This window comes from Streptomyces sp. CB01635 (genome assembly GCF_002803065.1).
Taxonomy (GTDB): Bacteria; Actinomycetota; Actinomycetes; order Streptomycetales; family Streptomycetaceae; genus Streptomyces.
In genome coordinates, this window is the sequence record NZ_NNBL01000001.1 from 328132 (window position 1) to 442727 (window position 114596).

Genomic DNA, 114596 nt, shown 5'->3' on the forward strand with positions numbered 1-114596 from the left:
AGGCCCGCGGGTCGGAGACTCCGAAACGGCCGACGCGACCACGAAAGGCCATGACTCCCAGGGGCGTTTGGATCACGCCGGGCTCGCGGGGGTCTGATCCAGACGAAAGCCCCTAGCGCCTGGCCGTCGACCCGATCAGCTCCGACACCCGCACGAACCGGTACCCGCGTTCCCGCAGCCTCGGTACGACGGCGCGCACCGCGGCTTCCGTGGTGGGCGCCGCGCTGCGGGTGCAGTGCATGACGACGACCGAACCGGGCCGCACCCCGTCGAGCACCTGCTGTGCCACCGCGCCCGAGTCCGTAGCGAACGCGTCCCCGCTCACCACGTCCCACTGCACGGCAGTGACGCCCGCCGGGGTCAGCTTCCGCAGTACCTCCTGGTCGTAACACCCGCCCGGGAAGCGGAAGTACGGCACCGTGCGTTTCACACCGGCCTTGCGGAAGGCGGTGAAGGCGCGCTCCACGTCCGTCCGCATCTGCGCGGGCGGCATGGTGGGCAGGCCGTAGCACTCACCGGTGAAGGCGTAATGGCTGTACGAGTGGTTGGCCACCTCGAAGAGCGGATCGCTCCCGATCGACTTCGCCTCGGCCGGGTACTCCTCGGCCCACCGCCCGGTCATGAACACGGTCGCGGGCACCTTCAGCCGGCGCAGTGTCGCGATCAGGGCCGGGTTGTCGAAGTGCTCACCGGCCGCGGCGCGGGCGCCCTCGTCGGCGGTCATGTCGGCGTCGAAGGTGAGGGCCACGGTGCGGTCCCGCGGGTGGGGCGCGCTCTTGAAAACGGGGGTGAGACCGGCGGGGCCCGGCGCGAGCGTGGGCGGGCGCGAGGGCGCGGCGGACGCGGAGGCGCTCGCGCTCACCACCCCTCGCCCCGGGTGCCCGGCGGAGTCGCCGCTCCCACCGCAGGCGGCAGTTCCAGTCCCCAGCGCGCCCAGGGCGCAGACCAGTGCAAATCTCCGTACATAGGTCATCACGCGGCGACATTAAACGTACTAATGCGATTAATTACGCACCGTGCCGCGTGTGCGGTGCGGCGTCGGGCCAGGTGGGCGAGAGGTGAGGGCTCAGGTGTCCCGCAGCGCTCTGCTCACCTGGTCGAAGAAGCGCGCGTGCGCGGACTCGCTCGCCGGGAGTTCGGGGTTCCAGGGGAGCAGGCGTGCCCCGGCCTCGACCTGCTGCCAGTACGGGTTCGCCGCGTACTGCTCGCACGGGGACGCGTTCGCGCGGGAGTCCACGAGCACGATGTCGGGCGCGAGCGCGGCGGCCTGTGCCCACCCGGTCGTGTTCCAGTTGGCGCCCGGCCCCTGCGGCGGTTCGACGGTCCGTACGCCGAGAGCCGTCAGCGCGCTCAGGTCGGGCCACTTGGCGGGGCGTGCCAGATGGACGCTGTCCGGGCCGCCCGGCGACAGGGCCAGCACCCGCCCCGTATTGTCCCGCGCGGTCTGCTCCAACTCCCGCATGGTGCGCTCCAGTTCGGCCCCGCCCCGGTCCCGCGCCCCGAGCGAGCGCGTCAGCTCGGCGAAGCGCTCCCTGACCGCGGTGAGCGAACGGCCCTGACCGATGTCGACCACGACGACCGGGACGTGCTCCTCCAGGTGCTTCGCCACGTCCGGATCGACGCCGTACACCTGACCGCCGCCGTAGGTGACGGCGACGACGAGGTCGGGCTCGGCCGCGAGCACCTCCTCCAGCCCCACGCTGTGGCCCGCCCCCAGGTACGGGACCTCGTCGAGCGGCAGCGTCCCTGCCTTGGCCGGGTCGGCGAGATCGCCGTCGTGGAACGAGCCGAAGATCCCCACCGGCCGTATCCCGTGGTCCCACAGGGTGGCGCCGGCCTGTATGTAGGCCACCACCCGTAACGGCACGTCCCCCGCGGCCGCCACATGCCCGCGGTCGTCGGTGAACTCCCAGACTGCGTGTCGTTCCATGTGTCCGTGTCCTTGTCCCTAGGGGGCGACGTCCTGAAGGGCTCATGGGCCCGGCAGGACCCCTAAGACCCTGCCCAGGGGGCGGGATCGGCACGCTCGGTGATCAGCCGCATTTGTGGGCGGCGCCGGTGAGGTACGGAAACCCCGCCTCACCCCTGCGCGAGCAACTGCTCCCGCGCCCCGGCCACGTCGAAGTCCGCCTTCGGGTACGTCGGGTCCAGCGCCTCCAGATGCTCCAGGAGCAGCTTGCTGACGGCCCAGTTGCGGTACCACTTGCGGTCCGCCGGCACGAGGTACCAGGGCGCGTCGTCCGTCGAGCAGCGCTCCAGTGCGATCTCGTACGCCTCCTGGTACGCGGGCCACAGGGCGCGGTCCTCGATGTCGCCCATGCTGAACTTCCAGTGCTTGTCCGGGTTGTCGAGCCGTTCCAGCAGCCGCTCGCGCTGCTCCTCGTACGAGATGTGGAGGAAGCACTTGACGACCGTCACGCCGTCCTCGGCCAGCGACTGCTCGAAGCGGTTGATCTGGCCGTAGCGGCCGCCCGCTTGGCGGCGCGGGACGAGGCCGCGGACGCGGGCGGCGAGCACGTCCTCGTACTGCGAGCGGTCGAAGATGCCGATCTCGCCGGGCTCGGGGAGCGCCCGCATGATGCGCCACAGGAACGGGTGGCCGCGCTCCTCGGGGGTCGGCGCCTTGAAGGCCTTGATGCGGCAGCCGGAGGGGTTGAAGAGGCCGATGACGTGCTTGACCGTGCCGCCCTTGCCGCTGGTGTCCATGCCCTGGAGGATCAGCAGGACCCGGCGCCGGTCGCCCGCCGTTCCGGAGGCCCAGAGGCGCTCCTGCAGGTCCGCGAGGCGTTCACCCATACGGGCGGTCGCCTCCAGGCCGGCGGTTTTGCCGGAGGGGCCGGCGGGTGTCGCCCGCGCGTCGAAGGACGCAAGATTCACGGGCTTGCCCGCGGGGATGCGCAGCAGCTCACGAAGCGCGACGGGCGACTTCGAGCCGGAGGACTTCCCGGACGGCTTCCCGGGGGCCTGTCCGGCCTTGGCCCGGGACTTCCCGGCGCTCTTGGCCGGCTCACCCTTGCCCTTGCCCTTGCCGTTCCGCTTCGTGTCCTTGTCGGCCTTGGCCACCGCGCACCCCTTCCCGTCAGGTCCCTCGATCGTGCGACGTACCGGGCGCCTGCGCTACCGCTGCCAGGGCCCTGTCACGGCGAAGGTCGTCCCGGGCGTGTAGCAGTTGACGTACATCGTGTCGCCGTCCGGGGAGAACGTGACGCCCGCGAACTCGCCCCACGCCGGTTCCTGCGCCGTGCCGATGTTCTGGCGCCCGCGCGCCATCGCGTACACGTCGCCCTTACGGGTCACCCCGAAGACGTGCTGCGCGCCCTCGCCGTCCTCGCACACCATCAGGCCGCCGCTGGGCGCGAGGCAGATGTTGTCGGGCTCCTCGCCCGGCAGCTGGACGTCGGTACTCGGGCCGAAGACGATCACCAGCGTGAGGCGGCGCCTGCTCGGGTCGTAGCGCCAGATCTGCCCGAAGTGATCGGCCGCCGAGCCCTCCGCGCTGTGGGCGAAGGAGGAGACGAAGTAGACGGACGAGCCGCCCCAGTAGCAGCCCTCCAGCTTCTGCGCGTGCGTGATGCCCTTCGTGCCGAAGTCCTGGAGGCGGATGGGGGTCTGCGCGGCCAGCGGGTCGGGTACGTCGACCCACTCGATGCCGTCGAAGGTCGCGCCCGTCTCCTGGATCACGGACAGGTCGGGCACCCCGGGTACCCGCATCGCCTGGAGCGTTCCGCCCGCCCGCAGGGAACCGAGGCCGCCCTCGGGCTTGTTGGGCAGGAAGCGGTAGAACAGGCCGAACGGCTTCTCGAAGGCGTCCTCGGTCTCGTAGACGACGCCCCGCTTCGGGTCGATCGCGATCGCCTCGTGCTGGAAGCGGCCCATCGCGGTCAGCGGCACGGCGCCCGAGCGGCGCGGGTCGGCCGGGTCGACCTCGAAGATGAAGCCGTGGTCCTTGGTGTAGCCGTTCGTGCCGGCCTTGTCCTCGGTCTCCTCGCAGGTCAGCCAGGTGCCCCAAGGCGTGTGCCCGCCAGCGCAGTTGACGGCCGTGCCGGCGATGGCGACGCGCTCCGACAGGACATTGCCCCGATGGTCGAGCGTGAGCGCCGTACAGCCGCCCTTGCCCATCGGGTCGTAGGTGAGCCCCTCGACGGTCGGCACGGCGATCTTCGCGGTGACGCGGTTCTCGTGGTTGCGGACCAGGTGGACCCGGCCGTGTCTGCCCTCCAGGGCCGTCATGCCGTCGTGGTTGCTGGGCACCTTGCCCTCGCCGGAGCGCAGCGGGTCGCCCTCGCGTGAGAGGACCTTGTAGCGGAACCCCGCGGGCAGGTCGAGCAGCCCGGCGGGGTCGGGTACCAGCGGGCCGTAGCCCTTGTTGCCGAGGCTCTGCGCGGCGGCCGTGCCCGCGAAGAGCTCGGAGAGGCTTCCGGCGAAGGCGATGGCGGCGACGGAAGCGCCGCTGCGCGCGAGGACCTGACGTCGTGTTGCGGGGGACTGAGCGGTACGTGCGGTACGTGCTTCAGACATGGGGCAACCTCCTGCTGGCGGACAGGAACTGTGACCCGGCTGTGTCTATCACGGCCCATTCGTCACGGGAACCACGCGCGTAGCAGTGTCAGGTGGGGGGAGGTTGCTCGTGTAACCGCTCTACTGTCCCGTTGCGTACGGCTCAGGGGGGCCGGGCGGGTGGCGGACGAGGAGGGGCAGTGAAGGTGCTGCTGCGGGCGGTGCGCGCGATCGACCGGGTGGTGGTCCGGGCCTTGGTGAACCGCGACCGGAGCCTTGCCCGTGCGCCGCGGCGTCCTGGCCGGGTCCAGGCCTACGGCCAGCGGTATCCGGTGCGCGCGGGTGGCTTGCTGGGGACCGCGACGGCGGCGCTCATGGTGGGGATCTGCGCAGTCGCGGGGTGGCGGTTCACGGGGGCGGCCGATGCCCTGGCGCTCGTCGCCATCGGGGCGGGGGCCGGCCTTCTCCTCGCCCTGACGCTGCGGTGGGAGCGCATGGCCAAGGAGGCCCTTGAGCACATCGACCGCGCAGAGCCGTTCAAGGCGTCATCGGTCCGGAGCGCTGTCGCCTGGATCGCCGGTACATGGGTGGTGTTGACGGTGATGTGGTGGAGCGAGGACGCGAGGCAGGGCAGTGATGCCGACTGGCTTGTCAGTGCGGTGTGCGCCGCTGTCCTGACGGTGCTCGTCAGCTCGGCGGGCTTCGTGGTCGCGCTTGTGACCGGCAGGCGGCGCAGCAGGTGACCCCGGGCGGCCCTATGCGTGCACCAACCCCTTCGCGTCCCGCGCGAGCGCGGTCAGCCGGGAGATCGCACGGAAGTACTTCTTGCGGTAGCCGCCGTTCAGCATCTCCTCGCTGAACAACTGGTCGAAGGGGAGGCCGGAGGCGAGCACGGGGATCTCACGGTCGTAGAGCCGGTCGGCGAGCACGACGAGGCGCAGCGCCGTCGACTGGTCGGGGACCGGCTGGACGTCGGTCAGGCAGACCGCATCGAGGTCGTCCGTCAGGGCGCCGTAGCGGCTGGGGTGCACGCGCGCGAGGTGGCCGAGCAGATGCGGGAAGTCGTCGAGCGAGGCGCCCTGGGTCGCGTACGCCGCCTTCGTCACCTGTTCGTCGGAGAACGGGGCGGGTGCCTCGGGCAGGCCGCGGTGGCGGTAGTCGTCGCCGTCGATCCGCAGGGGACGGAAGTGGGCGGACAGGCCCTGGATCTCGCGCAGGAAGTCGGCGGAGGCGAACCGGCCCTCACCGAGCTTGCCCGGCAGCGTGTTCGAGGTCGCGGCGAGCGCGACGCCCGCGTCGACGAGCTTGCCGAGCAGGCTCGACACCAGGACGGTGTCGCCCGGGTCGTCCAGCTCGAACTCGTCGATGCACAGCAGCCGGTGCTCGCCGAGCGTGCGTACGGTCTGCTGGAAGCCGAGCGCGCCCACCAGGTTCGTCAGCTCGACGAACGTGCCGAACGCCTTCTGCTCGGAGGCCGCCGGGGTGGCGTGCCAGAGGGAGGCGAGGAGGTGGGTCTTGCCGACGCCGTAGCCGCCGTCCAGATAGACGCCGCGGGGCCCGGTGGGGGCCGCGGGCTTTTTGGCGAACCACCTCCGCTTGCCCGAACCGCTCGCGTGGGCGCCGCCGAGCCCGGCCGCGAAGCCGCTCAGGACCCGCACCGCCTCGGTCTGGCTGGGCTGATTGGGGTCCGGGATGTACGTCTCGAAGCGGACCGAGTCGAAGCGCGGCGGGGGCACCATCTCGGCGACCAGACGGTCCGCGGGGACGAGCGGCTCACGGGCGCACAGGGACAGCGGGGCCGCGTCGGCTATCGGACTCTGGGCCGGGGCGGTGGTGGAGGACGACACAGCACCCAACTCTAGACGCCGTGCGACACTGCGTGACATGCGACGCCTGTTCCCTGTGACGTACGAAACAGCAGATCACGCGGCCCACGAAGCCCGTGAATGGAGTCTCGACGAGCTCGCGGACGCCTATGCCTACCCCGCCGGGCAGGACGTCTGGCTGCGCGCCAACATGGTCTCCACGCTCGACGGTGCCGCCCAGCACGACGGCCGCTCGCAGGGCATCTCGAGCGCCGCCGACATGCGGATCTTCGGCACCCTGCGCGGTCTCGCGGACGCCGTCCTGGTCGGTGCGGAAACGGTCCGCCTGGAGGGCTATCGCCCGGCACGCGCGCGTGAGGCCTTCGCCGGGCGCAGGGAGGCGGCCGGACAGGCACCCGCCCCGGCCATCGCGGTGATCACCGGGAGCCTGAACCTCGACTTCTCCCTTCCGCTGTTCACCTCCCCCCTCGTTCCCACGTTCGTGGTCACCGGCGCCGGGGCGCCGCCCGACCGGCTGGACGCCGCACGCAAGGCGGGCGCCGAGGTGCTGATCGTCGGCGAGGGCACCACCGTCGAGCCGGAGCGGGCGGTCCGGGCGCTCGCGGAGCGCGGGCTGACCCGGCTGCTCACGGAGGGCGGACCCCGCCTGCTCGGCCAGTTCGTGGCCGCACAGGTGCTCGACGAACTCTGTCTGACGCTGTCGCCTATGCTCACCGCCGGAGACGCCCAGCGGATTGCCGGGGGACCGTCCCTGACCGTCCCCGAACGTTTCGAGATGGCTTCTGTACTGGAAGAGGCCGGGTTTCTGTTCACCCGATACCGTCGGAGCTGACAATCGGCGGAATCTGCCGTTCCGTTTACCTTCCGCTGGGCACACTAAATCTCGCAGACCCCGTGCGGCCACGGGGCAGGATGGTTTCCGCAGGGACCGGTCGAGAGTCGACGGCCCACGGAGGAGAGAAGAAGGGCGCCTGTCGTGTTCACGAGCGTATTGATGATCGAGAAGGCCCTGACGTCCGCCGACGTGGAGTTCGTCACCACCTTGCACGGTGACGAGGAAGTCACTTTCCATGTGCTGCTCCAGCCCCGCGGCGACCAGGCCGACCGCCTGCTGCGGGCCATCGACGACGTTGCCATGGGGGAGCTCGACGACGCGGCGAAGGAAAGGGACGTACCCGAGGGCCAGGACGCCACGGAACCCGGCGAACAAGCACTCCAGGTCTCCCTCACCGCACTCCACCAGGCCGGCTGCCAGGCAGAGGGCCGTCTCGTCGAGGACCACCCCCTGGACGCCCTGAAGTCCCTCGTCGACGAGATCGGCGCCGACGAGGTCATCGTCCTGACCGACCCGCACTACGTGGAGGAGTTCTTCCACCGCGACTGGGCCTCGCGCGCCCGGCACAAGGTGGGCGTACCGGTTCTGAAGCTCTTCTCCTACAGCAAGGCGTAGGGCCGTCTCGCCGCCGGGGCGGTACGGGGTTGCGCGGGCGGGGTGCACGGAGAAAGTAGGCTGAGCCTGCCCGCACAGTGGGCACGCAGCAGCACACCGTCCCAGGGAGAAACCAATGGCACCCGGCCTGCCCACCGCCATGGACCGACCGCACTTCATCGGCATCGGCGGCGCCGGAATGTCGGGCATCGCGAAGATCCTCACGCAGCGCGGCGCCCAGGTCGCCGGCAGCGACTCCCGGGAGTCCGCCACGGCCGAGGCGCTGCGCTCGCTCGGCGCCACCGTCCACATCGGCCACGACGCCGCGCACCTCGCGCCGGACGCCACCTGCGTCGTCGTCTCCTCCGCGATCCGCGCCGACAACCCCGAGCTGGCCCGCGCCGCCGAGCTCGGCATCCCGGTCGTCCACCGCTCCGACGCGCTCGCCTCCCTCATGGACGGCCTGCGCCCCATCGCGGTCGCCGGCACGCACGGCAAGACGACGACCACGTCGATGTTGGCGGTGTCGCTGTCCTCCCTGGGCCTCGACCCCTCGTACGCCATCGGCGGCGACCTCGACGCCCCCGGCTCGAACGCGCTGCACGGCGAGGGCGAGATCTTCGTCGCCGAGGCCGACGAGTCGGACCGCAGCTTCCACAAGTACGCGCCCGAGGTCGCCATCGTCCTCAACGTCGAGCTCGACCACCACGCCAACTACGCGTCGATGGACGAGATCTACGAGTCCTTCGAGACCTTCGCCTCCAAGATCGTCCCCGGCGGCACGCTCGTCATCGCCGCGGACCAGTCCGGCGCGGTCGAGCTCACCCGCAGGCTGCGCGACACGACGTCCCTCAAGGTCGTCACGTACGGCGAGTCCGAGGCGGCCGACGTCCGCATCCACAAGGTCACCCCGCGCGGTCTGACCAGCGAGGTCACCGTCCTCCTCGACGGCAAGCTGCTCACCTTCACCGTCTCGGTCCCCGGCCGCCACTACGCGCACAACGCGGTCGCGGCGCTCGCCGCCGGCGTCGCGCTCGGCATCCCCTCCCGCAACCTGGCCGCGGCCCTGAAGTCGTACACCGGCGTCAAGCGCCGCCTCCAGCTCAAGGGCGAGGAGAACGGCGTACAGGTCATCGACTCGTACGCGCACCACCCCACCGAGATGTCCGCCGACCTCGAGGCGATGCGCTCGGCCGCGGGGGACTCCCGGATCCTCGTCGTCTTCCAGCCCCACCTCTTCTCCCGCACCCAGGAGCTCGGCAAGGAGATGGGCGACGCCCTCGCCCTCGCCGACGCGTCCGTGGTCCTGGACATCTATCCGGCCCGCGAGGACCCGATCCCCGGCATCACCAGCGGCCTCATCATCGACGCGGCCCGCGCGGCGGGCGCCGACGTGGACGCCGTTCAGGACAAGGCGACCGTGCCCGACGTGATCGCGGGAATGGCCAAGCCGGGCGACCTTGTTCTCACCATGGGCGCGGGTGACGTCACGGAGCTCGGCCCGCAGATCCTGGATCGCCTTGCCAAGTGAAGGACTGAGCTGAATGTCGTACGACGTCGAAAAGCCGGACGAGGAGTGGCGCGCGGAACTGACCCCGGCGGAGTACGCGGTACTGCGCCAGGCCGGCACCGAGCCCGCCTTCGTCGGTGAGTACACGGACACCAAGACCCAGGGCGTCTACTCCTGTCGCGCGTGCGGCGCGGAGCTCTTCACCTCGGACGAGAAGTTCGAGTCGCACTGCGGCTGGCCGTCCTTCTTCGATCCGAAGGACACGGACGCCGTCGAGCTGATCGCGGACCGCTCGCACGGCATGGTCCGCACCGAGGTGCGCTGCGCCCGCTGCGGCTCGCACCTCGGCCACGTCTTCGAGGGCGAGGGCTACCCCACCCCGACGGACCAGCGGTACTGCATCAACTCGATCTCGCTGAAGCTGGCACCGGAAGCGGGCTGACCGGGGCCCCGGCGGAGGCTCAGTCCTCCGCCGGCGTCTCCGGGCGCATCATCGGGTGGACGACGCCAGGGAAGACACGGGCCCGGACCACCGGCTCCGTGGAGCCCCCCTGCACGACCGTCTCGGCGATGCCCCACGGGCGGCCGGGCAGGACGACGGTCAGTGTGTACGAGGACGCGCAGCCCATGCAGTCGTACTTGTCCATCCACGTCTCGACGTCCGTGAGACTGCCGGGGGCCCGGCCCACGTGACGGTGGCGGGCGTGACAGCGGTCGCACTTCTCGCCGGGCTCGCACGTGCCGCCGCAGGGGCAGGGGACGTCGAGGGACTCCGCGGGCCGCCAGCGCTGGGTGCGCACGGCCTCCGCGGTGGCGCCCATGTCCTTCATCGCCTTGAGGTTCTTCGCGGCGACGACGTACGACTCTCCGGTCGACGTCATCCGGCTCCGGATCACGTGCTTGCGTCCGCGGTTCGTCGTCATCTGGTTCCTCCTGGGTTCACGCAGCCCGCCAGGAGGCCCACGAGATCGTTCCTCCCCCACGGTACCGGGCCCGGCGGGTGACCCGGGCCCGCGCCGGTCCGCCGCCCGCGCCATCGGGGAGAATGAGGGCCCCACGCCGCAGACACCACGTACACGTAGGAGACCGGGCCCGTTGTCCCAGAAGCGCGAAACCCGACCCGAGGCCGTGGCGTCCGATGGCCCCGGCGCCGTTCCGGAGGCCGGGCACCGGCGCCGGCTCGATCTGCGCGCCGACTGCGGGAACTGCTTCGGGCTGTGCTGTGTCGCGCTGCCCTTCGCCAGGTCATCCGACTTCGCCGCGGACAAGGCCGCGGGCCGGCCGTGCCACAACCTCCAGCACGACTTCCGCTGCGGCATCCACACCACGCTCCGTGACAAGGGCTACTCGGGTTGCACGGTCTTCGACTGCTTCGGCGCCGGTCAGCAGGTGTCACAGGTCACGTTCGGCGGCGAGGACTGGCGTACGTCGCGCGGGACCGCGCGCACGATGTTCGACGTCTTCCCCGTCATGCGCCAACTGCACGAACTGCTCTGGTACTTGACCGAGGCGCTGGAGCTCGACCGGGCCCGCCCGGCGCACGCGGAGGTGCGGCGCGCCCTCGACGGGATCGAGGAGCTCACCCGCGCCGACGCCGCCACCCTCGCCGCGGCCGACGTCCCCACCCTCCGCGGCGAGGTCAGCGAGACGCTCCTGAAGGTCAGCGAACTCGTACGGGCGGCCGTGCCCGGCCGAAAGAAGAACCGCCGGGGCGCCGACCTGATGGGCGCCCGCCTCCAGGGCGCCGATCTGCGGGGTGCCAACCTGCGCGGCGCCTGTCTGATCGCGGCCGACCTCACCGGCGCCGACCTGCGCGAGGCCGACCTCATAGGGGCCGACCTCCGCGACGCGCGCCTTCAGGGCGCCGATCTGACCGGCAGCATCTTCCTCACGCAGGCGCAGGTCAACGCGGCCCGCGGGGACGGCTCGACCAGGATCCCGGCCACCATGAGCCGCCCCGCGCACTGGTAGGCACGCGCCTCTCGGCGAGTGGTCAGACCCCCAGGGACTTCTTCAGGAAGTCGAGCTGGAACAGCAGCAGATTCTCCGCGACGCCCTCCTGCGTGACCATGTGCGTCGCGCCCGGCAGGGGGAGTACCTGGTGGCTGCGGCCCGCCGCGAGCAGCGCCGCCGACAGGCGCAGGGTGTGCGCGACCGCCACATTGTCGTCGGCGAGCCCGTGCACCAGCAGGAGCGGCCGGCGCAGCAGGGGCGCGTCGGCGATCAGGGAGCAGCGCTCGTAGTTCTCGGGTTCCTCGTCGGGATGGCCGAGATAACGCTCCTTCCAGTGCGTGTCGTACAGCCGCTGGTCGGTGGGCGGCGCGCCCGCGACCGCCGCGTGGAAGACGTCGGGCCTGCGCAGCACGGCGCCCGCGGCCAGGAACCCGCCGAACGACCAGCCGCGGATCGCGACCCGCGTCAGATCGAGGTCGGGGAACTGCGCCCCGGCCGCCTGCACGGCGGAGACCTGGTCGTCGAGGGCGTGCGTCAGGATGTCGCCGCGGATCTCCTTCTCCCACGCGGGGCCGCGCCCCGGTGAGCCGCGCCCGTCCGTGACCAGGACCGCGAAGCCCTGCTCGGCGAACCACTGCGACAGATGCGCGGGCCAGCCGAGGCCGCGCGTGGCAACCAAAAGGTGCTGGCCCCCGTACGGGTTCACCAGGACGGGGAGCGTGCCGCTGCCCGGTGTGTGCCACGACGGCAGGAACAGCTGGCTGCGCAACTCCCGCTCGCCGAGCCGCAGATGAACGGGCCGCGTGGGGACGACGGGGCGCTCGGCGAGCGAGGAGATCTCCCCGACGGGCTTGCCCTTCTTCGTCACCTCCACGGTCGTGCGGTCCTCCCGGCGGCTCACCAGGACCGTGGTGCCGCCCGCCGAGACGGCCGTGTGCACGCCCGGCGTGTCCGTGAGCCTGACGCAGCCCGCGTCGGGCGCCCACGTCCACACATGGGTCTCGGTGGGCTCGTCGCCGCCCTCGAACAGCACCGACTCGCCTTGTACGCCCAGGACTTGGCGGACCTGAAGGCCCACCGGGGTCACCGGCTTCCCGGCCACGACGAGGCGGCGGGTGTCCTGTTCGTCGCGGGTGGTCACCAGTGCGCCGGACGCCGTGCGGCACGGGGCGCCGGGGACCAGCTCGACCCAGGCCGCGTCGAGCTGCTCGTCCAGGAGGCGGGTGGCGCCCGTCGCGGGGTCCACGGCCAGCGTGCGCAGCGTCCGCTGGTCGCGGCTCTGCACCGCGGCGAACGGGCCGTGCGCGTCCCACCCGGCGACGGGCACATACTCGAACGCCCCACGGTCCCAGTCCACTTCGGCCCGCGAGCCGTCCAGGTGCAGCAAGTGGAGCGACACGTCGGCGTTGGCCGTGCCCGCCGCCGGGTAGCGCACGGCGCGCGGCGGCGCTGAAGGGTCGGCGGGGTCGGAGAGATACCAGCGCTGCACACGCGACGTGTCCACGCGCGCCGCGAGCAGCGCGCCGCCGTCGGGCGCCCACCAGTGTCCGCGCGCCCGGCCCATCGACTCCGAGGACGCGTGGTCGGTCAACCCGTAGGTGATGTCAGGGCCTTCGGGCGCCGCGAGCAGCCGGTCCTCGCCGTTGAGCGTGACGACGTGCAGGGCGCCCCCGGTGACGTACGCGACCGAACGGCCGTCGGGGGACAGGCGCGGGTCCACGACCGGGCCCGCCGCCGACACGGGGAACGGGACGCCGTCCGCGACACGCACCGCCCAGAGCGCTCCCGACAGGGCGTACACGACGGTGCGGCACTCGGCGTCGGCCGAGTACGAGACGAGCCCGACCGCGCTCTCCCGCGCCCGCTCCCTGCGCACGCGCTCGGCGGCCGGCACGTCACCTGCGCGCGCGGTGCGCGAGACATTCACGAGGACCCGCTCTTCACCGTCCTCGTGGAGCCACAGGGCGCTCACGGGGTCGGCGCCGCCGCCCGTGCGCAGGAACAGGACGCGCCGGCCGTCGGCCGAGACCGTGAACCGGCTCGGGGCGCCCAGGGCGAAGCGGCGGGTGCGGGCGTACTGGCGCGGGAACTCTCGGGCATCGTCCATGAGGGCACTCTGACATGCCCCGCTGACACCCCGTCGGGTGGACGACGGGGGCGTGCCCCCGCTCGCGTCAGCTGTCGGACTTCTCCCGCACCACCACGACCGAGCAGTGCGCGTGCTGCGTCACCTGCTGGCTCACCGAGCCGAGCAGCGCCCCCTTGAAGCCGCCGTAGCCGCGGGTGCCCACGACCAGGAGATCGGCGGCCCCGGACGCCTCGACGAGGACCTTCGCCGCGGGCCCCTGCACCATGCGGCTGTGCACCGGGACGGGCGGGCTCTCGCCGACCGTCTCCGTGACGATGTCGATCAGTCTGACGCGCGAGGTCTCCTCGGAGGAGACCAGCTCGCGGCCGCCGGCCGCCGTGCCCACGTCGGCGGGCCCGCCGAGGCTGAAGGGATTCGTGGACCACTCCCAGCTCATGACGGCGTGCACCCGGCCGCCGACGAGCGTGGCCTGCCGCACGGCCCAGCGGAGGGCTTCCTTCGAGTGCTTCGAACCGTCGACGCCTACGACGATCAACGGCTCCGTGGCCTGGCTCACCGAGGACTCCTCAGCTGGGGATCGGGTGGGATCGGGTACCGCCCTTTTCCCCGTCCGGACGCTCCTCAGTCGTCGGTTCACGCGATGGTGCGATCATGTGCCGCCGTCCGGATGCCCGCCGGAGGCCACGGGTAGGGCCGGGCCATGACGCAGCCGTTCGAACTGCCGCACTTCTACATGCCGTACCAGGCGCGGCTCAATCCACACCTCGACGAGGCGCGGGCGCACTCCACGCAGTGGGCCCGCGAGATGGGCATGCTGGAGGGGTCGGGCATCTGGGAGCAGAGCGACCTCGACGCGCACGACTACGGACTGCTGTGCGCGTACACCCACCCCGACTGCGACGGGCCCGCCCTGTCCCTCGTCACCGACTGGTACGTGTGGGTCTTCTTCTTCGACGACCACTTCCTGGAGACGTTCAAGCGGACCATGGACCGCGAGGGCGGCAAGGCCTATCTGGACCGCCTGCCCCTGTTCATGCCGATGGACCTGTCCACCCCCGTGCCCGAGCCGCAGAACCCGGTCGAGGCGGGCCTCGCCGACCTCTGGGCGCGCACCGTGCCCGCCATGTCGGTGGACTGGCGCAGAAGGTTCGCCGAGTCGACCGAACACCTCCTCAACGAGTCGATGTGGGAGCTGTCCAACATCAACGAGGGGCGGATCTCCAACCCCGTCGAGTACATCGAGATGCGCCGCAAGGTCGGCGGCGCGCCCTGGTCGGCGGGGCTCGTCGAGTACGCGACCTCCGAAGTGCCCGCGTCCGTCGCCGGGTCGAGGCCGCTTCGCGTCCTGATGGAGACGTTCTCCGACGCCGTGCACCTGCGCAACGACCTCTTCTCGTACCAGCGGGAGGTCGAGGACGAGGGCGAGCTGAGCAACGGCGTACTGGTCCTGGAGACCTTCTTCGGCTGTACGACGCAGGAGGCCGCGCAGACCGTCAACGACATCCTCACCTCGCGCCTCCACCAGTTCGAGCACACCGCGCTCACCGAAGTGCCCGCCCTCGCCGTCGAGAAGGGGCTCACACGGCCCGAGGTCGCCGCGGTCGCCTCCTACACGCGGGGCCTCCAGGACTGGCAGTCCGGCGGCCACGAATGGCATCTGCGCTCCAGCCGGTACATGAACGAGGGGGCGACGGGGAGCAACCCGCCGGCGGGGCCCACCGGGATCGGCACGTCCGGCGCGGACGTCGGGGCGCTGCTCGCGGCGGCCGGCGCAGAGCGGCTGCGCGCCTACACGCATGTGCCGTACCAGAAGGTGGGCCCGTCCCTGATCCCCGACTTCTACATGCCGTTCCCGCTCCGGCTGAACCCCGGCCTGGAGGAGGCCCGCCGGCGCATCACGCCGTGGGCGCACGCCATGGGAATCCTGGCGGAAGGCGTCTGGGACGAGGACAAGCTCGCCGCCTACGACCTGCCCCTGTGCTCGGCCGGTCTCGACCCCGACGGGGACCAGGACGCCCTGGACCTGAGTGCGCACTGGCTGGCCTGGGGGACGTACGGGGACGACTACTACCCGCTCGTCTTCGGGCACCGGCGTGACCTCGCCGCGGCGAAGCTGTGCACCGAGCGGCTCTCCGCGTGCATGCCCGTCGACGGCGGCGAGATCCCGCCGCCCGTGAACGCGATGGAGCGCGGCCTCGCCGACCTGTGGGCCCGCACCGCCGCCGGGATGGCGACCGAGCAGCGGCGCACCCTGAAGGCGGCCATCGACGTCATGACGCAGAGCTGGGTGTGGGAGCTGTCCAACCAGCTCCAGAACCGTATCCCGGACCCCGTCGACTACCTGGAGATGCGCCGCGCCACGTTCGGCGCCGACCTCACCATGAGCCTGTGCGGCCTCGGCCACGGCCCCGCCGTGCCCCCGGAGGTCTACCGCAGCGGACCGGTCCGCTCCCTGGAGAACGCGGCCGTCGACTACGCGATGCTCCTGAACGACGTGTTCTCGTACCAGAAGGAGATCGAGTACGAGGGCGAGATCCACAACGGCATCCTCGTCGTGCAGAACTTCTTCGGCTGCGACTACCCGACCGCGCTCGGCGTCGTGCACGACCTGATGACGCAGCGCATGCAGCAGTTCGAGCATGTCGCCACCCATGAATTCCCCGTCCTGTACGACGACTTCAAGCTGTCGCGCGAGGCCCGGGCGACCATGGACGGCTACGTGCGGGAGCTCCAGAACTGGATGGCCGGGATCCTCAACTGGCACCGCGAATGCCGCCGTTACGGGGCCGACGACCTGGCCCGGCGCGCGCATGGGTTCGTACCGGGAAGGTTGCCGAACCTTTTCAGCCGGAATGAGGGGTTCATGGAACCCTCGTGGGGTGTGGTGAGTCCTGTGGGGTGAAGGCGGCCATCGACCGGCCGCACCACGGGGGATGTAACACAGAACACGGGGGTGTTCTCACCATGACCGACATCATCGAGAGGATCACGGACGGCCTGGCGGGCGCGGCGCGGGATTCCGCGCCCGCCGCGGCGGACGGTGAACTGGCGCCGTACGTCGCGCCGTTGACCGTTCCGCCCGTCCTGCGTCCCGACTCCACGGACGTCCTGCGGGAGACCGAGATCGCGCTGCGGCCGACGTGGGTGCGGCTGCACCCGCAGCTCCCGCCGACACTCATGTGGGGGTACGGCGGATCGGTGCCGGGGCCGACGATCGAGGTCCGGCGCGGGCAGCGCGTCCGGATCGCCTGGACCAACCGCATTCCGAAGGGCAGCGAGTACCCGGTCACCGCCGTCGAGGTGCCGGCGGCGAACCCCAACCCGAGCACCGAACCGGGCCGCGACGGCGTCCCGCCGATCGCGGACGTCGCCGCCCTGCCCGCCTGGACCGTCACTCACCTGCACGGCGCGCAGACCGGCGGCGGCAACGACGGCTGGGCGGACAACGCGGTGGGCTACGGCGACGCCCAGCTCTCCGAGTACCCGAACGACCACCAGGCGGTCCAGTGGTGGTACCACGACCACGCCATGAACGTGACGCGGTGGAACGTCCACACGGGCCTCTACGGCACCTACCTCGTCCGCGACGACGAGGAGGACGCGCTCCAACTCCCCTCCGGGGAGCGGGAGATCCCGCTCCTCGTCGCCGACCGCAACCTCGACACGGACGAGGACGGCGCGCTCAACGGCCGCCTGCTGCACAAGACCGTGATCGTCCAGGAGAAGAACCCGGAGACGGGCAAGCCGGTCTCCGTGCCCTTCGCGGGCCCGTACACCACCGTCAACGGCCGCATCTGGCCCTACGCCGAAGTGGACGCGGCCTGGCACCGCTTCCGCCTGGTCAACGCGTCGAACGCCCGGATCTACGACCTCGTTCTGATCGACGAGGACGACAACCCGGTGCCTGGTGTCCTGCACCAGATCGGCAGCGACGGCGGGCTGCTGCCGCGGCCGGTGCCGGTCGACTTCGACGAGGCGCTGCCCACGCTGACCGTCGCGCCGGCCGAGCGCATGGACCTGCTCATCGACTTCCGCGCGCTCGCGGGACGCCGCGTACGCCTCGTCAACAAGGGCGCGGGCCAGGCGCCCGGCGTACCCGACCCGGCGAACAACGTGCGCTATCCGCACGTCATGGAGTTCCGCGTCGGCGAGTGCGGCGCGGACGACCCGTTCGAGCTGCCCGAGGTGCTCTCGGGATCCTTCCGCCGCCTGACGCACGACATCGAGCACGGGCACCGGCTGATCGTGCTGACCCCGCCCGCCACGAAGGGCGGCGGTGGTCACCCCGAGATCTGGGAGATGACCGAGGTCGAAGGGGAGGTCGAAGTCCCAGCGGACGGCGTCATCCAACTCCGTGGCGCCAACGGCACGTCGAAGACGTACCGGCGCACCTCCCGCACGTTCAACGACGGCCTCGGCTTCACCGTCGCCGAGGGAAGCTACGAGCAGTGGAGCTTCCTCAACCTCGCGGTGAACCCGCCCGTCGTGCACCCCATGCACATCCATCTCGCCGACTTCCAGATCCTCGGCCGTGACACGTACGACGTGTCGGGGTTCGACGTGACGGCCGGCGGCACGCGCGTGCCGCTCGCGCCCGACCCGGCCACGCCGGTCCCGCTCCCGCCGAACGAGCGCGGCTACAAGGACGTCTTCCGGGCGCTGCCCGGCCAGATGCTGCGCGTCATGGGCCGGTTCGACGGCGCGTACGGGCGCTTCATGTATCACTGCCATCTGCTGGAGCACGAGGACATGGGCATGATGCGGCCGTTCGTGGTGATGCCCGCCGAGGCGATGAAGTTCGACCACGGTGCGGGGCACGGCGGACATGGGGGGCACGGAGGGCACGGCGGCTGACCCGATGCCAGAAATGCCCGGTTCAGTCTCACTCGTTCGGGAATCGTCGCGCCGGACGCGGACGGGTAGGGCTTTGGCCGGAGGTGGGCCATGGAACAGACCGCGTTGCGCCCCAAGTCGATGCCCGGAGCCCCGCGCCGTGAGGCGGCGGCCCGGGGGAACGGTTCGGGCGGCCGCCGCCCGCATGCGGCGCGGCGCCGCGGCAAGCGCCTCGTCACTCTGCTGCTCGGCCTGCTGTTCGGGGCCGTGCTCGTGCTGTCGGGGGTCGGCCTCGGCACGGTCGGCGCCGCCGTCATAGGCATGAGCAAGCTGGCCGAGATGCAACAGCAGGCGGGGGCGGCGCCGCGGCCGCCGGCGCTCACGCCGTCACATCCGCCCACCTCTTCCGCGTCCCCGTCGCCCTCCGCACGCCCCGTGCGGGCGGCGCTCGGCGTCGAGGCGGTGGACGCGCCCAAGGGTGCGGGGGCGCTGCTCGTGGGCGTGCACGTGCCCGGTCCCGGCTACACGGCGGGTCTCGTCCGCGGCGACGTGCTGATCGCCTTCGGCGAGACCCGGATCGGCTCCGCGGGCGCCCTCGCCCAGGCGGTGGAGTCCGCGCGTCCGGGCCGGCAGGTCACGCTGACGGTCCGGCACGAGTCGGGCGTGCGCCAGGTGCTGGCGGTGACTCCTGGAGTGGTGACCTAGGGGAGCGCCCTACGGGGGGAGATCAGACCACCCGGAAGTGCGTCGTCAGACGCCGCTCGTCGTCGAGGATGTGGAAGGCCAGGCCCACCGGAGCGTCCCGGTCCGCCACACCCTCGCCCTCCCAGGGCAGCCGCAGCGTCCAGGTCACGCCGGGGCCGATCACCAGCGGACGGCCCGCGAACACGGTGGCGGCCGGGGTGTGCGCGTGCCCCGCGATGATCCCGGCGATCTCCGGCCGCCGCTCCAGCAGAGCGGCCAGCTCCCGTGGTCGGTCCAGCTGGTACGCGTCGGGCAGCGGGTGGTGCAGCGCCACCGGCGGGTGGTGGAACGCGAGCAGGACGGGCGTCTCGCCGTCGAGCCCGTCGAGGGTGTCCTCCAGCCAGCCGTACGTCTCCTCGTCGAGCCGGCCCTCGTCGGCGCCCGGAATGCTGGAGTCGCACATGAGGACCACGGCGCCGCCGACGTGGTGGGCGTGGTTCACCGGCCCCTCGGCCGCGGGTTCGCGCAGCAGCGCCTTGCGGTAGGGCGCCCGGCTGTCGTGGTTGCCGGGACAGGTCAGGACGGGGAAAGGCAGGCCGGGGAAAGGGGCGCCGGGGGGCGGTGGGCCGCCGTCGCTCGGCCCGCCCGTGTGCAGCCCCAGCAGCTCCGCCGCCTCCTCGTACTCGGACTCCGCGCCGTGGTCCGCGATGTCGCCGGTGACCAGGAGGGCGTCGAAGGGGCCCGGCAGCGCCCGGAGGTGGTCGATCACGCGCCGGGCGCGCGCCGTGGCGCGCGGGGTCCCGTCGAGGTGCAGGTCGCTGATCTGGGCCAGTACAAGCATGGTTGTACGTCCTTCGGAGAAGGGGGTTAACGGATGCTGCCGATCTAACCATTAGTTGTAATGGTTGAACAATGGGTTGGCGTTAGGTGGTGGTCCGGGCGGGTGGCGCGCGCATGCGGGAACTGACTCGCGTCAGGCCCGGCGGGCGGGCAGGATGCTGCCCGTACGTCCTTTTTGTAGAAGCGATGTTCAGCTCGGAGCACCCGGAGGACCGGATGACCGCCACGCCCGCGCCGTTCACGGCCGACGACTACAAGGCCCGGATGGAGCGCGCCGCCCGGTCCGCGGCCGACGCGGGGCTCGCCGGCGTCCTCGTCGCCCCCGGCCCCGACATGGTCTGGCTCACCGGCTATTCGCCCACCGCCGACACCGAGCGCCTCACGATGCTCGTCCTCGCCCCGGGCCGGGACCCCGTCCTCGTAGTCCCCACGCTCGAGGCACCGGACGCCGCGAAGGCGGTGGGAGCGGACGCCCTCACCCTGCGGGACTGGACCGACGGCAAGGACCCGTACGCGGTGACCGCGCCCCTCCTCGACGGCTCCGGGCGCTTCGGCATCAGCGACAACGCGTGGGCGATGCACCTCATCGGGCTGCAGAAGACACTGCCCGACACCTCGTACGCCTCCCTCACGGAGGCCCTGCCGATGATGCGCGCCGTCAAGGACGCGGCCGAACTCGAACGGCTCACGGCCGCCGGCGAGGCTGCCGACGCCACGTACGAGGAGATCAAGAAGGTGCCCTTCGCGGGCCGCAGGGAGACCGACGTCGCGGGCGATCTCGCCGATCTGCTGCGGCAGTTCGGGCACTCGCAGGTCGACTTCACCGTCGTCGGATCGGGCCCGAACGGCGCCAACCCGCACCACGAGGCGGGCGAACGCGTCATCGAGAACGGCGACATGGTCGTCCTCGACTTCGGCGGCCTCAAGCACGGCTACGGCTCCGACACCTCCCGCACCGTGCATGTCGGCGAGCCCACCGCCGAGGAGCAGCGCGTCCACGACGTGGTGCGCGAGGCGCAGGCGGCGGGCTGCGCGGCGGTCGAGCCGGGCGCCGCCTGCCAGGACGTCGACCGCGCCGCCCGCGCTGTGATCACCGAGTTCGGCTACGGCCAGTTCTTCATCCACCGCACCGGCCACGGCATCGGCGTCACCACCCACGAACCGCCCTACATGATCGAGGGCGAGGAACTGCCCCTCGTCCCCGGAATGTGCTTCTCCGTGGAGCCGGGCATCTACCTTCCGGGCCGCTTCGGGGTGCGCATCGAGGACATCGTGACGGTCACCGAGGACGGCGTGCGACGGCTGAACAGCACGTCGCGGGACATGGCGATCGTGAGCTAGACGCCATGTCCGACGCCCCGCGGCCCACTCAGGACACCGTACGAAGACTGCTGGACACCCTCCTCCCCGACGGCGGGCGGCTCGACGTCAGTGCCGTGGCCGAGGGCGGCGAGCACTCCACCTGGTGGGTCGGCACCCGCTATGTGCTGCGCCTCGCCCTCGACGCGCCGTCGTCCGTGCGCCAGCGCCGCGAGATCAGGCTCCGTGACCTCGTGCGCCAGCACGTCGGCATCGCCGTGCCCGCCTCTCTCGCGTCCGGCGAGTGGGCGACCGGGCGCACGTACACCCTCGATACGCGGCTGCAGGGCGCGTCGGGCGAGGTCGTCGACGTCACCGCGGTCGGCGAGGAGGACCTCGCGGGGCTGCTCGGCGGCCTGCGGGAGGTGCCCGCCGCGCGGGCCGAGGCGCTCGGGCTCACGAGGACCGCGCCGCGCTCCCTCGACGCAGTGCGCCGGGAGGGTGCGCGGGCTGCCGAACTCCTCGGCGGTGACGGCGAGTTCGAGACCGCACGCCTCGGGCAGCTGACCCCGCAGGCCGCCGCCCAGCTCGCCCCGCAGCCCGGCGCCGTCGTGGTCCACAACGACCTCAGGGGCGAGCACCTCACCGTGACCCCTGACGGCCGGGTGCGCGGCGTCCTCGACTGGACCGACGCCGTCATCGGCGACCCGGCCGAGGACATCGCGGGCCTGAGCATCTCGGTCGGCGCCCGCGCGGCCGTCCGCGCGGCGACCCTCGCCGGTTATGGCCCCCGCGCCAGCCTGCGCGGCCTGTGGCTGGCGCGGTGCGACACCCTCGTACGCCTCGGGGAGCGCCTCCACGGCACGGACGACAGCCCCGTGCCGCTGCTGCGCACCCAGCTGGAGCGCGCGTGGGAGGCGATCCTCCTCGAACTCGTGACGGAACTCCCCGACAAGGACCCGGAGACCGGCTGAAGCTCCTTATGAGCCGGCCTACGGCCCGACGAGCACCGCGCACGACCGCGGAGGGACGGTGAGCAGACCGTCCTCGCCGGGCAGCCCCACCGGCTCCCACGCGGCGAGCACCCGGTAACCGTTCCGGCCGACCGGCACCGCTGCCGGCTCGTCCGACAGGTTCACCGCCACCCGCAGATCGCCCCGCCGGTACGCGATCCAGCGGGCCTCCTCGTCGTACGCCACGCGCACGGCCGCCAGGTCGGAGTCCATCAGGTCGGCCCGGGCACGGCGCAGCGCGATCAGCTCGCGGTACCAGGCCAGCACGCGCGCGTGAGAGTCGCTGTCCGGCTCCGACCAGTCCAGGCAGGAGCGTTCCCGGGTCGCCGGGTCCTGCGGATCGGGAATGTCCTCCTCGGCCCACCCGTGCGACGCGAACTCCCGCCGCCTGCCCTTGCGTACGGCGTCGGCGAGCGCCGGGTCGGTGTGGTCGGTGAAGAACTGCCACGGGGTGCCGGCGGCCCACTCCTCGCCCATGAACAGCATCGGCGTGAAGGGCGCCGTCAGCACGAGCGTGGCCGCGCACGCGAGGAGCCCGGGGGACAGGCTCGCGGAGAGCCGGTCGCCCTGCGCGCGGTTGCCGATCTGGTCGTGGGTCTGGGCGTAGCCGAGCAGCCGGTGCGCGGGGGTGCGGGTGCGGTCGATGGGGCGCCCGTGATGCCGGCCACGGAACGTCGAGTACGTGCCGTCGTGGAAGTAGCCCCGGCTCAGGGTCTTGGCGAGCGCGGCCATCGGCGCCTTCGCGAAGTCCTCGTAGTAGCCCTGGGACTCGCCCGTCACCGCCGTGTGCAGGGCGTGGTGGAAGTCGTCGCTCCACTGCGCCTGGAGCCCGAGGCCGCCGTGGCTGCGCGGGGTGATCACGCGCGGGTCGCCGAGGTCCGACTCGCCGACCAGGAACAGGGTCCTGTCCTGCTCCTCGGCCAGGGCGTCGACGGCCGTGGACAGCTCCTCCAGGTAGTGGACCGCGCGCGTGTCGCGCAGCGCGTGCACCGCGTCGAGGCGCAGCCCGTCGATCCGGTAGTCGCGCAGCCAGGCGAGCGCGCTGCCGACGAAGTACGCGCGCACCTCGTCGGAACCGGGGGCGTCGAGGTTGACCGCGGCGCCCCAGGGCGTGTGATGGGTGTCGGTGAAGTACGGCCCGAACGCGGGCAGATGGTTGCCCGAGGGGCCCAGGTGGTTGTGGACCACGTCGAGGACGACGCCGAGCCCGAGCCCGTGCGCCATGTCGACAAAACGCTTCAGCGCCTCGGGGCCCCCGTACGGCTCGTGCACCGCCCACGGGCTGACGCCCTCGTAGCCCCAGCCGTGCCGGCCGGGGAACGGACACAGCGGCATCAGCGCCACATGCGTGATGCCCAACTCGACGAGGTCGCCCAGCCGTTCGGCCGCGGCGTCGAGCGAGCCCTCACGCGTGAACGTCCCCACGTGCAGCTCGTACAGGACCGCGCCGGGGAGGCCGCTGCCCGGCCCCGACTCCGAGCGCCATGTGTACCGCGCGTGGTCGACGACCGCGCTCAGGCCCTCGGGCCCGTCCGGCTGGCGGCGCGAGCGGGGGTCGGGCAGCGCCGGCCCGTCGTCGAGCGCGAACCCGTAGCGCGAACCGTCCTGCGCGTCGGCCTCGCCCGCCCACCACCCCTCGCGGTCCGGGTCGCGCTCCAACGCGCGCGTGGTGCCTTCGCAGTGGAGCGCGACCCGCTCTGCCTGTGGTGCCCACACCTCGAACTGCACGGACGGTTCCCCCTTGTCTGCCGACAGTGACGACCCGTCCATCCTGCGTCAGCGGAGATCGATCCGCTGGGATTCGCAGTGGGTTCCGCGCATTCCTCGCCGGATCGGACCCGCCGCCGAACCGGCCGGTGAACCTCAGACGAAGTTGATGCGCTTCTCCGTGACCGGGTACCCGGCCTTCGCGAAGTTCGCCGCCATCGGGAAGTTCCCGTCGTCCGTCGCCCCGGCGATGAACTCGGCGCCCTGCTCCACCAGGAAGTGCGTCGACTCGACCAGCAGGTCGTACGCGTATCCGTGGCCGCGCTGCTCCGGGACCACGCCGATGAACCCGATGCACGGCCCGCCGGGGTTGTGGGCGGGGATGTGCAGGCCGGCCAGCTCGCCCTGCGGTGTGTACGCCAGCTGCCACCACTCGCGCGGTGACGGGCACCAGTGGAAGAAGTCCAGTTCCTCCTGCGCGGCCGTGTCGAGGCCGGACTCCTCGATGGCGCGGCGCGCGTGCGCGTCGAGCGTCGCCGAGTGGACCCGGCGCAGCACGTCGAGGATCACCTCGTCGTCGGGTTCCGCCCGGAACTCCAGGCGGCCGGGGCGCTCCGGCAGACCGTTCTCGGGCGTCCACCGGTAGCGCAGCCGTTCCACGAGCAGCTTCTTGCCGGCCCGCGTGACCGCCTCCATCCGCGCCTCGGCGGCCGCCCGCGTCCGCGGGTCCTCACGCCAGCCCGCGGGCAGGATCAGCTCGTACTCGACGTCGAACGGGGCCTGCCGCAGCAGTTCGGCGCCCGCCTCGATGTCGTCCTCCAGGACGTCGAACCAGTTCAGGTTCACCGGTTCCGTGTCGTCCTTGCCGCCCCACCAGGCGGCTCGCGCGACCACGCGCCCCTCCCGCAGGGCGACCCAGGTCCACTCGGGGCGGTAGTCGCCGCCCTCGGTGACGGTGCGATATCCGACGCCGGTGATGACGCGGCCGACCAGGCCCGGATCATCGAACGTACGGAAAAGCGGAACGTCTTCCTCGGTCAGTGCGCGGACGACCGGACGGGTGTCGTCGTGCGCCGGGTGCGGGCTTCCGTGCGGTGCAGCAGTCAAGAAATCTCCTGGTCCAGGCGAACGCGCCGGGTGGCGGTCCGGGCTGCCGAACGTAGCAGCGGGCCCGCGCCGGGCGCGCCCGGTTTTCCGCACACTCCGTCAAACCACCGTCCTTGCTGGTCAAGGCCGTACGGGGGCGGGCTGAAGTTCGTCGTTTTCTGGACACCTCGGCCGCGCTGCCGGACAATCACGTACGTGACCTCCTCGTTCGAGCACCATACGTACCCCGCGCGGCTGTCCGACGCCGAGCGCGACAGGGCGTTGCGGGAGCTCCGAGAGGGCGCCGCACTGGGCAGGCTGTCGCACGACACATTCGTACGGCGCATGGAGCTGGCACTCGCCGCGCGCCGGTCCGACGAACTGGCCGCGCTCACCGCCGATCTGCACACCGAGGGCCGCTGGTCCCGCGCGGTCTTCGGCACCGTGGCGGCGGTCTCCGGCTTCACGGTGCGGCTGCGCGGGGCGTGGCAGCGCGAGCGGCTCCCGAAGCTGCAGCTGCCGTCGCCGAACAACCCCTACCCGCTGCGCATCGGGCGTGACCCGGCCAACGGACTGCGGCTCAGCCACGAGACCGTCTCCCGGGTGCACGCCGAACTGAGCAGGCAGGGCGGCATGTGGGTGCTGCGTGACCTCGGCTCCACCAACGGCACGTCCGTCAACGGGCGGCGGGTGGTCGGCGCGGCGGTCGTCCAGGACGGCGACCAGGTCGGCTTCGGGCGGATGTCGTTCCGGCTCTCCGCCGACTCCGCCTGATTCAGGGGCGTTGCAACTCCGGTCGTTCCAGCGGATGTTCGCAGTCAGCCACCCGCCGCGAGCGTGTGCCGCACGGCCGCGACGGTCGTACGCGACTGGTGCTCGACCTGGTGCTCCAGCGGCACCCAGCGCGCACTGAACCGCTCCGCGAACGCGTCGCACCAGTGGGTCACCAGCTGCTCAAGACGCTCCGTGTCCGGGTCGCCGGCCTCTTTCAGGACCCGCAGGAGCATCGCGGCCGCCCGCAGCGGCAGCCGTCTGGAGAACGCGTCGATGCTCCCCACGTACGCCATCGTCGCGTCCGGCGGCGGCGGTTTCAGCCAGTCGTGCGCGAGGCCCGGCACCAGCGCGACGGCCCAGCGCGCCGCCCGCATCAGCGGCCCGTCCACCTCGGGAAGCCGCGGCAGCGCCGACTGGAGGATCTCCTCCACGAGGAGTGTGTCCCGGCTCAGTCGCAACGCGAGGCGCCGCAGCGCCCGGTCGGGGGCGGGGTGCGGCGCCGGATCGTCCACGAGGTCGCTCGCCCACATCGGGACCTCGACGATCGCCGTGCGGCCTCCGTAGCGGTGGGCGTGGTGCCAGGTGCTGTGCCGGGCGTCGTCCGGCAGGCTGGGGAACGCGGCCTCGGCGCCGGGCTCGGGCATCACATGGACGCCGGGCCCCGTCGCGGGCCAGCCCGCCGCGTCCGACGCCCCCGTCTCCACCGGGATGTGCAGCTCCGCCGCCGACTTGGCGAACGGCTCCGCGAGCCCCGGTATGTCCCGCGTCAGCTGCACCCAGCTACCGCCCAGGTCGGTGCCGTGCAGGGACACCTGGAGAAAGGGGCGCAGCTCGTCGATGACTCCGGTCAGGGCCCGAGTCTCGGGCGGCAGCCGGTCGGGCGGCAGCACGGAGGGCGACCACTCGGGCTGCTCGGGGCCCGCGGGGCGGAAGAAGTGCCGGTGGTAGTCGAGCAGGGTGCGCGGCGCGGGGGTGCGGTGCAGATCCGCGCCGTCGGGGTCGGCGCACAACAGGAAGTGCCAGGAGCAGTCGGTGCGTAACTCCCGCTCCATCAGGGCCCGTTCGGCCAGGCGCAGTAGAGTGGAGCCACCGGCCGGCTCGTTCGCGTGCGCGCCCGCGACCACGAGCACCGCGCGGTGGTCGTGCCCCACCGACAACAGGTGCAGCGGCCGGCCCGCGCGTGAGGTCCCGACCTGGCGTAGAACGCACAGGTCGGGTCGGTGAGACGCCAGCTCCCGTGCTGACTGGACCAGTTCGGCCACATTCGGGTAGCGCTGCTCCGTCAGGTGACTCACCCCCGTTGGTGCTCCCCGCGTCGCATCCCGCAGTACCCCACGCTGCGCGGCACCTGTCAAGAAGGCGGCATCGGGTGCCTCATCGCTGGTGCGGCCCGGGGCCCGCCGGGGCGAGGAAGGGCTAGCCGACGGCCTCGGAGAGCAGCTTGATCACACGCGGCCAGAAAACGCCGCCGGTACTCGTCAGTTGACGGGTGCGCGCCACGAGGAGCACAACCGGAGGCCGGCTGAACGACTCCTGTCCGCGCGCGCCGCCCGTGAACTGCCCCCGGACGCCCTCCTCAGCCGACCGGCGCCCGCACCAGGAGCGCCACCGGAAGCCGGTCGAACAGGTCCTCCACGCGTGCGTGGCCGGTGAACTCCCGTCCCGGGACGAGCAGGTCGACCCAGCGGCCCTCCGGGAGCGGCAGTTCCGTGTCACGCCAGCCGCCCGACTCCGCGAGGCGCAGGGACAGCCGGGTCACGGCGGCGACGGCCTCCCCGGAGCGTGCGAACGCCACACAGTGCGCGGCGCCCGCCCCCCGCGCGGGCAGCGGATCGTACGTCGACTCGCCGCCGAACCACTCCGGGTGCGCCCGGCGCAGCCGCAGCGCGGCGACGGTGAGCGCCAGTTTCTCGTCGGACAGATCGAGGGGCACGGACCCCTCACCGGAGTTCAGCAGCTTCAGGTCGAAGCGGGCCGGCGCACGGTTGTCCGGATCCACCAGTGCCCGGTACTCGCGCTCCGTCCCCTGGTAGACGTCCGGCACCCCCGGCATCGTCAGATGGGCGAGAGCGGCCCCCAGGACGTTCGCGCGCGCATGGGGCCGCAACGAGTCCGCGAACGCGGCGACGGCCTCCCTGGGCGGCCCGCACGGGCCCGCCGCCACGAAGTCGCGTACCGCCTTCTCGTAGTCCGCGTCCGGCTCGGTCCAGCTCGTGTGCAGCCCGGCCTCGCGCACATGCTTGAGCATCGCGTCCTGGAGCCGCTCGCCGTCCTGGTGACCGAACCCGACCGCCGTCTGCCAGGCCGCCCAGGCGAGTTGCGCATCGGGCGAGCTCGCGCCGCCCTCGCGCGCGGTCCGCTCGGTGACCTCCGCGAGCAGATCGGCCCAACGCCCGGGACACTGCGTGAGCACGGAGATCCCCGCCCGCACATCGGCGCTCCGCTTGGTGTCGTGCGTCGACAACACGGTGCCCGTGTACGGCCAGTCGCGCTGCACGCGCGCGCAGTACGCGTGGAACGACTCCGGGTCCACAGCGGGGCTCTGCGGCGTACCGCCGACCTCCGTCGCGGACAGCAGGGGCGCGTGCCGGTAGAACGCCGTGTCCTCGACCGCCTTGGCCCGCAGCGCGGACGCCGTCTGCGCGAACCGCGCCCGGAACGCGCCGTGTTCGGGCCCCGACCCGCGCTTCCCGAGTGCCAGATCCCGCACGGTGTCCACCGCCTTGGCCTCCTCGGCGACGGTGAACACCGCCTTCGCGTCCTCGGCGTCCTCGGGCGTGAGGACGCTCTCGGGGTCCGCGCCCCCGGTCGCGTACGGCCGGTACACGTCGAGGCGGACCAGGAGTTCGCGTACGGCGGCGCGCAGGGCCCACGGGGCGTGGTCGCGCAGGGCCGCGTCCGCGGCACACAGCCTGACCGCCTCGCGCGTGAGGCGGTCCACCTCGGCCGCCAGCTCGTGCGTGACGACCTTGTACGCCGCGCGGCGCGCCGTGGCGTTCCAGTCGCCGCCCCGGTCGGCGGGCGCCGCCGTGAAGCGCCGGAACAGGCCGAGCAGTTCGTCCGCGCCCGACGGGTCGGTGAACAGGCCGTCGATCCGGCGCAGCGCGTCGTAGCCCGTCGTGCCTGCCACCGGCCAGGCGGCGGGCAGCTGCTCGTCCTCACCGAGGATCTTCTCGACGACGGTCCAGCGCCCGCCGGCCGCGTCGGCGAGGTCCTTCAGGTAGGCGCCGGGGTCCGCGAGGCCGTCGGGGTGGTCGACGCGCAGCCCGTCGAGGACGCCCTCGCGCAGCAGCTGGACGATCTTCTCGTGGGTGGCGTCGAACACCTCACGGTTCTCCACGCGGACCCCGATGAGGTCCGAAATGGTGAAGAAACGCCGGAGGTTGAGCTCGGTGCGGGCCAGACGCCACCAGCCGAGCCGGTACCACTGCGCGTCGAGCAACTCGGGAAGAGGCAGCGTCTCCGTGCCCTCGCGCAGCGGGAACGCGTGCTCGTAGTAGCGCAGCACACGGCCGTCCACCTCCAGGTGGTCCAGTTCGTGGCTCAGCCGGTGGCCGAGCACGGGCAGCAGAACCCGCCCGCCCTGCGCCTCCCAGTCGATGTCGAACCAGTGCGCGTAAGCGGAGTGCGGCCCGTCCCGCAGTACCTCCTGGAGGGGCCGGTTGAGCCCGGCCGCCGCCGCCATGTGGTTGGGCACGATGTCGACGATCAGGCCGAGCCCGTGCTCCCGCGCCGTCCGCGCGAGCGCCCGCAGCCCGGCCTCACCGCCCAGTTCGTCCCGCACGCGCGCGTGGTCCACGACGTCGTACCCGTGCGTGGAACCGGGTACGGCCTCCAGGACCGGCGACAGATGCAGGTGCGAGACGCCCAGTGAGGCCAGATACGGGACGGCTCCGGCGGCGGCGGCGAACGGGAACGCCGGCTGGAGCTGCATCCGGTACGTGGCCGTGGGCGGGGCGGGGACCTCGCCCTCGTGATGGTCCGGTGTCATGCGCGTCATGCGAACCTACGTACCCGCCCAGGCGTCTTTCGTGTCATCGCCGCATGCATATGTCACCGGCGCCGTCGATAGTTTCGAACGATGGCACAGGCAGCGGGCGGAACGTCGGCGACATACCGCGAGGTGCTCGGGGCGACCGGGGTAGTGCTCCCGGTGATCTCGTTCCTGGGGCGGCTGCCGGTGGCGGTGATCCAGTTCGGCAGCGTCCTGCTGATCACCAGGACGAGCGGTTCCCTCGCCACTGGAGGGACCGTGGCCTGCGCGCTCGCGCTCGGACAGGTGGCCATGGGGCCCGTCGTCGGCCGGCTCGCCGACCGGCGCGGCCAGCGGAGCGTCGTGCTGTGCTGCTCGCTGCTGAACGCCGTCGCGATCGCCTGCTACACGCTCGGCGCCCTCGCGGGGCCGTCCACGCCGCTCTTGGTGGCGCTCGGCGTGCTCGCCGGAGCCACGGTGCCGGGGATCGGCCCGCTGGCCAGGGCCCGGGGCGTCGCGCTCGTCCGCCGCGGGGGTGCGGACGAGCGCGTCGTGAACACCGTGCTGTCGCTGGAGAGCACCATGGACGAGCTGTCGTTCGTCCTCGGGCCCGCACTGATCGGCGTCGCGTCCTTCGTCGGCCACCCCGCGTACGCGTTCGGGGCCGCCGCTCTCCTGGTCGCCGCCTGCGGCACGGCGTTCGCGCTGCACCCGACGGCGACGGCGGTGCGGCCCGCGGGGGCGCCCACCCCCAAGGAGCCGCGCGCCCGGCGACCCCGCATGCCGCGCGAGGTCCGGCTCGTGCGCCTCGGCCTCGTCCTCCTCGGCATCCTTCTCGGCGGCTGCGGGGCCGGGATCACGGCGCTCACCCAGAAGCTCGGCCAGGAGGACCAGGCGGGCCTCGTCTACGCCGCCATGGGCGTCATGAGCGCCGTCGTCGGCGTGTCCATGGCCGCCGTGCCGGAGCGCTTCGGGCTCGCGCTGCGCTGGCGCGTCGCCACTGCGGCCGCCGCCCTCCTGTCCCTCCTGCTGATCGGCACGCAGAGCATGCCGGGCCTCTACGTGGCGGTGACCGTGTTCGGCGCCGTCTTCGCGCCGAACCTGATCACCGGCTTCGGACTCACCGAACGCGCCGTGCCGGGCGAACGTCTCGCCGAGGGCATGACGTTCGCCGCGAGCGCCTTCGTCGGCGGGCAGGCGGTGACGCTCGCCGTGGCGGGCCGCCTCGCCGAGTCCCACGGCCCCGCCGCGGCTTTCACCGTGGGCAGCGTCGCCGCGGCCCTCGCGTTCGGCGTCGCACTCCTCGTGAAGGCCCCGGCGGAACCACGAGTCACGCCGGCCGCTGCAGCACCGTCAGGCTCCGGTCGAGGAGCGTGAGGCGGTCACCGGCCTTTACCTTCGCGCCGGTCCCGTGGGGCACGCCTTCGGGCAGCGACGTGTCCACGACGACCTCCCACTGCCGGCCGTGGTTGACCGGCACGAGGAACTCCAACGCGTCGGGCGACGCGTTGAACAGCAGCAGGAACGAGTCGTCCGAGATGCGCTCGCCCCGGGGGCCCGGCTCCGAGATCGCGTGCCCGTTGAGGAACACCGACAGAGCTCGCGCCTGCGCCGCGCCCCAGTCGTCCCGCGTCATCTCCTCGCCCTCCGGAGTGAACCAGGCGATGTCGCTCAGCTCGTCGTGGGTGCCCTCGACCGGCCGCCCGTGGAAGAAGCGGCGCCTGCGGAACACCGGGTGGTCACGCCGGAGCCGCGCCATCGCGCGCGTGAACGCCAGCAGGGCGTCCTGCTCGCCGTCCTCGGGCCAGCGCACCCAGGCCAGCTCGCTGTCCAGGCAGTAGGCGTTGTTGTTGCCGTTCTGCGTGCGCCCCAGCTCGTCCCCGTGGCTGAGCATCGGCACGCCCTGGGAGAGCATCAGCGTCGCGATGAAGTTGCGGATCTGACGGTTCCGCAGGCCGAGCACTCCGGGGTCGTCGCTGTCGCCCTCCACACCGCAGTTCCACGACCGGTTGTGGCTCTCCCCGTCACGGTTGCCCTCGCCGTTCGCCTCGTTGTGCTTCTCGTTGTACGAGACCAGGTCGCGCAGGGTGAAGCCGTCGTGGCACGTGACGAAGTTGATGGAGGCGAGCGGGCGGCGGCCGTCGTCCTGGTAGAGGTCGGACGAGCCGGTCAGCCGCCCGGCGAACTCGGCGAGGGTGCGCGGCTCGCCCCGCCACAGGTCCCGGACGGTGTCCCGGTACTTGCCGTTCCACTCCGTCCACAGCGGCGGGAAGTTGCCCACCTGGTAGCCGCCCTCGCCGACGTCCCACGGCTCGGCGATCAGCTTCACCTGGGAGACCACCGGGTCCTGCTGCACCAGGTCGAAGAACGACGACAGCCGGTCCACCTCGTGGAACTGCCGCGCCAGCGTGGCCGCCAGGTCGAAGCGGAACCCGTCCACGTGCATCTCGGTGACCCAGTAGCGCAGCGAGTCCATGATCATCTGTAGGACGTGCGGCGACCGCATGAGCAGCGAGTTCCCGGTGCCCGTCGTGTCCATGTAGTAGCGGCGGTCGTCCGCGAGGCGGTAGTACGAGGCGTTGTCCAGGCCCCTGAAGGACAGCGTCGGGCCCAGGTGGTTGCCCTCCGCCGTGTGGTTGTAGACGACGTCGAGGATGACCTCGATCCCGGCCTCGTGCAGTGCCCGTACGGCCGACTTGAACTCCAGGACCTGCTGCCCGCGGTCGCCCCAGGAGGCGTAGGCGTTGTGGGGGGCGAAGAAGCCGATGGTGTTGTAGCCCCAGTAGTTGTTCAGGCCCATCTCCACCAGGCGGTGGTCGTTGACGAACTGATGGACCGGCATCAGTTCGAGCGCCGTCACGCCCAGCTCCGTGAGGTGATCCAGGATCGCCGGGTGGGCGAGCGCCGCGTAGGTGCCGCGCAGCTCGTCCGGGAGGGCCGGGTGCGTCATCGTGAGGCCCTTCACATGGGCCTCGTAGATCACCGTGTGGTGGTACTCGGTGCGCGGCGGACGGTCGTCGCCCCAGTCGAAGTAGGGGTTGACCACGACCGACGTCATCGTGTGCGGTGCCGAGTCCAGGTCGTTGCGCTTGTCGGGCGACCCGAAGGGATACCCGTACACCGCCTCGCCCCAGTCGATCCGGCCGCTGATCGCCTTCGCGTACGGGTCGAGGAGCAGCTTCGAGGAGTTGCACCGCTGACCCCGCTCCGGGGTGTACGGGCCGTGCGCGCGGAAGCCGTACCGCTGGCCCGGCATGATGCCGGGCAGGTACGCGTGCCGCACAAAGGCGTCGGACTCCCGCAGCTCCACCGCGGTCTCCGACCCGTCGTCGTGCAGCAGACACAGCTCTATGCGCCGGGCGGCCTCCGAGAAGACCGCGAAGTTGGTGCCGGCGCCGTCGTAAGTGGCACCGAGTGGATACGCCTGTCCAGGCCAGACCTGCATGGGTACGACTCTTCCACTTCCGGCCCGGATGCCCCGGGCGACTTCGGCGAGAGTCTTCCCGAAAGTGACGGAACCACCTAGGAATTGGGCCCCTCTTACAGGAAGACCACGCATACCCGTCGCCCACAGGTGGGGCCGCGGGGACAACAGGGGGAAGATGTGCGAGAGCTCGCAAGACGCCATCTGGGGAAAATGATGGCGGGAGCGGCCGTCGCGGCCGCGGCGACCGCCGTGCTGCTGGGCGTGACCCTGCCGGGGGAGGCGGGCGCGGGCGACCAGGCCAAGGCCGGCTCCGCCCAGCAGGACGCGATCCCGAAGGACGGCGTGATGGAGGCCGCGCCGAAGGAGGGCGAGAAGGGCGTCGGCAGGGACCCGCTCACCGACGACGAGATCGAGCGCGCCGAACAGCTCGCCGTCGCGAGCAACGGACTGCGCAGGAGCGCGCGGGACGTCGAGGGCGACCGGGGGCCACAGCACCTGTCCACGAACCTCAGCGAGGTGGACCCGACGCAGAGCGGTCCGCAGGCGGCCGAGCGCCGCGCCGAGGTCGTCTACTACGACTACAAGGCCGACACGGTCGTGACCAGGACCGTGAACCTCGACAGCGGCAAGGTCGAGAACACCGACACGGCGCACGGCGTGCAGCCGCCGCCGAGCCCCGGCGAGCTGCGGGAGGCCACCGAGCTCCTCATCGCGGACCCGCTCGGCGCCGGCCTGAAGAAGGACTACAAGGACGCCACCGGCAAGCAGCTCACGGGCACGGACCAGCTGGAGCTGAGCGGCATGGTCTTCCGCAAGGAGACCGTCGCCCATGTCCCGTCCGGCCTCACCGCCTGCGGCGAGCACCGGTGCCTGCGCGTCGTCACCAAGGTCAGGAACGGGCCGTGGATCGACACCCGCGCCCTGGTCGTCGACCTCAGCGCGCGCACCGTCGGCCGCCTCGGCTGAGTCCCTCACGCCCGCCTCTCCTCCTGCTTGAAGGAGTCATTCCGTATGCACGTCAACAGACTTCGGCGCGCCCGCGCCCGGGCCGCTGTCGCCCTCACGTCCCTCGCCCTGCTCGGCACCGCCGTCAGCGCCGCGGGCCCCGCCACCGCCGCCCCCCAGGCGCCCGCCGCCGCGGCCCCGGCCTGCAGCACCGCGTACAAGATCGAGCAGGTCCTCGACGGGGGCACGACCTGGCGCATGTGCTGGCACTACAACACGCTGTCCGGGCTCGTCCTCGACAACGTCAGCTACCAGCCCAAGGACGAGCCCAAGCCGATCGCCGTCCTCACCAGCGCCCGCCTCGCGCAGGTCCATGTCCCCTACGACGACGGTGAGAACGAGTACGACGACGTCACCGGTACCGACTTCGGGTACGCCCTGCAGAACCTGAAGCCCGGCGAGTGCCCCGGCGGCACCATCAAGACCGTCAAGGTGCCCGACCGGGGCAACGTGCAGGGCCTGTGCACCACCACGCGCGCGCGTGGGCACGCGTACCGGCTCAACGACGACGAGAGCACCGGCGGCAGCGGCAAGGTCTACACCGCCCAGGGCAAGGACCTCCTCGTCTACACGGTCAACAAGGCGTCCTGGTACGAGTACATCACCGAGTGGCGGTTCTCCTCCGACGGGACGATCACGTCGAACGTCGGCGCGACCGGCAGCCTCTCCCCGTACGACTACAACGGCACGGACGGCAAGGGCTGGCCGATCGGCAAGGGCGCCCGCGCCTATGCCGAGAGCCACGCCCACAACGTCTTCTGGCGGCTCAACTTCGGCCTCGACGGCTCCCCCAAGAGCAAGGTCGAGCAGTACGACTCCAAGGTCACCGCGCCGAGCGGCAGCGGCAGCCCCACCACGAAGACCACCCGCACCCCCGTCACCAAGGAACTCGCCGGTGACGCGAAGGACATGCGCTGGTGGCGGGTCGTCAGCACCGCGGGCAAGAACAAGGACGGCCACCCCAGGTCCTACGAGTTCGTGCCCGGCCGCACAGCCAAGTTCCCCGGCCGCTCGTTCACCAAGCACGACGTGTACTTCACCGAGTACAAGAAGTGCGAGCAGTACGCGAGCGACAACCCGGCCGGGCACTGCGGAGGCGCCAGCGTCGACAAGTGGGTCGGCGGACAGACGCTCACGCACCCGATCACCTGGGTCAACATCGGGTTCCACCACATCGCCCGGGACGAGGACCAGCAGCCGATGCCGGTCCACTGGCAGGGCTTCTCACTGGCCCCCAGGGACGTGACCGCTATGAATCCGCTCACTCCCGCCGACCTCGCGGACCAGAACGGCGTGCCCAGAAACGGTAGTTGAGAAACTACCCTGCCCATCCGGCTGCACCGCCGACCGCTCCCGGAGTACCCTTCCTTGATCGTTGCTGGGGAGTGCTCGGGGGAGCGGAAGGCGGTGCGTGGGTGAGCTCGGGTGGGCTGGAGCTGCCCCCTGGTGACGCAGGTCACGAGGGGAGCTCCGCTGACGTCCCGCCCGGAGCGGTGTCCTTGGCACGGCCGATGGACATGGGATCCCAGATCGGACCGGAGTCGGAGTTCGCCTGGGGCGCCGACGCCTGGAGCGAGGTCCGTACGCGCGCGCAGCGGGCCGGCCGCGCCTACATCTGGCTGAACCTGGTCGAACAGCGGCTGCGGGCCGTCGTGGCCGCAGTGCTGCGCCCCATCTACGAACCCGTCCACGGCGACGACTGGGTCGTGGCCGCCGCCGGGCCCGCCGGGCAGGAGTGGGTCCAGCGGGCCGTCGCCGTGCGCGAGGTCAGCCGGCGCAAGGGCTATCTGCTCGACCCGGCCGACGACAACGTCCTCAGCTTCCTCACCCTGCCGCAGCTGCGCGAGCTGATGGTGCAGCACTGGCCCTGCTTCGAGCCCTACTTCGACGACCGCCGCGACGTCGAACTCGCCCTCGACGAGCTCGAGGTCACGCGGAACGTCGTCTCGCGCAACCGCGCCCTGTCCGAGGCCGTCCTCGCCCAGGCCGAGCGCGCGTCCGGGCGGCTCCTGGAGATGCTCGGCGCGGGCTCCGACGTGCCGTCCGGCCGCAGGCTCCCCGTCGACGCCGTCGAGGAGCTCGTCGGCGACCGGTACGCCGACGTCGTGGGCGTACACCCGGACCGGGTGCGGCTTCTTCGCCAGTTCCCGGCCGAGGACATCTTCGGCGGCGCGCGCCGCCTCGACGCCATCGGCATAGGCCTGAACATGCTGGTGCAGAACTTCTCGGGCCGCCGCCTCGTCCGGCTCGCCGAGTCCGGCTGCCGGGTGCGGCTGCTCTTCCTCAACCCCGCCTCCAGCGCCGTCAAGCGCAGGGAGCGCGAGCTGGGTCTCAAGCGCGGCGAGCTGAGCCGCGCCGTCGAGATGAACATCCTGCACATGCGCCGGGTGCGGGCCCGGCTGCGCGACCCGGGCGCGTTCGAGATCCAGGTCTACGACGAGACGCCACGGTTCACCGCGTATCTGGTCGACGGCGACGGGTCGGACGGCGTCGGGGTCGTCCAGTCGTACCTGCGCCGGGCCAGGGGCATGGAGGCGCCGGTCCTCGTGCTGCGCGGGCCCGGACGCGTGGTGAAGGCGAACAGTCCCCACGACGGGGAGGAAGCCGGACTTTTCCCCACGTATCGCGAAGAATTCGAGCTGGCCTGGGCGGACGCCCGGCCCGTGTCCTGACCCCGCTGCACGGCGGGAAGCGGAACGCCCTCGGCCCGTTGTCAGTGCCCCATGTCATCGTGGTGGCCACTGGGGAGACACGGGGACGCACCATGAAGAAGGGGGCCGCGATGGGATGGCACCAGGAGCTGCTGGTCGGCTTCGACCTGGAGACCACGGGGACGGATCCGCGCGAGGCGCGCATCGTCACGGGCGCGGTGATAGAGGTCAAGGACGCGAGGCCGCTGGGACACCGGCAGTGGCTCGCGGACCCGGGGGTCGAGATCCCCGCCGACGCGGTCGCCGTGCACGGGATCAGCAATGAGAAGGCGGCGTCCGACGGCGATCCGGCCGACCGGGTCGCGGACTCCATCGCCGAGGCGCTCGTCGGGTACTGGCGCACGGGCGTGCCCGTCGTCGCGTACAACGCCGCGTTCGACCTGACCCTGCTCTCCGCCGAGCTGCGCCGCCACGGCCTGCCGTCGCTGCGGGAGCGGCTCGGCGGAGTGGATCCGGCGCCGGTCATCGACCCGTACACGATCGACCGCTCGGTGGACCGCTACCGCAAGGGCAAGCGGAACCTCGAGGCGGTGTGCGCGGAGTACGGCGTGACGCTCGAATCCGCGCACGACGCCTCCGCCGACGCCCTCGCCGCCGCGCTCCTGGCCGCCGCGATAGCCGGCCGCCACCCGAAGGTCGCCTCCCTCGGACCGGCCCGGCTGCACGAATCCCAGATCGAGTGGTACGCGCAGTGGGCGGCGGACTTCCAGTCCTTCCTGCGCCGCAAGGGCGACGCACAGGCAGTGGTCGAGGCGGCGTGGCCGATGCGGGAGCTGACGGGGCCCGGGGTCTGAGTGGTGGGGCGGGGGCCTCACGGAGTGACCGGCCGGGGCCGGTGAAGCCCTCGCCCCTTGCCGCCTACACGGCCACGCGTCGCCACTGCTGCGCCGCCGCACCCGTGTACGTCTGCTGGACGACCGCCGTGCCCGTCGCCGTAGAACCGCCGGCCGTGCCGAGGGACTTGCCCGTGCGGACGCACGCCAGACGGACGTAGTCGCCGTCCGTGGACTCCGTGCGCCAGTGCTGGTTGTCGGCGCCGGTGGCCCGGTACTGGACGATCGGGGCATTCTCCGTGGCCTGACCGCCGCTGACGTCCGCCGTCAGACCGGAGTGCACATTGGTGAGGCGGTGGCCGCCGTCCAGGGACTCCGCGAACTTCCACTGCTGCGACGCGCCGCCCGTGCGCGCGCCCAGGACCAGCGGCGCGGACTCGGATGTCGCCGACACCTCGATCGCCATGCCGGTGTCGGCCCGGTTGACGAGAACGTAGCGCTGTGACTTGTACGAGGGGGTCAGGGTGACGCTCGCCCCGGCCCTCAGGGTGACGTCCTTCGCCCAGGAGCCGGCGCGCACGCGGGTGGTGCGGCCGCCGGTCGAGGTGAGCCGGAGCCTCGTCGCCACGCCGTCCTTCCACTCCAGGTCGGCCGTGAACCCGCCGCGCACGCCGATGCCGGTGACCTTGCCCGACGCACCCCACGCGACCGGCAGCGCGGGCAGGAGCTCGACGAGGCCCGGGCGGGAGTAGAGCAGCATCTCGATCACGGCGGCCGTCGTGCCGAAGTTGGCGTCGATCTGGAACACCGAGCTGCTGCTGCCCAGTTGGTAGAAGTCGAAGAAGTTGGGCGCGGTGCCGTTGCTGTGGTTGACGGAGGGGCGCAGAACGGTGCCGAGGAGCTGATAGGCCTTCTCCGCGTCCTTCATCCGGGCCCAGCACAGCGCCCGCCAGGCGCAGGCCCAGCCGAACGAGTCCATGCCGCGTGCGGTGAGGCCCTTGTCGACGCCGACGAGGACGTCGTGCGGACTGCGGTCGCGGCTGACGCGGTCGCCGGGGAACAGGCCGACGAGGTGGGAGAGGTGCCGGTGCTGCGTCTCGCCGAGGTTCGCGCCGCCCATCCACTCCTCCAGCCAGCCCGTGGCGGGGCTGACGCGCGGCAGGTACAGCCTGTCCTGGAGGGCGGCGACGCGGCGGGCGTACGCCTTGGACGTGCCGAGGGCCGCCGTGGCGGTGCGGAAGTTCTCGAAGAGCTGCCAGACCAGCTCCTGGGCGTACGTGATGCCGCGCGCGTCGGTCGGGCCGTGCTCGGGCGACCAGTCGTGGTCGTCGACGAGCACCTCGGCGTCCGCCCCGGTCCCCGGGTCCTTCACCGTCGCCGTGACGAGCCGCTTCTCCCAGAACGCGCAGGCGCCCTCCAGGAGCGGCAGGATCTTCGCCAGATAGCGCCGGTCGAGGGTGAACTCGTAGTGCTCGTAAAGGGAGTTGCACAGCCAGGCGTTGCCCGCCGGGTGCCACCACCAGCCCGGGCCGCCCATCGTGTTGGTGGAGATCGCGGTGGTCCAGCCGGCGATCGCGCCGCTCGTGTTGCGGAAGCCGTTGCGCGGGTCGTTGAACAGCTCGCGGGTGCGCTTCTCCCAGTGCGGGACCTGGGCGAGACAGTAGTCGGCGAGCGCGTCGAAGCAGTCGGGCAGGCCGGTCCTGTCGGTGGGCCAGTAGTTCATCTGGAGGTTGATGTCGGTGTGGTAGTCCGCCATCCACGCCGGGTCGTTCCGGTCGATCCACAGGCCCTGGAGGTTGAGCGGCAGCGAGGAGCGGGAGCCGCACACGGTGAGATAGCGGCCGAACTGGACGTACGAGGCCTCGAGTTCGGGGTCGGGGCGGCCACCGGAGGCCTGCCGGGCCAGGAGCCGCTTGTCGGTGTCCAGGGCCCGCTGCGCGTCGGTGGACGCGCCCAGGTCGACGCTCATGGTGTCGAACAGGGCGCGGTGGTCGGCGACATGGGCGGCGAGGAGGCGGGTCGCGCCGGCCTTCGCCGCGGCGGCGGTCCGCGTGGCGGCGGTGGCGCGCGGGTCGGCGTCACGGTCGATGAAACCGTCGGCATCGGGGGAGTAGGAGGTGCCGCCGCTCAGGACGAGGAGCACCTCGTCGCAGTCCTCGAAGGTGACCGAGGAGCCGCTCGCGCCGACCGTGCCGCCGCGGTGCGTCGCCGCCCGCGCGACGGCGGCGTAGGCGAGGCCGTTGTCGAGTTTCGCGGCGAAGCCGGCTGACGCCGTGGCGGGGTCCACGGTGATCGGCTCGCCGCGCGTGCCGGTCAGCGTGAGGCGTCCGCTCCAGGTGCCGCCGCCGTTGCGGGTGAGCCGGACGACGATCACGTCGTCGGGGTGGCTGCAGTAGATCTCACGCCGGAAGCGGGTTCCGCCGAGCTCGTACTCCACCGTCGTCAGGCCGTTGCTGAGGTCGAGGCGGCGCCGGTAGCCGCTCACGGCGGACGGGTCGTGCCCCGGCACCTCCAGATACGCCTTGGTGAGGACGCCGTACGAGCCGAAGTGGGCGGTGTCGTAAGGGAATTGACCGTCGGACTCGAGCGCGTCGTTCGCTCCGCCCGTCCACAGGGTGACGTCCGAGACGGACAGGACCTCGCGGGACGGGTGCCCCGAGACGACGGCCCCGAGGCGGCCGTTGCCGATGGGTAGCCCCTCCCGCATGAGCAGGTCCTCGGCGGCCGGGGACCCGTAGCGCAGCGCGAGCGCGTCGGCCTCGGGTACGAGGCGTGGCGCGGCCGAGTGCCCGCCGGGTCTCGGCGCTGCCTGTGCCGTGAAGGCGGGAACTTGGCTCAGGGCCAGGAGAGATCCGATGGCTGAGCCGTATTTGAGGACGGAGCGGCGGGAGACGGCGGAGTCGGGTTCGGGGTGCGTGGGCATCAGGTCCTCCAGGCAAGGGTCGGCGAACTCCGCCGTACCTTGCTCCAGGACCCCGCCACGGGAAAGAGATCGGATGAATTCAGCGCGAAAGTCCAACAACTCCTGCGCGGGAGTCCAAACGCCCGTGCAGGGGGCGGAAGTTCAGCCGCGCGCCCCGAAGCAAGCCGTCAGAACGGGTACCAGCGCACCGTCGGATCCCCGTCCCGCAGTGACGCCACCCTGCGCTCGAACTCCGCGAGCGCCTTGGGGTTGGTCGGCGCGTGCTGGGCGACCCACGCACAGCTCGCCGTCTCGCGCGCGCCGCGCAGCACGGCGCACCCGTCCCACTCCCGCACGTCCCAGCCGTACGTCCGCGTGAACGCGTCGTACGCCTCGGGGTCGAGCCCGTACCGGTCGCGGGAGAGCGCCATGACGACCAGGTCGTGCTCGCGCAAGTCGGAGGAGAACGTCTCCAGGTCGACGAGGACGGGTCCGTCGGGGCCGATGTGCACATTGCGCGGCAGCGCGTCCCCATGGATCGGGCCCGGCGTCAGGTGGGGGACGAGCGCCGCCGCCGCGTCCGCGAAGCCGTCGCGCCGTTCGCGCAGATACGCGGCGTCGGCGGGGTCGATCGCGTCGCCTGCGAGCCGCAGCCACCGCTCGACGCCGCCGAGCAGCTCGCGGCGCGGCAGCGCGAAGGGTGGGGCGGGCAGGGCGTGCACGAGGCGGAGCAGCTCGGCCAGGTCGCGCGGCTCGGCGGGGCGCAGCGCGGCCGGAACACGGTGCCACAGCGTCACCGGGTGGCCGTCCACGAGGAGCGGCTCGGCCTCGGCGGCCCGTACGGCCGGCACGCCCTGGCCGGCGAGCCAGCCCGCGACGGCGAGCTCGCGCCGGGCACGCTCCAGGAGCTCGGGGTCGCGGCCCACCTTGACCACCAGGTCGCCGAGCGCGAACACGGCGTTCTCTCCGAGGGCGAGCAGCTCGCCCTCCATCCCGCCGCCCTCGGGCCCACCGTCCCGCTGTCCGCCGCCCTGCTGTCCGCCGAGGAGCCCCGCCGCCGCGAGCACCTTCCGCGCCTGCGCCTCGTCCATCACTTGCCTCCCGCCGATCCCTTGGTCCGGGCCCAGTCTCGCACCCGTATCACGTGCGCATACGCCCCGGTCCACGCCGTAACGGACAAGGTCGTGCGCACCGGCTTGACGAGTAACGGGTCCCTCAGCACGATGACGGAGGCCGCCGGGGCGGCCGGTGCCATACCCAGTCGCCCGAAGGAGCCGGACACGTGACATTGGCGACCGCAACGACGCGGACGGGGAAGCGCGCGCCAGGGCCACCGGGCGGTGGGCGCCCGGCGGACCGCGGCGCCGCCTGGTTCCTGGTTCTGCCCGCCCTCATCCCGATCCTCGTGCTCAGCGTCGGGCCCCTCCTCTACGGCATCGCGCTGGCGTTCACCGACTCGCAGGCCGGCCGCACGGCGCCGACCCAGTGGGTCGGGGCGCTCAACTTCCAGGACCTGCTGCACGACACGCTGTTCTGGGACTCGTTCCGGATCGGCCTGCTGTGGGCGGTCGGGGTGACCGTCCCTCAGTTCCTGCTTGCGCTGGGCCTCGCGCTCCTGCTCAACCAGAACCTCCGCTTCCGCTGGCTGGCGCGAGCGCTCGCGATCATTCCCTGGGCGATGCCCGAGGTGGTCGTCGGCATCATGTGGCGCCTCGTCTACAACCCGGACGCGGGCATCCTCAACGAGACCATCCGCGATCTCGGCCTCGGTGACGGGCGCGACTGGCTCACCGGTCTGGCGACCGCGCTGCCCGCCGTGATCGTCGTCGGCATCTGGGCGGGTATGCCGCAGACCACCGTCGCCCTGCTCGCCGGGCTTCAGAACACCTCGCCCGAACTCCACGAGGCCGCGGCGCTCGACGGCGCCGGCGCCTGGGGCCGCTTCCGCGCGGTGACGTGGCCCGCGCTCAGGCCGGTCGCCCTCGCCATCACCGCCCTCAACTTCATCTGGAACTTCAACTCGTTCGCCCTGGTCTACGTCCTGACCAACGGCGGCCCGGGCGGCCGGACCCGCCTGCCCATGCTCTTCGCCTACGAAGAGGCCTTCCGCTACGGCCAGTTCGGCTACGCGGCGGCGATGGGCTGCGTGATGGTCGCGGTCATCTCGGTCATCCTCGCCTTCTACCTCGTGGGCCGGCTCAAGGGAGGCGACGAGCAGTGAGCCGTACCCGGACAGGCATCCGGCCCAGCAGGCCGGCGCGCGCGGGCCAGTACCTCGCGCTGCTCGCCTATCTCGTCTTCCTCGCGTTCCCGTTCCTGTGGCTGATCTCCACGGCGTTCAAGCCGCCCCGTGAACTCGCGAGCCTGCACCCCACGTGGATACCCAAGGACCCCACACTCGCCAACTTCCGCCAGGCCTTCGACGAGCAGCCGCTCCTGAGGGCCGCCGTCAACTCCGTGATCGTGGCGGTCTGCGCGGCCCTGATCGCCGTCGTCATCGCGACCCCGATGGCGTACGTGATGGCCCGCCACCGCTCCGCGCTGTCCCGCGCGGCGACGGGCTGGGTGGTGGTCAGCCAGGCGTTCCCGTTCGTCCTGCTGATCATCCCGCTCTTCCTGATCCTGAAGAACCTGCACCTGATCAACTCGCTGCCTGGTCTGACCATGGTCTACGTCGTGTGGTCGCTGCCCTTCGCACTGTGGATGCTGGTCGGCTACGTCCGGGCCGTGCCGCCCGAGCTGGAGGAGGCGGCCGCCGTCGACGGAGCCGGAAAGCTGCGCACGCTCGTCTCCGTCACGGCGCCGTTGCTCGCCCCGGGCCTGGTGGCGACGGCCCTGTTCGCGTTCATCACCGCGTGGAACGAGTTCTTCTTCGCGCTGGTCCTGATGAAGACCCCGGAGAGGCAGACGCTGCCGGTGATCCTGACGCACTTCCTCGGCGCGGAGGGCGTCGCCGACCTCGGGCCGCTGGCCGCCGCGGCGTTCCTCGCGACCCTGCCCTCACTGGTGATCTTCGCGCTCATCCAGCGCAGACTCACCGGCGGGATGCTGACCGGGGCGGTGAAGTCATGAGGCGCGTACGCCGGCTGGCCGCCGTCGCCGCGGCCGTGGCCCTGCTGCTCACCGGCTGTTCCTCGGGCGGCACGGCCGACGACGGCAAGATCACTCTCGAGTTCCAGTCCCTCGCCTGGCAGAAGGAGTCCGTCGACGCCAACAAGCAGCTCGTGAAGGAGTGGAACGCGGCGCACCCGGACATCCAGGTCAAGTACGTCCAGGGCAGCTGGGACAGCGTCCACGACCAGCTGCTCACCTCCTTCGAGGGAGGGGAGGCGCCCGACGTCATCCACGACGCCTCCGACGACCTCGCGGACTTCGCGTACGGCGGCTACCTCGCCGATCTGCGGGACCTGCTGCCCGCCCGCCTCAAGTCCGACATCCCGCAGCACAGTTGGGAGACCGCGACCTTCGGTGACGGTGTGTACGGCGTGCCGTTCCTCCAGGAGCCGCGCGTCCTCATCGCCAACGCGAAGATCCTGAAGGCCGCGGGTGTCCGCATCCCGACGCCTGCGAAGCCCTGGTCCTGGGAGGAGTTCAGGGCCGTCACGAAGAAGCTGAGCGGCGACGAGAAGTTCGGCGTCGCGTGGCCGCTGAAGGAGCCCGTCTCGGCGACCCTCAACCTCTCCCTCTCGGCCGGCGGACGCATGTTCCACCGTGGCGCCGACGGCAAGGTGACGGTCCGCTTCGACGCCGCGGACCAGGTCGTGCCCCGCACGGTCCACGACCAGGTCGACACCGACGGCAGCGCCTCGGGCGCGACGCTCGGCATGGGCGGCTCCGACACGCTCCCCGGTTTCTTCGCCGGCAAGTACGCGATGGTCCCGCTCGGCTTCTCGTACCGCCAGCAGATCGTCCAGCAGGCGCCCAAGGGCTTCGACTGGCAGGTGCTCCCGGCGCCCGCGGGCCGTGACGGGCTTGCCCAGGGAGTGTCCCCGCAGACCCTGTCCGTCGCCGAGGACAGCCCGCACAAGAAGGAGGCGGCGCAGTTCATCGACTTCCTGCTGCGGCCGCCGAACATGGTGCGCCTCGCGCTCGGCGACTGGATGCTGCCCACCGGCACCGAGGCGCTGAAGGACCCGGCCCTGCACACGCAGAAGAACGACTGGGCGACCGGCACGGCCCTCGCCGGTGACCTCCGCTCGGCCCCCGCGCAGTCGGTGCGCGGCTACGCGGAGTGGAAGGACAAGGTCGCGACACCCGCGCTCCAGGAGTACTACAGCGGCTCGATCGGACTCGGTGAACTGCGCAAGCGCCTGGTGAAGGACGGAAATCTGGTGCTCGCGAGGTATCAGAGGTAGGGCGGGACGCGGGAGACGGATTCACATGTCGAGGACGAGGCGCGGGCCCAGGCAGCGCGAGACGCAGATCATCAGTGTCTCGCCCGCCGCCCGCTCCTCCGCGGTGAGCACCGAGTCCCGGTGGTCCGCCGCGCCCTCCACGATGTCGGTCTCGCAGGTCCCGCAGGTGCCTTCCGCGCAGGAGTACAGCACCTCGATCCCCGCCTCCTGCGCCGTGTGCAGGATGCTGCGGCCGGGCGGCACGGTCAGGGTGCGGCCGGAGCGCCGCAGCTCCACCTCGAAGGCGTGGTCCGTGCTGCCGGTGCCGTCCGGTCCGTCCTGCGCAGGACGGAATCGCTCGGTGTGCGCGGCGCCCCGGGCCTCGACGGCGTCGAGGAGCCGTCCCGGGCCGCAGCAGTAGACCAGGGTGTTCGTGTCCGGCGGGCCGAGATACCCGTCGAGGTCGAGGAGGCCCGTCTCGTCCTCCGGCGCGACGCGCACCTTCGCGCCGTAGGTGGAGAGTTGGCCGAGGAACGCCATCGAGTCGCGCGACCGCCCGCCGTACAGCAGGCTCCACTCGGCGCCCGACGCCTCGGCGGCGGCCAGCATCGGAAGGATCGGGGTGATCCCGATGCCGCCCGCCACGAAGCGGTAGCCCGGTGCCTCGTGGAGCGGGAAGTGGTTGCGTGGTCCCCGGACGCGGACGACCGTGCCCGGGGACAGCTTCTCGTGCACGTACGCCGATCCGCCGCGTCCGCTCGGTTCGTGGAGGACGGCGACGGTCCAGGCGGTGCGGTCGGCGGGGTCGCCGCACAACGAGTACGGGCGGACCAGGTCGTCCGTGAGGACCAGGTCCACATGGGCACCCGGCTCCCAGGCGGGCAGCGGGTCCGCCTTGGGGTGACGGAGCGTCAAGGACATGACGCCGGTGGCCTCTTCGGTGCGTGCGGCGACGACGAGGTCGGCTTCGTAGGGCGGGGTCACCGGTAGTCCTCCTGGTGATCGGGGTGGGACAGCATCCACTGCCACATCGCCACGGGGTCCTGCGTGTCGTGCTCGGCCCCGCAGTGGCAGATGCCGTGCAGTTCGTCGGTGCCGGGGACCCAGTCGACGCGGTACACCTCGGCGGTGGGCGGGCGGCTCATCGCGCGACGGTGCCGGGGGTCGCGGACCGGTCGCCCCCGGCGGCGAGGCGGGCCAGGATCCGGCGGGCGGCGAGGCCGCCCGTGTCGATGTTGATGCTGAGTTCCTGGTAGCCGGCGGGCTCGGTGTCCAGGGTCTTCTGGAGCAGGTTCAGCGCGTTCACGTCCTGCATGACGACCTCGTGGTTGAAGTCGCGCAGGAACGTGGACATCTCCTCGTCGCCGTGGCCGAAGTCGCGGGAGACGGCCCAGAAGTCGTAGACCTGGTTCTGCGTGGACGGTGTGATCGCGTAGGTGATCTCCACGTGGAAGGCGTCCGGGTCGGTGCCGTCCGGATTCGGCAGGACGCCCTGGGGGGCGATGCGGCTGTGCAGCAGGTACAGGCACGGGGCGTGGTATTCGATGTCCTGCCAGCGGGTGATGCGGCCCTTGATACCGGTGGAGTTCGCGTAGAACGGCGGACACTCGGCGTCGTCCATGTGCCGGCTGACGCGGACGATGCCGGCGCCCTCGTCGACCTCGGTCGTCATGGGGGTGTCGGCGACCTCGGGCGTGCCGATGTAGCCGCCGTGCAGATACGTCTCGTGGGAGAGATCCATCAGGTTGTCGACCAGCAGGACGTAGTCGGCATCGATGGGCTCCATGCCGCCGACCGTCGTCCAGTGCGTGGAGTCGGCCAGGTGCGGGGCCCGCGGGATCGTCGTCCGGTCGGCCAGCGCCGGGTCGCCGATCCACACCCACACGAAGGAGTCCAGCTCGGCCACGGGGTACGAACTCACCCTGGCGGTACGGGGGATGCGTTTCTGTCCGGGGACGTACACGCAGGTGCCGGTCGTGTCGTAGGTGAAGCCGTGGTAGCCGCAGACCACTTTGTCGCCGTCGAGCCGGCTGTGCGAGAGCGGGAAGCGGCGGTGCACGCAGCGGTCCGCCAGGGCGACGACCTCGCCCGTGTCCTCGGTCCGGTAGAAGGCGATCGGTTCGCCGAGGACGGTGCGGGCGAGCAGTTCCCGCCCGACCTCCGTCCCGTACGCCGCTACATACCACTGGTTCCGCGCGAACTCGGACATGGCACTCCCGTCCCTGAAGGGCGAAGCGGCTCTGCTTCGCCGTGCCGTGGTGTGCCACCAGCGTCGTGACGGGGGCCGGGTCCCGGCAACGGCACTTCCGCCGGGCGGAAGCCGGAGAATGCCGGAGATCTCTGATCACCGACCTGGGCCGGGCCGCCAGCCCAGGGCGCGCGAGATGCCCCGGCCCGCGAGTCGTACGGCCGGGATCAGCGAGTGCGGCTGTGTCCCGGCCGAGGGGACCACGAGCGAGACCGCGGCCACGACGTCGCCCTCGGGCCCGCGCACGGGCGCGGCCACCGAGACCGCGTCGTCCGTGATCTGACGGTCGGCCACCGCGCAGCCGGTGCGCCGCACCTCGGCCAGGGCGCGGCGCAGCCGGACGGGGTCGGACAGGGTGTGCGGCGTGAAGGCGGCGAGCGGCCGCCCGCAGACCTGGTCCTGGAAGGTCCTGGCACTGTGGGCGAGGAGGACGAGTCCGACGCCCGTCGCGTGCAGCGGCCAGCGCGCCCCGACGCGGCTGCGCACGCCGACCGCGTGGCGGCCGGAGAGCCGCTCGATGTAGACGACGTCGAGGCCGTCGCGCACCGCGAGGTGCACGTTCTCGTGGGTCGCCTCGTAGAGGTCCTCGAGGAAGGGCAGCGCGGCCTCGCGCAGGGCGGGGCCGCGCGGGGCCAGCGCCGCGAGTTCCCAGATCCGCAGCCCGACGTGGTAGCTGCCTGCCGCGTCGCGTTCGAGGGCGCCCCACGCGGTGAGCTCGCCCACCAGGCGGTGGGCGGTGGCCAGTGGCAGTGCGGCCCGGCGGCCGATCTCGGTGAGGGACAGCGCGGGTCTGCGGTGGTCGAACGCGCCGAGCACCGCAAGGAGACGCTCCGCCGCGGAACGGCTGCGCGCTGCGTCCGCGGAGTCCTCCGACAGCCCTGTCATGTCCGCCGGGTCAGCCCCGGTCCGCTTCCGCGACCCGCGCCAACAGGGCCTGCAACGTGGCCCGTTCGCCGGGGGCGAGGGGGGCGAGCAGTTCGTCGGTGACGCGCCGGCTGCCCTTGTCGGTGTCGCGCAGGACGCCCTTTCCCCGGTCCGTGAGAGCGACGATGCGGCTGCGCCGGTCGCCCGGCGCGGGTCCCCGCTCCACCAGGCCGAGGTCCTGCAGATCGTCCACGAGGGACACGATGGCGCTCGGGTCGTAGCCGAGCCGGTCGCTCAGTTCGCGTTGCAGGGCGCCTTCCACGGTGGCGAGGTAGCGCAGCAGCGCGTAGTGCCGCAGCCGCAGGCCGAACTCTTCGAGCGTGGCGTTGAACAGCCGGCCCGAGTGCAGCCCGAGCCGGTAGAGGAGATAGCCGGTGTCGGCGTGCAGCGCGCGCATCCAGGGCGCCTCTTCGTCAGTGATGTCGGGCTCCGGGGTCGGTCCGTGCGGGCACGGGGGCGTGAGGTCGGCTCCAGCATGAAGGACTTAAAGGCTTCCAGCAACTATTGATGACAACAATGATTGGTCCTAGCGTCCTTCTCGTCGGCCGGTACGGATTGAGTGAGACGGATCTCCTCGGCCGCCTTCTCCCCTCCACGTACCTGTTCACGCCATCGGAAGGGCACAGCCGCAATGTCTGACGTGTCATCAGGACCATTGACCTCCCTCGACGGAAAGGTCGCCGTCGTCACCGGAAGCGGCCGCGGACTCGGGCTCGCCTACGCCATCGCCCTCGCCCGGTCCGGAGCGAGCGTCGTCGTCAACGACATCGACGCGGACGTTGCCGGGCGGGCGGTCGAGACGATCACTGCGGCCGGCGGCCGGGCCGTTGCCGAGGTCGTCCCCGTGGGCACCACCGAGGCCGCAGAGCGCCTGGTCGGCCGGGCCGTCTCGGAGTTCGGCCGGCTGGACGTCATGGTCACCAACGCCGGAATCCTGCGCGACAGGGTGCTGTGGAAGATGACCGACGACGATTTCGACGCCGTTGTCACCACCCATCTCAGGGGCACCTTCACCTGCGCACGTGCCGCCGCCGTGCGCATGCGCCAGCAGGGCGAGGGCGGCAGCCTGGTGCTCGTCGCCTCCCCGGCGGGCCAGCGCGGCAACTTCGGGCAGACCAACTACGCGGCGGCCAAGGCCGGGATCGCGGCGATGGTGCGCACCTGGTCCATGGAGCTGGCCCGCGCGGGCGTCACCGTGAACGCCGTCGTGCCGGTCGCCGCGACCGCGATGACCGAGACCATGCCCGCCTTCGCCCCGTACGTCGACGCCCTGCGCGGCGGCGAGCCGCTGCCCGGGTTCCTGCGCAGGGGCGAGGGCTTCGGCACACCGGAGGACTGCGCCGCGCTCGTGCCCTTCCTCGCCTCCGAAGCGGCCCGGGACGTCACGGGCCAGTGCATCGGCATCGGCGGCGACAAGCTCGCCCTGTGGTCGCACCCGCAGGAGGTGTCCGTCGCGTACGCGGACGGCGGCTGGAGCCCGCGGACCATCGCCGAGACCTGGCACACGTCGGTCGGGCGCGAGCCGCAGGCCGTCGGCATCCCCGCGCCCCGCCTCCCGAAGGCTCCCGAGGGCGTGGTCCCGGCATGAGCGGCATCGACGTGGCGGCACTCACCGCGATCGACGTCCACACGCACGCCGAGGTGTCGTCCAAGGGGCGGGCCTCGCTCGACGACGAGCTGAACGCCGCGTCCAGCGCCTACTTCAAGGTCGAGGGGAACCGGAAGCCCACCCTCGAGGAGACCGCCGCCTACTACCGCGAGCGGCGGATGGCCGCCGTGATCTTCACCGTCGACGCCGAGTCCGCCACCGGCACCGAGCCCGTCCCCAACGAGGAGGTCGCCGAGGCCGCGCACGCCAATCCCGACGTGCTGATCCCGTTCGCGAGCATCGACCCCTTCCGGGGCCGCGCCGGGATCCGGCAGGCCCGGCGCCTGGTCGAGGAGTACGGGGTGCGCGGCTTCAAGTTCCACCCCAGCATCCAGGGCTTCTTCCCCAACGACCGTATGGCGTACGGCCTTTACGAGGTGATCGAGGAGACCGGCGCCGTCGCGCTCTTCCACACCGGCCAGACCGGCATCGGCGCGGGCGTGCCCGGCGGTGGCGGCATCCGCCTGAAGTACTCCAACCCGATGCACGTGGACGACGTCGCCGCCGACTTCCCCCATCTGAAGATCATCCTCGCGCACCCGTCGTTCCCCTGGCAGGACGAGGCGCTCGCCGTCGCCACCCACAAGCCGGGGGTGCACATCGACCTCTCGGGCTGGTCGCCGAAGTACTTCCCGCAGCAGCTGGTCCAGTACGCCAACACCCTGCTGAAGGACAAGGTGCTTTTCGGCTCGGACTACCCCGTCCTCACCCCCGACCGCTGGCTCGCCGACTTCGCCAAGCTGCCGATCAAGGACGAGGTCAGACCGAAGATCCTCAAGGAGAACGCCGCCCGGCTGCTCGGGCTGACAAAACCGTGAAAGGGCCGGACATGCGCAACGAGGGACTGGGGTCGTGGCCCGCACGCCGGGCCCGCAAGACCCCGCACCGCACCGCACTGATCCACGCCGGCGCCGCCGTCACCTACGCCGCCCTGCACGAGCGCACCACCCGGCTCGCCCACGCCCTGCGGGCGCTCGGCGTCCGGCGCGGAGACCGGGTCGCCTACCTCGGCCCCAACCACCCCTCGTTCCTGGAGGCCCTGTTCGCCGCCGGGCTCCTCGGCGCGGTCTTCGTGCCGCTCAACACCCGGCTCACCGAGCCCGAACTCGCCTTCCAGATACGGGACTCCGGCGCCACGGTGCTGCTGCACGCCGCCGCGCGGGGCGGTGACCTGCCGGGCGTCCGCACCGCCGTCGAGGCGGACGGACCGGCGTACGAGGAACTGCTGGCCGCCGCCCCAGCCCTCGCCATCGACGAGCAGGTCGGTCCCGACGACGTAGGCGTCATCATGTACACCTCCGGGACGACGGGCCGTCCCAAGGGCGCCATGCTCACGCACGGGAACCTCACCTGGAACGCCGTCAACGTCCTGGTCGACCAGGACCTCGTCGCCGACGAGATCGCGCTCGTGGTGGCGCCGCTCTTCCACACCGCCGGCCTGAACATGCTCACCCTGCCGGTGCTGCTCAAGGGCGGCAGCTGTGTCCTGGTGGGCTCGTTCGACGCGGCGGCGACCCTGGAACTCGTCGAGCGCCACCGGGTCACCTTCATGTTCGGCGTCCCGACGATGTTCGACCAGCTCACACGGCAACCGAACTGGCCGGACGCCGACCTGTCGTCGCTGCGGATGCTCAGCTGCGGCGGCTCGCCCGTCCCGACCCCGCTCATCGCGGCCTACCAGGACCGCGGACTCACCTTCCTGCAGGGCTACGGGATGACCGAGGCGGCGCCCGGCACCCTGTTCCTCGACGCCGAGCACGCCGTCAGCAAGGCAGGCACGGCGGGTGTGCCGCACTTCTTCAGTGACGTACGCGTGGCGCGCCCCGATCTCGCGCCGGTGGAGCCGGGCGAGACGGGCGAGGTCCTGGTGCGCGGGCCCCATGTCATGCCCGGCTACTGGGGTCTGCCCGACGAGAGCGCCGCCGCGTTCGCCGACGGCTGGTTCCGGACGGGGGACGCGGCCCGGATCGACGCGGACGGCTACGTCACCATCGTCGACCGCTTCAAGGACATGATCATTTCGGGGGGCGAGAACATCTACCCCGCCGAGGTCGAGGACGCCCTGCTCGCCCACGCGGACATCGCCGAGTGCGCGGTCATCGGCGTACCCGACGAGAAGTGGGGTGAGGTCGGCAGGGCGGTCCTCGTCGCCCGCGAAGGCCGCGCGCCCGACCCGAACGAGGTCCTCGCGTCGCTGTCCGGGCGCCTGGCCCCCTACAAGATCCCCAAGTCGGCCGTCGTCGTGGACGCCCTGCCCCGCACCGCGTCGGGAAAGCTCGTCAAGGCCGACGTCCGCCGCCTGCACGGCACTTGATGACCACCGAATTCATCAGCACGCATCGAAGGAGCCCCTCATGGGCATCACCGTCAACGGCCTGGACGAACTGAAGAAGCTCGCCGGAAGCGATCTGGGTTCCAGTGAATGGACCGACGTCACGCAGGAGCGGATCGGCACCTTCGCCGACGCCACCGACGACCACCAGTGGATCCACGCGGACCCCGAGCGTGCCAAGGAAGGCCCCTTCGGCGCGCCCATCGCGCACGGTTATCTGACGCTCTCCCTCTTCATCCCGATGTTCACCGAGCTCCTGGACGTCGAAGGAGTCACCACCAAGGTCAACTACGGCCTGAACAAGGTCCGTTTCCCCGCTCCCGTGCCGGCGGGCTCCCGCATCCGCCTGGCCGCGCGCCTCGCCGGGGTCGAGGACGTGCCGGGCGGCGTGCAGATCACGGTCGACGGCACCGTCGAGATCGAGGGAGCGGCCAAGCCCGCATGCGTCCTGCAGAGCGTCTCGAGGTTCTATGTGTAGAAACAAATTGCACGAGACGTCTCGTCTCACTTACGGTGGCGTCATGACCGTCCCCAGGAACGCCCATATCGCCATGTTCTCCATCGCCGCCCACGGGCACGTGAACCCGAGCATCGAGGTGATCAGGGAGCTCGTCGCCCGCGGGCACCGCGTGACGTACGCGATCCCGTCACAGTTCGCCGAGAAGGTCGCCGAGGCCGGGGCCGAGCCGAAGATCTGGCACTCGACGCTGCCCACCGACGACGACCCGGACGCGTGGGGCACGGAGCTGGTCGACAACCTCGAACCCTTCCTCACCGACGCGATCCAGGCGCTGCCGCAGCTCGTCGACCTCTACGAGGACGACGAACCGGACCTCGTCCTCTACGACATCACCGCCTACCCCGCCCGCGTCCTGGCCCACCGCTGGAACGTCCCGATCGTGCAGTTCTCGCCGAACCTCGTGGCCTGGGAGGGATACGAGGAAGAGGTCGGCAAGCCGATGTTCGAGCCGCTGAAGCAGACGCCGCGCGGCAAGGCGTTCTACGAGAACTTCGAGAGCTGGATCAGGTCGAACGGAATCGACCTCTCGGTCGAGGACTTCATGGGCCGCCCGGACCGCTGCCTCGTCCTCATCCCCAAGGCGCTCCAGCCGAACGCCGACCGGGTCGACGAGAGCCGCTACACCTTTGTCGGCGCCTGCCAGGGCGAGCGGGCGGCGCAGGGCGAGTGGCAGCGCCCGGCCGGCGCGGAGAAGGTCCTCCTCGTCTCGCTCGGTTCGTCCTTCACCAAGCAGCCCGCCTTCTACCGTGCCTGCGTCGGGGCCTTCGGTGACCTGCCCGGCTGGCATGTGGTGCTCCAGATCGGCAAGTTCGTCGACGAGGGGGAGCTCGGTGAGATCCCCGCGAACGTCGAGGTGCACCACTGGGTGCCGCAGCTGGCGATCCTCGGGCAGGCCGACGCCTTCATCACGCACGCGGGCGCGGGCGGCAGCCAGGAGGGCCTCGCCACCGCGACGCCGATGGTCGCGGTCCCGCAGGCCGTCGACCAGTTCGGCAACGCCGACATGCTCCAGGGGCTCGGCGTCGCACGCCACGTACCGATGGAGGAGGCCACGCCCGAGAACCTCAAGCGGGCGGTACTCGCCATGGCGTCCGACCCCGAGGTGGCGCGCCGCCTCCAGGAGATCCGAGCGGGGATGGCGGGAGAGGGCGGTACGCAGCGCGCGGCCGACCTCGTCGAGCGGGTCGGCGACCTGGTTCCACGGGAGGCGTGAAGTGATCGCGCGTTTTGGGTAACGGTCAGGTCATTTCATAACGCTCGGGTAACGCAGGTGGTTCGTGGCGAAGTCATTGACTTGGCCATGGAGTTCGACCGTTACCCCCGGCCAAAGGTTGCACTCTGTGCCACTTGAACCTCGCATGAAGGGCTTTCTAGCGTGAGATGAACTCACGTCGAACGCCAGGAAGTTGACCAGCCATGCGCCGAGACATACCGCCCCTCGACGAGGTGCGCCGCATCACCCAGAAGAAACGGGACGCGTGGTGGACCGTGCTCCTCGTCGACCCGGTCGCCACGCCGCTCGTGCGGCTGACGGCGATGCGCACGAGGATCACCCCGAACCAGATCACCTGGGGCGCCTTCGTCCTGGGCCTCGGCTCCGCCGTCTGCTTCTGGCTGGGCGACTGGCGCTGGCTCATCGCCGGCGCCGTCGTCTACCACCTGTCCTTCATCCTCGACTGCATGGACGGCAAGGTCGCCCGGCTCACCGGCCAGGGGTCGGTCTTCGGCGCCTGGCTGGACTTCGTCTTCGACCGCATCCGCGTCATGGTGTGCGGGGTCGCGCTCATGGCGGGCCAGTACGAACGCACCGGTGACGAGCTCTACATCTGGCTCGCCCTGGCCGTCGTCGGCCTCGACACCCTGCGCTACATCAACTCCCTGGAGATCTTCAAGATCCGCCACTCCATGCGCAAGCAGATCAAGGAGCGGGTCAAGGAGGCGCGGCGCGCCGAGAACGAGGCCGAGCTAGCCTTCATGGAGGACCTCCTCCGCGACAACCCCGAAGCGGACATCGAGCAGGACCTCCAGAAGGCGCGCTCGGCCCAGGGGATCGCGGAGGCCGCACCGCAGCCCGCGCCCCAAGTGGTCGACCTGCACCAGGAGTTCAGGAGCCGCTTCCCCGTATACCTGCGGTTGCGCTCGTTCCTTCTCCGTCACCGCATCCGTACGCATCTGATCAGCGGGATCGAGTTCCAGATGGGCGTCTTCATGATCGGCCCGCTGATCGACCAGGTCCTGTGGGCGACGATCGTGTCCGGAGCGCTCCTGCTCGTCTTCGAACTCGCCATCATCTACAAGCTGTTGCTGTCGACCCGCGACTTCACGCGCACGATCGACTCGTTCGCGGAGCGCGGCCGGCGAACCGCCGCGGCCTGAACGTGAGGGCGCTCGAACGTGCGGGGGTGCCCCGCCGGACCTGACGGTCCCGCGGGGCACCCCCGACGCGTACCTCAGCCCTACGCCGTCGTCACACCCCCACCCTCTCGTCCGTCACGGCCGGAGGCGGGGGAGCGGCCACCTCGTCGTGGGTCAGGTCGGGCAGCCGGTGCAGCCACTTCGGCAGATACCAGTTCCGCTCGCCGAGCAGCGCCATCACGGCGGGGAGCAGGATGCCGCGGATGGCCGTCGCGTCGATGAGCACCGCGGCCGCCAGGCCCACACCCATCTGCTTGAACGACTGCATGGACAGCGTCCCGAAGATCGCGAAGACGGCCACCATGATGACCGCCGCGCTGGTGACCACGCCCGCCGTCGTCACCACACCGTGCGTGATGGCGTCCTTGTTCGTACGTCCCTGAAGCCGCGCCTCCCGGATCCGCGACACCACGAACACGTGGTAGTCCATCGAGAGCCCGAAGAGGATCACGAAGAGGAACAGCGGCAGCCAGGAGATGATCGCGCCCACGCCCTCCGCGCCGACCAGGGACGCGCCCCAGCCGTTCTGGAAGACGGCGACCAGGATGCCGTAAGCGGCGCCCACGGACAGCAGGTTGAGGGCGATCGAGGTGATGGCCACCGTCAGTGAGCGGAACGACAGCAGCATCAGCAGGAACGCGAAGACCACGACGAAGGCGAACACCGGGACCACCGAGCCGACGATCTGGTCGTTGAAGTCCTTCGATCCCGCGACCTGACCGGTGACGGGCGCCTCGACCCCGTCGACCTTGCCGAGCGTGTCCGGCCGCACCTGGTCCCTGATCAGTGCGAGGCTCTTCTCCGCCCTGTCCTGGTCGGAGCCGCCGACCAGCGGGACGCTGATGAACGCCACGTTCTCGCGGCCGTGCACGGTGAGGTCCACCGGGCCGCGCGAAGCCCCCGAGCTGACCGCGGCCTCACGGAAGCCGGCGATCGCGCTCCGCACCTCGGGCGCGTTGATGTCGGCGGCCTTGACGACCACCTCGGCCGGCTCGGAGCCGCCGGGGAACGCGTCGTTGAGCCGGTCGTACGTCGCCACGATCGGCAGCGAGTCGCCGAACTCCTGGTCCAGGGTGAGGTTCTGGGTCTTCATGCCGAGTGCCGGGGCGGTCACCGCGAGGAGGGCGCCGATCGCGACGACCACGGACACGGCGGGCCGGGCGAGGACGACGCGCAGCACCGCCTGCCAGAACCGGCTGCCCTCCGGAGCCCCGTTCCCGTTACGCCGCCTGCCGCGGTTCAGGAACGGCAGCCGCCCCTTCTCCACGCGCTCGCCGAGCAGCGAGAGCAGCGCCGGCAGCACCGTCACGGAGCCCACCATGGCGACCGCCACGACCATCAGCGAGGCGAGGCCCATCGCCTGGAACTCGGCGAGCCCCGTGAACAGCATGCCTGCCATCGCCACGCACACCGTGACACCCGAGACGATGATGGCCCGGCCGCTCGTCGCCGCCGCCACCCGCAGCGCGGTCTGCGGGTCGTGGCCCTTCATCCGCTCCTCGCGCTCGCGCCGCAGATAGAAGAGGCAGTAGTCGACGCCGACCGCGAGACCCACCAGCAGCATCACGGAGTTGGCGGTGTCGCTCATCGGCTGGAGGTGGCTGACGATGCCCATCAGGCCCATCGTCGCCATGATCGCGGTGACGGCCAGGGCGACCGGGAGGAGGGCGGCCACCAGCGCGCCGAACGCGATGAGGAGGATTCCGAGCGCGACCGGGACCGCCGAGTACTCGGCCCGCTGGAAGTCGTTGCCGAAGGCGTCCTCGAACGTCTTGCCCATGCTCGCGCCGCCGATCTCCTCGATCCGCAGCGAGCCATGGGTCCGCTGGACCTTCTCGACGGCCTTGAGTACCGGTTCGACGCGGTCGCTCGCCGTGCCGGGGTCGCCGCGCATGTCGAACTGGACGAGCGCGCTGCGGCCGTCCTTGGAGATCGTCTTCGCCCCCGGGTCGTAGGGCGACTTCACGTTCGTGGCGGCGCCGGTGCCCTGGACCGCCTTCACGACCTCGTCGACAGCCCGCCGGAAGTCGGCGTCCGTCGCCCGCACTTTGCCGTCCCTGCCCTGGACGAGCACGGTCTCGCCCGCGGGCTCCTCGATACCGGCGTCGTCGATGATGCGCGCCGCCTGTGTGGTCTCTCCCTGGAGCTGATCGCTGTCCGACACATCGACCCGGCCGGCGGCCGTGCCGATCCCCATGGCCAGGACGACGAACAGCACCCAGATGCCCACGGCAGCCCATCGGTGCCGCACGCTCCAGCCGCCGGCCCGGGCCGCCAGGCCCCGTACCCGCGTGTCTCGGTTCCCCATGACGGACTGCCCCCTTGTGTGCGGTGACAGCACCGTGCCGTCACCTCCGTATCGAAGGTATGGGCCCGATAAGAGCGTCTCGTCGTGCTGTCCGGTGAGCCGGCGGGGCCCGGCTCCTCCTTGCGGGCGGGGCGGGCTCCCCACTCAGGAGGACTGAAGTCCCCTACATCTATAGGGAATTCCCGGAGTCCGAAGTGTCGGTCGAAGCCCGAATTGTTATTACGAAGACTTGTTGAACAAGTCACAGCTGTATGTAGGTCTTGATCTGGTCGCGTCAATCGGCCAGTGTTTCGTGCCAACCCCCGGAGATCTTCCGGAGATTGCCGGGGGTTGGTTGAGAACCATCAGTAAACCCCCCACAAACCCCCCCACAGAAACCACGAGGAGACCCCTCTTCATGGCAACTCACAAGCGTGCCCGCAGCACGACGAAGCTCACCGCGGCGATAGCCACCGCTGCCACCGCGGCCGGCGTGATCGTCTTCGCGGGCTCCCTGGCCGGCGCCTCGACCCCCGCCGAGGGCAAGGTCTACGGGCTCGACGCCAAGGGCGCCGTCTCCGGCAGCTACATCGTGCTGCTGGACCAGAAGACCGACAAGAACGGCAAGCAGGACCTCGCCAAGGAGTACGGGGGCCAGCTGAAGCGCGCCTACTCCTCCGCCGTCAACGGATTCTCCGTGAACGGCCTTTCGGAGACCGAGGCCAAGCGCCTCGCCGCCGATTCGTCGGTGGCCAAGGTCGTCCAGAACAAGAAGTTCCACATCGACGCCACCCAGGACAACCCGCCGTCGTGGGGCCTGGACCGCATCGACCAGGCGGACACCGCGGGCGACAAGAAGTACACCTACCCGGACAGCGCCGGTGAGGGCGTGACCGCGTACGTCATCGACACCGGCGTCCGCGTCAGCCACAAGGACTTCGGCGGCCGCGCCACCTCCGGCTTCGACGCCATCGACAACGACGACAACGCCGACGACGGCAACGGCCACGGCACGCACGTCGCCGGGACCATCGCCGGTGACGCGCACGGCGTCGCCAAGAAGGCGAAGATCGTCGCCGTCCGCGTCCTCGACAACGAGGGCTCGGGCACCACCGAGCAGGTCGTCGCGGGCATCGACTGGGTCACCAAGAACCATCAGGGCCCGTCCGTCGCCAACATGTCCCTCGGCGGCGGCGCCGACGAGGCGCTCGACGCGGCCGTCCAGAAGGCCATCGCCTCCGGCGTCACCTTCGCGGTCGCCGCGGGCAACGAGTCGACCGACGCGTCCGCCGGGTCCCCGGCCCGCGTCAAGGAGGCCATCACCGTCGCCTCCTCCACCAAGGACGACGAGCAGTCCGACTTCTCCAACTACGGCTCCGTCGTGGACATCTACGCCCCCGGCTCGGACATCACCTCCGACTGGAACACCGGCGACGACGCCACCAACACCATCTCCGGTACGTCGATGGCGACCCCCCACGTCGTGGGCGCCGCCGCCGTCTACCTGAGCGGCCACCCGGACGCGACGCCCGCGGACGTCTCCAAGGCACTGACCGACGGCGCGACCCCCGACAAGATCTCCAACGCGAGCGAGGGCACGCCGAACAAGCTCCTCAAGATCGTCGAGTAGTACCGGCAGCACCCCTGACCGGCGGCCGCCGTGCCCTCCCCCACGGGGCGCGGCGGCCGCCTATCGTGTCCCCATGGCGACAAAGGCGTACGCGGCACTGCTCCGCGGGATCAATGTGGGCGGCAGCAGAAAGGTCCCGATGGCGCGGCTTCGCCCCCTGATCGAAGGGCTCGGGCACGGCGGCGTACGGACGTATCTGCAGAGCGGCAACGCGACGTTCACCAGCGACCACGGTGACGAGTCGACCCTGGCCGCCGAGCTGAGCACGGCCATCGAGAAGGAGTTCGGCTTCGGCGTGGACGTGATCGTGCGCGAGCACGCCTACCTCGCGTCGGTCGTGGACGCGTGCCCCTTCCCCGCCGCCTCGTGCAAAGGCAAGCAGCTGCACGTCACCTACTTCTCCGGGCCTGTCGACCCCGAGCGGTTCGCCTCCGTCGACCCGGCCGAGTTCGCCCCCGAGGACTTCCGGCTCGGCCCGCGCGAGCTGTACCTCTACGCCCCCGAGGGCCTCGGCCGCTCGAAGCTCGGCGCCGTGCTCGCCCGGCCGGCCCTGAACAAGGGCCTCATCGCCACCTCCCGCAACTGGAACACCGTCGTCAAGCTCGTGGAGATGACCGGTGCCTGAGCTCGACGCCGTCGACGCCGCCATCGAGGGTGAACTGCGGCTGCTCGACCCGGCCGTGCGCCGCTCCCCGGAGCTGCTCGGCGCGCTGCTGCACCCCGACTACTTCGAGTTCGGCGTGTCGGGCCGCCGCTGGGACCGCGCCTCGATCATCACCGAGCTCTCCTCGACGGCCGAGCTGGGCGTGCGGCCCCTCACCGTCTCGCGGATGAAGGGCGTGCGGCTCGGCCCCGGGCTCGTCCATCTGACCTTCGACACCGACCGCAACGGGGCCTGTGCACACCGCAGTTCACTGTGGCGGCAGGGCGTCGAGGGCTGGCTCCTCTACTTCCATCAGGGGACGCCGTTCAGCCGGGAGTGAGCGCGGCGCGGGACGTCAGCGCGCCGGTTTCGAGCGGGAGCGGCGGCGGACCCCGGCCGCGACGCCCGCAACGACACAGGTCCCGATGGCTCCGGCGACCGCGACCAGGACGTACGTGGGATACAGGTCGTCGCCCGACGGGTACCGCTCACCGCAGAGCCGCACCACGCCGGGGTGGTCGCGGTCGGCCTCCAGGCACACCCGGTGACCGACTCCGGGACTGCCGGGGCCTGTGCCCAGCGCTCTCGTGACGGTGTGCCGGTGACCCTGGACCTCGTACGCGATCACCTGCTCGTAGCCGCTCTTCGGCACGTGCTCGACGGCGGTGACGACGCCGCTCACGCGGACCGGAGCCGCGTCGATCCGCTCCGCCTGCCGCCACTGCCGGGAGGCCGAGCAGCCGCCCACAACCGCCAGGAGCAGGCAGAGGAATCCGGCCCCCAGAGGACCGAGCGTGTACGCACGGGGAGCAGGCTCGCACGTCCGCGTGCGCGGAGCGCGAGAGTTTGCCTGATCATGAGTGGCCCCTACAGCCGTCTGTGAAAGGCTCGTTGGCATGCGCTACCTCATCATCGGAGCAGGAGCGGTCGGCGGCGCCATCGGCGGCCGGCTCGCACAGGCCGGGCACGACGTCGTCCTCGTCGCCCGCGGCAAGCAGTACGAGGCACTGCGGGACCACGGGCTCCGCCTCGTCACTCCCGACGGCCCGCACATCCACCGCCTCCCGGTCGTCGCCGGGCCCGGGGCGCTCGGCGAACTGAGCCCGGACGACGTGCTCGTGCTCGCCGTGAAGACCCAGGACAGCGTCGCCGCGCTCGAAGCGTGGGCCGGGCGGCCGGTCGCCGGAGGCGGCACCGCCGCCGAGCGGCTGGCGCTGGTCTGCGCGCAGAACGGAGTGGAGAGCGAGCGTCTCGCGCTGCGGCTCTTCCGGCGCGTGTACGGCATGTGCGTGTGGCTGCCCGCCACGTTCGTCGAGCCCGGCGTCGTGTCCGCCGCGGGCACCCCGCTCACCGGCATCCTGCACATCGGCCGGTACCCGGAAGGCACCGACGAGACCGCCCAGCGCATCTCCGCCGACCTGGAGAAGTCCTTCTTCGAGGCACCCGTCGTGCCCGACGTGATGCGCTGGAAGTACGCCAAGCTCCTCGGCAACCTGGCCAACGCGATCGAGGCCGTGTCCGGGGTGATCACCAGCGAGGCGGGGCTCGCCCTCCACGGGCGGGCCCGTGCCGAGGGCGAGGCCGTGCTCGCCGCGGCGGGCATCGCGTTCGCCTCCAAGGAGGAAGAGAAGGAGTCCCGCGGCGACAAGATCCGCTTCGAGCCCTTCGACGGCTCGGAGCGCAGCGGCGGCTCGTCCTGGCAGTCCCTCAGCCGCGGCACGGGCACCATCGAGTCCGACTACCTCAACGGCGAGATGGGCCTGCTCGGACGGCTGCACGGCGTTCCGACCCCGGTCAACGACGCCCTCCAGTCGGTAGCCGACCGCTTCGCCCGCGAGGGCCGCCCGGCCGGATCCATGCAGATCACGGAACTCATCTCAAAGGCCGCCGCGGCGCCCCGCTAGCCGTCGCATTCCTTCAAGCCGGCGGCGGCCCCTGCGCGAGACGTTTTCGGCATGGAAACCGAGTACACCGCGTACGTGGCAGAGCCCGAACGGGCCGTCGGGCGGGCATAGGTCGCGCTCGGGTCAGGGCGGCGGACGGGACGCGTGCCGAGTTCGTTCGGACCGGACTGTCAGACCCCGCCACTACCTTCGGGAGCATGAACGAACTGACGTCGCGTGTGGAGCGGTTGCGCTCCGCCCTGAGCGGGCCGGCGCCGGACGACGAACGTTTCGAGGGTCTTACGACGACCGGCTTCTGGAACGCATGGTGCGGACGGTGGAGGTGCTCCTGGAGGCGGGGTGAGTGGCTGTGTCGCCGCCGACCACGTACGCAGTCCGTGCGGCGCGCCTCACGCGCCCACCGCCACCAACTCCCGTACGGTCGCCGCCTCATAGCGCCGCACAAGCAGCCGCGCCACCTCCGGTGCCGGGCCCAGTACGTCCGCGAGGACGTCCGCTTGGGAGGCGCCGCGGGCGATGCGGTCCGGGAGGTGGCCGGGGGCCAGGACGTAGGGGGCCACCGCCACCCGGCGGACGCCCTCGGCGCGCAGTTGCGCCACGGCGTCCTCCGTGCGGGGCAGAGATGCGGAGGCGAACGCAGGTCGCACGGCGCACCAGCCGGTGTGCCGCCACTCCCGCGCGATTTCAGCGATCACTGCGATCGCCTCCGGGTCTGTGGAGCCCGCCGAGGCCAGGACGACCCCGGTCGTGGGCTTGTCGGCCGGGGTGAGCCCGGCCTGGTAGAGGCGGCGTTCGAGCGCTGCCGTCAGGAGTGGGGAGGGGCCGAGCACCTCCGCCTGGCGGATCCGCAGCCGGGCCGGGGCCTGCCGCAGGACCGCCGGGATGTCCGCCTTCGCGTGGAACGCGCGCGTCAGGAGCAGGGGGAGGGCGACCACGTCGCGCACGCCCTCCGCCGCCAGGGACTCCAGGACGCCGTTCACCGAGGGGACGTTGAAGTCCAGGAACCCCGTCTCCACGCGCAGCCCCGGCCGCAGCGCCCGTACTTCGCGTACGAGCGCGTGGACCGTCGCGGCATGGCGCGGATCGCGGCTGCCGTGAGCGATCACGAGCAGGACCGGGCGGGCGGGGCGCTGGTGCATGACGGGGTCAGCTCCTCACCAGGAGGCCGCGGCTGCGCAGGACGCGCCGCTCCAGGGGGCTGAAGATCAGCAGGTCGATGACGATGCCGACGATCAGGATCAGGAAGATGGCGAGGAAGACCATGGACATGGAGCTGGCGTTGCGGCCGTTCTCCAGGAGCTGGCCGAGGCCGATGCCCAGGTCGGGCGACGAGGCGATGATCTCCGCGGCCATCAGCGAGCGCCACGAGAACGCCCAGCCCTGCTTCAGGCCCGCGAGATAGCCGGGCAGCGCGGCCGGGAGCACGATGTGCCAGGTGTGCCGCAGGCCCGTCGCGCCGAGCGTGCGGCCGGCCCGCAGGAACAGCGGCGGCACCTGGTCGACGCCCGACACCAGGCCGTTGGCGATCGAGGGGACCGCGCCGAGCAGGATCACGGCGTACATCATCTTGTTGTCGAGGCCCAGCCAGATCACGGCCGGCGGGACCCAGGCGACCGAGGGTAGCGACTGGAGACCGGACAGGATCGGGCCGATCGCGGACCGGATGAACCGGACCCGGGCGACGACCAGGCCGAGCGGGGTGCCGATCACCAGCGCCAGCAGGAAGCCGAGCAGGCCGCGCGACACACTCGTCCAGATGTAGTCGAGAAGCGTCCCCTGCAGCCACGCGTCGGACACCTCGTCCCACACCGCGGACGGCGAGGGCAGCTTGCTCGGGTCGTCGACGATCTTGAACGAGACCAGTCCCTGCCACACCACCAGGACCAGGAGCACCGCCGTCAGCGGCGGCAGCACCTTCTGGACCAGCGTCTGGCGCAGCGGGGTACGGGCGGTGTGCACGGTGTCCAGGGCGTCGAGCCCCGCTTCGAGACCGGCCAGGTCCTGCCCGGGGAGCGTGTCCTTGACGGCGCCCGTGTCCTTGCCCGCGGTCGTCGTCTCAGTGCTGGCCATGGCGGCGGATCTCCCCACGCAGTTGTTCGGTGATCTCGACGGACAGTTCCGCCACGGCGGTGTCCTCGATGCGGCGCGGCTGCGGAATGCCGACCCGCCACTCGTGCGCCACCCGGCCCGGCCGCGACGAGAGCAGCACGACCCGCTCCGCGAGGCGTACCGCCTCGCGGACGTTGTGGGTGACGAACAGGACGGAGACGTTCGTCTCGCGCCAGATGCGGGTCAGCTCGTCGTGCAGCACGTCGCGCGTGATGGCGTCGAGCGCGGCGAACGGCTCGTCCATCAGCAGCAGTTGGCTGTCCTGCGCGAGCGCGCGGGCCAACGCCACGCGCTGGCGCATACCGCCCGACAGCTCGTGCACCCGCTTGCCGTACGCGCCGTTCAGGCGGACGAGCTCCAGGAGCTCCTCCGCCCGCGTGCGGCGGTCCGTCTTCGGAACGCCGCGCAGCTTCAGGGCCAGTTCGATGTTCTTGCCCGCGGTCAGCCACGGGAAGAGGGCGTGCTCCTGGAACATCAGGGCCGGCCGCCCCTGCGTGCTGATCTCGCCGGACGAGGGCCGGTCGAGGCCCGCGACCAGATTGAGCAGCGTCGACTTCCCGCAGCCCGAGGCTCCCAGGAGGGTGACGAACTCGCCCGGAGCGACATCGAGCGTGATGTCGTCCAGGACGAGCTGCTGCCCGGCGGGCGTGGCGAAGGACTTCGAGACGTGCTCGATCCGCGCGGCGTGGCCGGTGGTCCGCGTGCCGCCGTCCGCGGCCTTGGCGAGGGTCGTTGCCATGGTCGTCACCTCCTGGGAACTCAAGCGATTACGGGCTTTGCTGACGCGGTTACTTGACGCCGAGGCCGGCGTCGGCGACCGCGCCCTTGCCCTCGGCCTTGAGGACCTTGTTCAGCGGCGCGAGGTCGTAGATGCCCTTGAGGTCGGGCTTCTCCAGCAGGCCCGCCTTCACCGCGTGCGCCGCCTCGGTGCCGAGGGTCGAGGCCAGCGGGTCGTCGGTGAACTGGATCGACTTCCAGGCCGGGTCGAGCACGTTCGCGGGCAGCGCCTTGCCGGAGTCGGCCGCCAGCTGCTTGTTGGCCGCGGCCTTCGCCTCGTCCGGATTGGCGTTGATCCAGGCGTTCGTCTTCACCGAGCCGCGCAGCACGGCCTCGACGACGTCCGGGTGCTCCTTGAGGAACTTCTGCGACACGATGATGTTCGTGATCACGAACTTCTTGTCGGGCCACAGGTCGGACTCGTCGAGGAGGACCTTGCCGCCCTCGGCCACGAGCTTGGACGCGGTCGGCTCCGGTACCCAGGCGCCGTCGACGGAGCCGGACTTGTAGGCGTCCGGGGTGATCTTGTTGTCCGTACGGATCACGGAGACGTCGCCCTTGCCGCTGTTGGCGTCGACCTTCCAGCCCTTCTCGGCGATCCAGTTGAGGAACGCGACGTCCTGCGTGTTGCCGAGCTGCGGGGTGGCGATCTTCTTGCCCTTGACGTCGTCCAGGGACTTGATCTTCTTCGGGTTCACCACGAGCTTCACACCGCCGGACGCCGAACCGCCGATGATGCGCAGGCTCTTGCCCTGGGACTTCGTGAAGCCGTTGATCGACGGCGAGGGGCCGATCCAGCCGATGTCGATGGAGCCGCCGTTGAGCGCCTCGATCTCGGACGGGCCCGCGTTGAAGGTCTGGTACTTGGCCTGTGTGCCCTGGAGCTCCTTCTGGAAGAAGCCCTTCTGGTTGCCCACGAGGGCGGTGCCGTGCGTCAGGTTGCCGAAGTAACCGATCTTCACGGTGTCGGCGGAGAGCTTCTTGCCCTTGGCGGCGACGTTCGTCTTGCCGGACGTGTCGTCCTTGGCGTCGGAGCCGTAGCCGCAGGCCGTCGCGGCGAGCGCGAGGAGCGGCAGGGCGGCGACAGCGGCGAGGCCGCGGCGCCAGGAGGAGGAGTTGGCAGGCACGGGAGGTGGTCCTCTCGTTGGCCCGGCGGTCACGCTCTCAGGGCGTGGCCGGGAGGTCGGCAGGGTTTCGTCTTCGTACGAACAGGTCGCGGGGGGTGTGGGCGCGCAGGCAGTGCGCGTACGTCATCGCGCACATCGCCCGACCCCGCCCTGGCCCGCGCCGAGGGCGCCGCTGCCGACGCGGCCGCCCTCTTTCGCGAACGTCGCATACATGTCGATGGCCGTCATGACTAGAAGTCCCAGCCGTCGTCGTCCGAGGCCGGCGCGGTCTCTTCCGCGTGGGCCGCATGCGCCTTGCCGCCGAACGCCTCGCCCGCCATGCCGGCGGCGAGCGTCGTCCCGTCGGACGGGTCGATGAGGAGGAACGAACCGGTGCGGCGCGAGTCGGCGTAGTCGTCGAGCGCGACCGGCTCGGCGGTGCGGACCTTGACGCGGCCGATGTCGTTGGCGACGAGCTGTCCCGGCTCGGGGTGCTGGGACAGATCGTCCAGGGTGAGCCGCGAGGGGATCTCCTTGACGATCGCCTTGACCGTGCGCGTCGTGTGCTTGAGCAGCACGCGCTGACCGACGGCGAGAGGCTGGTCGGCCACGTGGCAGACGGTCGCCTCGACGTCCTGCGAGGTGGCGGGCGCGTCGCCGCTCGGCACGATCAGGTCGCCGCGAGAGATGTCGATGTCGTCCTCCAGGAGGAGGGTCACCGACTGCGGCGTCCACGCCACGTCGACCGACTTGCCCAGCAGGTCGATCCCGGAGACCTTCGACGTGCGGCCCGACGGCAGTACGGTGACGGACTCGCCGACGCGGAACGTGCCGGCCGCGATCTGGCCCGCGTAGCCGCGGTAGTCGGGGTGCTCGGCGGTCTGCGGGCGGATGACGACCTGGACGGGCAGCCGCGCGTGGCAGCTCGTCAGGTCGTGGCTGACGGGGACCGTCTCCAGGTGCTCGAGCACGGTCGGGCCGCCGTACCAGTCCATGTTCGCGGACGGCTCCACGACGTTGTCACCGGCGAGCGCGGAGATCGGGATCGCGGTGATCTCGGGAACGCCCAGGTCGGACGCGTACGCCGTGAACTCCTCGGCGATCTTCGCGAAGACGGGCTCCGCGTAGTCGACCAGGTCCATCTTGTTCACCGCGAGCACGACGTGCGGGACGCGCAGCAGCGCGGCGACGGCGGCATGCCGGCGGGTCTGCTCGATGACGCCGTTGCGGGCGTCGACGAGGACGACGGCGAGGTCGGCGGTGGACGCGCCGGTCACCATGTTCCGCGTGTACTGCACATGGCCCGGGGTGTCGGCCAGGATGAACCGGCGCCGGGCCGTGGCGAAGTAGCGGTAGGCGACGTCGATGGTGATGCCCTGCTCGCGCTCGGCGCGCAGGCCGTCGGTGAGCAGCGCCAGGTCGGGCGTCTCCTGACCGCGGTTGCGGGACGCGTGCTCGACGGCCTCCAGCTGGTCCGTGAGGACCGACTTGGAGTCGTGGAGCAGGCGGCCCACGAGCGTGGACTTGCCGTCGTCGACGGAACCGGCGGTGGCGAACCGCAGCAGGGTGGTGGCCGACAGGTCGGCCAACTGCTCTGTGGTGGTGGTCATTTAGAAATACCCCTCGCGCTTGCGGTCTTCCATCGCGGCCTCGGACATCTTGTCGTCGGCACGGGTCGCGCCCCGCTCGGTGAGCCGGGAGGCGGCGATCTCGGCGATCACGGCGTCCAGCGTCGTCGCATCGGAGTCGACGGCGCCGGTGCACGACATGTCGCCGACCGTGCGGTAGCGGATGAGGCGCTTCTCGACGCTCTCGCCGTCCTTGGGGCCGCCCCACTCACCGGCGGTCAGCCACATGCCGGAGCGCTTGAAGACGTCCCGCTCGTGGGCGAAGTAGATCTCCGGCAGTTCGATGCCCTCGCGGGCGATGTACTGCCACACGTCGAGCTCGGTCCAGTTGGACAGCGGGAAGACGCGCACGTGCTCGCCGGGGGCGTGGCGGCCGTTGTAGAGCTGCCACAACTCGGGGCGCTGGCGGCGAGGGTCCCACTGGGAGAACTCGTCGCGCAGGGAGAACACGCGCTCCTTGGCGCGCGCCTTCTCCTCGTCGCGGCGCCCGCCGCCGAAGACGGCGTCGAAGCGCTCCGCCTGGATCTTCTCCGTCAGCGGCACCGTCTGCAGCGGGTTGCGCGTCCCGTCCGGGCGCTCCTTGAGGGCGCCGCGGTCGATGTACTCCTGCACGGACGCGACGTGCAGCCGCAGGCCGTGCTCGGCGACGACGCGGTCGCGGTACTCAAGGACCTCGGGGAAGTTGTGCCCGGTGTCGACGTGCAGCAGCGTGAACGGCACCGGCGCCGGCGCGAACGCCTTCAGCGCCAGGTGCAGCATCACGATGGAGTCCTTGCCGCCGGAGAAGAGGATCACCGGCCGCTCGAACTCGCCCGCGACCTCACGGAAGATGTGCACGGCCTCGGACTCGAGGGCGTCCAGGTGCGAGAGCGCGTACGGGCTGTCGGTCTCTTCGCCTGTGGTGGGTGCGACGGTCGTCATGAGAGACCCCTCTCGGTGAGCAGCGCGTAGAGCGCCGCCGCGGACTCCTGCACGGTCTGGGTGTGCGACTCGATGCGCAGGTCGGGCGATTCGGGTGCCTCGTACGGGTCGTCGACCCCGGTGAGCCCGGAGATCTCGCCCGCCGCCTGCTTCGCGTACAGGCCCTTCACGTCGCGCACGGAGCACACCTCGACGGGCGTGGCCACGTGCACCTCGAGGTAGCCGGTGCCGCCGGCCTGGTGGCGCTTGCGTACCGCCTCTCGGCTGTCCGCGAAGGGTGCGATCACCGGGACGAGCGTCAGCACGCCGTTGCGGGCGAGGAGTTCGGCGAGGAAGCCGATGCGCTGCACGTTGGTGTCGCGGTCCGCGCGGCTGAAGCCGAGGCCCGCCGAGAGGAACTCGCGGATCTCGTCGCCGTCGAGCACCTCGACGCGGCGGCCGTCGGTGCGCAGCTGCTCGGCGAGCTCGTTGGCGATGGTGGTCTTGCCCGCGCTCGGCAGACCCGTGAGCCAGACGGTGGCTCCGGTCACTTGCTTCTCCAAAGTCTCTGTGGTCCCGGGCATCAGCCGTGGATCCCGCACTCGGTCTTGTTGCTTCCGGCCCAGCGGCCGGCCCGCGCGTCCTCGCCCTCGAGGAGGCGCCGCGTGCAGGGGGCGCAGCCCACGGAGCCGTAGCCGTCCATGAGGAGGGGGTTGGTCAGCACACCGTGCTCGGCGACGTACGCCTCGACGTCGTCCTGCGTCCAGCGGGCGATCGGCGAGACCTTCACCTTGCGGCGCTTCTCGTCCCAGCCGACGACCGGGGTGTTCGCCCGCGTCGGGGACTCGTCGCGGCGCAGTCCCGTGGCCCATGCCGTGTACGAACTCAGACCGTCCTCGAGGGGCTTGACCTTCCGCATGGCGCAGCACAGGTCGGGGTCGCGGTCGTGCAGCTTCGGCCCGAACTCGGCGTCCTGCTCGGCGACGGTCTGCCGGGGCGTGAGCGTGATGACGTTCACGTCCATCACGGCCTCGACGGCGTCCCGGGTGCCGATGGTCTCCTCGAAGTGGTAGCCGGTGTCGAGGAAGACGACGTCCACGCCGGGCCGGGCGCGCGAGGCGAGGTGGGCGACGACCGCGTCCTCCATGGAGGAGGTCACGCAGAAGCGCTTGCCGAACGTGTCGACCGCCCAGGTAAGGATCTCCAGGGCGGACGCGTCCTCCAGGTCGCGCCCGGCCCGCTCCGCGAGCTCCCGCAGGTCGGGCTCGGTCCGGTCAGGTACCTGGGTGGCCTGAGTGGTCGTCATATGTCTTCCCCTCCACCGTCGTTGCGCTGAACTCCCCGGGTCAGCAGACCGAGGAACTTCAACTGGAAGGCCCGATTGCACGCCGCGCATTCCCACGCGCCGTGACCGGTCTCGTTCGGACGCAGGTCCTCGTCACCGCAGTAGGGGCAGTAGAAGGGTGCGGCGCGCTCGCTCACGAGAGGGCCTCCCTCTTATCGGAGGCTCGGTTCGCCTCCGGGGCGCCTGTTGCCGGTGTCGAGATACCGACCGTGCTCAACCCTTCGGGCCTCCGCGCGCTCGGCATCTCGACACCGGCGCGCCCCTTCGGCTCACTCGCCGAGCTCACGACAAGGCCTCCTCGGAAGCGCGGGAAGTCCACGTGGCGAAGCGCTCGCCGTCCTCGCGCTCCGCCTGGAAGCGCTTGAGGACCCGCTCGACGTAGTCGGGCAGCTCGGCCGCGGTGACCTTCAGGCCGCGGACCTTGCGGCCGAACCCGGCCTCGAGGCCCAGCGCGCCACCCAGGTGCACCTGGTAGCCCTCGACCTGGTTGCCGTCCGCGTCCAGCATCAGCTGGCCCTTGAGGCCGATGTCCGCGACCTGGATACGGGCGCAGGCGTTCGGGCAGCCGTTGATGTTGATGGTGAGGGGCTCGTCGAACTCCGGGACGCGGCGCTCCAGTTCGTCGATCAGCGAGGCGCCGCGCGCCTTCGTCTCGACGATGGCGAGCTTGCAGAACTCGATGCCTGTGCAGGCCATGGTGCCGCGCCGGAACGGAGACGCGTTGACCTTGAGGTCCAGCGCCTCCAGGGACGCCACCAGCGACTCGACCTGGTCCTCGGCCACGTCGAGCACGATCATCTTCTGCTCGGCGGTGGTGCGCAGCCGGCCGGAGCCGTGGGCGCCCGCGACCTCGGCGATCTTGGTGAGGGTCGTGCCGTCCACGCGGCCGACCCGGGGCGCGAAGCCGACGTAGAAGAGGCCGTCCTTCTGACGGTGCACGCCGAGGTGGTCGCGCCAGGTTCCGGCGGGCTGCTCGGGCGCGGGGCCGTCGACCAGCTTCCGCTGGAGGTACTCGTCCTCCAGGACCTGCCGGAACTTCTCGGTGCCCCAGTCGGCGAGCAGGAACTTCAGGCGGGCGCGGGTGCGCAGGCGGCGGTAGCCGTAGTCGCGGAAGATGCCGATGACGCCGCCGTACACGTCCGGCACCTCGTCGAGCGGCACCCACGCGCCGAGGCGCTGGCCCAGCTTGGGGTTGGTGGACAGGCCTCCGCCGACCCACAGGTCGAAGCCGGGGCCGTGCTCGGGGTGGTTCACGCCGACGAACGCGATGTCGTTGATCTCGTGCGCCACGTCGAGCTGCGGGGATCCGGAGATGGCGGTCTTGAACTTGCGGGGCAGGTTCGAGAACTCGGGGTTGCCGATGAAGCGCCGCTGGATCTCGTCGATGGCGGGCGTGCCGTCGATGATCTCGTCGGCGGCGACCCCGGCGACGGGCGAGCCGAGGATGACGCGGGGCGTGTCACCGCAGGCCTCGGTGGTGGAGAGCCCGACGGCTTCGAGGCGTCGCCAGATCTCCGGCACGTCCTCGATGCGGATCCAGTGGTACTGGATGTTCTGCCGGTCGGTGATGTCGGCGGTGCCGCGCGCGAACTCCTGCGAGATCTCGCCGATGACGCGCAGCTGCTCGGTCGTCAGCCGGCCGCCGTCGATGCGGACGCGGAGCATGAAGTACTCGTCGTCCAGCTCCTCCGGCTCCAGGATCGCGGTCTTGCCGCCGTCGATCCCGGGCTTGCGCTGGGTGTAGAGCCCCCACCAGCGCATACGGCCCCGGAGGTCATTGGGGTCGATGGAGTCGAAGCCGCGCTTCGAGTAGATCGTCTCAATGCGTGTCCGCACGTTGAGACCGTCGTCGTCCTTCTTGAACTGCTCGTTGCCGTTGAGCGGCGTGAAGTGTCCCACGGCCCACTGGCCCTCGCCGCGGTGACGGCTCACCTTGCGGCGCGGCGCGGCGGTCGTGGGCTTTTCAGGGGTGGCAGCCATGGGTGTACGTCCTTCGGGCGGGCGGAGGCTCTGACAGCTTTGACCAGCACACTTCGCGCGAGGGCGCGGCGGTGCGCAGAGTGCTGTACGGGGAGAAAGTGCGGCGGTGCTGGTGGAGTCAGCTCACCGGACACATGGCGCTGGACATGCGGCCGAGGTCGACGTGCCGCCGACTCACCAAGGCAATTCCAGCTCGATCCATGACGGAAGCGTGTCATGGGACTTTCGGCCCAGTCCACCACTGTCCAGAAAGTGGACATGACTGTCTCGCATCGTGGACGGGTGTGTCGCGCGTCACTGGACGCTGCGGGAATGGGCTGGGGTGTGACTGCTGGAGTGTGACTGGAGGGTACGGGAAGGGGCGCCGCGGTGTACGGCGCCCCTCGTGTTCTTGTCCCTCTCTTACGGCCCGGGCTACGCCCCCGGCTACGCCCCCGGCCACGGCCCCGGCGTCGCCACCTCGGGCTCCTCCTCGACCTTCGTGTCGAAGAGGCGGAACCCGCGCCGCTCGTAGTTGGCCATCGCGTGCTCGCCGTCCTTGCTGCACGTGTGCAGCCAGACCCGCTTCGTCGGTGTGCGGTCCGGCCACCGCTCGGCCAGGTCCCAGGCGCGGGCCACTCCGTAGGAGAGGAGGTGGCCGCCGATGCGGCGGCCCCGGAAGGCGGGGATCAGGCCGAAGTAGACGACCTCGACGACGCCGTCGTCCTGCGCCTCCAGCTCGACGTAACCCGCCGGGGTCCCCTTCTCGTACGCCACCCACGTCTCGGTGCCCGGCCGCGCCAGGAATTCCTGCCAGCGCGCGTACGTCCAGCTCAGCCGGTCGGTCCAGAGGATGTCGCCCCCGACGGACGCGTACAGGAAGCGGCTGAACTCCGGCGAGGGCACCTCGGCGCGGACGATGCGGAGGCCGTCGCCCTCGGGTGCGGCGGCCGGCCGGAGGTCGGAGGGAGCGGTCTGCTCCAGGGACCAGGTGGTCACAGCGATGTTGCTCATGCACGTCAGGCAATCACGGGCCCCGCACGCCGTCCAAGGCGGTCCGCGATGCGGGCAGACCCGCCGCGCGCTCGACGCACCCGGCGGATGTCCAGGAGCCCCCTCCGTAAGTCCATGGAGTCGGGCCCGGCCGGGCGGCACGCTCTGAGCCGTCCCGCCGGGGCGACTCCATCCTCACCGGCACCCCCGCAACCACTCAACGGAGGTACGTCATGACACGCACCCGCGTCAGCACCGCGCTCGTCGCCCTCTGCGCCGCCGCGACCGCCGGCGTCACGGCCCTCGCGGCCGCCCCCGCCGCCACGGCCGCCTCCCCGTTCAAGTCCCGCGCCCACTACGTCGACTGCCGCGGTGGGACCGGCCCGCAGAAGGGCACGCGGGCCGCGCCTTGGCGCACACTCGCCGCCGTCAACGCCCAGCACCTCGGCCCCGGCGACCAGGTGCTCCTCAAGCGCGGCACCCGCTGCACGGGCACGCTCACCCCGAACGGCGCGGGCGCTCCCGGCAGCCCCGTCCGCATCGCCGCCTACGGCACCGGCGCGAAGCCGGTGATCGACGGCGCGGGCGCGCCCGACACCGTCCTCCTGCGGAACACGCAGTGGATCGAGGTCTCCGACCTGGAGATCACCAACGCGGCGAACCCGGGCACGAAGCGCCGCGGCGTGCGCGTCGTCCTCAGCGACTACGGCACCGGCAGGCACTACCGCCTCACGGGCCTCGACATCCACGACATCCGCGGCGACGACACCAAGGACAACGACGGCTCCGCGGGCATCCTCTTCTCCGTCACCGGGTCCGCGAAGGAGACGCGCTACGACGACGTACGCGTCGAGAACAACACCCTCAGGACGGTCGACCGCGAGGGCATCTTCTTCGCGTCCAGCTGGAACCAGCGGCCCGCCATCAGCGGCTACGACCCGAACGGCCCGCACTGGGTCCCGTCCACCGGCGTCGTCGTGCGCGGCAACACACTGAACGACCTCGGCGGCGACGGCATCGTCATGACCGCCACCAAGGGCGCCCTGGTCGAGCACAACACCCTGCACGGCTTCCAGCGGCGCTCGGCCGGATACAACGCGGGCATGTGGCCGTGGAACGCGGACGGCACCGTCTTCCAGTACAACGAGACGTCCGGGGGCGAGACGACCCGCGACGGCATGGCGTACGACGTCGACGAGGGCTCCTTCGGCACCGTCTTCCAGTACAACTACAGCCACGACAACGCGGGCGGGTTCTTCCTCGTCTGCAGCGCCGACGGCACCCTCGGCGACGCCGTGATCCGCTTCAACATCAGCCAGAACGACCACTTCAGGGGCATCGAGACCTGCCGCGGCTGGTTCTCCGGGGTCCGCTTCCTGCACAACACGATCTACGTAGGTGACGGCGTCAGCCAGACCGTCGTCAACGAGAACACCACCAGCCGCCACGAGATCGCCTTCGACAACAACCTCGTCGTGAAGCAGGGCGCCGGCACGGCGGCCTTCACCCTGCGCTCCGGCGGCGTCACCGCGTCCCACAACGCGCTGTACGGGATCGGGGCGGCGCCCGCGAACCCCGGCGGCACCACCGCCGACCCGCTGCTCACCCGTCCGGGCACGGCCACGGGTTACGTGGATGCCGGGGCCGCCTACGCCCTGCGTCCCGGATCGCCCGCACTCGGCGCGGGGGCGCCGCTCGCCGACGCGGGCGCCCGCGATTTCGCGGGCAACCCGGTGGTGTCGGGAGCGGCGCCCAACATCGGTGCGTGGAACGGGAGTTCAACCGCCCGGTGACGATCGGCGGGGCGCCCTGATCCTGGTCGGGGCGCCCTACGGGGCGCTGACAGGCACCGGCGCGTTCCAGCCCTGCGTGCCCGGTCCGGCCGGTGCGAGCTTCACCTCGGGGCCGGTGCGGGCGAGGGAGCGTCCGGTCGCCTGGTTCACCAGGGTCTTCCTGTCCGGGTTGTACGTCCACAGCTTGGCCGGGTCGGTGACCTTGCCGCCGGTGGCGATGTCGCCCGCGCAGTCGGTGATACGCACGCTCTTCTTGTCGCTCGCCGTCAGGCAGTAGTTCGACGGCAGCCGCACCGTGCCGTCGGCGGCGAGGACCCAGGACTGCTCGAAGGCGCCGGGGCCGTTGTCCTTGCACGCGGCGAGCGTGAGCGCCGCGCCGTCCTTGGCGGCGCCACGCGGGGCGAGGCACTTGTCGCCGGGCGCGGAGATCTCGGCGCGCTTCGAATTGCCCAGCGCCAGACGCTGGTCGGTGCTTCCGTCGGGACGCGCGTCCACGGCGGCGGCGCACGGCGGGTTGCTCTTCGTCTTGGTCACCGAGCTGACGGCCGCGCCGGCGTCGACGGCGGTGCCGGTGGGCAGGCCGAAGTGCGCTTCCGAGTACGGCTGGTCGTAACAAGTGGCCCGCGGGTCGTTCCACTCGAAGTACTCGACCCAGTCGATCAGGCCAGTGGGCTTGATGGCCGTGGCCGGCGTCTGCACGCTGCCGAGCTTGAACGACTCGCCCGTGGTCCTGTCGTGGATGGTGGCGCCGAACCAGCCGTCGCCCTCGTAGGCGACCGTGGAGGTGTAGGTGTGCCCCTCCTCCCAGTCGTGGTTCATGCGGCAGCTGGAGCCCTCGCCCTCGCCGCCGAACTGGAGGCAGTAGCTTCCCTCGGAGCCGGGCTTGCGCTCGAAGCTGTCCCACACCGAGAACAGGAACGTGGGCTTGTCGCCGCCGTTGCGCTGCATCCCGATGTACGCCCCGTTGCCGACGTTGAAGCCGAACTGGTGGCTCCAGAAGGTGTTCGCGTTGTAGCCGGGGTCCTTCTCGACCGTCGTGGACCAGGTGACCTCGCTGAGCCCGTCGGCCGCCGACGGGAACGAGTAGTAGGTGTACGTCCCCGGGGTCGTGCCGATGGCGTCGTCCGCGTTCGCCGCGGGGGCGGAGGCCAGGCCGGCTCCGGCGGCGAGGCCGAGGGCCGCGAGGAGCGGCACGGACCGCCGCTTGAGGGAACGGGTGAAGCGTCCAGTCATCGAAAACCCTGCCTGTGATGGAGGTGGATGCGTGAAGGGAGTGCGTCGGGCTGCACTGCGCACCATCGTGCGCGAAGGTGATTGAAAGCGCGTGACTTAGAGCATGATCGCGCGTGCCGGGCACATCTTGCGCCATCGGACGGCGTGGGGCAAGAGGGGGCGCGCAGGGCCGTCACAGCACCGCGAACGCCTCGTTCACGGCTTCGCAGGTGCGCCGGATGTCGTCCTCCTCGAGTGCGGCGGAGACGAACCAGCAGGCGAGGCCGTACACGTTGACGTGGATACCGCGCACCAGCAGCTCGTGGCGGAAGCGCTCGTAGCGGTCCAGATCGGCGGCGAAGAGATCGCGGTAGTGGCGGGTCGGGGCGCCGTCCGCCGAGAACACGATCTGGAACATCGCGCCGACCCCCTGGACCGCGCACGGCACGCCGTGGTCGCGGGACGCCCGGCGGACCGCCTCCATGACGCGCCGCCCCGCCTCGTCGATCCGGCCGGCGACCGCGGGATCGGCGAGCTGGGTGACGGTCACCAGGGCGGCCGTGGCGCACAGGGGTGAACCGTTGTACGTGCCGCCCTGCTTGATCCGGTTGTCGCCGACCTGCTCCATGATCTCCCGGCAGCCCACGAACGCCGAGATGGGCAGCCCGCCGCCGAGCGCCTTGGAGTAGACCGCGAGGTCGGGCACGACCCCGAAGAGGGCCTGCGCGCCGCCGGGTCCGGTGCGGAACCCCGTACAGACCTCGTCGAAGACGAGCACGATGCCGCGGCGCGTGCACTCCGCGCGCAGGGTCTCCAGGTAGCCCGGGACCGGCATCGTGCAGGCGTTGTTGGCGACGATCGGCTCGCAGACGACCGCGGCGATCCGGCCGCGGTGCGCGTCGAGGACGTCACGCAGGACCTCGGCGTCGTTCCACGGGCAGATCACCACGTCATCCAGCACGCCCTGCGGGATCCCGCGCGAGTGCGGCTTCGCGAACGGCGCCTCGTACGGGCCGACTTCGTCCCGCGTCGACTTGCTGGACACCGCGAGCGTGTCGGTCCAGCCGTGGTAGTGGCCCTCGAACTTCACGACGAGGGAGCGGCCGGTGAAGCCGCGCGCGGCCCGTATCGCGCCCTGGACCGCCTCGGAGCCGGAGTTCGCGTAGCGCACGAGGTCGGCGCACGGCACCGACTCCCGGATCTTCTCGGCGAGTTCGACCTCCGGGACGTTGCACGTGCCGAACATGGTGCCGCTCGCCAGGACCGTCGAGAGGGCGTCGGTGAGCAGCGGGTTCGCGTGGCCGAGGACGGCGCTGCCGTAGGCGAGCAGATAGTCCACGTAGGTGTTGCCGTCCACGTCCCTGATGCGCGCACCGGAGCCGCTCTCCATGTACAGCGGATGGGGCTCCGACCCGGTGGTGGTGATGCGGGAGGAGGAGCTGGTGCCGCCCGCGAGCGACCCTCGTGCGCGCTCGAAGAGCTCGCGGCTCTTGTGATATGCCATCAATTCCTCCTGTTTTCAAGGCGTTGACACGGATTCCGGTGGGAGTGAGACTCCATGCCCGAGAGATCCTGAAATGATGCAGAGGGGAAAACGGACATGGTCGAGAAGGTGGCCGTCATCACCGGCGCCGGCGTCGGAATCGGTCGGGCCTGCGCCCTCGGACTCCTGGCGCGGGGCTGGTCGGTCGTCCTCGTGGGCCGCCGCGAGGCGCTCCTCGAAGAGACGGCCGCGGATGCGGGCGAGCACGCGGACCGCGCCGTCCCGTTCGTCGCGGACATCACCGACCCGGAGGCGGTGACACGCCTGTTCGCCGCCGTGGGTGAGCGGTTCGGTCGCGTCGACCTGCTGTTCAACAATGCCGCCGAGACCATGCCGTACATCCCCACGGAGGATGTCGGGGCCGACGACTGGCATCGCGTCATGGGCTCGATCGCGACCGGTACCTTCCTGTGCTCGCAGGCGGCGTTCCGGATGATGAAGGAGCAGAGCCCGCGCGGCGGCCGGATCATCAACAACGGCGCTCCGTCGGCGCATGTGCCCCGCCCGGACTCGATCGCGTTCACCGCGGCCAAGCACGCCGTCGCCGGGATGACCCGCTCGCTGTCCCTCGACGGGCGTGAGCACGGCATCGCCTGCGGGCAGATCGACATAGGCAACGTGACCCCCGCCGACCGCCCCCAGCCCGCCGTCCTCCAGGCGGACGGCAGCCGGCGTGTGGAGCCGACCATGGACATCCGCCATGTCGTCGACATGGTCGCCGCCATGGCCGAGCTCCCCGTGGACGTGAACATCCAGTCCGTCACGGTGATGCCGAGCGCGATGCCCTACGTGGGCCGCGGTTAGGGCCTCTCGTCCGCCCCGTCCCGTCCGTCATCCCCGACGCCCGGCCTGCTCGGCCTCGTACTCCGTGAAGTGGTGCTCGGAGAAGAGCTCCGGCCACCCGTCGCCCGCGAGCCGGAGCTCCCTGGCGCGGGCGAGCATGTGCCGCCAGTACGGCTTCACGGGCCGCCAGCGGACGCCCGTCTGCGCGTAGGAGCTGTCCACCATGTACCGCTCACGGCTCTCCCCGTGGGGAGCCGTGCGGCGGGTGTGGAACAGGGCCGAATGGATCAACACCGTGGAGCCGGGCGGCAGTTCACCGATGAAGACCTCGCCCGGCAGCTCGGACGTGCCCAGGTGGGCGCGGGCCGTCTTGGCGGCGGTCTCGCGGTGCGAGCCGGGCAGTACGGCGAGCCCGCCGACGGAGGCGTCGAGCCCGCCGAGGTAGTGCAGCGCGTGGACCATCGTGTGGGTGCGCTCCGCCCGCGGGCCGAGCTCGTAGTCGTGGTGCCAGTCCTTGCCGGGCGCGTTCGGCGGGCGACGGTCACTGTGCAGGTGGTGGAAGACGAAGGACTCGCCGAGCAGCCCGGCGAGCAGTTCGAGCAGCGGCGGATGGGCCAGGATCCGGCCGTGCGCCTCCATCTCCAGCTCCATCAGGGGCGGCAGCCCGTACGCGTCGGGGGAGACGGCCGAGGCTATGGACCGCTGACGCGCACCCGAGTCCACCCAGTGGTCGACCTCGGGCTTTGCGCGCTCCGCGAGTGCGGCGGGCAGGAAGCCCGGGAGGACCAGATAGCCCTCCTCCTCGAACTGTCTGCGGTCCTGTCCGGTCGGAGCGGCGTCGGTCCCCATGATTCCCGTGATCCCCATTGGCCTTCCTTCAACTTGGTGCTTTTTGTGCCCTGTTGTGGGAGGTGGTCGCGCGGCGAACAGAAAGGAACCGTAGCGATAGTTGCTTGATTGTGCACGTAGAGGCTCCCAATCGAGCAGCTTCGTGCATACTGCTTGCGTTCCTGCAACATCCCGGGTCAGGAAGGCCAGATGCAGCAGCACTCAACCCGCACCCCACTCGTCTCCGTGGTCGTCACATGCTTCAACTACGACCGGATGCTGCTGCGCGCGCTCGAGAGCGTCCGAGCCCAGACGACGGCCGACTGGGAGCTCGTGATCGTCGACGACGGCAGCACGGACACCTCGCGCGACGTCGCCCAGACCTTCGCCGCGGCCCACCCCGAGCTGGCCGTGACCCTCGTTCTCACCCGCAACGGCGGCCTCGGGCGCGCCCGCAACCTCGGCATATCCGTGGCCCGCGGCCGCTACGTCGCCTGCCTCGACGCGGACGACCACTACGAGCCGCACGCCCTGGAGAAGCTCTCCGCCGCCCTGGACCGCGACCCGACCGCCGAGGTCGCCCGGCCCTATCTGCTCTCCTTCGGTGTGGAGGAGCGGATCTGGGAGTACCCGGACTACGACTTCGACGCGTCGACATCGGTGAACCAGGCGCCGTACTGCGCCATGTTCCGCCGCTCCGCGTGGCAGCGGGCGGGCGGCTACCACGAGGGCCTGCCCGCGTACGAGGACTGGAACTTCTGGATCGCCGTCGGCAAGCACGGCGGCCATATGACGACCGTCCCCGAGCCGCTGCTCCACTACCGCACCAGCGTCGACGGAATGTTCGCCCGCCACCGCGTCCACGACCTCGCGCTGCGCGCCGCGATCGTGACCAACCACCCTGACGTGTACGACAGTTCGTGCCAGCGCCTGGCCCGCCGGATCCTCGCCGGGGAGAACGTCGACGACGACCTCAAGGCGGGACCGCCGCACGCGATCTTCGCCCTCTCCTACCCGGCGAGGACCCTGCGCGGCGAGGACATCAGCGCGGACTTCGGCGCCGTGAGCTAGGGCATTGCGTTTGGATCACGCTGGGCTCGCGGGGTCTGGCACGCACATCTGCCGCGTTGTCGTCAATCACCGACTCCCCCGAGCTCTCGGCTCCGCTCGAGCAGGGGACCCCCATCGCGTCGCCTCGATCCTCCGTCTTGCAGCTGCACGCACCAGACCCCGCTCCGTGATCCAGCCCGATCCAAACGAAAGGCCCTGGCCATGGGCGAGCACATCATCGAGGCGCGGGCCCTCACCAAGCGGTTCCGCGTCGCGAGGAAACGGCCCGGGATGCGCGGGGCGCTGCGCCACCTGGTCCGCGGCGAGTGGGAGGACAGGACCGCCGTCGACGCCGTCGACCTGCGCGTGGCGCCCGGCGAGAGCGTCGCCTACGTCGGCCCGAACGGCGCCGGCAAGTCGACCACCGTCAAGATGCTCACCGGCGTCCTCACCCCGACCTCGGGCGACCTGCGCGTCGCGGGCGTCGTCCCGTACGAGGACCGGGTCGCCAACGCGCGGAACATCGGCGTCGTCTTCGGGCAGCGCACCCAGCTGTGGTGGGACCTGCCCGTGCGCGAGTCGTTCCGCCTGCTCGGCGACATCTACCTCGTCCCGAAGCGGGAGTTCGACCCCCGCCTGGACGAACTGATCGCACTCCTCGGCATCGAGGACCTCCTGGAGCGGCCCGTCCGGCAGCTCTCGCTCGGCCAGCGCGTGCGGTGCGACGTGGCGGCCTCGCTGCTGCACGCGCCGCCCGTCCTCTTCCTCGACGAACCCACGATCGGCCTCGACGTCTCGGTGAAGGCCCGGCTCCGCGAGTTCCTCGCCACCCTGCACCGCGAGCGCGGCGTCACCGTCGTGCTCACCTCGCACGACCTCGGCGACGTCGAGTCCCTGTGTACCCGCATCGTCCTGATCGACCGCGCACGGATCCTCCTCGACATGCCGGTCAGCGACATGCTCGCCCGTTACGGCACGCGCCGCACCGTCACCGTGAGCGGCGCCGATCGGCTCACCGCCGTGCCGCTCGAAGGGTGCTTCGGCGATGGCGTGACGGTCCGTCAAAAAGACGCCAACACCCTTGAGATCGGCTACGACTGCAACGCCCTCGCCACTCGTGACGTCATCGCCCAGGCCCTCGCCACCCTCCCCGTGGACGACATCCAGGTCGGCGCGCCCAGCATCGAGGAGATCATCCGGAACCTGTACGAGGGCGGAGTGGATGCCGCTCTCTAGGGCACCCGAGCCCGCGCGCCCCGTACACCCCGGCCCTGCGCACCCCGTACACCCCGCCCCCGGGCACCCCGTACACCCGGTGCGCCCCACCGTTCGCGCCCCCTACCGCTCCCTCTACCTCGCCTCGCTCCAGCAGGCTCTCGCCCACCGCCGCGCCGTCCTCGTCGACCTCGCGGGCAACGCCGTCTGGGCGGCCGTTCTCTACTACCTCTGGCGCTCGATCTTCGCCGGCGCCACCAGCGTCGGCGGGTACTCCTGGGACCAGATGCGCACCTACGTCCTGCTCTCCTTCGCGCTCGGCCAACTCCTCGCGTTCCAGGCCGAGATGCAGATGCACAGGGACATCCGCAGCGGCCAGGTCGCCCTCGACCTCGTACGCCCCGTGAACTATCCGGCGATGCAGCTCGTCAGGGCACTCGGCGCCGGTACCCCGCACATGGCCGGCGCACTCGCAGGAACCGCCGTCATCGGCGGAGTGCTGCTGCACGCGCTGCCCCCGCACTCGCCGGCCGCCGCGCTGCTGTTCCTGCTCACCCTGGCCGTCGGGGTCACCGTCAACGCGATGCTCTGCTTCCTCGCCAGCCTGCTCTGCTTCTGGACGGAGAGCGCGTACGGCCTGATCCTGGCGCGGCAGGCCGTGACCACCTTCATGGCGGGCGGCATGGTTCCCCTCGCCCTCTTCCCGGCGCCGCTGCGCGTCGTCGCCGAGTGGCTGCCGTTCAGCGCCATCGTGTCCACGCCCGTGCAGATGTACCTGGGCCGGCTCACCGGTGACGACGCCTTGCTCGCCCTAGGACGCCAACTCGCCTGGACCGTGGTCATGTCGGCCCTCACGGTCCGGCTGTGGCGGGCGGCGCGCCACCACCTGACCGTCAACGGAGGATGACCCGTGCCGAGCCCCAGCCCGGGACACCCCAGCCTCAGATACCTGTCGAGCGCGGCCAAGCTGTACCGGATCAGGCTCCAGTCGCAGCTGGAGTACAAGGCGGACTTCGTGATCGGCGTGCTCGGCGCGTTCTGTCTGCACGCCGCCGGGTTCGGAACGGTGTGGATCATCCTGCGGCAGGTCCCGGACATCGCCGGGTGGACGATCTGGCAGCTGTCGGTGACCTACGCGCTCGCGATCGTCCCGCGCGGCCTGTGCGTGATGCTCTTCGACGGGGTGTGGGAGCTGCGACACCTGGTCGTGAAGGGGGAGTTCGACCAGTTCCTGACCCGGCCGCTCTCGCCGCTCCTCCAGCTGTGCACCCTGCGGGCGAACCCGGCCGGCGCGGGCGACGTCGTCCTCGGCCTGACGCTCCTCGTCCTCGCGGCACGCCACGGAGCCTTCGCCGTGAGCGCCGCGTCCCTCACCGTGCTCGTCGCTGCGGTCGCCAACGGCGTGGTCGTCGTCGGCTCGCTCAACCTGGCCACGAACAGCCTCGTGTTCTGGGACGGCGCCGAGCAGAACAGCGTCTCGATCCTGGTGGGCAACACCGCCGACCTCGCCAAGTTCCCCCTCACGCTCTACGACTCCGCCGTCGCGTTCGTCTTCACGTTCGTGCTGCCCTTCGGCCTCCTGAGTTACTACCCGACGCTGGCGCTGGCCTCCGGCGGCCTCGAAATCCTCGGCCGTATCGCCCTGTTGCTCCTCGGCGGCGCCGCGACGCTGACGGTGGCCGGGCTGATCTGGCGGGCCGGTCTGCGGCGGTACCAGGGCGCGGGCTGAGCGGCCCGTACGGACACGGCGAAGGGCCCCGCACGCCGAAAGCGTGCGGGGCCCCGTTCTTCACGGCCTCATGTCAGCCGCAGAGCCACTTCGCCCCGCCCCAGCTGGCGTGGTCGTTGCCGTTCCCGTCGCCACCGTCACCGACGACGAGCTCGACGTACTTGGCGCCGGAGACGTCGGCGTCCAGCTCGTACGCGCTGTCCGACGCCTTCAGGACCGGGCTCTCGGCGACCTTCCTGCCGTCCGCCAGGACACTGAACTGGACCGAGCCCGCGGTCTTCTGCGCGTCGTCGACACCCACCTGGGCGGTGAACGCCGCGCAGCCTCCGCCGAGGTAGTACTTCACGTCGGCGGGCGCGTGCGTGCCGAGGCCCTTGGGGAAGGCCGTTCCGCCGATGCTGATCGGCTGCCCGTCGCCGGAGCCGACCTCGCCGTTGGAGAGGTCCTTCTCCGGCGGTCCCCAGCCGTTGTCGGCCGACACCCAGTCCATGTCGCTCACCCAGGTGTCCTTGGTGGGCGGCGGGGCGAGCGTGTGGATCGAGATGCCGTCGGTGAGCGACTTGGTGTCGCCGCCCGCCTCGTACGACGCCTTCGTGGTGAGCGGGTGGCTCTTGTACTCGGCGTCCGCCGGCGGCGTGACGTTCCAGGTCGCCGTCGCCTTGGCGCCCGCGGCGACGGAGTCGAACGTCGTCGCGCCGGCCGCCTCGGCCTTCCAGCCCTCCGGCACGTCCAGCGTCACCTCGACGTTCTTGGCCGCGGTCGCCTCGTGGTTCGCGAACGCCGCCGTCACCTTGTTCGCGCTGCCGGGCTCCAGCGTCGCGTTGGCCGAGGTGAGACCGAGCGTGGCGCACGCGGTGCGCTCGTCGGTGGTGCCGAGGTCGGTGACGGTGAAGTTGTCGAGGACGAAGTCGGCGCCCTCGGGGGCGTTCTCCGCCTTGGTGAGTCCGGTCCACACGTCACCGCAGCCGCCGACGACCCGCTCGCTGAAGTGGCCGGTGGTGCGCTGCTGCGGCAGCGCGGTCCTGCGGGTGGTCACGCCGGTCGGCTCGCCGCCGGTGACCGTGTCGTACCCGGTGGTCCACTGGTAGGCGCCCGCGTGGCTGTTCTGGTAGTCGAACTCCACCTTGTAGGCGTGGCCCGACTCGAAGGGCACGGACGCGGGAGTGGTGCGGTAGACGAGTCCGTCGTTCTCCTCGTGCGACTTCAGGGACTCGCCGGCGCCGATCACGTCGTCGATGAGCTTCCCGTTCCAGCCGGCCTGCGTGTACGGGGCGTGCTTCTGCGCGATGTGCGTGCGCGGGTCGTTCTCGCCGCCCGACTCGCCCTTCACGAAGGGGCCCCAGCCCTGGTCGACGGCGTCGAAGTCGTCGTAGGCGACCGTCCCCTTCTTCGTCGCGGGGTCGTTCTCCACGATCCGTACGTCGTCGAGGCCGACCTTCGCGTCGCTGTCGCCCGCTGCCGAGATCCGCAGTGTCGCGGAGCCGTTCGCGGGAGCGGTGAAGTGGACCTTGACCCGCTGGTAGTAGGTGCCGTGCCGCTCGTCACCCGCGATGTAGTTCCTGGCCGTCGAGCGGTCCACCGTCAGCCTCTCGCCGCCGACGGCGAGGGTCGTGGGCCGCGTCTTGCCGGGCTCGACCTCGACGTTCACGGACGCGCTGTAGCGCTTGCCGGGGGTGAGGCCGGTGACGCGCTGCTCGATCGCGGCCGCCTTGCCGCCGCCGAGGGCCACCCCGCGGTGGCCGAGGTCGTCACGGTCGCTGGTGACGGGTCCGGTCTTCTTCCAGTCCGCCAGGGTGATGTCGTTGAAGCCGGGGTCCTTGACCTTGCCGCCCTGGCCCCAGTCGGGGTCGGCCTGCTTCGGCGCCTGGTGCGGGTAGAGGACGTAGGGCTGTCCGGCGGTCGCGGTCAGCGTGATCCTGCCGTCTTCGGCGGTGACGGTGGACTGCTTGACGCGGCCGTTGTCCGTCAGCTCGTAGACAGTGAACCGGCCTGTCCCCGCGAAGGGTCGGGGCACCGTCCAGGTGCTCGTGCCGCCCTTCTTCGACCAGTGGTAGAGCTTGTCCTGTCGCTTGCTGTCCTCCGACTTCCAGGGCAACAGGTAGGAGTCGCCGTTGATCACCTTGGAGTCGCCGAGGGACACCTCGCGCTTGCCGTCGGTGACGGTGCCGCGGACGCCGCCCGTGAAGGTGACGTCGTTCTTGTCCCAGTCGGTGATGCGGTAGTGCTGGAGGAACTTCGCCGGGAGGTTGCGCTCCCAGACGTTGGCGGAGAACTCGTTCCAGTCGTTCTCGCCGGTCCATCCCTCGAAGCCGACCAGCGCGGTCTGGCCGAGCACCGGGTCGTCGTTCCAGACGTCCTTCTCGCCGTTGCGGATGAAGCGGACGATCTTCGAGTTGAGGCCTTTGTTCGTCTTGGGCCCGTAGTCGAGGTCGTTGGCCCAGTGCGACCACAGCGCCTGGCGCTCGAACTTGTTGCCGAACTCAGTGGCCATGTCCCAGCCCTGGTTCTTCAGCTCGGTCAGCGTCCGGTCCGCGATCCAGCCGTGCGTGTAGTAGACGTCGATGTAGACGAGCGACAGGTTGGGGTCGGTCTCGTCGCGCAGCTGCTGGAAGCGCCGGGCAAGGTTCCCGCTGTTGATGTCGTGGCGCTGGTCGATGTAGTAGGACTGCCCGAGCCAGTTCCAGCCGGGCTTCGACTTGTCCACCAGCTTGTCGTCGAACGCGTTCGCCTCTGCGTACGCCTCGGTGGCGTTCACGTGCACACCGAAGGTGGAGCCCCATTTCTTGCCGCCCTTGAGCAGCTTGTCGAGGTCCTTGAGGCCGCCGGCGCGCTTGTTGATGTTGCCGCCGTAGTCGGGGTGCGCGGAGTCGTGCCCCTCGGACGCGTACCCCTTGAGGATGCTCAGCTGGCCGAGCCCGTCCGTCGAGAGCGAGATCCGCTTCACGTCGTCGAGCGTGCGCAGGAAGGGGTGCGTGGCCTGGCTGGCGAAGTTGTACGGGATATGGGTGATCACCCGGTCCGGGGTCTTGTCGCCGCCCTTGACCTTGACGCCGATGTCGTGGAAGGCGACGGCGCCGTCCTGCCAGTCCACCGTCTTGTCGCCGTTGGCGTCGGGCGTCACGACGACCTTCGCCCAGGGCAGTTCCTTCTCCGGGGCGGGCGCGCCGTCACCGCGGTAGGTCCACTGCCCCGACCAGACGCCGACGCGGACACTGCCGTCGGCGCCCTTGCGGGCCTGGTGCCAGAAGCGGGCGTTGTCGCCGTTGGTGGCTCCGGCGGGCTTGTCGTACGTCGAGTTGGACTCGACCGCCGCGGCGAGCGAGCCGGTGTTCACGATCGCGTACGAGGCGCCGACCGGGGACGCGTCGGGCGCGGTGGACGCCGTGACCTTGCCGAACACGTCGGCGGTGCGGGTCGAGTCGGTGTCGAGGCGGGTGAACGCGGTCTCGGCGCCGGTGTCCGTGGAGCCCACCGAGATCAGGTCGTGGCCCGGTATGTCGAGCGTGCCGAGCCGGAACGTCTCGGTGTCGCGCACGGCGGTGACCTTGAAGGTGGTGGCCCGGCCCGCTACGTCGAGCACCGTGTCGATCTCGACGCCGGGCAGATCGGGGAAGACCAGCGTGTACGCGGCCCGGTGGGCGGTGACCTTCGGCGCAGCCTTGAGGCCCACCTTGTACGCCTTGCCGTTGAGCGTGACCTCGGTGACCGGGCTCGTACTGCCGAGCAGCCGCGCCCCGCTCGCCCGGTCGGTGTAGGAGAGGACGCGCGGGAAGTCCTTCGCGACGCTCACGGACAGGGCGCCGGACGTGATCGCCACGCCGTCCCCGGCCGCGTCGGCGTCGGCGTCGGCGGAGGAAGCGTGGGCGGAGTCGGCGAGGGCCGGGACGGCGCCACCCGCCAGGGTCAGCGCGAGGGCAACACCGACGGCGCCCGAGAGGCGGCGTCTGCCTGGGGATCTGGACATATGTCTCCCTGCTGCGACGGTGCGAACACGCACTGTCTAGTGGGCGATCCAGGGCCCTAGGAAGCAATTTCCACCAAAGTCCAAACATCAGCGGTCGTTAGTCCAAACACAGAAGGGCAGCTTCGCCCAGGTCGGGGGCGGTGCGTGCGACTGCGGTGGCCGTGTTCGTTGCCTGCGCGTTTCATGCGTGAAGCTGCAAGATCTAAATAGTTACCAATCAAGTCTTGTCATCTGTCGGCAGGCTGACGCAAGATTCCGGTACCTCGCGCGCCGGGCCGCAGCCCCCGCGAGGGCCCTGTGAAACCAACCCTCGCTCGCCACTCGACGCAGGAGGTGAATGTGTCGGCCGCTGCGTCCGCATCGCCCACGCCCACATCGCAAAACCCGCCCGACCTAACGCACGAGGCACCCGGAACGTCGGGCAGGAAGAAGGCGTCCGGCACGAAGGGGACGCCGGGCAGGAAGGGGCGCAAGCCCGCCGACCGGCGGAGCCTGCGGGAGCGGCTGAGGCAGGACCGCACCCTGCTCCTGCTGTGCGTGCCGGGCATCCTCTACTTCGCGGTGTTCTTCTATCTGCCGCTCGCGGGCAACAGCATCGCCTTCCAGGACTACCAGCCCTACCTCGGCTTCAAGGGCAGTCCGCTGGTCGGCTGGGACAACTTCAAGGCCCTGCTCGAGCAGCCGGAGTTCTGGACGGCCGTCTGGAACACGCTGAAGATCAGCGCCGTCCAGCTGATCCTCTACTTCCCCGCGCCGATCGCCCTCGCGCTCTTCCTCAACTCGCTGATCAGCAACAAGACCCGCCGCCTCATGCAGACGGTCGTCTACCTGCCGCACTTCCTGTCGTGGGTCGTCGTCGTCGGCATGTTCCAGCAGGTCTTCGGCGGCGCGGGCACGATCACGAGTTACCTGAACGAACACGGCGTGCACGTCGGCAACATCATGAACAACCCCGACACGTTCATCTACCTGATCACCTCCCAGAGCGTCTGGAAGGACGCCGGCTGGGGTGCGATCATCTTCCTCGCCGCGATGGCCTCCATCGACACCTCGCTCTACGAGTCGGCGGCGATGGACGGGGCGGGCTGGCTGCGCCGCATGTGGCACATCACGCTGCCCGGCATCAGGCCCGTGATGATCATGCTGCTCATCCTGCGCCTCGGCGACATCCTGTCGGTCGGCTTCGAGCAGATCCTCCTCCAGCGCGACATGGTCGGCCGGGACGCCTCCGAAGTCCTCGACACCTACGTCTACTTCCACGGCGTCGTCGACGGCGACTGGGGCATGTCCACCGCCGCCGGCCTGATGAAGGGCGTCATCGGCTTCGTCATGATCGTCCTCGCCAACAAGTTCGCGCACCGCCTCGGCGAGCAGGGGGTCTACCAGTGAGCACCGCGCCCATATCCACCACCCTGCGGCCTGAGAGCCAGGAGAGCCAGGAGAGCCGAAAAGGCCGCACCGGGAGCAGGAAGCGCCGCGGCTCCGCCGAGCGCCCCGCCTGGATGGAGCAGCCCAACCCGGCCGCCCAGACGCTGAAGTTCGTCGTCATCGTCGCGATGATCGTGGCGGTCGGCTACCCGTTCCTGCTCGCGATCGGCACCAGTCTCTCCTCCAAGGCCGAACTCGCCGCGAACGGCGGCTATGTGCTGTTCCCGTCGCACCCCACGCTCGAGGCGTACCGGGTTGTCCTGTCCGGCGGCGTCATCACCCGCGCCGCCGTCGTGAGCGTCGGGATCACCGTCGTCGGCACGGCGCTCAGCCTGCTCTGCACGATCGCGCTCGCCTACGGCCTCTCCCGGCCGCGGACCTTCGCGGGCAAGCCGCTGCTCCTGATCGTCGTCGGCACGTTCCTGTTCACCCCGGGCATCATCCCCAACTACCTGGTGGTGCAGGAGCTGGGACTGCTCGACACCTACGGGGCGATGATCGCGCCGATCCTGCTCAACGCGTTCAACATCATCGTGGTCCGGGCGTTCTTCCAGGGCATCCCCGACGAGCTGCACGAGGCGGCCCGCCTCGACGGCGCCGGTGAACTCACCATCCTGTGCCGGATCGTGCTCCCCCTGTCGAAGGCCGTCATCGCCGTGGTCGGCATGTTCTACGCGGTGACGTACTGGAACAGCTTCTTCAACGCGATGCTCTACATCAACGACCCGGACAAGCTGCCGCTCCAGGTGGTGCTGCGCAGCTACGTCCTCCAGGGCGACACGTTCAACGCGAAGGCCCTCGGCGTGAGCGTGCTGCCCGCCAGCACCGCCCTGTCGATGGCCGTGCTCATCCTCGCGGTCCTGCCGATCATCGCGGTCTACCCGTTCCTCCAGAAGTACTTCGTCAAGGGCGTTCTCACCGGCGCCATCAAGGCCTGAGCCACCACCCTCAACCGCTCCTCGCCCCTTAGGAGAGTCATGTCCAGAGACTTCAACCGCCGCGGGTTCCTCGGTGCCGCGACCGTCGCCGGCCTCACCGTCGCCGGTGCCGGTTCCCTCACGGCCTGTGGTTCCGGTGCGGCCTCGGGTGGTGGCGGCGCCAAGGCGTCGGCCAAGCTGAAGCTGCCGACGTACGTCCCCGCAAACGTCGCGGCCCCCGACCTGCCGGGCAACGCGGCGGGCCTCGACCCGGCGTACCTGCGCTACCCCAAGAACCTGACCCGCAGCGTCACCAAGAAGCCGGGTGACGGCAAGCCGGTCACGGCCCTGACCGAGACCTTCACGACCGCGGCCCCCGCGATGAACCGCAACCAGTACTGGCAGGAGCTGAACAAGCGCCTGGGTTCCGAGCTGAAGATGACGATCGTCAACGGTCTCGGCGCCGACGACGTCTACCGCGCGAAGTTCAACGCCACCATCGCCGGCGGCGACATGCCCGACCTCATGTGGTTCCCGCCGAACCAGGGCCTCAAGAACGTCCCCGCGCTCCTCGAGGCGAAGTTCCACGACCTCACCGAGTACCTGTCCGGTGACGCGGTCAAGAAGTACCCGAACCTCGCCAACATCCCCGAGTTCGCCTGGAAGACGGCCGTCTTCAACGGCAAGATCTGGGGCATGGCGGTCCCGTACGGCCGCATGGGCCAGGTCTACGTCGCGAACGAGGACTTCTGGAAGCCGGTCGGCGGCGTCCAGTTCGACAGCGCCCAGGACTTCTTCGACAAGGCGAAGGAACTCCTCGACGTCAAGCGCAAGAAGTACGTCCTCGAACCGGCGTACGTGAACCACATCCTGCAGTTCGCCTACTGGCACGGCGCGCCCAACGGCTGGCGCAACGAGGGCGGGAAGCTCACCCACTACTTCGAGACCGACGAGTTCCACGCCGGCCTGGAGTTCGCCCTCAAGTGCCAGAAGGCACAGCTGTTCTGGCCGGACCCGAACCTGCCGACGACCCTGGAGAAGATGGAGGGCGGGTTCCTCGGGCTGCACGTCCAGTCCTTCCCCGGCTTCCTCAGCGACAGCAACCAGTACGACTGGCCGGAGAAGGTCGTCGTCCCGTTCGCCGCGGAGAAGGGCCTGACCCCCACCTGGGGCTACGGCTACGGCTCGGTCGGCTTCACGGCCATCAACAAGGCCGTGAGCAAGGACCGTATCGACACGCTGCTCCAGGTCATGAACTACCTCAGCGCCCCCTTCGGCACCGAGGAGCGGCTCTTCCTGGACAACGGCATCGAGGGCACGCACCACACCCGCTCCAAGGACGGTGACGTGCTCCTCAACAAGAAGGGCAACGCCGAGGTCATCACCACCCGGCAGGCCATCAACTTCTTCGGCAACGCCCCCGAGACGCTGTACCTCCCGGGCAAGCCCGACATCACCCGCGGCATCCACGGGGCCCAGGTCGAGCTGATGAAGCTCGCGCAGGTCAACCCGCAGACGGGCTTCTTCTCGGACACCTACGCCAACAAGGGCGCGTCCTCCACCGACACCGTGTACCAGGCCGTCAAGGACATCGTCGCCGGCCGCACCCCGCTCTCCTCCTTCAAGAAGGACATCCTGCCGACCTGGCAGCGTGAGGCGGGCAACGCGATGCGCGACGAGTTCGAGAAGGCCATCGCCGACGCCAAGTAACACCGGCCCGGCCCCCGTTCCACCCTGCACCACTTAGCGTCTCGCACACAGAACAGGACACCCGCACGTGGAAGACCTGCGCATCGGAGTCATCGGGCTCGGACTGCGACGGAACCTGGCGACCGCCGCGCACCGACCCGGCAAGGGATCGGTCGTGGCGGCGGTGGCCGACCTCGACCCGCAGATCCGGGCGAAGGTACCGGAGCTGTACGAGGGCGCGGTCGCCGTCGACGACCACCGAAGGCTCCTCGAAGACCCCTCGATCGACGCCGTCATCGTCGCCACTCCCGACGACACCCATGAAGCCATCGCCTGCGAGGCGCTCGAAGCGGGCAAGCCGGCGTACGTCGAGAAGCCGCTGGGCATCTCGGTCGAGCAGTGCGACACCATCCTGCGCACCGCGTACAAGACCGGCACCCGTCTCTACGTCGGCCACAACATGCGCCACATGGGCGTCGTGCGCCTCATGCGCGACATCATCGCGCGCGGCGACATCGGCGAGGTGAAGACCGTGTGGGTACGGCACTTCGTCTCGTACGGCGGCGACTACTACTTCAAGGACTGGCACGCCGACCGCACCCGCACCACGGGCCTCCTCCTCCAGAAGGCCGCCCACGACCTCGACGTGGTGCACTGGCTGGCCGGCGGCTACACCAAGCGCGTCAACGCCCTCGGCGACCTCATGGTCTACGGGGACCTGCCGCGCCGCGAGCCGGACACCCCGCGCCCCGACGGCTGGCTGAAGGAGTTCGACTGGCCGCCGACGGAGCGCCACGACCTGCACCACGTCGTGGACGTCGAGGACGTGTCGGTGATGAACATGCAGCTGGACAACGGCGTCATCGCCGCCTACCAGCAGTGCCACTTCAGCCCCGACTACTTCCGCAACTACACGGTCATCGGCACCGAGGGCCGCCTCGAGAACTTCGGGGACAGCCCCGGCGACGAGGTCCGGGTCTGGAACACGGGCCCGACCGGCTACCGCAAGGACGCCGACATCGTGTACCGCGTGCCCGAGGCGAAGGGCTCGCACGGCGGCGCCGACGAGCGCATCATCGGCGAGTTCTGCCGCTTCGTGCGCGAGGGCGGCGTCACCGACACGTCGCCCGTCGCGGCCCGGATGAGCGTCGCCGCGGGCGCGCTCGCCACCCGCTCGCTGCGCGAGGGGGGCATGCCGTACGACGTCCCGGAGCTCGAACCGGAGCTCCTCGCCTACTTCGACGGCGGGCAGCTGACGCGCGGAGCCGGGGAGTAGCAGCCACAGCGCAGGCGTGGGCGGGCCCGTCGGAGAGGGCGGGCCTGTCCACGCCTGCGTGCGCACACAGACGGTCACGTGTAGGTGCGCGGATGATCACGTCTGGATGCGGAGAACGGCGCGGGTTACGCTACGCGCGTCGCGAGGAGGAACAAGTGGGCGCACATGCCCGATGGACCCAACTGCTGGAAATACTGGGCAATCAGGGCCATCTCGATGTCACCGAGGCCGCCGAACTGCTCGGCTGCTCCTCCGCCACGGTCCGGCGCGACATGGACGAACTGGCCCGGCAGTCCCTGCTGACCCGCACCCGCGGGGGGGCCGTGGTGAGCTCCGTCGCCTACGATCTGCCGCTGCGCTACAAGACGGCCCGCAAGGCGGACGAGAAGCAGCGGATCGCGAAGGCGGTCGCCGAACTCGTCCCCTCGGGCTCCGTCGTCGGCATCAACGGCGGCACCACGACCTCCGAGGTGGCCAGGGAACTGGCCGTCCGCACCGACCCGGGTGGCACATCCGGCGGCGTCGCGCTGACCGTCGTCACCAACGCCATCAACATCGCCAACGAGCTGGCGATCCGCCCCCATGTGAAGATCGTCGTCACCGGCGGCGTGGCCCGGCCGAGCTCGTACGAACTCGTCGGCCCGCTCGTCACGTCCGTCCTGCAGAGCCTCGCCCTCGACTACACGATCCTCGGTGTGGACGCGGTCCACCCGCACTTCGGCGCGGCCACGCACGACGAGTCGGAGGCCAGCGCGAACCGCTCGCTCGCCGAACGCGCGGGCACGGTCATCGTGGTGGCCGACTCCTCGAAGCTGGGCCGCCGGGCGTTCGCCCAGGTCTGCGCGCTGAACGCGGTGTCGATCCTGGTGACGGACAAGGACGCCCCCGAGGCACTCGTCGAGGAGATCACGGCGCAGGGCATCGAAGTCATCTGCGTGTGACCGGGCGCCCGTGGGAGAATCGTGGCGGCGCCCGGTCACGCCTGCGTCAACTGGGCGTCGTCCACCGCTGGTTGGCGCCGCCCGAGCAGGTGTAAGTGATCAGCTTCGTGCCGTCCGTGCTCGCGCCGCCCTCGGCGTCCAGGCACTTGCCCTGGTTGACGAGGGTGTCCCCGGAGCGCTGCCACTGCTGCGCGGCCGATCCGTTGCACGTGGACAGCTGCACCGAACTCCCGCTCACCGTCATGCACTTGTAGAGCGCGCGCACGGTGCCGTCGTGGGACAGGACCCAGTTCTGGTGGTTCCCGCCGCCGCACGTCCACAGTTCGAGCGGGGTGCCGTCGGTGCTGCTGCCGCCCGTGATGTCGACGCACTTGCCGCCGCTGCCCGTGATGTCGCCCGAGGCGGAGTTTCCGGTCGCATCGTCGTGCACGCTGCCGCCGGAGACCTGGGTGACCCCGGCGTACTGCGTGCAGGTGCTGCTCGTGGACGTCGAGCTGACGGAGGCGGTGACGGCGGGGCCGCCCGTCGACGTGCCCTTGGGGAGGTCGAGGCGGGCCCGTGAGTAGGGCTCGTCCTCGCAGGTCGCCGAGTTGCTGTTCCAGTCGAAGTACTCGACCCAGTCGACCATGCCGCCCGCACTGATCCGGGCGCCCGAGCCGACCTGGAGGCTGCCCAGGACGAAGGACGTGCCGGCCGTGACATCGGAGATGGTCGCCTTGTACCAGCCGTCGGTCGTGTCGGGGGAGACGCGGTAGGTGTAGTGGTGTCCCGCCGCGAACGCCTGGTTGTAGCGGCACGTGTACCCGGTGCCCGACTCGTCGAAGGTCTGGCAGTACGTACCTGCCGAGCCCGCCTTCGCCGCCGTGGAGCCCCACAGGGAGAACAGGAACATGCCGGTGCCGGTGCGCCAGCGCTGCTGGCCGACGTAGCCGCCGACGCTGTTGGTGAAGTCGAACTGGTGGGCCCAGTAGACGTTTCCGCGGCCCGGGTCCGCCTCGACCGTCGTACCCCACGTGGCTTCGGTGAGGGCCGTCGTGCCGGACGGGAAGCCGTAGTTGGTGTAGGTGCCGGGGGTCTGTCCCGCGGCCTGGGCCGGCGCGGACAGGCCCAGGGTGGCGGCGACCGCGACGACGGCGGTCACACAGACGGATCTGATCGATCTGAAGCGACGCACAGGTTCCTCCTGAACGGTGGGGGAGGGAGGTGCTTGCAGATATGTGCTTGTGCTCGTGCTCGACAAGAGAGTGGCCGCGGTGGGTGGGCAAGGGCATGGACTTCTGGAGCGCGCACATGGACTCTCGGCGGACTTTGACGCGTCCAGCTGATCTCAAATGCTTGAAAACGCGCTATAACTTGCACAACCAAGCATGTGCTGGGATGTGAGGGTGCGCCATGAGCCATATCGAGAACGAACTGCACAGCCAGCCCGAGTGCTGGGACCGGGCGGCCGAACTGGCCCTGGACCGGGCGGCGTTGCTGCCCGAGCCGGGCGAGCGCGTCGCGATCGTCGGCTGCGGCACCTCGCTCTTCATGGCACAGGCCGCCGCCGCGCTGCGCGAGGAGGCAGGCCACGGCGAGACCCACGCCCACGCCGCCTCGGAGTTCCCGGCCGGACGCCCCTACGACCGGGTCGTCGCCCTGACCCGCTCGGGCGCCACCACCGAGGTGCTCCGCCTCCTCGCCGGGCTGCGCGGACGGGTCAGGACCACCGTGATCACGACGGACGCCGCGACCCCCGTGGCGTCGGCCGCCGACGACGTGGTCGTCCTCGACTTCGCCGACGAGAAGTCCGTCGTGCAGACCCGCTTCCCGACCTCGGCCCTCACCCTGCTCCGCACCCACTTCGGGCTGCACTCGCAGGAGGTCGTGGACGACGCGCACGACGCGCTCGCCGAGCCGCTGCCCCCGTGGCTCGTCGGCTGCACGCAGTTCACGTTCCTCGGCCGGGGTTGGACCGTGGGGCTCGCGGGTGAGGCGGCTCACAAGATGCGCGAGAGTCAACTCCCTTGGGCGGGCGCCTATCCGGCCCTGGAGTACCGGCACGGCCCGATCAGCGTCTCGGCCCGCGGCACGGTCACCTGGATGCTCGGCGACGCGCCCGCCGGTCTCGCCGACGAGGTGCACGCCACCGGCGGGATGTGGGTGGCCGGCGGCCTCGACCCGCTGGCCGAACTGGTACGGACGCAGCGCCTCGCGGTGGCGGTCGCGGTGGCCGGCGGCCGTAACCCGGACCGGCCCCGCCACCTCACGCGCTCGGTGATCCTCGCCCGGGTCTGAGGACCCGTGTGCCGATCAACTGCGGCTGACAGCAAGGCGGGTGTAGGGGCGGTGTCAGCGCGGCGGTGTTGAGCGCGATCTCAGCACCCCGGGCGCCACCGAGTGCGGCAGCAGGTCCGCCGGGCTCTGCGGGAGCACCACCTCCAGCTCCGCCTCCTCATGGAAGCGGTACGGGCGGTGCCCGAGCAGGCTGCCGAGGTAGCGCCGTATCCGCGACATCTCGGCGCGGACCGTCACCGTGCGCGTCGGGTCGCCGAACATGTCCTGTGCGAGGCCCGACGCGCTGCGCCCGCCGCGGTGCAGGGCGAGCAGATAGAGGAGTTCGGCGTGGCGCGGGCTCAGCTCGTGCGACCAGGACCGCGTGCCGTCCGTCACCGTGACCGACCAGCGCCGTGGCCTGCTCACGTCCAGCACGACGCGGGTGCCGCCGAGCGGTTCGGCCGCCCCTTCCGGGCCGTCGGGCCGCAGCAGCCAGCCGCCGGGCAGCGGCGCCACCGCACACATCCCCAGGGTCGGAACCCAGGCCCGCCCTTCCGACAGTTCGGAGAGTTCGGACAGCGACTTGGGCAGCGCGATCCGGTCCACCGGCTGCATCCCGGTCACCGCCGCCGTCCAGCCCTGGACGTCCACCGCGACAGCCCGGCCGCCGATCCGCGCGAGGACCGGCGCCGCGACGGCCCGCAAGCGGTCGAGGGCCGCCGCATGACGCTCCCGCAGCCGCGCCTCCGCGAGCTGCGCCACCGCCCCGACGAGCGCGAGTGTCGCCGGGTGCATCGTCTCCATCGGGCCGCTCACATCGACGACGCCCATCAGCTGCCCGTCGCGCGGGTCCGTGATCGGCGCGCCCGTGCACGTCCACGCGTGCTGCGACACCACGAAGTGCTCGGCGGAGAACACCTGCACCGGGCGCCGCGTCACGAGCGGCGTGCCCACCCCGTTCGTACCGACCGTCTCCTCGGCCCAGTCCGCGCCCAGTTCGAAGCCGAGCCGGTCGGCCTTGTGCAGCACGGCCGCGCAGCCCTCGCGCCACAGGATGCGCCCGTCCGCGTCGGACACGACCATGATGTGCTGCGCCGCGTCCGCGACGGTGACCAGCGCCTCGCGCAGCACCGGCAGTATCTCCATGAGCCCGGACGCCTGGCGGCGCTCCTCGATCTCCTCGAGGTTCAGCAGGCCCGACCGCACGTCACGGTCGGGGTCGACACCGCTGCGCAGCATGCGGTTCCAGGACTCGCCGATCACCGGGCGCGGCAGGATCTGGGGCCGCTGCCCCGACAGGGTCGCGGCGCGGACGCCCTTCAGGAGCCGTGCGGCCAGCGAGAAGTCCATCGTGGACAGCCGGCCCAGATCGACGGTCGAGTTCTTCTGCGTCACAGGTCCTCCTGGAACAGACCAGTGCGTGCGGACATGTGCTCATCGTGCCGCTTCTCCGGCCTTCGTGGGGCCGAAAGGGGGCGCGACAGTTGCAACCCTCTGCAACTCTGGCGAACGGCCGTACGCCGGTCGAAGCTGAAGCCGTGCCGCTCCGGCGGCGCGCGAGCTCCTCAAGGGGGGCCTGAGGGCGGGGGTGATGCCGTGTCGGCGCAGCATCACCCCCGTGACCTCAGTCGTCAAGACGTGTGACTCCGGTCGTCACCGCTTGGCCTCCGCCCGGTCGGTCAACTCACGGGGCGCGCCCGCTCGACGACCGAGCGCAGGTCCAGACTGTGCGGCAGCGTGCCGAACGCCGAACCCCAGTCCCCGCCGAGCCGCGAGGCGCAGAACGCGTCCGCGACCTCCGGCGGCGCGTGACGCACCAGTAGCGAACCCTGCAGCACGAGAGCGATCCGCTCCACGACCCGGCGCGCCCGTGCCTCGATGCCTTCCAGGTCGGCGAGTTCGGTCAGCAGGTCCTTGATGGCGCGGTCGAGGCGGTGATCGGCGCCGCGCGACCTGCCGACCTCCTGGAGGAACGCGTTGAGTGCCTGCGGCTCGCGCTGCAACGCCCGCAGCACGTCGAGGGCCTGCACATTGCCCGACCCCTCCCAGATCGAGTTGAGCGGCGACTCGCGCAGCAGCCGCGGCATGCCGGACTCCTCCACATAGCCGTTCCCGCCCAGGCACTCCAGGGCCTCCGCCGCGACGGGCGTACAGCGCTTCGTCACCCAGTACTTGGCGGCCGGCACCGCGATCCGCAGGAACGCCCGCTCCTGCTCCGACCCGGTGTCCTGGACGGCGTCCTGGGCCGCCGCGAGCCGCAGCGCCAGCGTCGTCGCGGCCTCCGACTCCAGCGCCAGGTCGGCCAGTACGTTGCGCATCAGCGGCTTGTCGACGAGCAGGCCGCCGAACGCCTCGCGGTACGTGCAGTGGTGGATCGCCTGCGCGACGGCCTGCCGCATGATCGCCGCCGAACCGAGCACACAGTCCAGGCGCGTGGCGGCGACCATCTCGATGATGGTGCGCACCCCGCGCCCCTCGTCCCCGACGCGGCGCGCCCACGTCCCGTCGAACTCGACCTCGGCCGACGCGTTCGACCGGTTGCCCAGCTTGTCCTTGAGCCGCTGGATCGCGAACGGGTTGCGCGTGCCGTCCTCCAGGACGCGCGGCAGCAGGAAACACGTGAGTCCCTCGGGTGCCTGTGCCAGGACGAGGAACCCGTCCGACATGGGCGCCGAACAGAACCACTTGTGCCCGGTCAGCTCGTACGTGCCGTCCTCGGCGAGCGCCGTCGCCCGCGTGGTGTTCGCGCGGACGTCGCTGCCGCCCTGCTTCTCCGTCATGCCCATCCCGAACACGGCGCCCGCCTTCACGGCGGCGGGCCGCAGCCCCGCGTCGTACACCGTCGACGTCAGCCGGGGCTCCCACTCGGCGGCCAGCGCCGGATCGGCGCGCAGCGCGGGCACCGCCGCGTGCGTCATCGACAGCGGGCACGTGTGGCCCGCCTCGACCTGGCTCCACACCAGGAACGCGGCCGCGCGCCGCAGATGGCCGCCGGGCCGGGACCAGGCCGACGTCAGCCCGGCCGAGACGCCCTTGCCCATGAGCCGGTGCCAGGCCGGATGGAACTCGACCTCGTCGACGCGGTGCCCGTAGCGGTCGTGGGTGTGCAGCCGCGGCGGATTCTCGTTCGCGAGCACGCCCCACTCCTGCGCCTGGGCGGAACCGGCGGCGCGGCCGAGGCCGCCGAGTTCCTCGCGGACCTCGGCCGTGAGCGAGGGCTCCAGATGCCGTTCGACCCCCTCGGCGAGGGCCCTGTCCGCGGCAAAAACGTCATATCCCACCAGGGGCGGAGCCTGGTTGGTCACTGCGTGGGTGGTGGCTGCCATGACAGATACGGTAAGGACGTGCACCAGGCAAAAGAAACACCAGATCGGCCACACAGAGGCCGACTCCACCGGGCCCGCGCCCTCTATCGCAACGTCTCGAAGCGCAGGACCGCCTGGCTGCTGCTCAAGGACACCGTCAACTCGTGCATGGAGTACCGCATCCTCGGGCTCGCGGCCGAGGCCGCGTTCTTCACCCTCCTGTCCGTGCCCCCACTGCTCCTCTCCCTCATCGGGCTGCTCGCCTACGTCGACACCTGGACCGGCGCCGACACGATCGCCGGAGTGCGCGACAACATCCTGGAGGCGTCGCGCACCGTCCTGAGCGACCAGGGCGTGAAGGAGATCGCCCGGCCGATCCTCGACGACGCGATGACGGGCCGCCCGGACGTCATCTCCATCGGCTTCCTGTTCTCGCTGTGGTCGGGCTCGCGCGCGGTGTCCACGTTCGTCGACACGGTGACGGTCATGTACGGGCTCGACGGGGTGCGCGGCATCGTCAAGACCCGGCTGCTCGCCTTCCTGCTGTTCCTCGGCGCGCTGATCGTCGGCTCGGTCGCGCTGCCGCTGATGATCGCGGGCCCGGACGCGGTGATCGCCCTCGTCCCGTGGTCGGAGACCGTGGTCCAGGTCCTGTACTGGCCCGTCGTCCTCCTCCTGTCCGTGGTCTTCCTGACGACGCTCTACCACGTGTCCGTGCCCGTGCGTTCGCCCTGGATCGAGGACGTACCCGGCGCGCTCGTGGCCCTCGCGATGTGGGTGCCGGGCAGCTTCCTGCTCCGCCTCTACATCACCAGCACCATCGAGGGCCCCACCATCTACGGGGGCCTGGCCGCGCCCGTCGCCGTGCTCCTGTGGATCGGCGTCTCGGCGTTCGCGGTGCTCGTCGGCGCCGCGGTGAACGCGGCCATCGACCGGGTCTGGCCGTCCGTAGCGACCTCGGTCGCCCGCGCCGCCAACGAGCGGTGGCGGACCGCGCAGGCCGCGGAGTACATCGCCCGCTCCGCCGCCCGCGAGGGCCACAGAGGCACCGACGACGCGGACGACCCGGACATGCCGTCCGAGTTCCCCGAGCGCTGGTCGAAGTTCCTGCCCCCGGACGACGTGTCGTCCCGCCTGCGCACGCACGTGCGCAAGAACGGCGACCATCCGCAGGACCCCAACCCGCGCGACCACGACCACCACGACCACAACTGACCGGCCGACGCCACCCCGCACACGCGGCGTAGCCTCGAAGACGTGGCTGACGTGTACCGGGAGCGGGCGGCGCCGAGCGTGGCGGGCGCGGTCCTGTGGACCCGTACCGTCACCCCGGACGGCGACGGCCGAAGCCCCGGACCGGACGTCCTGCCCGACGGCTGCATGGACCTGCTGTGGACCGAGGGACGTCTCTTCGTCGCCGGACCCGACACGCACGCGTACCGGCCCGGCATCAGCGGCGCCACCCGGTTCGCCGGCATCCGCTTCTTCCCCGGCACCGCGCCCGCCGTCCTCGGCGTCCCGGCCCAGGAACTGCGCGACCGGCGCGTCGACCTCGCCGACCTGTGGCCGTCGGACCAGGTGCGGCGCCTCACCGAACGCGTCGACGCAGCGCAGGACCCGGCCGCCGCCCTCGAAACCGTGGTCCTGGAACGGGGAGCCGCGCCGCCCGACCCCGTCCTCGCGCACATCGTGGCGTCGCTCCGCGCGGGCCGCTCCGTCGCCGAGACCGCCGACAGCGCCGGGCTCGGCGCCCGCAGTCTGCACCGCCGCTCCCTCGCCGCGTTCGGTTACGGACCCAAGACCCTGGCCCGCGTCCTGCGCCTGCAACGCGCCCTCGCGCTGGCCCGCGGGGGAGTGCCGCTCGCCGAGACGGCCGCGCGGGCGGGATACGCCGACCAGGCCCATCTGGCGCGCGACGTAAGGGAGTTGGCGGGTGTTCCGCCGACCCGCCTCGTCTGACGAAGCCGCCGCGACTACCAGGGGGAGATGGGCTGGACGCCGACCCGGCGCCCCTCCTCGTCGAGCAGATGACCCATGCGCTTGACCGTGTGCAGGCCGACGATGCGGTCCGTCACCGTGAGCGTGGGCAGCCGGGCGCACAGCGCCGTCTCGCGGCGCTGGATGTCACCCAGGTCGTGCACCCACAGCGTGGCGAAGATGTTCGCGGGACCCGTGACGGCCGCGACCAGCCGGCACTCCGGCAGCGCGGCGAGCGTGCGGTGGACGGCGCCGATGTCCCGCGCGGGGACCCGGCCGAGGAGCGACACCGGGACCGGATGGCCCGCGAGCGCGGAGGCTATGTCGCAGCGGAACGTCAGGACCGCCGAGTCCGTGAGACGGCGCAGCCTGCGGCGCACGGTGGGCGGGCTGGTGTCGGTGCGCTCGGCGAGTTCGGCCAGGCCGAGCCGCCCGTCACGGACGAGTTCGTCGAGCAGGGCCCGGTCCACGGGGTCGAGTTCGAGCCCGCGCACCGGATGCTGCGCCGCAGCCTGGCTGCCGAGCGCCGTGAGCTGCGAGGGGTCGAGGGAGCGCAGCCGCCAGCGGCTGCCCTCCACGTACAGCGAGGTGGCGAACAGCGCGCTGACCGACTCGACGCCCGGCAGCCGGTCCAGCTTCTGCGTGAGGAAACGGCTGAGCGAGGGCAGGTCGGGGGCCAGCACATCGAGCAGGAGGTCCGCGCTGCCGGGAGCGGTCACCTCGATCGTCACCGCCTCAGGCAGCACGCTCAGCTCCGCCAACAGCCGCGACCGCTCCTGAGGCCGGCAGCGCAGCAGCACGAACGCCGTGCAGCGGTTGCGGGTGAACTCACGGCCCGGCGCCGCGTACACCCAGGCGAGCCCCGCCCGCGTCAGCCGGTCCCACCGCCGCGCCAGCGTGCCCGCAGTCACGCCGAGCAGCGGGGAGAGCTCCGACCAGGACGCCCGGGGCCGCAGCTGGAGGGCGTTCACCAGAGCGAGGTCGAGCTCGCTGGCGGTGACCGTTTCTCGCATCACAAGCACTCCGTACGTACGAATCCATGAATATTCGGGGCCGCCCGTGCCTCGGCCCGCACAGTAGCGACCACATTCGGTTCCGGCCACCAGAAGACCCAGAGGTGAAGCTGTGTCCACACACATAACGGGAACAGGACGCGGGCCGAGAGCGGTCAGCTCCGGCCCGGCCATGGTGGCGACGATGGCCGTCGTCGTCCTGCTCAGCGGCATCGTCCAGGGCTATCTGACCCCGCTCCTCCCCGAGGTCGGCCGGAGCCTGCGCATCGGCACCGTCGGGCAGAACAACATCTATCTGCTCTTCCAGCTCGCCTGCGCCGTGCTGACACCGCTGCTGTCCCGGCTCGGTGACCTGCACGGACACCGCAGGCTGCTGCGGGTGGCGCTCGCGATGGTGGCGGGCGGCTCGCTCCTGATCGCCGCGTGGCCGTCCGCAGTGACCCTCGCCGTCGGCGTCACCCTCCAGGGCGCCCTCGTCGGCTTCTTCCCGCTCCTCGTGGGCATCCTCCGCTCCCGCGCCCCTCAGCAGAACCGCACCGGCATCTCCCTCCTCGTGGGCGTCCTGCTCATCTCGATCGGCGTCGGCGGTCTCGTGGCCGGCGCGCTCAGCGAGGGACACGCGGAGGCGGGCCTGTGGACCGCGGTCCCCGTCGCCGTGCTCGCCGTCGTCGCCGGTCTCGTACTGCCGGACAGCGACATCCCGCGCGGCGGGCGCTTCCACTACGGTGCGGCGGCGCTGCTCACCGCGGGCCTCGTCGCGCTCGTCCTCGTCCTCGCGCAGGGCAGCACGTGGGGCTGGGGCTCGGCGCGCACGATCGGGCTCGCCGTCGTGGCCGTGGCCGTCCTCACGGCCTGGGTGGCCGTCGAGCGCCGGTCCGAGAACCCGCTGGTCAGCGTCCGCATGCTGAGCAACCCGCGGCTCGCCGTGGTCAGCGGCTACACGTTCTGCGCCGCGTTCGGCACGATCGGCTTCCTCGGCGCCAACGCCCTCTTCCTCGGCTCCTCGCGGTCCGAGAACGGCTACGGCATGGACATGGGCCCGCAGGCCATCGCCACGATCTCGCTCGCCATGGTCGTGGCCGGATTCGCCGGATCCACGCTGACCCCGCGCCTCGCCCGGCGCATCGGCGACCGCGCCGTGCTCGCCACGGGCGGCGTCCTCGTCGCGCTCGGCTTCGTCGGCATGGCCCTCTTCCACGACAGCCTCGCCCAGTACGTCACATCCGCCCTCGTCGTGGGCCTGGCGACCGGGCTCTTCAACTCGATCACGCGGACCCTGTCGTCGGAGGTCGTCGAGGAGCACGAGACCGCACTCGCCGTCGGCCTCAACGAACTCGCCCTCTCCCTCGGCGCGGCCATCGGCGCCTCCGTGATCGGCGGCTTCTTCACCGCCCACGCCGTGCCCGGCACCACGCGCATCGCGGAGTCCGGCTACCTGTGGGGCTGGGGCGCGTGCGCCTGCGCCGCCGTCGTCGGCACGGTCCTCGCCCTGCGCTATCGCGCGCCGCAAGCCGACCCCGCCACCCCCGTACCGCAACTCGCCCCGAGCGGAGACCTCGCATGACCGACACCCCGACCGCGCGCAAGACCGTGACCGGCGCCGTACGGAACTGGCGCGAGCAGGTCGTCGCCCTCAGCCACGCCCTGCACGACGACCCCGAGACCGCCCTTGAGGAACACCGCGCGGCGGCCCGGATCGCCGACCTCATGGAGGGCGCCGGCTTCGACGTCACCCGCGGCGCCGGCGGCCTCCCCACCGCGGTGCTCGCCACCTACGGCACCGGCGACCTCGTCATCGCGTTCTGCGCCGAGTACGACGCCCTGCCCGGCATCGGCCACGCCTGCGGGCACAACGTGAACGGCGCCGCGTCCGTCGGCGCCGCGCTCGGCCTCGCCGCCGTCGCCGACGAACTCGGCGTCACGGTCAAGCTGATCGGCACGCCCGCCGAGGAGGACATCGGCGGCAAGGTGCTCCTGATGGACGCCGGGATCTTCGACGACGTCGCCGCCGCGATGATGGTGCACGCCGCCCCCGACGACACCGTGGGCGCCTCCTCGCTGGCCATCGGCGCCTGGGACCTCGCCTATCGGGGCCGGCCCTCGCACGCCGCGCTCGCCCCCTGGGAGGGCGTCAACGCGCTCGACGCCATGACCGTCGCCCAGACCGCGGTCGGTCTCCTGCGCCAGCAGCTGCCGCCCGGCGTCGTCGTGCACGGCATCATCACCGACGGCGGCCAGGCCGTGAACGTCATCCCCGCCCGCACCGCCGCCCGCTACGAGGTCAGGGCGCGCACCGTGGAGCAGCTCGCCGAGGCCTGGCAGCGCGTCAGGGCGTGCTTCGAGGCGGGCGCGCTCGCCACCGGCGCCGAGCTCGAAGCGAGCGCGCACGGAAGGGACTTCGCCGATCTGCGCCAGGACGAGGAGATGACCCGGTCCTACGCGAGGGCCGCCGGCGAGCTGGGCCGTACCGTCACCTCGCTGCACGGCGAGACGATGGCGTCGACCGACATGGGCAACGTCTCGCAGCGCATCCCCACGATCCACCCCACGGTCGGCTACGACACGGGCGGCGCCAAGCAGCACACCCCCGAGTTCACAGCCCACGGCAAGACCCCGGGCGCCGACCTCGCGGTGCTCGACGGGGCGACGGCCCTCGCCCTCGTCGGCGTCGACCTCGCCACGTCCGAGGCACAGCGCGTCCGGCTGCTCGACGGGGTGGGCAAGCGCCGGGCACACGCCTCCTAGGCGGTGGCCAGCGGTGCGAACAGGTCGACCCCGTTCCCGTCCGGGTCGAACACCACGGCGTACCGCTGGCCCCAGAACGCGTCCCACGGCTTGAGCTCGCCGTCGTACCCGGCGGCCGTCAGCTCCTCGTAGACGGCGTCCACCCCGGCCGCGTCGCCGCAGTGGAAGGCGAGCCCGTGCCGGGAGGCGCCACGGGCCGGCGCCCGCCAGGACGGGTGGAACGACTTCACGGTCTCCTCGGTGTCGAGCAGCACGCGAAGCCCGCCGGGCAGGACGGCCTCCGCATGCGGCTGCTCCTCGGCTCCGTCCGGGAACGCGAGCCCGAGGCGGCGGTAGAACGTGACGGCGGCGGCCATGTCGGAGACGACGACGCCGACGGCGTCCAGTCGTGCGGTGATCTCGGTCATGGCCCCACCGTAGGCACCCGCCCCCGCACGGGTCTTGAACGAATCGGACACTGCCGCGTCGCGCCGCACCCACGGCCCGGTCGCCGGCCCGCGCCGCTCAGCGACGTACGGCCGCCGCGAGCGCCGCGATCCGGTCAGGGCCCACGCGGCAGCAGCCCCCGATCAGCCGCGCCCCGGCCCGCTCCCAGCCGGCCACGCGGTCCGCGGTGAACGTGGCCGCGCCCCGCCAGCCGCGCGCCCCCGCGTCCCAGGACTCGCCGCTGTTCGGATAGGCCACCACCGGCTTACCGGTGACGCGCGCGGCCAGGGCCACCGCGGGTTCGACCTCCTCGGGGGCACAGCAGTTGACCCCCACCGCGACGATCTCGTCCGCGTCGGCGGCCAGCGCGAACGCCTCCTCCAGGGGCTGCCCGGCGCGGGTGCGGTCACCGGCGACGCTGTACGACAGCCACGCCGGGACGCCGAGCCCCCGCACGGCCCGCAGCAGCGCCCGCGCCTCGTCGGTGTCCGGCACGGTCTCCAGGGCGAGCAGGTCGGGCCCGGCCGAGGCGAGGACTTCGAGCCGGGGCCGGTGGAAGGCCTCCAGCTCGGCCACCGTCAGGCCGTAGCGGCCCCGGTACTCCGAACCGTCGGCCAGCATCGCCCCGTACGGGCCCGCCGACGCGGCCACCCACAGCGGACCCGGCACCCCCTTCGCCTCCGCGCGCCGGGCCGCCTCGCGCGCCAACTCGACGCTCAGGGCGAGCAGTTCGGCGGCCCGCTCGCGGGAGACCCCGCGCCGCGCGAACCCCTCGAACGTCGCCTGGTAGCTCGACGTGATCGCCACCGAGGCCCCCGCCTCGTAGTACGCGAGGTGCGCGGCCACGATCGCCTCGGGCCGCTCGGTGAGCAGCCGCGCCGACCACAGCTCGTCGCTCAGGTCGTACCCGGCGGACTCCAGCTGGTTGGAGAGCCCGCCGTCCAGGACGACCGGCCCCGAGGCGAGGGCTTCGGCAAGAGGGGGTGACGTCATACGACGACGCTAACCGTTCCTGGGGACTGAGCGGGAGTGAGTCCTGTTGCCAGGTCTCGTGCTCAGCCGAACGCCCAGACGTGATCGAACCGAGCGCGGAGCGGGACCTTCCGGTGTCCGCCGTGGCTCAGCCCGCCGCCGAGAACGTGAAGGCGAACGAGGCCGGGGCCACCTCGTGCACGTACTGCGGCAGCGGGCCAGGGCCGCAGGACTGGGAGCCGATGCCGTGCTGGGCGTGGTCCAGGTTCACCCACACCGTGTCCCCGGCCACCAGGTCCGTGCGGTGCCCGGCCGCGTCGAGGTGTTCGCCCGTCCAGCGGCGGGCCGTGAACCAGAACTCCGGCTCGCCGTCGATCCGCAGGCCGCCGATCTCCACCCGGCGGACATCCGCCCGCGCACCGTTCTCCTGCGGACGCACGTACGGCGTCTGGAGCTCGTCGACGGACGCCTCCCACAGGCCGAGCCGCGACGCGGCCCGCGTGTCCGGATAGGCCTCGCCGGGGCCGCCGCCGAACCAGCGCGCGTGCGTCGCGGACGACGGGAGGCCGAGGCGGACGCCCAGGCGGGGGAGCGGCACCGTCCAGTCGCCCTCGGGGGTCACCGAGACCGTGAGGGTCAGGCGGCCCGCCTCGTCCGCCGTCCAGCGGTACACCGTGGCGAGCGCGAACTGCACGGCCGCGGGCGCCACCCGGGTCCGCACCGTCAACCCGCTCGATCGCAGGGTCAGTTGGTCCAGGCGGTGACGCATGCGGTGCAGCCCGGCCGCGCGCCACAGGGGGCCGAACCGCCGGTCCGCCTGCCAGTCGGCGCCGTTGTCGTTGTCGGTCGGCGCCCGCCACACATCGAGGCGCACCCCGGTGACCGGCACCTGTCCGACACTCCGCAGCTCGCCCGTACGTGCGTCGAAGGCGGCCGGGCCGAGCGTGATGACGTCCGCGTCCCGCACGGGCGACACCCCGCTCGCGGGAACGACCGACTGCCGCCCCGATACGGGGAGTTGCCCCCACGCCACCACATGACCCCGGTCCGCCCACGCGGTGTCGTCGGCCAGCGCCGCCCGTACCGACCACTGCGTCTCCGCGCCCCGCGCCGCGTCCGGCGGGGCGGGCAGCTTGACGTCCGCGCTCTCGCCGGGCGCGAGCGTCGGCACGGAGAGCGGGCCCGACTCCACCGGTACGCCGTCCACCTCGTACGACCAGGTGAAGGCCAGCGCGGCGAGGTCCGCGAAGTCGTGGCGGTTCGTGACGCGGACCGTGCCGGCCGTACCGTCGCCCTCGATCAGGACCGGCTCGATCACCTTCTTGTACTCGACGAGCCCGGGCGAGGGCGTGCGGTCGGGGAAGAGGAGGCCGTCGCAGACGAAGTTGCCGTAGTGCAGCTCCTCGCCGAAGTCACCGCCGTACGCGTACCCGTACCGCTCGTCCGCGAGGCCGTGGTCGATCCACTCCCAGACGAACCCGCCCTGGAGCCGGTCGTACGTCTCGAAGAGGCGCTGGTACTCGGAGAGCCCGCCGGGTCCGTTGCCCATCGCGTGCGCGTACTCGCACAGGATGAACGGGAGTTCGCGGCGCGCCTCGCGTCCGTCGTCCTCGTAACGTCCGATGCGTTCGACCTCGGCGTGGTCCGCGTACATCCGCGAGTAGACGTCGGTGTCGGCGCACGACGCGTCGCCCTCGTAGTGCAGCGGGCGGGACGGGTCGCGGTCGCGGATCCAGCCGGCCATCGCGGTCAGGCCCGCGCCCGTGCCGCACTCGTTGCCGAGGGACCAGATGACCACCGAGGCGTGGTTCTTGTCGCGCTCCACCATGCGGGCGGCCCGGTCGAGGAGCGCCGGGGTCCAGCGCTCGTCGGCGACCGGATTGCCGTTCCACCGCTCGTGGGTGAAGCCGTGCGTCTCCAGGTCGCACTCGTCGATCACCCACAGGCCGAGCTCGTCGCACAGGTCGAGGAAGGCGGGGTGGGGCGGGTAGTGCGAGGTCCGCACGGCGTTGATGTTGTGCCGCTTCATGAGGAGGACGTCGTGACGCATCGTCTCCTCGTCCACGGTGCGGCCGTGCTCCGGGTGGAACTCGTGCCGGTTGACGCCGCGGAAGAGGATCCGCTTCCCGTTGACCTTGAGGAGGCCGTCCTCCACGACGACCGTACGGAATCCGGCGCGGAAGGGGATGATCTCCCCGCCCGGCGTGGCCAGTTCACCCGCGTACAGGCGCGGCGTCTCGGCCGTCCACGGCTCCACCGGCAGCGTCACCGACTCCCCGGTCCCGACGTCGACGCCGAGTTCGGGCACGGTCACGCGGCCTCCCGCGCCTGCCTCGACCCGCAGCGTGCCCTCGCCGGTGCGGTGGTCGTACGCGGTGTGCACGAAGAAGTCGGCGTCCGCGCCGTCGGGCCGGTGCAGCAGCGTGACCTCACGGAAGATGCCGGGCATCCACCACTGGTCCTGGTCCTCCAGATAGGAGCCGGACGACCACTGGTGGACGCGTACGGCCAGGACGTTGCCCTCCGCGCGCAGCAGCCCCTCGACGGCGAACTCGTGCGGAAGCCGTGAGCCCTTGAACTCGCCCAGCTCCTCGCCGTTCAGCCAGACCCGCGCACACGACTCGACCCCCTCGAAGCGCAGCACGGTCGCTCCCGATCCGGGCCAGTCGTCCGGCAGGTCGAAGACACGCAGATGGTCGCCGGTCGGGTTCTCGGTCGGGACGCGCGGCGGGTCGACGGGGAACGGGTAGAGAGTGTTCGTGTACGCAGGTGACCCGTAGGCCCCGTCGCCCTGGAGCACCCAGTGCCCCGGCACCGTCAGATCCGCCCAGGCGGACGCGTCGTAGCCGGGGCGTGCGAAGGACTCGTCGTGGCCGTCGGCCGTCGCCGCGAGGCGGAAGCGCCACGGGCCGTTGAGAGACAGGGACTTGGCGTCGGATGCGGCATACCAGGAGCGCGGCGCGACACCGCCGGTCCCGGGGGACACCTGCTCGTAGTAGGGGAGTGCGGATTCCTCGGGGAGGGACACCTCGGGGAGGGACATCGTTCTCCTTGACGGTCAGGTCGTGTGCGGGGTGAGGGTGGTGCCGGTCGGGCCCGGCGACGACAGCACGCCTTCCAGCGCGAAGGTCGCCGCGCCCAGGCTCACGGGGTCGGTCGGTATCGGGGACAGGACGATCTCGGTGGCCGCGAACGGGCTGCCCAGGGCGTGCCGCGCGACGGCCTCGCGTACTTCGGTCAGCAGGGGCGTACCGAGCGCGGCCGCCACCCAGCTGCTGAGCACGATCACTTCGGGGTTGAGCAGGTTCACCAGGTCCGCGACGGCGGCGCCGAGATGGCGGGCGGTCTCCCTGACGACCCGCAGCGCCACCGGATCGCCACCGGCGGCCGCACGGCCGAGCGCGCCGATCGTGGCGGTCTGGTCGTCGTCGGTCAACAGGGCGCTTTCCGGGGCGAGTTCACGCAGCGTCCGCATGATGGCGGGCGCGCCCACGTACGCCTCCACGCACCCGCTGTCGCCGCAGCGGCACGGCCGCCCGTCCAGGACGAGCGTGGTGTGACCCCACTCGCCGGCGCTGTTCGTGACACCGCGGTGCAGGGAGCCGCCGAGCGCGAGGCCCGCGCCGACGCCCGTACCGAGGTTGATGACCACGGCGTCGTCGCGGCCCCGCGCGGCGCCGAACCACAGCTCCGCGAGCGTGGCCGCCCGCAGCGGGTTGTCGAGGTGGACCGGGTAGGGGAAGCGCTCTGCGAGCAGCGCGGTCAGGGGCACGTCGCGCCAGCCCCAGTTCGCGGCGCGCACGGCGACACCGCGCTCGCGGTCGACCTGCCCCGGCATCGTGACGCCCACCCCGAGCACGCGGGGCGGGCGGCGCGGGCCCGCGGCGGCGACCACGGCCCCGACCGCCGCGGCGATCCGGCCGACGACCTGCTCCGGGGCGGACTCGCCGGGCCGCAGCTCCTCCTCTGCGCGCGCCACGACGCCCAGGGCGAGATCGAAGAGCTCCGCGTGCACGTACGTCTCGGCCACGTCGACGCCGATGAGGGCGCCGCCCGCCGCGTCCACCGCGACCAGTGAGCGCGGACGCCCACCCGCGGACTCCTCGAAGCCGACCTCGACGAGCAGGCCGAGCGCGGTGAGCTCACCCACGAGCGTGGCGACCGTAGCCTGGCTGAGCCCGGTCCCCCCCGTCAGCTCGCCCCGGGAAGCGGGGGACTTGGCGATGAGGTGGCGCAGCACCGCGTACCGGTTCGCTGTCCTGATGTCGCGGGATGTGCGCTTCACCGTGTCCCCTCCACTCCTGGGCCCCCTTCGACGCTACGGCCGCCCGCACCCTTTCTACAAGGGGTTTGAAAAGGGGTTGCCAGAAGTCCCCGCCCGCGAGGGGGTGATCACCACGGAGTACCGTCCGACCGCATGACCCAGACCGACATCGCGACAACGCTGTCGCGCACGCTCCCGCAGACCGACCGCACCCGCCACAGCAGGCTCCGCGAGCAGGCCAGCCTCGAACGCTCCGACCTCGAGGCGATCCTCGACGCGGGGTTCGTCTGCCACCTCGGCGTCCTCGTCGACGGCCGCCCCGTCGTCGTCCCCACGGTCTACGGCCGCGACGACACCCGGCTCTACCTGCACGGATCGGTGGCGAGCCGCAGCCTGGCCGCCGAACCCGACGGGCCGATATGCGTGACCGTCACCCATGTCGACGGTCTGGTCCTCGCCCGCTCCGTCTTCGAGCACGGCGTGAACTACCGCAGCGCGATGATCCACGGCGTACCGCACACGGTCACCGACCCCGACGAGAAACTGGCGGGCCTGCGCCGCCTCACCGAGCACGCGACCCCGGGCCAGTGGACGTACGCCAGGCAGCCGAGCCGCAAGGAGCTGGCCGCCACCACCCTCCTGGTCCTGTCTCTCGACGAGGCCTCCGTCAAGATTCGTACGGGCGCCCCCGACGACGGCGACGGGCCCGACGCGGCCCTCGGCCTGTGGGCCGGCACCCTGCCCCTGACCTCCCGCTGGGGCGCGCCCACCGCCGATCCGCTGCTGCCGACCGGCATCACCGCCCCGGCACACATCGTGGCGCGCGCGGGGACCCGGCAGGGCTGACCGGCAAGCGGGGGCATACCGTGAGTTCTCGAGCACTGGTTCTGGGAGCGAGGAGAACGGGATGCAGAGCCGCACGGCGCTGGTCGAGGACCTGATGGAGCGCTTCCCGCACGTGCCGCGGGAAGCGGTGTTCAAGGAGGACCTGCTGCGCGGCGGCGTGGCGTTCGACAGGTCCGCGCTCAGCGACAACGAGTCCGGTGACGTCAAGCCGAAGTCGTACTTCATCTTCTCCTTCGACCACGGCACGCTCCCCGAGCTCGGCGAGGCCGCGCTGCGCCGCCCGCCGGAGGAGATCATCCTCACCGGCGGCCCGTACGACCTGCGGCGCACGGTCGTCTCGGTCCGTGTGAACCCCTCGTCGCCCTACCGGGTCGCGGCCGACGAGGACGGGATGCTCGGGCTCTACCTCGACGGGAAGCGGATCTCGGACGTCGGCGTCCCGCCGATGCCGGAGTACTACCGGCACAAGCTCTCCAACGGGAAGTCCGTCATGGAGGTGGCCCCCACCATCCAGTGGGGCTACCTGATCTACCTGACGGTCTTCCGCGTCTGCCAGTACTTCGGCGCCAAGGAGGAGTGCCAGTACTGCGACATCAACCACAACTGGCGCCAGCACAAGGCGGCCGGCCGCCCGTACACCGGCGTCAAGGACGTCGACGAGGTCCTCGAAGCCCTCGAGATCATCGACAAGTACGACACCACGAAGGCGTCCACGGCCTACACGCTCACCGGCGGCGCGATCACCTCCAAGCTCCAGGGCCGCGACGAGGCCGACTTCTACGGCCTGTACGCCAAGGCCATCGAGGAGCACTTCCCCGGCCGCTGGATCGGCAAGGTCGTCGCCCAGGCGCTGCCCAAGGACGACGTGCAGCGCTTCAAGGACTACGGCGTGCAGATCTACCACCCCAACTACGAGGTGTGGGACCGCCGTCTGTTCGAGCTGTACTGCCCCGGCAAGGAGCGCTACGTCGGCCGCGACGAGTGGCACAAGCGCATCCTCGACTCGGCGGACGTCTTCGGTGCGCGCAATGTGATCCCGAACTTCGTGGCCGGCGTCGAGATGGCCGAGCCCTCCGGCTTCGCCACCGTCGACGAGGCCATCGCCTCCACCACCGAGGGCCTGCGCTTCTTCATGTCGCACGGCATCACGCCCCGCTTCACCACGTGGTGCCCCGAGCCGACGACCCCGCTCGGCAAGGCCAACCCGCAGGGCGCGCCGCTGGAGTACCACATCAGGCTCCTGGAGGCCTACCGCTCCACGATGGAGGAGTACGGCCTCTCCTCGCCCCCCGGCTACGGCCCCGCGGGCGCCGGCCGCGCCGTGTTCTCCGTCAGCTCGTTCATGGACAGCCTCGCGCCGGAGCCGGCCCCGGCCGGCTAGCCGCGGGATCCGGGCGCGGTGCCGGCCCGACACCCGCCCGGTCCACCTGTGTTCAGGCCGCCCGCTCGCGCAGCATCGCGAGCGCGCGGTCGGCGTGGGCGCTCATCCGGAACTCGCTGCGGACCACTTCGAGGACGACGCGGTCAGGACCCAGGACGAACGTGGCCCGCTTGGTCGGCGCGATCGAGAAGCCGCGCGCGACCCCGAACCTCTCGCGGACCTCGCCGTCCGCGTCCGAGAGCAGCGGAAAGCCGAGCGTGTGCTTCCCGGCGAACTCCGCCTGGCGCTCGACCGGATCGGCGCTGACGCCCACGGGCCGCGCGCCGACGGCCGCGAACTCGGCCGCGAGATCCCGGAAGTGACAGGCCTCGGCCGTGCACCCGGGCGTCATGGCCGCCGGGTAGAAGAACAGGACGACGGGCCCCTCGCTCAGCAGCTCCGACAGCCGCGTCGGGGTTCCGCTCTCGTCCGGCAGGGTGAAGTCCTCGACGGTGTCGCCCGCTTCGACGCGCTTGCTCATGATCCGGCCTCCTGGGCCTTGGCCACGCCGCGCGCCCACAGGACGAGCGGCACCTGAAGGGGAAGCCGCACGAGGGCCGCGGTCCTCAGCGGCGCGGGCTTGTCGCGCCAGTCGACCGCCATCTGCACATTGGCGGGGAAGACGCCCACGAAGAACGCGGCAGTGGCCTGAGCGGCCCTGCGGCGCGTCCACGGCAGCGCGATGCCGGCCGCGAGCGCGAGCTCGACGGCGCCGCTCGCGTACGTCCACGCGCGTGCGGAGCCCGGCAGTGCGCGGGGCACCGTGGCGTCGAAGGACTTCGGGGCGACGAAGTGCGTCACCCCGGCACCGGCGAGCAGCCCGGCGAGGGCGAGTGACTTGCGGGTGGACGACGAACGGGCCCTGGAACGGGGCCTGGAACCGGAAGCGGGGCGGGGCACGGAACCTCCTCGGATGACTGGCGCGCGATATTACTCGGGAGTAAGCGCGCTGGGGAAGCCTGCGTGACCGAGCCCCTGTCGCCCCTGGCCTATCCGACGTCGAGATAGTCGCGGTCGATGTTCACCTTGGCGCCGCCCCAGGTCTCCTGGACCTCACCGGCGTACTGGTGGATGCGCTGACTGCCCGGCCAGGCGGAAGCCGGGACGTAGCTGCCCGCGTCGGTGGTGGCGGTGCCGTTCCATGCGGCGAACCAGATGTGGTCGACGCGTGTGTACGCCGGGTTGTCGTGCTCGGCCGCCGCGTCGCGGACGCCGGAAGAGGCGCCGGAGTAGAAGCCGGAGAGATAGCCGCCGGCGTGCAGCGCCTCGGTCCAGCCGGACAGGTAGGAGAGGACGGCCGCTTTGCAGGAGGCGGTGGAGGCGTAGCCCTCGATGTCGTTGTAGAGGGCGCTCCCCGCCGGGATGCCGAGCGCCCGGGCGGCGGACACCGAGCCGACGGCGGCAGCGGCGCCCTGAGAGCGTGCGGTGGCCGGATCGGCGGACATCCGGTTGGAGAAGGTGGTGCAGGGGGCTTGCCTGCCGACCTCGATCGGGATGAGCCGCCACCCCTTCGCGGTCTGCTTGCTCACCCAGGAGGCGGTGAGGTTCGGCTGCGCGCAGGCTCGTGTCTGGCCGCTGATGTAGACGCCGACGGCGCCGTACGGGGAGTCGGCCCGCCAGGCGTCCATCGTCTTCTGGGAGGGCGCGGTGCAGGCGTCGAAGCCATGGCCGGTGAATTTGCCGGGCTGCGCCCCCGCGGCGGCCGCGGTCCGCGCCGCCCGGGCCGTCGGCAGCGGCGCGGGACTGCCGCCCGCCGTCAGGGTCGCCGACCCCAGGACCTTGCGTACCGCGGTCTCGTTGGCATCGGTGTGCGACGCGGTGACGAGTACGCCCGCGCTCTCGACGGCGACCTGGATCTCGTCGTTGGTGGAGACCGCGCCCGGAGCGACGGCCGAATGACCGGCGGTGCGTGCCGTGGAGGGCGTCACACGGTGGGGGTCAAGACCGGCAAGGGGTTCGACGACCAGGCCCTCCGTGCGTCCGACCAGCCTCGCCGGGCACGTCGACCCGTTGCCGGGACGGCCGAGATAGACAGTGGGCCGGTCGAAACGTACGCAGGCGTCTGGGCGCCGGTCGAGGTCGACGACCTGCCACGTGGCCGGGACCCGCACCTGGTAGCCGTGGTACGTCACCACTTGTGCGCCGTCCTGCGCCTGCGCCGGAGCTGCCCCGACGGGCGCCGCGGACAAGGCCCCCAGTGCGACGAGCAGTGCCGCCGCCGCGGTGGCGGCCGGGCCGCGCCTGCGCCGGACGATCGGACGAAGCTGCACGACGGTCTCCTCTTCGGAGGGGGATCAGGGTGGCTGCAGCGCTAGGTGTACCGCGTCGGGTCAGCGAGGAGGCTGTACGACGCGTGGGATGTGACGAGGTGTCATCCGCCCTCCGTAGTCTCACTCACCTGGTGTCCGACTCAGGGCTGTGGGCTGGTGTCCGGGGGTTGGGTGCGAGGCCGATAAATGCCTGGCGCCGCGCCTCTTGCCTGAGTTAGTCTCCGAACCGTTCCAGCGGTGGTCCACGGCCACCGTATGCAGAGGCGTATTCCAGGAGGTGTTGACCGATGGCTGTCGTTGCGACGGGCGCTGCCCGCATCCAGAAGTTCATCGAGTCCACCTCTGTGGTCACCGGCTGACCTACCTTCTTTGTTCGCGCCGCTGTGCGCGACCAGCTGGGGCCGCCTTTGTGAAGGGTCACCCCTTGTCTTCCTCTTCTCTCCCGAGCTCTTCTCCCTCGAAATCGGCCCTGGCTGTGTACGGCTGGGACGGCGGCTGGGAGGCCGAGTTCGCCCGGTTCGCCGAGCAGGGCCTGCTGCCGGGCCGTGTCGTACGTGTCGATCGTGGTCTGTGTGACGTCGTCACCGCCGAGGGTGTGGTGCGCGCCGACACCGAATTCGTCGTCCCGCGCGACCCGATGAAGGTCGTGTGCACGGGCGACTGGGTCGCCGTCGACCCTGAAGAACGCGACCCGCGGTACG

The 114596-nt window shown here is 71.2% G+C and carries 99 protein-coding genes (1 of these 99 running past the window's edge); 49 read left to right on the plus strand and 50 right to left on the minus strand.

The window, feature by feature from the left end; all coding sequences use genetic code 11:
- Positions 1–112: 112 nt before the first annotated feature.
- The 4 genes from CG723_RS01365 to CG723_RS01380 form a co-directional block, all read right to left on the minus strand.
- Positions 113–973, minus strand: a complete 861-nt coding sequence (locus CG723_RS01365) for a polysaccharide deacetylase family protein (protein WP_100591291.1) — start codon at positions 971–973, stop codon at positions 113–115.
- Positions 974–1066: 93 nt separating this feature from the next.
- A complete protein-coding gene (locus CG723_RS01370) occupies positions 1067–1930 on the minus strand; it encodes an ABC transporter substrate-binding protein (RefSeq protein WP_100591292.1) in 864 nt (287 codons plus the stop codon).
- Positions 1931–2079: 149 nt separating this feature from the next.
- Entirely contained in the window at positions 2080–2904 is an 825-nt protein-coding gene (locus CG723_RS01375) for a polyphosphate kinase 2 family protein (RefSeq protein WP_234374121.1), read from the minus strand.
- A 213-nt stretch (positions 2905–3117) separates the two neighbouring features.
- A complete protein-coding gene (locus CG723_RS01380) occupies positions 3118–4518 on the minus strand; it encodes a PhoX family protein (protein WP_100591294.1) in 1401 nt (466 codons plus the stop codon).
- Positions 4519–4697: 179 nt separating this feature from the next.
- On the opposite strand from CG723_RS01380, the gene CG723_RS01385 reads away from it, so the two are divergent.
- Positions 4698–5240, plus strand: a complete 543-nt coding sequence (locus CG723_RS01385; protein ID WP_100591295.1) for a hypothetical protein — start codon at positions 4698–4700, stop codon at positions 5238–5240.
- 12 nt (positions 5241–5252) lie between these two features.
- Here CG723_RS01385 and zapE read toward each other — a convergent pair whose 3' ends face one another.
- On the minus strand, positions 5253–6344 hold the full coding sequence (zapE, locus tag CG723_RS01390; RefSeq protein WP_100591296.1) for a cell division protein ZapE: 1092 nt from the start codon (positions 6342–6344) through the stop codon (positions 5253–5255).
- A gap of 37 nt (positions 6345–6381) precedes the next feature.
- Here zapE and CG723_RS01395 point away from each other — a divergent pair, with 37 nt between their 5' ends.
- The 4 genes from CG723_RS01395 to msrB all read left to right on the plus strand — a co-directional run bounded on the left by CG723_RS01395 (position 6382) and on the right by msrB (position 9704).
- The gene (locus CG723_RS01395; RefSeq protein WP_100591297.1) at positions 6382–7155 is read left to right on the plus strand and encodes a pyrimidine reductase family protein; all 774 of its coding nucleotides are present in this window, start codon (positions 6382–6384) and stop codon (positions 7153–7155) included.
- 144 nt (positions 7156–7299) lie between these two features.
- The gene (locus CG723_RS01400) at positions 7300–7773 is read left to right on the plus strand and encodes an indole-3-glycerol phosphate synthase (RefSeq protein WP_100591298.1); all 474 of its coding nucleotides are present in this window, start codon (positions 7300–7302) and stop codon (positions 7771–7773) included.
- 115 nt (positions 7774–7888) lie between these two features.
- On the plus strand, positions 7889–9283 hold the full coding sequence (murC, locus tag CG723_RS01405) for a UDP-N-acetylmuramate--L-alanine ligase (protein ID WP_100591299.1): 1395 nt from the start codon (positions 7889–7891) through the stop codon (positions 9281–9283).
- Positions 9284–9296: 13 nt separating this feature from the next.
- A complete protein-coding gene (gene msrB, locus CG723_RS01410) occupies positions 9297–9704 on the plus strand; it encodes a peptide-methionine (R)-S-oxide reductase MsrB (RefSeq protein ID WP_100591300.1) in 408 nt (135 codons plus the stop codon).
- A gap of 19 nt (positions 9705–9723) precedes the next feature.
- Here the strand turns inward: msrB and CG723_RS01415 are convergent, their stop codons facing one another.
- Positions 9724–10185 carry a hypothetical protein gene (locus CG723_RS01415; RefSeq protein ID WP_100591301.1) on the minus strand — a complete coding sequence of 154 codons (462 nt, stop codon included), beginning with the start codon at positions 10183–10185 and terminating at the stop codon, positions 9724–9726.
- A gap of 172 nt (positions 10186–10357) precedes the next feature.
- Between CG723_RS01415 and CG723_RS01420 the strand changes: the two genes are divergently transcribed.
- Positions 10358–11233 carry a pentapeptide repeat-containing protein gene (locus CG723_RS01420; RefSeq protein WP_442802506.1) on the plus strand — a complete coding sequence of 292 codons (876 nt, stop codon included), beginning with the start codon at positions 10358–10360 and terminating at the stop codon, positions 11231–11233.
- Positions 11234–11255: 22 nt separating this feature from the next.
- Here CG723_RS01420 and CG723_RS01425 read toward each other — a convergent pair whose 3' ends face one another.
- Positions 11256–13322, minus strand: a complete 2067-nt coding sequence (locus tag CG723_RS01425) for a prolyl oligopeptidase family serine peptidase (protein ID WP_100591302.1) — start codon at positions 13320–13322, stop codon at positions 11256–11258.
- Between the two features lie 67 nt (positions 13323–13389).
- On the minus strand, positions 13390–13860 hold the full coding sequence (locus CG723_RS01430; protein ID WP_100591303.1) for a universal stress protein: 471 nt from the start codon (positions 13858–13860) through the stop codon (positions 13390–13392).
- 144 nt (positions 13861–14004) lie between these two features.
- Here CG723_RS01430 and cyc2 point away from each other — a divergent pair, with 144 nt between their 5' ends.
- From cyc2 to CG723_RS01445, 3 genes are all read left to right on the plus strand, one after another.
- Complete coding sequence (gene cyc2 / locus CG723_RS01435; protein WP_100591304.1) at positions 14005–16206, plus strand: germacradienol/geosmin synthase Cyc2; 2202 nt, start codon at positions 14005–14007, stop codon at positions 16204–16206.
- A gap of 62 nt (positions 16207–16268) precedes the next feature.
- On the plus strand, positions 16269–18158 hold the full coding sequence (gene phsA / locus CG723_RS01440) for an O-aminophenol oxidase PhsA (RefSeq protein WP_100591770.1): 1890 nt from the start codon (positions 16269–16271) through the stop codon (positions 18156–18158).
- Positions 18159–18248: 90 nt separating this feature from the next.
- The gene (locus tag CG723_RS01445; protein WP_100591305.1) at positions 18249–18842 is read left to right on the plus strand and encodes a PDZ domain-containing protein; all 594 of its coding nucleotides are present in this window, start codon (positions 18249–18251) and stop codon (positions 18840–18842) included.
- 22 nt (positions 18843–18864) lie between these two features.
- Here the strand turns inward: CG723_RS01445 and CG723_RS01450 are convergent, their stop codons facing one another.
- Complete coding sequence (locus tag CG723_RS01450) at positions 18865–19662, minus strand: metallophosphoesterase (RefSeq protein ID WP_100591306.1); 798 nt, start codon at positions 19660–19662, stop codon at positions 18865–18867.
- A 215-nt stretch (positions 19663–19877) separates the two neighbouring features.
- Here CG723_RS01450 and CG723_RS01455 point away from each other — a divergent pair, with 215 nt between their 5' ends.
- Both CG723_RS01455 and CG723_RS01460 read left to right on the plus strand, forming a co-directional pair.
- Positions 19878–21002, plus strand: a complete 1125-nt coding sequence (locus CG723_RS01455; protein ID WP_100591771.1) for a M24 family metallopeptidase — start codon at positions 19878–19880, stop codon at positions 21000–21002.
- Between the two features lie 5 nt (positions 21003–21007).
- The gene (locus CG723_RS01460; RefSeq protein WP_100591307.1) at positions 21008–21934 is read left to right on the plus strand and encodes an aminoglycoside phosphotransferase family protein; all 927 of its coding nucleotides are present in this window, start codon (positions 21008–21010) and stop codon (positions 21932–21934) included.
- A gap of 18 nt (positions 21935–21952) precedes the next feature.
- Here the strand turns inward: CG723_RS01460 and treZ are convergent, their stop codons facing one another.
- Positions 21953–23701 (minus strand): malto-oligosyltrehalose trehalohydrolase, encoded by a 1749-nt coding sequence (treZ, locus tag CG723_RS01465; protein ID WP_100591772.1) that lies wholly within the window; start codon positions 23699–23701, stop codon positions 21953–21955.
- 135 nt (positions 23702–23836) lie between these two features.
- Complete coding sequence (locus CG723_RS01470) at positions 23837–24787, minus strand: GNAT family N-acetyltransferase (protein ID WP_100591308.1); 951 nt, start codon at positions 24785–24787, stop codon at positions 23837–23839.
- A 195-nt stretch (positions 24788–24982) separates the two neighbouring features.
- On the opposite strand from CG723_RS01470, the gene CG723_RS01475 reads away from it, so the two are divergent.
- Positions 24983–25540, plus strand: coding sequence for a DUF1707 and FHA domain-containing protein (locus tag CG723_RS01475; RefSeq protein WP_100591309.1), 558 nt, complete (start codon positions 24983–24985; stop codon positions 25538–25540).
- Between the two features lie 44 nt (positions 25541–25584).
- Here CG723_RS01475 and CG723_RS01480 read toward each other — a convergent pair whose 3' ends face one another.
- Both CG723_RS01480 and treY read right to left on the minus strand, forming a co-directional pair.
- Positions 25585–26835 carry a M14 family zinc carboxypeptidase gene (locus CG723_RS01480; protein ID WP_100591310.1) on the minus strand — a complete coding sequence of 417 codons (1251 nt, stop codon included), beginning with the start codon at positions 26833–26835 and terminating at the stop codon, positions 25585–25587.
- A gap of 281 nt (positions 26836–27116) precedes the next feature.
- Entirely contained in the window at positions 27117–29531 is a 2415-nt protein-coding gene (gene treY / locus CG723_RS01485) for a malto-oligosyltrehalose synthase (protein ID WP_100591773.1), read from the minus strand.
- A 90-nt stretch (positions 29532–29621) separates the two neighbouring features.
- On the opposite strand from treY, the gene CG723_RS01490 reads away from it, so the two are divergent.
- Complete coding sequence (locus CG723_RS01490) at positions 29622–30890, plus strand: MFS transporter (protein ID WP_100591311.1); 1269 nt, start codon at positions 29622–29624, stop codon at positions 30888–30890.
- Here CG723_RS01490 and glgX read toward each other — a convergent pair.
- Positions 30844–32958, minus strand: a complete 2115-nt coding sequence (glgX, locus tag CG723_RS01495) for a glycogen debranching protein GlgX (RefSeq protein ID WP_100591312.1) — start codon at positions 32956–32958, stop codon at positions 30844–30846. The two genes, CG723_RS01490 and glgX, sit on opposite strands and share 47 nt — an antisense overlap.
- A gap of 159 nt (positions 32959–33117) precedes the next feature.
- Between glgX and CG723_RS01500 the strand changes: the two genes are divergently transcribed.
- The 4 genes from CG723_RS01500 (at position 33118) to CG723_RS01515 (ending at position 37450) form a co-directional block, all read left to right on the plus strand.
- Entirely contained in the window at positions 33118–33906 is a 789-nt protein-coding gene (locus CG723_RS01500; protein WP_234374085.1) for a Tat pathway signal sequence domain protein, read from the plus strand.
- A 45-nt stretch (positions 33907–33951) separates the two neighbouring features.
- A complete protein-coding gene (locus CG723_RS01505) occupies positions 33952–35259 on the plus strand; it encodes a copper amine oxidase (protein WP_100591314.1) in 1308 nt (435 codons plus the stop codon).
- Positions 35260–35360: 101 nt separating this feature from the next.
- Positions 35361–36617 (plus strand): SAV2148 family HEPN domain-containing protein, encoded by a 1257-nt coding sequence (locus CG723_RS01510; protein ID WP_234374086.1) that lies wholly within the window; start codon positions 35361–35363, stop codon positions 36615–36617.
- A 110-nt stretch (positions 36618–36727) separates the two neighbouring features.
- Complete coding sequence (locus CG723_RS01515) at positions 36728–37450, plus strand: 3'-5' exonuclease (protein WP_100591774.1); 723 nt, start codon at positions 36728–36730, stop codon at positions 37448–37450.
- A 64-nt stretch (positions 37451–37514) separates the two neighbouring features.
- Here the strand turns inward: CG723_RS01515 and CG723_RS01520 are convergent, their stop codons facing one another.
- Both CG723_RS01520 and CG723_RS01525 read right to left on the minus strand, forming a co-directional pair.
- On the minus strand, positions 37515–40352 hold the full coding sequence (locus tag CG723_RS01520) for a glycosyl hydrolase family 95 catalytic domain-containing protein (RefSeq protein ID WP_100591316.1): 2838 nt from the start codon (positions 40350–40352) through the stop codon (positions 37515–37517).
- Positions 40353–40519: 167 nt separating this feature from the next.
- Positions 40520–41422, minus strand: a complete 903-nt coding sequence (locus CG723_RS01525; RefSeq protein WP_100591317.1) for a phosphotransferase enzyme family protein — start codon at positions 41420–41422, stop codon at positions 40520–40522.
- A 191-nt stretch (positions 41423–41613) separates the two neighbouring features.
- Between CG723_RS01525 and CG723_RS01530 the strand changes: the two genes are divergently transcribed.
- The 3 genes from CG723_RS01530 to CG723_RS01540 are packed head-to-tail and all read left to right on the plus strand — an operon-like array spanning position 41614 to position 44686.
- Positions 41614–42552 (plus strand): carbohydrate ABC transporter permease, encoded by a 939-nt coding sequence (locus CG723_RS01530; protein WP_199841621.1) that lies wholly within the window; start codon positions 41614–41616, stop codon positions 42550–42552.
- A gap of 17 nt (positions 42553–42569) precedes the next feature.
- Positions 42570–43403 carry a carbohydrate ABC transporter permease gene (locus tag CG723_RS01535; protein ID WP_100591775.1) on the plus strand — a complete coding sequence of 278 codons (834 nt, stop codon included), beginning with the start codon at positions 42570–42572 and terminating at the stop codon, positions 43401–43403.
- Entirely contained in the window at positions 43400–44686 is a 1287-nt protein-coding gene (locus CG723_RS01540; protein ID WP_100591318.1) for an ABC transporter substrate-binding protein, read from the plus strand. The genes CG723_RS01535 and CG723_RS01540 overlap by 4 nt, the downstream gene beginning before the upstream one ends.
- Before the next feature lie 21 nt (positions 44687–44707).
- Here CG723_RS01540 and CG723_RS01545 read toward each other — a convergent pair whose 3' ends face one another.
- The 5 genes from CG723_RS01545 to CG723_RS01560 form a co-directional block, all read right to left on the minus strand.
- Positions 44708–45586, minus strand: coding sequence for a PDR/VanB family oxidoreductase (locus CG723_RS01545; RefSeq protein WP_100591777.1), 879 nt, complete (start codon positions 45584–45586; stop codon positions 44708–44710).
- Between the two features lie 59 nt (positions 45587–45645).
- Entirely contained in the window at positions 45646–45810 is a 165-nt protein-coding gene (locus CG723_RS46770) for a hypothetical protein (protein ID WP_199841622.1), read from the minus strand.
- Entirely contained in the window at positions 45807–46874 is a 1068-nt protein-coding gene (locus tag CG723_RS01550) for an aromatic ring-hydroxylating dioxygenase subunit alpha (protein ID WP_100591319.1), read from the minus strand. The genes CG723_RS46770 and CG723_RS01550 overlap by 4 nt, the downstream gene beginning before the upstream one ends.
- A 135-nt stretch (positions 46875–47009) precedes the next feature.
- A complete protein-coding gene (locus CG723_RS01555) occupies positions 47010–47798 on the minus strand; it encodes an IclR family transcriptional regulator (protein WP_100591320.1) in 789 nt (262 codons plus the stop codon).
- Between the two features lie 10 nt (positions 47799–47808).
- Complete coding sequence (locus CG723_RS01560; protein WP_100591321.1) at positions 47809–48234, minus strand: MarR family winged helix-turn-helix transcriptional regulator; 426 nt, start codon at positions 48232–48234, stop codon at positions 47809–47811.
- A gap of 234 nt (positions 48235–48468) precedes the next feature.
- Here CG723_RS01560 and CG723_RS01565 point away from each other — a divergent pair, with 234 nt between their 5' ends.
- The 6 genes from CG723_RS01565 (at position 48469) to CG723_RS01590 (ending at position 54713) form a co-directional block, all read left to right on the plus strand.
- A complete protein-coding gene (locus tag CG723_RS01565; RefSeq protein ID WP_100591322.1) occupies positions 48469–49425 on the plus strand; it encodes an SDR family NAD(P)-dependent oxidoreductase in 957 nt (318 codons plus the stop codon).
- Complete coding sequence (locus CG723_RS01570; protein ID WP_199841623.1) at positions 49422–50303, plus strand: amidohydrolase family protein; 882 nt, start codon at positions 49422–49424, stop codon at positions 50301–50303. The genes CG723_RS01565 and CG723_RS01570 overlap by 4 nt, the downstream gene beginning before the upstream one ends.
- Before the next feature lie 11 nt (positions 50304–50314).
- Positions 50315–51799: an acyl-CoA synthetase gene (locus CG723_RS01575; RefSeq protein ID WP_100591779.1), complete on the plus strand. Its 1485-nt coding sequence runs from the start codon at positions 50315–50317 to the stop codon at positions 51797–51799.
- A 40-nt stretch (positions 51800–51839) separates the two neighbouring features.
- The gene (locus CG723_RS01580) at positions 51840–52295 is read left to right on the plus strand and encodes a MaoC family dehydratase (protein ID WP_100591323.1); all 456 of its coding nucleotides are present in this window, start codon (positions 51840–51842) and stop codon (positions 52293–52295) included.
- Positions 52288–53550 carry a macrolide-inactivating glycosyltransferase gene (mgt, locus tag CG723_RS01585; RefSeq protein WP_199841624.1) on the plus strand — a complete coding sequence of 421 codons (1263 nt, stop codon included), beginning with the start codon at positions 52288–52290 and terminating at the stop codon, positions 53548–53550. Before CG723_RS01580 ends, mgt begins: the two co-directional genes overlap by 8 nt.
- 203 nt (positions 53551–53753) lie before the next feature.
- Positions 53754–54713, plus strand: a complete 960-nt coding sequence (locus tag CG723_RS01590; protein ID WP_100591325.1) for a CDP-alcohol phosphatidyltransferase family protein — start codon at positions 53754–53756, stop codon at positions 54711–54713.
- Between the two features lie 91 nt (positions 54714–54804).
- Here the strand turns inward: CG723_RS01590 and CG723_RS01595 are convergent, their stop codons facing one another.
- Positions 54805–57060: an MMPL family transporter gene (locus CG723_RS01595; protein WP_100591326.1), complete on the minus strand. Its 2256-nt coding sequence runs from the start codon at positions 57058–57060 to the stop codon at positions 54805–54807.
- 397 nt (positions 57061–57457) lie between these two features.
- Between CG723_RS01595 and CG723_RS01600 the strand changes: the two genes are divergently transcribed.
- The 3 genes from CG723_RS01600 to CG723_RS01610 all read left to right on the plus strand — a co-directional run bounded on the left by CG723_RS01600 (position 57458) and on the right by CG723_RS01610 (position 59652).
- Positions 57458–58669: a S8 family peptidase gene (locus CG723_RS01600; RefSeq protein ID WP_100591327.1), complete on the plus strand. Its 1212-nt coding sequence runs from the start codon at positions 57458–57460 to the stop codon at positions 58667–58669.
- A 73-nt stretch (positions 58670–58742) separates the two neighbouring features.
- Entirely contained in the window at positions 58743–59294 is a 552-nt protein-coding gene (locus tag CG723_RS01605; RefSeq protein ID WP_100591328.1) for a DUF1697 domain-containing protein, read from the plus strand.
- On the plus strand, positions 59287–59652 hold the full coding sequence (locus tag CG723_RS01610) for a nuclear transport factor 2 family protein (protein ID WP_100591329.1): 366 nt from the start codon (positions 59287–59289) through the stop codon (positions 59650–59652). The genes CG723_RS01605 and CG723_RS01610 overlap by 8 nt, the downstream gene beginning before the upstream one ends.
- 15 nt (positions 59653–59667) lie before the next feature.
- Here CG723_RS01610 and CG723_RS01615 read toward each other — a convergent pair whose 3' ends face one another.
- The gene (locus CG723_RS01615) at positions 59668–60060 is read right to left on the minus strand and encodes a hypothetical protein (RefSeq protein WP_100591330.1); all 393 of its coding nucleotides are present in this window, start codon (positions 60058–60060) and stop codon (positions 59668–59670) included.
- A 148-nt stretch (positions 60061–60208) separates the two neighbouring features.
- Between CG723_RS01615 and CG723_RS01620 the strand changes: the two genes are divergently transcribed.
- Complete coding sequence (locus CG723_RS01620; RefSeq protein ID WP_100591331.1) at positions 60209–61216, plus strand: ketopantoate reductase family protein; 1008 nt, start codon at positions 60209–60211, stop codon at positions 61214–61216.
- A 389-nt stretch (positions 61217–61605) separates the two neighbouring features.
- Here CG723_RS01620 and CG723_RS01625 read toward each other — a convergent pair whose 3' ends face one another.
- The 12 genes from CG723_RS01625 to CG723_RS01680 all read right to left on the minus strand — a co-directional run bounded on the left by CG723_RS01625 (position 61606) and on the right by CG723_RS01680 (position 72054).
- The gene (locus CG723_RS01625) at positions 61606–62355 is read right to left on the minus strand and encodes a sirohydrochlorin chelatase (protein ID WP_100591332.1); all 750 of its coding nucleotides are present in this window, start codon (positions 62353–62355) and stop codon (positions 61606–61608) included.
- Positions 62356–62362: 7 nt separating this feature from the next.
- Positions 62363–63286, minus strand: a complete 924-nt coding sequence (locus CG723_RS01630) for an ABC transporter permease (protein ID WP_100591333.1) — start codon at positions 63284–63286, stop codon at positions 62363–62365.
- Positions 63273–64064: an ABC transporter ATP-binding protein gene (locus tag CG723_RS01635; protein ID WP_100591334.1), complete on the minus strand. Its 792-nt coding sequence runs from the start codon at positions 64062–64064 to the stop codon at positions 63273–63275. The genes CG723_RS01630 and CG723_RS01635 overlap by 14 nt, the downstream gene beginning before the upstream one ends.
- Before the next feature lie 49 nt (positions 64065–64113).
- The gene (locus CG723_RS01640) at positions 64114–65229 is read right to left on the minus strand and encodes an aliphatic sulfonate ABC transporter substrate-binding protein (RefSeq protein WP_100591335.1); all 1116 of its coding nucleotides are present in this window, start codon (positions 65227–65229) and stop codon (positions 64114–64116) included.
- A 230-nt stretch (positions 65230–65459) separates the two neighbouring features.
- Positions 65460–66818, minus strand: coding sequence for a sulfate adenylyltransferase subunit 1 (locus tag CG723_RS01645; protein WP_100591336.1), 1359 nt, complete (start codon positions 66816–66818; stop codon positions 65460–65462).
- Positions 66819–67757: a sulfate adenylyltransferase subunit CysD gene (gene cysD / locus CG723_RS01650; protein ID WP_100591337.1), complete on the minus strand. Its 939-nt coding sequence runs from the start codon at positions 67755–67757 to the stop codon at positions 66819–66821.
- The gene (gene cysC / locus CG723_RS01655) at positions 67754–68320 is read right to left on the minus strand and encodes an adenylyl-sulfate kinase (protein ID WP_199841625.1); all 567 of its coding nucleotides are present in this window, start codon (positions 68318–68320) and stop codon (positions 67754–67756) included. Before cysC ends, cysD begins: the two co-directional genes overlap by 4 nt.
- Entirely contained in the window at positions 68320–69042 is a 723-nt protein-coding gene (locus tag CG723_RS01660; protein ID WP_100591339.1) for a phosphoadenylyl-sulfate reductase, read from the minus strand. Before CG723_RS01660 ends, cysC begins: the two co-directional genes overlap by 1 nt.
- Positions 69039–69218, minus strand: coding sequence for a hypothetical protein (locus tag CG723_RS01665; protein ID WP_100591340.1), 180 nt, complete (start codon positions 69216–69218; stop codon positions 69039–69041). The genes CG723_RS01660 and CG723_RS01665 overlap by 4 nt, the downstream gene beginning before the upstream one ends.
- A 145-nt stretch (positions 69219–69363) precedes the next feature.
- Positions 69364–71061, minus strand: a complete 1698-nt coding sequence (locus CG723_RS01675) for a nitrite/sulfite reductase (RefSeq protein ID WP_100591342.1) — start codon at positions 71059–71061, stop codon at positions 69364–69366.
- A 118-nt stretch (positions 71062–71179) separates the two neighbouring features.
- Positions 71180–71263: a putative leader peptide gene (locus CG723_RS48870; protein ID WP_324902501.1), complete on the minus strand. Its 84-nt coding sequence runs from the start codon at positions 71261–71263 to the stop codon at positions 71180–71182.
- 224 nt (positions 71264–71487) lie between these two features.
- Positions 71488–72054 (minus strand): GNAT family N-acetyltransferase, encoded by a 567-nt coding sequence (locus CG723_RS01680; RefSeq protein WP_100591343.1) that lies wholly within the window; start codon positions 72052–72054, stop codon positions 71488–71490.
- A gap of 212 nt (positions 72055–72266) precedes the next feature.
- Between CG723_RS01680 and CG723_RS01685 the strand changes: the two genes are divergently transcribed.
- Entirely contained in the window at positions 72267–73826 is a 1560-nt protein-coding gene (locus tag CG723_RS01685; protein WP_100591344.1) for a right-handed parallel beta-helix repeat-containing protein, read from the plus strand.
- A gap of 36 nt (positions 73827–73862) precedes the next feature.
- On the opposite strand, the gene CG723_RS01690 is transcribed toward CG723_RS01685, so the two are convergent.
- Entirely contained in the window at positions 73863–75059 is a 1197-nt protein-coding gene (locus tag CG723_RS01690) for an RICIN domain-containing protein (RefSeq protein WP_100591345.1), read from the minus strand.
- 172 nt (positions 75060–75231) lie between these two features.
- A complete protein-coding gene (locus CG723_RS01695; protein WP_100591346.1) occupies positions 75232–76542 on the minus strand; it encodes an aspartate aminotransferase family protein in 1311 nt (436 codons plus the stop codon).
- A gap of 96 nt (positions 76543–76638) precedes the next feature.
- Here CG723_RS01695 and CG723_RS01700 point away from each other — a divergent pair, with 96 nt between their 5' ends.
- Entirely contained in the window at positions 76639–77385 is a 747-nt protein-coding gene (locus CG723_RS01700; RefSeq protein WP_100591347.1) for an SDR family oxidoreductase, read from the plus strand.
- Between the two features lie 27 nt (positions 77386–77412).
- Here the strand turns inward: CG723_RS01700 and CG723_RS01705 are convergent, their stop codons facing one another.
- Entirely contained in the window at positions 77413–78231 is an 819-nt protein-coding gene (locus tag CG723_RS01705) for a phytanoyl-CoA dioxygenase family protein (protein WP_100591348.1), read from the minus strand.
- 171 nt (positions 78232–78402) lie between these two features.
- Here CG723_RS01705 and CG723_RS01710 point away from each other — a divergent pair, with 171 nt between their 5' ends.
- From CG723_RS01710 to CG723_RS01725, 4 genes are all read left to right on the plus strand, one after another.
- Complete coding sequence (locus tag CG723_RS01710) at positions 78403–79263, plus strand: glycosyltransferase family 2 protein (protein WP_100591349.1); 861 nt, start codon at positions 78403–78405, stop codon at positions 79261–79263.
- 201 nt (positions 79264–79464) lie between these two features.
- Positions 79465–80478 (plus strand): ABC transporter ATP-binding protein, encoded by a 1014-nt coding sequence (locus tag CG723_RS01715; protein ID WP_100591350.1) that lies wholly within the window; start codon positions 79465–79467, stop codon positions 80476–80478.
- A gap of 79 nt (positions 80479–80557) precedes the next feature.
- Positions 80558–81364 (plus strand): ABC transporter permease, encoded by an 807-nt coding sequence (locus CG723_RS01720; protein ID WP_100591351.1) that lies wholly within the window; start codon positions 80558–80560, stop codon positions 81362–81364.
- 3 nt (positions 81365–81367) lie between these two features.
- Entirely contained in the window at positions 81368–82186 is an 819-nt protein-coding gene (locus tag CG723_RS01725; protein WP_100591352.1) for an ABC transporter permease, read from the plus strand.
- 73 nt (positions 82187–82259) lie between these two features.
- On the opposite strand, the gene CG723_RS01730 is transcribed toward CG723_RS01725, so the two are convergent.
- A complete protein-coding gene (locus CG723_RS01730) occupies positions 82260–86150 on the minus strand; it encodes an endo-alpha-N-acetylgalactosaminidase family protein (RefSeq protein ID WP_100591353.1) in 3891 nt (1296 codons plus the stop codon).
- A 333-nt stretch (positions 86151–86483) separates the two neighbouring features.
- On the opposite strand from CG723_RS01730, the gene CG723_RS01735 reads away from it, so the two are divergent.
- The 5 genes from CG723_RS01735 to CG723_RS01755 all read left to right on the plus strand — a co-directional run bounded on the left by CG723_RS01735 (position 86484) and on the right by CG723_RS01755 (position 92401).
- Positions 86484–87539, plus strand: coding sequence for an ABC transporter permease (locus CG723_RS01735; RefSeq protein WP_442802507.1), 1056 nt, complete (start codon positions 86484–86486; stop codon positions 87537–87539).
- A gap of 113 nt (positions 87540–87652) precedes the next feature.
- Positions 87653–88516 (plus strand): carbohydrate ABC transporter permease, encoded by an 864-nt coding sequence (locus tag CG723_RS01740; protein ID WP_100591355.1) that lies wholly within the window; start codon positions 87653–87655, stop codon positions 88514–88516.
- Positions 88517–88555: 39 nt separating this feature from the next.
- Positions 88556–90205 carry a hypothetical protein gene (locus CG723_RS01745; protein WP_100591356.1) on the plus strand — a complete coding sequence of 550 codons (1650 nt, stop codon included), beginning with the start codon at positions 88556–88558 and terminating at the stop codon, positions 90203–90205.
- Positions 90206–90272: 67 nt separating this feature from the next.
- Positions 90273–91460, plus strand: a complete 1188-nt coding sequence (locus tag CG723_RS01750) for a Gfo/Idh/MocA family protein (RefSeq protein WP_100591357.1) — start codon at positions 90273–90275, stop codon at positions 91458–91460.
- Positions 91461–91615: 155 nt separating this feature from the next.
- Positions 91616–92401 (plus strand): DeoR/GlpR family DNA-binding transcription regulator, encoded by a 786-nt coding sequence (locus tag CG723_RS01755; protein ID WP_100591358.1) that lies wholly within the window; start codon positions 91616–91618, stop codon positions 92399–92401.
- Positions 92402–92447: 46 nt separating this feature from the next.
- Here the strand turns inward: CG723_RS01755 and CG723_RS01760 are convergent, their stop codons facing one another.
- The gene (locus tag CG723_RS01760) at positions 92448–93575 is read right to left on the minus strand and encodes a ricin-type beta-trefoil lectin domain protein (protein WP_100591359.1); all 1128 of its coding nucleotides are present in this window, start codon (positions 93573–93575) and stop codon (positions 92448–92450) included.
- A gap of 218 nt (positions 93576–93793) precedes the next feature.
- Between CG723_RS01760 and CG723_RS01765 the strand changes: the two genes are divergently transcribed.
- The gene (locus CG723_RS01765) at positions 93794–94678 is read left to right on the plus strand and encodes an SIS domain-containing protein (protein ID WP_100591360.1); all 885 of its coding nucleotides are present in this window, start codon (positions 93794–93796) and stop codon (positions 94676–94678) included.
- A gap of 54 nt (positions 94679–94732) precedes the next feature.
- On the opposite strand, the gene CG723_RS01770 is transcribed toward CG723_RS01765, so the two are convergent.
- Entirely contained in the window at positions 94733–96007 is a 1275-nt protein-coding gene (locus CG723_RS01770; protein ID WP_100591780.1) for a GAF domain-containing protein, read from the minus strand.
- 329 nt (positions 96008–96336) lie between these two features.
- Positions 96337–97983, minus strand: coding sequence for an acyl-CoA dehydrogenase family protein (locus CG723_RS01775; RefSeq protein ID WP_100591361.1), 1647 nt, complete (start codon positions 97981–97983; stop codon positions 96337–96339).
- Between the two features lie 18 nt (positions 97984–98001).
- On the opposite strand from CG723_RS01775, the gene CG723_RS01780 reads away from it, so the two are divergent.
- Together CG723_RS01780 and CG723_RS01785 are read left to right on the plus strand one after the other, a co-directional pair.
- Entirely contained in the window at positions 98002–99177 is a 1176-nt protein-coding gene (locus CG723_RS01780) for a YihY/virulence factor BrkB family protein (protein ID WP_100591362.1), read from the plus strand.
- 51 nt (positions 99178–99228) lie between these two features.
- Entirely contained in the window at positions 99229–99921 is a 693-nt protein-coding gene (locus tag CG723_RS01785) for a helix-turn-helix transcriptional regulator (RefSeq protein WP_100591363.1), read from the plus strand.
- Between the two features lie 14 nt (positions 99922–99935).
- On the opposite strand, the gene CG723_RS01790 is transcribed toward CG723_RS01785, so the two are convergent.
- The gene (locus CG723_RS01790) at positions 99936–100952 is read right to left on the minus strand and encodes an Lrp/AsnC family transcriptional regulator (protein ID WP_159032366.1); all 1017 of its coding nucleotides are present in this window, start codon (positions 100950–100952) and stop codon (positions 99936–99938) included.
- A gap of 112 nt (positions 100953–101064) precedes the next feature.
- On the opposite strand from CG723_RS01790, the gene CG723_RS01795 reads away from it, so the two are divergent.
- Positions 101065–102516 (plus strand): MFS transporter, encoded by a 1452-nt coding sequence (locus CG723_RS01795; RefSeq protein WP_234374087.1) that lies wholly within the window; start codon positions 101065–101067, stop codon positions 102514–102516.
- Entirely contained in the window at positions 102513–103697 is a 1185-nt protein-coding gene (locus CG723_RS01800; protein ID WP_100591366.1) for an amidohydrolase, read from the plus strand. Before CG723_RS01795 ends, CG723_RS01800 begins: the two co-directional genes overlap by 4 nt.
- Here the strand turns inward: CG723_RS01800 and CG723_RS01805 are convergent.
- The 4 genes from CG723_RS01805 to CG723_RS01820 form a co-directional block, all read right to left on the minus strand.
- Positions 103694–104104, minus strand: coding sequence for a VOC family protein (locus CG723_RS01805; protein WP_100591367.1), 411 nt, complete (start codon positions 104102–104104; stop codon positions 103694–103696). The two genes, CG723_RS01800 and CG723_RS01805, sit on opposite strands and share 4 nt — an antisense overlap.
- Before the next feature lie 97 nt (positions 104105–104201).
- Positions 104202–105116: a homocysteine S-methyltransferase gene (gene mmuM, locus CG723_RS01810; protein WP_100591368.1), complete on the minus strand. Its 915-nt coding sequence runs from the start codon at positions 105114–105116 to the stop codon at positions 104202–104204.
- A 127-nt stretch (positions 105117–105243) separates the two neighbouring features.
- A complete protein-coding gene (locus CG723_RS01815; RefSeq protein ID WP_100591369.1) occupies positions 105244–108138 on the minus strand; it encodes a glycoside hydrolase family 2 TIM barrel-domain containing protein in 2895 nt (964 codons plus the stop codon).
- 15 nt (positions 108139–108153) lie between these two features.
- Complete coding sequence (locus CG723_RS01820) at positions 108154–109380, minus strand: ROK family protein (protein ID WP_100591370.1); 1227 nt, start codon at positions 109378–109380, stop codon at positions 108154–108156.
- Positions 109381–109512: 132 nt separating this feature from the next.
- On the opposite strand from CG723_RS01820, the gene CG723_RS01825 reads away from it, so the two are divergent.
- Both CG723_RS01825 and CG723_RS01830 read left to right on the plus strand, forming a co-directional pair.
- Positions 109513–110205, plus strand: a complete 693-nt coding sequence (locus CG723_RS01825) for a pyridoxamine 5'-phosphate oxidase family protein (RefSeq protein ID WP_100591371.1) — start codon at positions 109513–109515, stop codon at positions 110203–110205.
- A 61-nt stretch (positions 110206–110266) separates the two neighbouring features.
- Positions 110267–111586, plus strand: coding sequence for a radical SAM protein (locus CG723_RS01830; protein ID WP_100591372.1), 1320 nt, complete (start codon positions 110267–110269; stop codon positions 111584–111586).
- A 52-nt stretch (positions 111587–111638) separates the two neighbouring features.
- Here CG723_RS01830 and CG723_RS01835 read toward each other — a convergent pair whose 3' ends face one another.
- The 3 genes from CG723_RS01835 to CG723_RS01845 all read right to left on the minus strand — a co-directional run bounded on the left by CG723_RS01835 (position 111639) and on the right by CG723_RS01845 (position 113895).
- A complete protein-coding gene (locus CG723_RS01835) occupies positions 111639–112106 on the minus strand; it encodes a peroxiredoxin (RefSeq protein ID WP_100591373.1) in 468 nt (155 codons plus the stop codon).
- Positions 112103–112525, minus strand: a complete 423-nt coding sequence (locus tag CG723_RS01840; RefSeq protein WP_389482172.1) for a DoxX family protein — start codon at positions 112523–112525, stop codon at positions 112103–112105. The genes CG723_RS01835 and CG723_RS01840 overlap by 4 nt, the downstream gene beginning before the upstream one ends.
- An 89-nt stretch (positions 112526–112614) precedes the next feature.
- Positions 112615–113895 carry a DUF1906 domain-containing protein gene (locus tag CG723_RS01845; RefSeq protein WP_234374088.1) on the minus strand — a complete coding sequence of 427 codons (1281 nt, stop codon included), beginning with the start codon at positions 113893–113895 and terminating at the stop codon, positions 112615–112617.
- Positions 113896–114319: 424 nt separating this feature from the next.
- On the opposite strand from CG723_RS01845, the gene rsgA reads away from it, so the two are divergent.
- Positions 114320–114596: the 5' end (the start) of a ribosome small subunit-dependent GTPase A gene (gene rsgA, locus CG723_RS01850; RefSeq protein WP_100591374.1), read on the plus strand. Its footprint extends 833 nt past the window's final position; 277 of the gene's 1110 nt are visible here — the first part of the coding sequence; its start codon is at positions 114320–114322; its stop codon lies beyond the right edge, outside the window.

What these genes read in the sequence shown, in the direction of transcription:
- CG723_RS01825 (WP_100591371.1), top strand. Translation starts at nt 109,513, where the DNA reads ATGACCCAGACCGACATCGCGACAACGCTGTCGCGCACGCTCCCGCAG.
- CG723_RS01815 (WP_100591369.1), bottom strand. Translation starts at nt 108,138, where the DNA reads ATGTCCCTCCCCGAGGTGTCCCTCCCCGAGGAATCCGCACTCCCCTAC.
- CG723_RS01645 (WP_100591336.1), bottom strand. Translation starts at nt 66,818, where the DNA reads ATGACCACCACCACAGAGCAGTTGGCCGACCTGTCGGCCACCACCCTG.
- CG723_RS01715 (WP_100591350.1), top strand. Translation starts at nt 79,465, where the DNA reads ATGGGCGAGCACATCATCGAGGCGCGGGCCCTCACCAAGCGGTTCCGC.
- CG723_RS01460 (WP_100591307.1), top strand. Translation starts at nt 21,008, where the DNA reads ATGTCCGACGCCCCGCGGCCCACTCAGGACACCGTACGAAGACTGCTG.
- CG723_RS01830 (WP_100591372.1), top strand. Translation starts at nt 110,267, where the DNA reads ATGCAGAGCCGCACGGCGCTGGTCGAGGACCTGATGGAGCGCTTCCCG.
- CG723_RS01590 (WP_100591325.1), top strand. Translation starts at nt 53,754, where the DNA reads ATGCGCCGAGACATACCGCCCCTCGACGAGGTGCGCCGCATCACCCAG.
- CG723_RS01600 (WP_100591327.1), top strand. Translation starts at nt 57,458, where the DNA reads ATGGCAACTCACAAGCGTGCCCGCAGCACGACGAAGCTCACCGCGGCG.
- CG723_RS01770 (WP_100591780.1), bottom strand. Translation starts at nt 96,007, where the DNA reads ATGGACTTCTCGCTGGCCGCACGGCTCCTGAAGGGCGTCCGCGCCGCG.
- CG723_RS01700 (WP_100591347.1), top strand. Translation starts at nt 76,639, where the DNA reads ATGGTCGAGAAGGTGGCCGTCATCACCGGCGCCGGCGTCGGAATCGGT.
- murC (WP_100591299.1), top strand. Translation starts at nt 7,889, where the DNA reads ATGGCACCCGGCCTGCCCACCGCCATGGACCGACCGCACTTCATCGGC.
- CG723_RS01520 (WP_100591316.1), bottom strand. Translation starts at nt 40,352, where the DNA reads ATGCCCACGCACCCCGAACCCGACTCCGCCGTCTCCCGCCGCTCCGTC.
- CG723_RS01490 (WP_100591311.1), top strand. Translation starts at nt 29,622, where the DNA reads ATGGCACAGGCAGCGGGCGGAACGTCGGCGACATACCGCGAGGTGCTC.
- glgX (WP_100591312.1), bottom strand. Translation starts at nt 32,958, where the DNA reads ATGCAGGTCTGGCCTGGACAGGCGTATCCACTCGGTGCCACTTACGAC.
- CG723_RS01625 (WP_100591332.1), bottom strand. Translation starts at nt 62,355, where the DNA reads ATGCACCAGCGCCCCGCCCGCCCGGTCCTGCTCGTGATCGCTCACGGC.
- CG723_RS01505 (WP_100591314.1), top strand. Translation starts at nt 33,952, where the DNA reads ATGCACGTCAACAGACTTCGGCGCGCCCGCGCCCGGGCCGCTGTCGCC.
- CG723_RS46770 (WP_199841622.1), bottom strand. Translation starts at nt 45,810, where the DNA reads ATGAGCCGCCCGCCCACCGCCGAGGTGTACCGCGTCGACTGGGTCCCC.
- CG723_RS01565 (WP_100591322.1), top strand. Translation starts at nt 48,469, where the DNA reads ATGTCTGACGTGTCATCAGGACCATTGACCTCCCTCGACGGAAAGGTC.
- CG723_RS01635 (WP_100591334.1), bottom strand. Translation starts at nt 64,064, where the DNA reads ATGGCAACGACCCTCGCCAAGGCCGCGGACGGCGGCACGCGGACCACC.
- CG723_RS01380 (WP_100591294.1), bottom strand. Translation starts at nt 4,518, where the DNA reads ATGTCTGAAGCACGTACCGCACGTACCGCTCAGTCCCCCGCAACACGA.
- CG723_RS01775 (WP_100591361.1), bottom strand. Translation starts at nt 97,983, where the DNA reads ATGGCAGCCACCACCCACGCAGTGACCAACCAGGCTCCGCCCCTGGTG.
- CG723_RS01445 (WP_100591305.1), top strand. Translation starts at nt 18,249, where the DNA reads ATGGAACAGACCGCGTTGCGCCCCAAGTCGATGCCCGGAGCCCCGCGC.
- CG723_RS01675 (WP_100591342.1), bottom strand. Translation starts at nt 71,061, where the DNA reads ATGGCTGCCACCCCTGAAAAGCCCACGACCGCCGCGCCGCGCCGCAAG.
- phsA (WP_100591770.1), top strand. Translation starts at nt 16,269, where the DNA reads ATGACCGACATCATCGAGAGGATCACGGACGGCCTGGCGGGCGCGGCG.
- CG723_RS01555 (WP_100591320.1), bottom strand. Translation starts at nt 47,798, where the DNA reads ATGACAGGGCTGTCGGAGGACTCCGCGGACGCAGCGCGCAGCCGTTCC.
- CG723_RS01790 (WP_159032366.1), bottom strand. Translation starts at nt 100,952, where the DNA reads ATGCGAGAAACGGTCACCGCCAGCGAGCTCGACCTCGCTCTGGTGAAC.
- CG723_RS01365 (WP_100591291.1), bottom strand. Translation starts at nt 973, where the DNA reads ATGACCTATGTACGGAGATTTGCACTGGTCTGCGCCCTGGGCGCGCTG.
- CG723_RS01620 (WP_100591331.1), top strand. Translation starts at nt 60,209, where the DNA reads ATGCGCTACCTCATCATCGGAGCAGGAGCGGTCGGCGGCGCCATCGGC.
- CG723_RS01595 (WP_100591326.1), bottom strand. Translation starts at nt 57,060, where the DNA reads ATGGGGAACCGAGACACGCGGGTACGGGGCCTGGCGGCCCGGGCCGGC.
- CG723_RS01690 (WP_100591345.1), bottom strand. Translation starts at nt 75,059, where the DNA reads ATGACTGGACGCTTCACCCGTTCCCTCAAGCGGCGGTCCGTGCCGCTC.
- CG723_RS01525 (WP_100591317.1), bottom strand. Translation starts at nt 41,422, where the DNA reads ATGGACGAGGCGCAGGCGCGGAAGGTGCTCGCGGCGGCGGGGCTCCTC.
- CG723_RS01455 (WP_100591771.1), top strand. Translation starts at nt 19,878, where the DNA reads ATGACCGCCACGCCCGCGCCGTTCACGGCCGACGACTACAAGGCCCGG.
- CG723_RS01515 (WP_100591774.1), top strand. Translation starts at nt 36,728, where the DNA reads ATGGGATGGCACCAGGAGCTGCTGGTCGGCTTCGACCTGGAGACCACG.
- msrB (WP_100591300.1), top strand. Translation starts at nt 9,297, where the DNA reads ATGTCGTACGACGTCGAAAAGCCGGACGAGGAGTGGCGCGCGGAACTG.
- mgt (WP_199841624.1), top strand. Translation starts at nt 52,288, where the DNA reads ATGTGTAGAAACAAATTGCACGAGACGTCTCGTCTCACTTACGGTGGC.
- CG723_RS01415 (WP_100591301.1), bottom strand. Translation starts at nt 10,185, where the DNA reads ATGACGACGAACCGCGGACGCAAGCACGTGATCCGGAGCCGGATGACG.
- CG723_RS01425 (WP_100591302.1), bottom strand. Translation starts at nt 13,322, where the DNA reads ATGGACGATGCCCGAGAGTTCCCGCGCCAGTACGCCCGCACCCGCCGC.
- CG723_RS01630 (WP_100591333.1), bottom strand. Translation starts at nt 63,286, where the DNA reads ATGGCCAGCACTGAGACGACGACCGCGGGCAAGGACACGGGCGCCGTC.
- CG723_RS01835 (WP_100591373.1), bottom strand. Translation starts at nt 112,106, where the DNA reads ATGAGCAAGCGCGTCGAAGCGGGCGACACCGTCGAGGACTTCACCCTG.
- CG723_RS01705 (WP_100591348.1), bottom strand. Translation starts at nt 78,231, where the DNA reads ATGGGGATCACGGGAATCATGGGGACCGACGCCGCTCCGACCGGACAG.
- CG723_RS01545 (WP_100591777.1), bottom strand. Translation starts at nt 45,586, where the DNA reads ATGTCCTTGACGCTCCGTCACCCCAAGGCGGACCCGCTGCCCGCCTGG.
- CG723_RS01685 (WP_100591344.1), top strand. Translation starts at nt 72,267, where the DNA reads ATGACACGCACCCGCGTCAGCACCGCGCTCGTCGCCCTCTGCGCCGCC.
- CG723_RS01605 (WP_100591328.1), top strand. Translation starts at nt 58,743, where the DNA reads ATGGCGACAAAGGCGTACGCGGCACTGCTCCGCGGGATCAATGTGGGC.
- CG723_RS01395 (WP_100591297.1), top strand. Translation starts at nt 6,382, where the DNA reads ATGCGACGCCTGTTCCCTGTGACGTACGAAACAGCAGATCACGCGGCC.
- CG723_RS01660 (WP_100591339.1), bottom strand. Translation starts at nt 69,042, where the DNA reads ATGACGACCACTCAGGCCACCCAGGTACCTGACCGGACCGAGCCCGAC.
- CG723_RS01745 (WP_100591356.1), top strand. Translation starts at nt 88,556, where the DNA reads ATGTCCAGAGACTTCAACCGCCGCGGGTTCCTCGGTGCCGCGACCGTC.
- CG723_RS01570 (WP_199841623.1), top strand. Translation starts at nt 49,422, where the DNA reads ATGAGCGGCATCGACGTGGCGGCACTCACCGCGATCGACGTCCACACG.
- CG723_RS01370 (WP_100591292.1), bottom strand. Translation starts at nt 1,930, where the DNA reads ATGGAACGACACGCAGTCTGGGAGTTCACCGACGACCGCGGGCATGTG.
- CG723_RS01580 (WP_100591323.1), top strand. Translation starts at nt 51,840, where the DNA reads ATGGGCATCACCGTCAACGGCCTGGACGAACTGAAGAAGCTCGCCGGA.
- CG723_RS01730 (WP_100591353.1), bottom strand. Translation starts at nt 86,150, where the DNA reads ATGTCCAGATCCCCAGGCAGACGCCGCCTCTCGGGCGCCGTCGGTGTT.
- treY (WP_100591773.1), bottom strand. Translation starts at nt 29,531, where the DNA reads ATGACACCGGACCATCACGAGGGCGAGGTCCCCGCCCCGCCCACGGCC.
- CG723_RS01540 (WP_100591318.1), top strand. Translation starts at nt 43,400, where the DNA reads ATGAGGCGCGTACGCCGGCTGGCCGCCGTCGCCGCGGCCGTGGCCCTG.
- CG723_RS01805 (WP_100591367.1), bottom strand. Translation starts at nt 104,104, where the DNA reads ATGACCGAGATCACCGCACGACTGGACGCCGTCGGCGTCGTCGTCTCC.
- mmuM (WP_100591368.1), bottom strand. Translation starts at nt 105,116, where the DNA reads ATGACGTCACCCCCTCTTGCCGAAGCCCTCGCCTCGGGGCCGGTCGTC.
- CG723_RS01695 (WP_100591346.1), bottom strand. Translation starts at nt 76,542, where the DNA reads ATGGCATATCACAAGAGCCGCGAGCTCTTCGAGCGCGCACGAGGGTCG.
- CG723_RS48870 (WP_324902501.1), bottom strand. Translation starts at nt 71,263, where the DNA reads ATGGATCGAGCTGGAATTGCCTTGGTGAGTCGGCGGCACGTCGACCTC.
- CG723_RS01560 (WP_100591321.1), bottom strand. Translation starts at nt 48,234, where the DNA reads ATGCGCGCGCTGCACGCCGACACCGGCTATCTCCTCTACCGGCTCGGG.
- CG723_RS01740 (WP_100591355.1), top strand. Translation starts at nt 87,653, where the DNA reads ATGGAGCAGCCCAACCCGGCCGCCCAGACGCTGAAGTTCGTCGTCATC.
- CG723_RS01450 (WP_100591306.1), bottom strand. Translation starts at nt 19,662, where the DNA reads ATGCTTGTACTGGCCCAGATCAGCGACCTGCACCTCGACGGGACCCCG.
- cysC (WP_199841625.1), bottom strand. Translation starts at nt 68,320, where the DNA reads ATGCCCGGGACCACAGAGACTTTGGAGAAGCAAGTGACCGGAGCCACC.
- CG723_RS01800 (WP_100591366.1), top strand. Translation starts at nt 102,513, where the DNA reads ATGACCGACACCCCGACCGCGCGCAAGACCGTGACCGGCGCCGTACGG.
- CG723_RS01550 (WP_100591319.1), bottom strand. Translation starts at nt 46,874, where the DNA reads ATGTCCGAGTTCGCGCGGAACCAGTGGTATGTAGCGGCGTACGGGACG.
- CG723_RS01680 (WP_100591343.1), bottom strand. Translation starts at nt 72,054, where the DNA reads ATGAGCAACATCGCTGTGACCACCTGGTCCCTGGAGCAGACCGCTCCC.
- cysD (WP_100591337.1), bottom strand. Translation starts at nt 67,757, where the DNA reads ATGACGACCGTCGCACCCACCACAGGCGAAGAGACCGACAGCCCGTAC.
- CG723_RS01575 (WP_100591779.1), top strand. Translation starts at nt 50,315, where the DNA reads ATGCGCAACGAGGGACTGGGGTCGTGGCCCGCACGCCGGGCCCGCAAG.
- cyc2 (WP_100591304.1), top strand. Translation starts at nt 14,005, where the DNA reads ATGACGCAGCCGTTCGAACTGCCGCACTTCTACATGCCGTACCAGGCG.
- CG723_RS01710 (WP_100591349.1), top strand. Translation starts at nt 78,403, where the DNA reads ATGCAGCAGCACTCAACCCGCACCCCACTCGTCTCCGTGGTCGTCACA.
- CG723_RS01765 (WP_100591360.1), top strand. Translation starts at nt 93,794, where the DNA reads ATGAGCCATATCGAGAACGAACTGCACAGCCAGCCCGAGTGCTGGGAC.